This is a genomic window from Nocardioides humi (genome assembly GCF_006494775.1).
Taxonomy (GTDB): domain Bacteria; phylum Actinomycetota; class Actinomycetes; order Propionibacteriales; family Nocardioidaceae; genus Nocardioides; species Nocardioides humi.
The window spans coordinates 3821948-3933443 of record NZ_CP041146.1 but is presented as its reverse complement, the minus strand read 5'-3'; the positions used below and the strand labels follow the sequence as shown (position 1 = coordinate 3933443).

At 73.2% G+C, this 111496-nt stretch carries 106 protein-coding genes, 2 tRNA genes, 1 other RNA gene and 4 pseudogenes (2 of these 113 cut by a window edge); 41 read left to right on the top strand and 72 right to left on the bottom strand.

Annotated features, from left to right (window positions below; genetic code table 11):
• The 3 genes in view from FIV44_RS19160 to FIV44_RS19150 are tightly spaced (at most 44 nt apart) and all read left to right on the top strand, a layout consistent with a single transcriptional unit that may run on beyond the window.
• Positions 1–1299, top strand: partial view of an FtsX-like permease family protein gene (locus FIV44_RS19160; protein ID WP_141005841.1) — the 3' portion only. The gene continues 1131 nt to the left of window position 1, outside the view; only the last 1299 of its 2430 coding nucleotides appear in the window; its start codon lies off the left edge, out of view; it ends in the stop codon at positions 1297–1299.
• Between the two features lie 44 nt (positions 1300–1343).
• Entirely contained in the window at positions 1344–2333 is a 990-nt protein-coding gene (bagA, locus tag FIV44_RS19155) for an ATPase BagA (RefSeq protein ID WP_141005840.1), read from the top strand.
• Between the two features lie 2 nt (positions 2334–2335).
• Entirely contained in the window at positions 2336–3577 is a 1242-nt protein-coding gene (locus FIV44_RS19150) for an ArsA family ATPase (RefSeq protein WP_141005839.1), read from the top strand.
• Between the two features lie 26 nt (positions 3578–3603).
• Here the strand turns inward: FIV44_RS19150 and FIV44_RS19145 are convergent, their stop codons facing one another.
• The gene (locus FIV44_RS19145) at positions 3604–3882 is read right to left on the bottom strand and encodes a WhiB family transcriptional regulator (protein ID WP_141005838.1); all 279 of its coding nucleotides are present in this window, start codon (positions 3880–3882) and stop codon (positions 3604–3606) included.
• 275 nt (positions 3883–4157) lie between these two features.
• Here FIV44_RS19145 and FIV44_RS19140 point away from each other — a divergent pair, with 275 nt between their 5' ends.
• Entirely contained in the window at positions 4158–6482 is a 2325-nt protein-coding gene (locus FIV44_RS19140) for a penicillin-binding protein (protein ID WP_141005837.1), read from the top strand.
• A 4-nt stretch (positions 6483–6486) separates the two neighbouring features.
• Here FIV44_RS19140 and FIV44_RS19135 read toward each other — a convergent pair whose 3' ends face one another.
• Complete coding sequence (locus FIV44_RS19135; RefSeq protein ID WP_141005836.1) at positions 6487–6945, bottom strand: GatB/YqeY domain-containing protein; 459 nt, start codon at positions 6943–6945, stop codon at positions 6487–6489.
• A gap of 36 nt (positions 6946–6981) precedes the next feature.
• Between FIV44_RS19135 and FIV44_RS19130 the strand changes: the two genes are divergently transcribed.
• The gene (locus FIV44_RS19130; RefSeq protein WP_141005835.1) at positions 6982–7914 is read left to right on the top strand and encodes a metallophosphoesterase; all 933 of its coding nucleotides are present in this window, start codon (positions 6982–6984) and stop codon (positions 7912–7914) included.
• 84 nt (positions 7915–7998) lie between these two features.
• Positions 7999–8072: transfer RNA gene (locus FIV44_RS19125), tRNA-Pro, on the top strand.
• A 57-nt stretch (positions 8073–8129) separates the two neighbouring features.
• Here FIV44_RS19125 and FIV44_RS19120 read toward each other — a convergent pair.
• Positions 8130–8420, bottom strand: coding sequence for a hypothetical protein (locus tag FIV44_RS19120; protein ID WP_141005834.1), 291 nt, complete (start codon positions 8418–8420; stop codon positions 8130–8132).
• Between the two features lie 127 nt (positions 8421–8547).
• On the opposite strand from FIV44_RS19120, the gene FIV44_RS19115 reads away from it, so the two are divergent.
• Positions 8548–9198 (top strand): hypothetical protein, encoded by a 651-nt coding sequence (locus FIV44_RS19115; RefSeq protein ID WP_141005833.1) that lies wholly within the window; start codon positions 8548–8550, stop codon positions 9196–9198.
• Between the two features lie 28 nt (positions 9199–9226).
• Here FIV44_RS19115 and FIV44_RS19110 read toward each other — a convergent pair.
• Positions 9227–10506, bottom strand: a protein-coding gene (locus tag FIV44_RS19110; protein ID WP_141003217.1) for an IS3 family transposase whose coding sequence is annotated in 2 segments (ribosomal slippage) — positions 9227–10203 and positions 10203–10506 — 1281 coding nt in all. Because the reading frame shifts where the segments join, the coding sequence is not laid out codon by codon here.
• Here FIV44_RS19110 and FIV44_RS19105 point away from each other — a divergent pair.
• Positions 10507–10848, top strand: coding sequence for a hypothetical protein (locus tag FIV44_RS19105; protein WP_141005832.1), 342 nt, complete (start codon positions 10507–10509; stop codon positions 10846–10848). It begins immediately after the preceding gene.
• Positions 10849–10860: 12 nt separating this feature from the next.
• Here the strand turns inward: FIV44_RS19105 and FIV44_RS19100 are convergent, their stop codons facing one another.
• The 8 genes from FIV44_RS19100 to FIV44_RS19065 form a co-directional block, all read right to left on the bottom strand.
• On the bottom strand, positions 10861–11919 hold the full coding sequence (locus FIV44_RS19100) for an aspartate-semialdehyde dehydrogenase (RefSeq protein ID WP_141005831.1): 1059 nt from the start codon (positions 11917–11919) through the stop codon (positions 10861–10863).
• Positions 11916–13193 carry an aspartate kinase gene (locus FIV44_RS19095; RefSeq protein WP_181410695.1) on the bottom strand — a complete coding sequence of 426 codons (1278 nt, stop codon included), beginning with the start codon at positions 13191–13193 and terminating at the stop codon, positions 11916–11918. The genes FIV44_RS19100 and FIV44_RS19095 overlap by 4 nt, the downstream gene beginning before the upstream one ends.
• A 95-nt stretch (positions 13194–13288) precedes the next feature.
• On the bottom strand, positions 13289–13933 hold the full coding sequence (locus tag FIV44_RS19090; RefSeq protein WP_141005830.1) for a DUF5063 domain-containing protein: 645 nt from the start codon (positions 13931–13933) through the stop codon (positions 13289–13291).
• A complete protein-coding gene (recR, locus tag FIV44_RS19085; protein ID WP_141005829.1) occupies positions 13930–14526 on the bottom strand; it encodes a recombination mediator RecR in 597 nt (198 codons plus the stop codon). Before recR ends, FIV44_RS19090 begins: the two co-directional genes overlap by 4 nt.
• Before the next feature lie 14 nt (positions 14527–14540).
• Positions 14541–14954, bottom strand: a complete 414-nt coding sequence (locus FIV44_RS19080; RefSeq protein ID WP_141005828.1) for a YbaB/EbfC family nucleoid-associated protein — start codon at positions 14952–14954, stop codon at positions 14541–14543.
• A 70-nt stretch (positions 14955–15024) separates the two neighbouring features.
• Positions 15025–17172 carry a DNA polymerase III subunit gamma and tau gene (locus tag FIV44_RS19075; RefSeq protein WP_141005827.1) on the bottom strand — a complete coding sequence of 716 codons (2148 nt, stop codon included), beginning with the start codon at positions 17170–17172 and terminating at the stop codon, positions 15025–15027.
• Positions 17173–17615: 443 nt separating this feature from the next.
• An RNA gene (gene ffs / locus FIV44_RS19070) (signal recognition particle sRNA small type) lies at positions 17616–17706 on the bottom strand.
• A 46-nt stretch (positions 17707–17752) separates the two neighbouring features.
• The gene (locus FIV44_RS19065; protein ID WP_141005826.1) at positions 17753–17974 is read right to left on the bottom strand and encodes a hypothetical protein; all 222 of its coding nucleotides are present in this window, start codon (positions 17972–17974) and stop codon (positions 17753–17755) included.
• 70 nt (positions 17975–18044) lie between these two features.
• Between FIV44_RS19065 and FIV44_RS19060 the strand changes: the two genes are divergently transcribed.
• Positions 18045–18130, top strand: a tRNA-Ser gene (locus FIV44_RS19060).
• Between the two features lie 69 nt (positions 18131–18199).
• On the opposite strand, the gene FIV44_RS19055 is transcribed toward FIV44_RS19060, so the two are convergent.
• A complete protein-coding gene (locus FIV44_RS19055; RefSeq protein ID WP_141005825.1) occupies positions 18200–18676 on the bottom strand; it encodes a winged helix-turn-helix transcriptional regulator in 477 nt (158 codons plus the stop codon).
• 74 nt (positions 18677–18750) lie between these two features.
• On the opposite strand from FIV44_RS19055, the gene FIV44_RS19050 reads away from it, so the two are divergent.
• Entirely contained in the window at positions 18751–19125 is a 375-nt protein-coding gene (locus FIV44_RS19050; RefSeq protein ID WP_141005824.1) for a nuclear transport factor 2 family protein, read from the top strand.
• 12 nt (positions 19126–19137) lie between these two features.
• Here the strand turns inward: FIV44_RS19050 and FIV44_RS19045 are convergent, their stop codons facing one another.
• The 7 genes from FIV44_RS19045 to FIV44_RS19015 form a co-directional block, all read right to left on the bottom strand.
• A complete protein-coding gene (locus FIV44_RS19045; protein ID WP_141005823.1) occupies positions 19138–20538 on the bottom strand; it encodes a Vgb family protein in 1401 nt (466 codons plus the stop codon).
• An 89-nt stretch (positions 20539–20627) separates the two neighbouring features.
• Positions 20628–21890, bottom strand: a complete 1263-nt coding sequence (locus tag FIV44_RS19040; RefSeq protein ID WP_181410694.1) for a S8 family serine peptidase — start codon at positions 21888–21890, stop codon at positions 20628–20630.
• Positions 21881–23287, bottom strand: a complete 1407-nt coding sequence (gene eccB / locus FIV44_RS19035; RefSeq protein WP_181410693.1) for a type VII secretion protein EccB — start codon at positions 23285–23287, stop codon at positions 21881–21883. The genes FIV44_RS19040 and eccB overlap by 10 nt, the downstream gene beginning before the upstream one ends.
• Positions 23288–23456: 169 nt before the next feature.
• Positions 23457–24839 carry a type VII secretion integral membrane protein EccD gene (gene eccD, locus FIV44_RS19030; RefSeq protein WP_141005820.1) on the bottom strand — a complete coding sequence of 461 codons (1383 nt, stop codon included), beginning with the start codon at positions 24837–24839 and terminating at the stop codon, positions 23457–23459.
• Positions 24840–25042: 203 nt separating this feature from the next.
• A complete protein-coding gene (locus FIV44_RS19025) occupies positions 25043–25351 on the bottom strand; it encodes a WXG100 family type VII secretion target (protein WP_141005819.1) in 309 nt (102 codons plus the stop codon).
• Between the two features lie 37 nt (positions 25352–25388).
• On the bottom strand, positions 25389–25706 hold the full coding sequence (locus FIV44_RS19020) for a WXG100 family type VII secretion target (protein WP_141005818.1): 318 nt from the start codon (positions 25704–25706) through the stop codon (positions 25389–25391).
• Between the two features lie 134 nt (positions 25707–25840).
• Positions 25841–27235, bottom strand: a complete 1395-nt coding sequence (locus FIV44_RS19015) for a hypothetical protein (RefSeq protein ID WP_141005817.1) — start codon at positions 27233–27235, stop codon at positions 25841–25843.
• Between the two features lie 364 nt (positions 27236–27599).
• On the opposite strand from FIV44_RS19015, the gene eccCa reads away from it, so the two are divergent.
• A complete protein-coding gene (eccCa, locus tag FIV44_RS19010) occupies positions 27600–31694 on the top strand; it encodes a type VII secretion protein EccCa (protein ID WP_246086493.1) in 4095 nt (1364 codons plus the stop codon).
• A gap of 89 nt (positions 31695–31783) precedes the next feature.
• Here the strand turns inward: eccCa and FIV44_RS19005 are convergent, their stop codons facing one another.
• Positions 31784–33034 (bottom strand): YibE/F family protein, encoded by a 1251-nt coding sequence (locus FIV44_RS19005; RefSeq protein WP_246086492.1) that lies wholly within the window; start codon positions 33032–33034, stop codon positions 31784–31786.
• Between the two features lie 215 nt (positions 33035–33249).
• Between FIV44_RS19005 and FIV44_RS19000 the strand changes: the two genes are divergently transcribed.
• Complete coding sequence (locus FIV44_RS19000; RefSeq protein ID WP_141005815.1) at positions 33250–34275, top strand: CobW family GTP-binding protein; 1026 nt, start codon at positions 33250–33252, stop codon at positions 34273–34275.
• Here FIV44_RS19000 and FIV44_RS33290 read toward each other — a convergent pair.
• Positions 34265–34435 (bottom strand): annotated as a pseudogene (locus tag FIV44_RS33290) (hypothetical protein); the annotation flags it as partial. The gene FIV44_RS19000 and the pseudogene FIV44_RS33290 sit on opposite strands and share 11 nt — an antisense overlap.
• A 266-nt stretch (positions 34436–34701) precedes the next feature.
• A pseudogene (locus FIV44_RS34155) lies at positions 34702–35259 on the bottom strand (helix-turn-helix transcriptional regulator); the annotation flags it as partial.
• Between the two features lie 87 nt (positions 35260–35346).
• On the opposite strand from FIV44_RS34155, the pseudogene FIV44_RS32390 reads away from it, so the two are divergent.
• Together FIV44_RS32390 and FIV44_RS33285 are read left to right on the top strand one after the other, a co-directional pair.
• Positions 35347–35709, top strand: a pseudogene (locus tag FIV44_RS32390) (maleylpyruvate isomerase N-terminal domain-containing protein); the annotation flags it as partial.
• Positions 35710–35810: 101 nt separating this feature from the next.
• The gene (locus FIV44_RS33285; RefSeq protein ID WP_281285743.1) at positions 35811–35933 is read left to right on the top strand and encodes a hypothetical protein; all 123 of its coding nucleotides are present in this window, start codon (positions 35811–35813) and stop codon (positions 35931–35933) included.
• A gap of 16 nt (positions 35934–35949) precedes the next feature.
• Here FIV44_RS33285 and rpsN read toward each other — a convergent pair whose 3' ends face one another.
• Genes rpsN through rpmB form a run of 3 tightly spaced genes read right to left on the bottom strand, consistent with a single transcriptional unit; the run spans position 35950 to position 36674 of the window.
• A complete protein-coding gene (gene rpsN / locus FIV44_RS18980; protein ID WP_141005813.1) occupies positions 35950–36255 on the bottom strand; it encodes a 30S ribosomal protein S14 in 306 nt (101 codons plus the stop codon).
• A gap of 12 nt (positions 36256–36267) precedes the next feature.
• On the bottom strand, positions 36268–36438 hold the full coding sequence (gene rpmG / locus FIV44_RS18975; RefSeq protein ID WP_141005812.1) for a 50S ribosomal protein L33: 171 nt from the start codon (positions 36436–36438) through the stop codon (positions 36268–36270).
• A complete protein-coding gene (gene rpmB, locus FIV44_RS18970) occupies positions 36438–36674 on the bottom strand; it encodes a 50S ribosomal protein L28 (protein ID WP_141005811.1) in 237 nt (78 codons plus the stop codon). Before rpmB ends, rpmG begins: the two co-directional genes overlap by 1 nt.
• Positions 36675–36703: 29 nt before the next feature.
• Between rpmB and FIV44_RS18965 the strand changes: the two genes are divergently transcribed.
• The 5 genes from FIV44_RS18965 to FIV44_RS18945 all read left to right on the top strand — a co-directional run bounded on the left by FIV44_RS18965 (position 36704) and on the right by FIV44_RS18945 (position 38920).
• Positions 36704–37039, top strand: a complete 336-nt coding sequence (locus tag FIV44_RS18965; protein ID WP_425465135.1) for a type B 50S ribosomal protein L31 — start codon at positions 36704–36706, stop codon at positions 37037–37039.
• A complete protein-coding gene (locus FIV44_RS18960; RefSeq protein ID WP_141005810.1) occupies positions 37036–38100 on the top strand; it encodes a CobW family GTP-binding protein in 1065 nt (354 codons plus the stop codon). Before FIV44_RS18965 ends, FIV44_RS18960 begins: the two co-directional genes overlap by 4 nt.
• A complete protein-coding gene (gene rpmF, locus FIV44_RS18955) occupies positions 38100–38297 on the top strand; it encodes a 50S ribosomal protein L32 (RefSeq protein ID WP_141005809.1) in 198 nt (65 codons plus the stop codon). Before FIV44_RS18960 ends, rpmF begins: the two co-directional genes overlap by 1 nt.
• Positions 38294–38416, top strand: a complete 123-nt coding sequence (gene ykgO / locus FIV44_RS18950; RefSeq protein WP_036549929.1) for a type B 50S ribosomal protein L36 — start codon at positions 38294–38296, stop codon at positions 38414–38416. The genes rpmF and ykgO overlap by 4 nt, the downstream gene beginning before the upstream one ends.
• Before the next feature lie 75 nt (positions 38417–38491).
• Positions 38492–38920: a VanZ family protein gene (locus FIV44_RS18945; RefSeq protein WP_141005808.1), complete on the top strand. Its 429-nt coding sequence runs from the start codon at positions 38492–38494 to the stop codon at positions 38918–38920.
• Here the strand turns inward: FIV44_RS18945 and FIV44_RS18940 are convergent.
• The 10 genes and pseudogenes from FIV44_RS18940 to FIV44_RS18895 all read right to left on the bottom strand — a co-directional run bounded on the left by FIV44_RS18940 (position 38899) and on the right by FIV44_RS18895 (position 51938).
• Positions 38899–39390, bottom strand: a complete 492-nt coding sequence (locus tag FIV44_RS18940; protein WP_141005807.1) for a hypothetical protein — start codon at positions 39388–39390, stop codon at positions 38899–38901. The genes FIV44_RS18945 and FIV44_RS18940 overlap by 22 nt on opposite strands.
• Complete coding sequence (locus FIV44_RS18935; protein ID WP_141005806.1) at positions 39383–40066, bottom strand: TIGR03943 family putative permease subunit; 684 nt, start codon at positions 40064–40066, stop codon at positions 39383–39385. The genes FIV44_RS18940 and FIV44_RS18935 overlap by 8 nt, the downstream gene beginning before the upstream one ends.
• A pseudogene (locus FIV44_RS32385) lies at positions 40063–41075 on the bottom strand (permease). The gene FIV44_RS18935 and the pseudogene FIV44_RS32385 overlap by 4 nt, the downstream one beginning before the upstream one ends.
• Positions 41076–41117: 42 nt before the next feature.
• A complete protein-coding gene (locus FIV44_RS18925; protein WP_141005805.1) occupies positions 41118–43796 on the bottom strand; it encodes a helix-turn-helix transcriptional regulator in 2679 nt (892 codons plus the stop codon).
• Between the two features lie 119 nt (positions 43797–43915).
• On the bottom strand, positions 43916–44803 hold the full coding sequence (locus FIV44_RS18920) for an anchored repeat-type ABC transporter permease subunit (RefSeq protein ID WP_141005804.1): 888 nt from the start codon (positions 44801–44803) through the stop codon (positions 43916–43918).
• Complete coding sequence (locus FIV44_RS18915) at positions 44800–45570, bottom strand: anchored repeat-type ABC transporter ATP-binding subunit (RefSeq protein ID WP_141005803.1); 771 nt, start codon at positions 45568–45570, stop codon at positions 44800–44802. The genes FIV44_RS18920 and FIV44_RS18915 overlap by 4 nt, the downstream gene beginning before the upstream one ends.
• Positions 45567–46565, bottom strand: coding sequence for a choice-of-anchor M domain-containing protein (locus FIV44_RS18910; RefSeq protein WP_141005802.1), 999 nt, complete (start codon positions 46563–46565; stop codon positions 45567–45569). Before FIV44_RS18910 ends, FIV44_RS18915 begins: the two co-directional genes overlap by 4 nt.
• Positions 46553–48112: an anchored repeat ABC transporter, substrate-binding protein gene (locus FIV44_RS18905; protein ID WP_141005801.1), complete on the bottom strand. Its 1560-nt coding sequence runs from the start codon at positions 48110–48112 to the stop codon at positions 46553–46555. The genes FIV44_RS18910 and FIV44_RS18905 overlap by 13 nt, the downstream gene beginning before the upstream one ends.
• Entirely contained in the window at positions 48105–50321 is a 2217-nt protein-coding gene (locus FIV44_RS18900; RefSeq protein ID WP_141005800.1) for a TIGR03773 family transporter-associated surface protein, read from the bottom strand. The genes FIV44_RS18905 and FIV44_RS18900 overlap by 8 nt, the downstream gene beginning before the upstream one ends.
• 3 nt (positions 50322–50324) lie before the next feature.
• A complete protein-coding gene (locus tag FIV44_RS18895) occupies positions 50325–51938 on the bottom strand; it encodes a choice-of-anchor M domain-containing protein (protein ID WP_141005799.1) in 1614 nt (537 codons plus the stop codon).
• A gap of 118 nt (positions 51939–52056) precedes the next feature.
• Between FIV44_RS18895 and FIV44_RS18890 the strand changes: the two genes are divergently transcribed.
• Both FIV44_RS18890 and FIV44_RS18885 read left to right on the top strand, forming a co-directional pair.
• On the top strand, positions 52057–52344 hold the full coding sequence (locus FIV44_RS18890) for an HU family DNA-binding protein (RefSeq protein WP_141005798.1): 288 nt from the start codon (positions 52057–52059) through the stop codon (positions 52342–52344).
• A complete protein-coding gene (locus tag FIV44_RS18885; RefSeq protein ID WP_141005797.1) occupies positions 52341–53123 on the top strand; it encodes a class I SAM-dependent methyltransferase in 783 nt (260 codons plus the stop codon). The genes FIV44_RS18890 and FIV44_RS18885 overlap by 4 nt, the downstream gene beginning before the upstream one ends.
• 413 nt (positions 53124–53536) lie before the next feature.
• Here FIV44_RS18885 and FIV44_RS18880 read toward each other — a convergent pair whose 3' ends face one another.
• Both FIV44_RS18880 and FIV44_RS18875 read right to left on the bottom strand, forming a co-directional pair.
• Positions 53537–53860 carry a hypothetical protein gene (locus tag FIV44_RS18880; RefSeq protein WP_141005796.1) on the bottom strand — a complete coding sequence of 108 codons (324 nt, stop codon included), beginning with the start codon at positions 53858–53860 and terminating at the stop codon, positions 53537–53539.
• On the bottom strand, positions 53853–54152 hold the full coding sequence (locus tag FIV44_RS18875; protein ID WP_141005795.1) for an ArsR/SmtB family transcription factor: 300 nt from the start codon (positions 54150–54152) through the stop codon (positions 53853–53855). The genes FIV44_RS18880 and FIV44_RS18875 overlap by 8 nt, the downstream gene beginning before the upstream one ends.
• A 68-nt stretch (positions 54153–54220) precedes the next feature.
• Between FIV44_RS18875 and FIV44_RS18870 the strand changes: the two genes are divergently transcribed.
• Entirely contained in the window at positions 54221–55762 is a 1542-nt protein-coding gene (locus FIV44_RS18870) for an FAD-dependent oxidoreductase (RefSeq protein WP_141005794.1), read from the top strand.
• Between the two features lie 13 nt (positions 55763–55775).
• Here FIV44_RS18870 and FIV44_RS18865 read toward each other — a convergent pair whose 3' ends face one another.
• Positions 55776–56495, bottom strand: coding sequence for a hypothetical protein (locus FIV44_RS18865; protein ID WP_141005793.1), 720 nt, complete (start codon positions 56493–56495; stop codon positions 55776–55778).
• A gap of 156 nt (positions 56496–56651) precedes the next feature.
• On the opposite strand from FIV44_RS18865, the gene FIV44_RS30655 reads away from it, so the two are divergent.
• Entirely contained in the window at positions 56652–57989 is a 1338-nt protein-coding gene (locus FIV44_RS30655; protein WP_181410692.1) for a hypothetical protein, read from the top strand.
• Between the two features lie 85 nt (positions 57990–58074).
• Here FIV44_RS30655 and FIV44_RS18855 read toward each other — a convergent pair whose 3' ends face one another.
• The gene (locus FIV44_RS18855) at positions 58075–58539 is read right to left on the bottom strand and encodes a MarR family winged helix-turn-helix transcriptional regulator (protein ID WP_141005792.1); all 465 of its coding nucleotides are present in this window, start codon (positions 58537–58539) and stop codon (positions 58075–58077) included.
• A gap of 183 nt (positions 58540–58722) precedes the next feature.
• Between FIV44_RS18855 and FIV44_RS18850 the strand changes: the two genes are divergently transcribed.
• The 3 genes from FIV44_RS18850 to FIV44_RS31480 all read left to right on the top strand — a co-directional run bounded on the left by FIV44_RS18850 (position 58723) and on the right by FIV44_RS31480 (position 61801).
• Positions 58723–60162, top strand: coding sequence for a glyceraldehyde-3-phosphate dehydrogenase (locus tag FIV44_RS18850; RefSeq protein ID WP_141005791.1), 1440 nt, complete (start codon positions 58723–58725; stop codon positions 60160–60162).
• A gap of 95 nt (positions 60163–60257) precedes the next feature.
• Positions 60258–60929 (top strand): hypothetical protein, encoded by a 672-nt coding sequence (locus FIV44_RS18845; protein ID WP_141005790.1) that lies wholly within the window; start codon positions 60258–60260, stop codon positions 60927–60929.
• A 332-nt stretch (positions 60930–61261) separates the two neighbouring features.
• On the top strand, positions 61262–61801 hold the full coding sequence (locus FIV44_RS31480) for a C40 family peptidase (RefSeq protein WP_219996091.1): 540 nt from the start codon (positions 61262–61264) through the stop codon (positions 61799–61801).
• Here the strand turns inward: FIV44_RS31480 and FIV44_RS18835 are convergent.
• From FIV44_RS18835 to FIV44_RS18795, 9 genes are read right to left on the bottom strand one after another with little or no spacing between them, the layout of a single operon-like run.
• Positions 61783–64665: an FAD-binding and (Fe-S)-binding domain-containing protein gene (locus FIV44_RS18835; protein ID WP_141005789.1), complete on the bottom strand. Its 2883-nt coding sequence runs from the start codon at positions 64663–64665 to the stop codon at positions 61783–61785. The genes FIV44_RS31480 and FIV44_RS18835 overlap by 19 nt on opposite strands.
• Positions 64662–65717 (bottom strand): Ldh family oxidoreductase, encoded by a 1056-nt coding sequence (locus FIV44_RS18830; protein WP_181410691.1) that lies wholly within the window; start codon positions 65715–65717, stop codon positions 64662–64664. Before FIV44_RS18830 ends, FIV44_RS18835 begins: the two co-directional genes overlap by 4 nt.
• The gene (locus FIV44_RS18825) at positions 65710–66915 is read right to left on the bottom strand and encodes an ABC transporter substrate-binding protein (protein ID WP_181410690.1); all 1206 of its coding nucleotides are present in this window, start codon (positions 66913–66915) and stop codon (positions 65710–65712) included. Before FIV44_RS18825 ends, FIV44_RS18830 begins: the two co-directional genes overlap by 8 nt.
• Positions 66916–66955: 40 nt before the next feature.
• Positions 66956–68056, bottom strand: coding sequence for a branched-chain amino acid ABC transporter permease (locus FIV44_RS18820; protein ID WP_181410689.1), 1101 nt, complete (start codon positions 68054–68056; stop codon positions 66956–66958).
• Positions 68049–68939: a branched-chain amino acid ABC transporter permease gene (locus FIV44_RS18815; protein WP_141005785.1), complete on the bottom strand. Its 891-nt coding sequence runs from the start codon at positions 68937–68939 to the stop codon at positions 68049–68051. The genes FIV44_RS18820 and FIV44_RS18815 overlap by 8 nt, the downstream gene beginning before the upstream one ends.
• Positions 68939–69688, bottom strand: coding sequence for an ABC transporter ATP-binding protein (locus FIV44_RS18810; RefSeq protein WP_141005784.1), 750 nt, complete (start codon positions 69686–69688; stop codon positions 68939–68941). Before FIV44_RS18810 ends, FIV44_RS18815 begins: the two co-directional genes overlap by 1 nt.
• On the bottom strand, positions 69685–70449 hold the full coding sequence (locus FIV44_RS18805; protein ID WP_219996090.1) for an ABC transporter ATP-binding protein: 765 nt from the start codon (positions 70447–70449) through the stop codon (positions 69685–69687). Before FIV44_RS18805 ends, FIV44_RS18810 begins: the two co-directional genes overlap by 4 nt.
• A complete protein-coding gene (locus FIV44_RS18800; protein WP_181410688.1) occupies positions 70446–71255 on the bottom strand; it encodes an alpha/beta fold hydrolase in 810 nt (269 codons plus the stop codon). The genes FIV44_RS18805 and FIV44_RS18800 overlap by 4 nt, the downstream gene beginning before the upstream one ends.
• Positions 71252–72208 carry a 3-carboxyethylcatechol 2,3-dioxygenase gene (locus FIV44_RS18795; protein WP_141005782.1) on the bottom strand — a complete coding sequence of 319 codons (957 nt, stop codon included), beginning with the start codon at positions 72206–72208 and terminating at the stop codon, positions 71252–71254. The genes FIV44_RS18800 and FIV44_RS18795 overlap by 4 nt, the downstream gene beginning before the upstream one ends.
• Positions 72209–72344: 136 nt before the next feature.
• Between FIV44_RS18795 and FIV44_RS18790 the strand changes: the two genes are divergently transcribed.
• The 4 genes from FIV44_RS18790 (at position 72345) to FIV44_RS18775 (ending at position 76258) form a co-directional block, all read left to right on the top strand.
• Positions 72345–73271 (top strand): LysR substrate-binding domain-containing protein, encoded by a 927-nt coding sequence (locus tag FIV44_RS18790; RefSeq protein ID WP_141005781.1) that lies wholly within the window; start codon positions 72345–72347, stop codon positions 73269–73271.
• Between the two features lie 70 nt (positions 73272–73341).
• Positions 73342–75021 (top strand): FAD-dependent monooxygenase, encoded by a 1680-nt coding sequence (locus FIV44_RS18785; protein WP_141005780.1) that lies wholly within the window; start codon positions 73342–73344, stop codon positions 75019–75021.
• The gene (locus FIV44_RS18780) at positions 75018–75908 is read left to right on the top strand and encodes an amidohydrolase family protein (protein WP_141005779.1); all 891 of its coding nucleotides are present in this window, start codon (positions 75018–75020) and stop codon (positions 75906–75908) included. The genes FIV44_RS18785 and FIV44_RS18780 overlap by 4 nt, the downstream gene beginning before the upstream one ends.
• A gap of 41 nt (positions 75909–75949) precedes the next feature.
• Positions 75950–76258 (top strand): DUF4031 domain-containing protein, encoded by a 309-nt coding sequence (locus FIV44_RS18775; protein ID WP_141005778.1) that lies wholly within the window; start codon positions 75950–75952, stop codon positions 76256–76258.
• Here the strand turns inward: FIV44_RS18775 and FIV44_RS18770 are convergent.
• Positions 76245–77060, bottom strand: coding sequence for a crotonase/enoyl-CoA hydratase family protein (locus tag FIV44_RS18770; protein ID WP_141005777.1), 816 nt, complete (start codon positions 77058–77060; stop codon positions 76245–76247). The two genes, FIV44_RS18775 and FIV44_RS18770, sit on opposite strands and share 14 nt — an antisense overlap.
• Complete coding sequence (locus FIV44_RS18765) at positions 77057–78112, bottom strand: LLM class F420-dependent oxidoreductase (RefSeq protein WP_141005776.1); 1056 nt, start codon at positions 78110–78112, stop codon at positions 77057–77059. Before FIV44_RS18765 ends, FIV44_RS18770 begins: the two co-directional genes overlap by 4 nt.
• A 411-nt stretch (positions 78113–78523) precedes the next feature.
• Between FIV44_RS18765 and FIV44_RS18760 the strand changes: the two genes are divergently transcribed.
• Positions 78524–81376 carry an FAD-binding and (Fe-S)-binding domain-containing protein gene (locus tag FIV44_RS18760; protein ID WP_141005775.1) on the top strand — a complete coding sequence of 951 codons (2853 nt, stop codon included), beginning with the start codon at positions 78524–78526 and terminating at the stop codon, positions 81374–81376.
• On the opposite strand, the gene FIV44_RS18755 is transcribed toward FIV44_RS18760, so the two are convergent.
• The 8 genes from FIV44_RS18755 to FIV44_RS18720 all read right to left on the bottom strand — a co-directional run bounded on the left by FIV44_RS18755 (position 81348) and on the right by FIV44_RS18720 (position 92877).
• Positions 81348–82193 carry an SDR family NAD(P)-dependent oxidoreductase gene (locus tag FIV44_RS18755; protein ID WP_141005774.1) on the bottom strand — a complete coding sequence of 282 codons (846 nt, stop codon included), beginning with the start codon at positions 82191–82193 and terminating at the stop codon, positions 81348–81350. The two genes, FIV44_RS18760 and FIV44_RS18755, sit on opposite strands and share 29 nt — an antisense overlap.
• 260 nt (positions 82194–82453) lie before the next feature.
• Complete coding sequence (locus tag FIV44_RS18750; protein ID WP_141005773.1) at positions 82454–85015, bottom strand: LuxR C-terminal-related transcriptional regulator; 2562 nt, start codon at positions 85013–85015, stop codon at positions 82454–82456.
• A 107-nt stretch (positions 85016–85122) separates the two neighbouring features.
• Positions 85123–88974, bottom strand: a complete 3852-nt coding sequence (locus FIV44_RS18745) for a DUF7507 domain-containing protein (RefSeq protein ID WP_141005772.1) — start codon at positions 88972–88974, stop codon at positions 85123–85125.
• A gap of 179 nt (positions 88975–89153) precedes the next feature.
• The gene (locus FIV44_RS18740; RefSeq protein WP_141005771.1) at positions 89154–89675 is read right to left on the bottom strand and encodes a hypothetical protein; all 522 of its coding nucleotides are present in this window, start codon (positions 89673–89675) and stop codon (positions 89154–89156) included.
• Between the two features lie 4 nt (positions 89676–89679).
• The gene (locus tag FIV44_RS18735) at positions 89680–89871 is read right to left on the bottom strand and encodes a hypothetical protein (protein WP_141005770.1); all 192 of its coding nucleotides are present in this window, start codon (positions 89869–89871) and stop codon (positions 89680–89682) included.
• A gap of 64 nt (positions 89872–89935) precedes the next feature.
• Positions 89936–91714, bottom strand: a complete 1779-nt coding sequence (locus tag FIV44_RS18730; RefSeq protein WP_246086489.1) for a cation:proton antiporter — start codon at positions 91712–91714, stop codon at positions 89936–89938.
• A 20-nt stretch (positions 91715–91734) separates the two neighbouring features.
• Positions 91735–92385 carry a GTP pyrophosphokinase gene (locus FIV44_RS18725; protein WP_141005769.1) on the bottom strand — a complete coding sequence of 217 codons (651 nt, stop codon included), beginning with the start codon at positions 92383–92385 and terminating at the stop codon, positions 91735–91737.
• A gap of 60 nt (positions 92386–92445) precedes the next feature.
• Positions 92446–92877: an SRPBCC family protein gene (locus FIV44_RS18720; RefSeq protein ID WP_141005768.1), complete on the bottom strand. Its 432-nt coding sequence runs from the start codon at positions 92875–92877 to the stop codon at positions 92446–92448.
• A gap of 214 nt (positions 92878–93091) precedes the next feature.
• On the opposite strand from FIV44_RS18720, the gene FIV44_RS18715 reads away from it, so the two are divergent.
• Entirely contained in the window at positions 93092–93832 is a 741-nt protein-coding gene (locus FIV44_RS18715; RefSeq protein WP_141005767.1) for a helix-turn-helix domain-containing protein, read from the top strand.
• Between the two features lie 21 nt (positions 93833–93853).
• Here the strand turns inward: FIV44_RS18715 and FIV44_RS18710 are convergent, their stop codons facing one another.
• Complete coding sequence (locus FIV44_RS18710) at positions 93854–94516, bottom strand: TetR/AcrR family transcriptional regulator (protein ID WP_246086488.1); 663 nt, start codon at positions 94514–94516, stop codon at positions 93854–93856.
• A gap of 50 nt (positions 94517–94566) precedes the next feature.
• Between FIV44_RS18710 and FIV44_RS18705 the strand changes: the two genes are divergently transcribed.
• From FIV44_RS18705 to FIV44_RS18695, 3 genes are all read left to right on the top strand, one after another.
• Positions 94567–96153, top strand: coding sequence for an acyl-CoA carboxylase subunit beta (locus tag FIV44_RS18705; RefSeq protein WP_141005766.1), 1587 nt, complete (start codon positions 94567–94569; stop codon positions 96151–96153).
• Positions 96154–96322: 169 nt separating this feature from the next.
• Positions 96323–96571 (top strand): acyl-CoA carboxylase subunit epsilon, encoded by a 249-nt coding sequence (locus FIV44_RS18700; protein WP_141005765.1) that lies wholly within the window; start codon positions 96323–96325, stop codon positions 96569–96571.
• A gap of 31 nt (positions 96572–96602) precedes the next feature.
• Positions 96603–98381 carry an acetyl/propionyl/methylcrotonyl-CoA carboxylase subunit alpha gene (locus tag FIV44_RS18695; RefSeq protein WP_141005764.1) on the top strand — a complete coding sequence of 593 codons (1779 nt, stop codon included), beginning with the start codon at positions 96603–96605 and terminating at the stop codon, positions 98379–98381.
• 96 nt (positions 98382–98477) lie between these two features.
• On the opposite strand, the gene FIV44_RS18690 is transcribed toward FIV44_RS18695, so the two are convergent.
• Positions 98478–99740 carry an MFS transporter gene (locus FIV44_RS18690; RefSeq protein ID WP_141005763.1) on the bottom strand — a complete coding sequence of 421 codons (1263 nt, stop codon included), beginning with the start codon at positions 99738–99740 and terminating at the stop codon, positions 98478–98480.
• Positions 99741–99785: 45 nt separating this feature from the next.
• Here FIV44_RS18690 and FIV44_RS18685 point away from each other — a divergent pair, with 45 nt between their 5' ends.
• The 4 genes from FIV44_RS18685 (at position 99786) to FIV44_RS18670 (ending at position 102657) form a co-directional block, all read left to right on the top strand.
• On the top strand, positions 99786–100274 hold the full coding sequence (locus FIV44_RS18685; protein WP_141005762.1) for a winged helix-turn-helix transcriptional regulator: 489 nt from the start codon (positions 99786–99788) through the stop codon (positions 100272–100274).
• Positions 100275–100290: 16 nt separating this feature from the next.
• Positions 100291–100827, top strand: a complete 537-nt coding sequence (locus FIV44_RS18680; RefSeq protein ID WP_141005761.1) for a gamma carbonic anhydrase family protein — start codon at positions 100291–100293, stop codon at positions 100825–100827.
• A gap of 127 nt (positions 100828–100954) precedes the next feature.
• Positions 100955–101422: an OsmC family protein gene (locus tag FIV44_RS18675; protein WP_141005760.1), complete on the top strand. Its 468-nt coding sequence runs from the start codon at positions 100955–100957 to the stop codon at positions 101420–101422.
• Positions 101419–102657 carry an amidohydrolase family protein gene (locus tag FIV44_RS18670; RefSeq protein ID WP_141005759.1) on the top strand — a complete coding sequence of 413 codons (1239 nt, stop codon included), beginning with the start codon at positions 101419–101421 and terminating at the stop codon, positions 102655–102657. The genes FIV44_RS18675 and FIV44_RS18670 overlap by 4 nt, the downstream gene beginning before the upstream one ends.
• 4 nt (positions 102658–102661) lie before the next feature.
• On the opposite strand, the gene FIV44_RS18665 is transcribed toward FIV44_RS18670, so the two are convergent.
• Both FIV44_RS18665 and FIV44_RS18660 read right to left on the bottom strand, forming a co-directional pair.
• A complete protein-coding gene (locus tag FIV44_RS18665; protein ID WP_141005758.1) occupies positions 102662–103381 on the bottom strand; it encodes a GntR family transcriptional regulator in 720 nt (239 codons plus the stop codon).
• Positions 103382–103449: 68 nt separating this feature from the next.
• The gene (locus FIV44_RS18660) at positions 103450–104622 is read right to left on the bottom strand and encodes an acyl-CoA dehydrogenase family protein (RefSeq protein ID WP_141005757.1); all 1173 of its coding nucleotides are present in this window, start codon (positions 104620–104622) and stop codon (positions 103450–103452) included.
• Between the two features lie 84 nt (positions 104623–104706).
• Between FIV44_RS18660 and FIV44_RS18655 the strand changes: the two genes are divergently transcribed.
• Positions 104707–105294, top strand: coding sequence for a TetR/AcrR family transcriptional regulator (locus FIV44_RS18655; RefSeq protein ID WP_141005756.1), 588 nt, complete (start codon positions 104707–104709; stop codon positions 105292–105294).
• 7 nt (positions 105295–105301) lie between these two features.
• Here the strand turns inward: FIV44_RS18655 and FIV44_RS18650 are convergent, their stop codons facing one another.
• Positions 105302–105892, bottom strand: a complete 591-nt coding sequence (locus FIV44_RS18650) for a flavin reductase family protein (protein WP_141005755.1) — start codon at positions 105890–105892, stop codon at positions 105302–105304.
• Between the two features lie 36 nt (positions 105893–105928).
• Between FIV44_RS18650 and FIV44_RS18645 the strand changes: the two genes are divergently transcribed.
• On the top strand, positions 105929–106684 hold the full coding sequence (locus FIV44_RS18645; RefSeq protein WP_141005754.1) for an alpha/beta hydrolase family protein: 756 nt from the start codon (positions 105929–105931) through the stop codon (positions 106682–106684).
• Here FIV44_RS18645 and FIV44_RS18640 read toward each other — a convergent pair.
• The 8 genes from FIV44_RS18640 to FIV44_RS18610 form a co-directional block, all read right to left on the bottom strand.
• A complete protein-coding gene (locus FIV44_RS18640) occupies positions 106662–107183 on the bottom strand; it encodes a flavin reductase family protein (protein ID WP_141005753.1) in 522 nt (173 codons plus the stop codon). The genes FIV44_RS18645 and FIV44_RS18640 overlap by 23 nt on opposite strands.
• Complete coding sequence (locus tag FIV44_RS18635) at positions 107180–107677, bottom strand: NAD(P)H-dependent oxidoreductase (protein ID WP_141005752.1); 498 nt, start codon at positions 107675–107677, stop codon at positions 107180–107182. The genes FIV44_RS18640 and FIV44_RS18635 overlap by 4 nt, the downstream gene beginning before the upstream one ends.
• Positions 107674–108405: an alpha/beta hydrolase gene (locus FIV44_RS18630; RefSeq protein ID WP_141005751.1), complete on the bottom strand. Its 732-nt coding sequence runs from the start codon at positions 108403–108405 to the stop codon at positions 107674–107676. The genes FIV44_RS18635 and FIV44_RS18630 overlap by 4 nt, the downstream gene beginning before the upstream one ends.
• Positions 108402–109001 (bottom strand): cysteine dioxygenase family protein, encoded by a 600-nt coding sequence (locus FIV44_RS18625; protein ID WP_141005750.1) that lies wholly within the window; start codon positions 108999–109001, stop codon positions 108402–108404. The genes FIV44_RS18630 and FIV44_RS18625 overlap by 4 nt, the downstream gene beginning before the upstream one ends.
• Positions 109002–109154: 153 nt before the next feature.
• Entirely contained in the window at positions 109155–109421 is a 267-nt protein-coding gene (locus tag FIV44_RS31475; protein WP_219996089.1) for a hypothetical protein, read from the bottom strand.
• Positions 109422–109510: 89 nt separating this feature from the next.
• A complete protein-coding gene (locus FIV44_RS31470; protein WP_219996088.1) occupies positions 109511–109771 on the bottom strand; it encodes an enoyl-CoA hydratase-related protein in 261 nt (86 codons plus the stop codon).
• Positions 109768–110931, bottom strand: coding sequence for a CaiB/BaiF CoA transferase family protein (locus FIV44_RS18615; RefSeq protein ID WP_141005749.1), 1164 nt, complete (start codon positions 110929–110931; stop codon positions 109768–109770). Before FIV44_RS18615 ends, FIV44_RS31470 begins: the two co-directional genes overlap by 4 nt.
• 3 nt (positions 110932–110934) lie before the next feature.
• On the bottom strand, positions 110935–111496 hold the end of the coding sequence (locus FIV44_RS18610; protein WP_141005748.1) for an LLM class flavin-dependent oxidoreductase. The gene runs 593 nt beyond the window's last position; only the last 562 of its 1155 coding nucleotides appear in the window; its start codon lies beyond the right edge, outside the window; its stop codon occupies positions 110935–110937.

The window sequence follows — 111496 nt, the reverse complement described above, 5'->3', positions numbered from 1 at the left end:
CAGGTGCGGACCCGGACCGGCCGGATCCGGCTCGCCCTCGGCGTCCTCGGGCTCGGCGGCGGCGTCCTCGCCCTCGGCGCCGCGGTCGCGACGGCCAATGTCGGCGCCCTCGTCGTCGGGGGTACGGCGGTCTTCCTCGGCGTGCTGCTCCTCGGACCGGTGCTGGTGCCCGCCCTGATCCGGGCCGCCGGGCCGCTCACGCAGCGGCTGCTCGGCCCGGCCGGACGGCTCGCCGCCGGCAACGCCGTGCGCAACCCGCGCCGGACCGCCGCCACGACGGCGTCGCTGCTCGTCGGCGTCACCCTCACCACCGCGGTGCTGACCGGCATGGCCAGCTCCCGCTCCGCCCTGGCCGACGAGATGGACCAGCAGCACCCGATCGACCTCGCCGTCACCGGCGGCGGCCCGCTGCCGGCGGACGCCCTCGACCGGCTCGCGGCGATCGACGGGGTCGTCGCCGCCGTACCCGTGCCCGGGACGGTCGCCCGGATCGGCGGCCTCGACCCGCTCCCGGTGCTCGCCGACACCACGCCCGCGGACGCGGGCGTCCTGCACCGCGAGCTCCCCACGCCGGGACCGCGCCAGGTGCTGGTGCCCTGGGACCTGCTGCACGGGGAGGTGGAGGCCGGCGACGAGGTGGCGGTGACCGTCGGCGACCGGACGGTGCGGCTGCGGGTCGCCGGCGGCGACGGCTGGGGCGAGGCCGCCCTGGTCCGCCGTACGACGCTCGAGCGGCTCGACCCCGGCGCATCCACCCAGGCGGTCTGGCTGCGCGCGGACGACGACGCCGACCCCGCGGACCTGGCCGGCTCGGTCGAGGCCGTCGCCGCGCCGCTGGACGCGGGCGTCGAGAACGGGCTGGCCCGGCGCGCGTACGTCGACACCCAGCTCGACGTGCTCACCGGCGGGGTCGTGGGCCTGCTCGCCATCGCCGTCGTGATCGCGCTGGTCGGGATCGGCAACACCCTCGGCCTGTCGGTGCTCGAGCGCGGCCGCGAGCACGCCCTGCTCCGGGCACTCGGCCTCACCCGCCGGCAGGTGCGCCGGATGCTGGCCGCCGAGGCGGTGCTGCTGTCGGTCGTGGCGACCGTCCTCGGGACCGCCCTGGGCGTCGCCTTCGCCTGGACCGGGATCCGCGCCCTCGTCCAGCCCGCCGTCGACGGCGCCGGCCTGGTGCTCCCCTGGGGACAGCTCGCCGCCGTGGTCGGGGTCTCGGCCCTGGCCGGGCTGGTGGCGGCCGTGCTGCCGTCGCGCCGGGCGTCCCGGATCACTCCGGCGGCGGGACTCTCGCTGGACTGACCCCTCGGGTGGGGAGGCACCACTAGGCTCCGTCGGGTGAGCGATTGGCCGAAGGTGCGTCTCCACGTGGTCACCGGGAAGGGGGCACGGGGAAGTCCACGGTCGCGTCGGCCCTGGCCCTCGCTCTCGCCAGCCGCGGCCGGAACGTGCTGCTCTGCGAGGTCGAGGGTCGCCAGGGCATCGCACGGATGTTCGACGTCGACCCGCTGCCGTACCAGGAGCGGCGGCTGACGACCGGTCTCCCCGACGCCGACGGCGGCCGCGGGGTCGTGCACGCGCTGCACATCGACGCGGAGTCGGCGCTGCTGGAGTACCTCGCGATGTACTACCGGCTCGGCCGCGCCGGCAAGGCACTCGACCGCTTCGGGGTGATCGAGTTCGCGACCACGATCGCACCCGGCGTACGCGACGTGCTGCTGACCGGCAAGGTCTACGAGGCGGTGCAGCGCAACAGTCGCAACAAGTCCGCCATCGAGTACGACGCGGTGGTGCTCGACGCGCCGCCGACCGGCCGGATCACCCCGTTCCTCAACGTCAGCAACGAGCTCGCCGGGCTGGCGAAGGTCGGGCCGATCAAGTCGCAGTCCGACACGATGATGACCCTGTTCCGGTCCCCGCGTACGGCGGTCCACCTGGTCACCGTGCTGGAGGAGATGCCCGTCCAGGAGACCGCCGACGGCATCGCCGACCTGCGCGCGGCCGGGCTCCCGGTCGGCGGCGTCGTCGTCAACCAGGTGCGGCCCCAGGACCTGTCCGCCGCCGACCTCGCCGCGGCCCGCGCCGGCACCCTGGACCGCTCGGCCATCGAGCGGGATCTGGCCGACGGCGGGATCAGGGACACGCCCGGTCTGGTCGACGGGCTGCTCGCCGAGGCCGCGGACCATGCCGAGCGTCGGGCGCTCGAGGACGGGCAGCGCGACCTGGTGGCGCGGATGGACGTGCCGTCGTACGAGCTGCCGCGGATGGCCGGCGGCATCGACCTCGGCGGGCTGTACGAGCTCGCCGGACTCCTCCGAGAGCAGGGGATGGCCTAGACATGGCGGCACGCAGCAGCGCCCATCGCCCGTCCCGCGTCGGCCCCGCGACCGCGGCCGGCCGCCGGGCCGGCACCCTCGACGTCGACGCCCTGCTCGACGACCCGGCCACCGGGATCATCGTGTGCTGCGGCTCGGGCGGCGTCGGCAAGACGACGACCAGTGCCGCGCTGGCGCTCCGGGCGGCCGAGCGGGGGCGGAAGGTCGTCGTACTGACCATCGACCCGGCCCGCCGGCTGGCGCAGTCGATGGGGATCGAGGAGCTCGACAACACCCCGCGGCCGGTCGTCGGCGTCGAGGGGGACGGGAGCCTCGACGCGATGATGCTCGACATGAAGCGCACCTTCGACGAGGTGGTGCTCTCCCAGGCCAGCCCGGAGAAGGCGCGGCAGATCCTGGCCAACCCGTTCTACATCGCGCTGTCGAGCTCGTTCGCGGGCACGCAGGAGTACATGGCGATGGAGAAGCTGGGCCAGCTGTACCGGGAGAATGTCGTTTCCTCCGGAGCTGGCCGGCCTCGTGGCAATGATGCGCAGGAGGCGGGGACCTACGACCTGATCGTGGTCGACACCCCGCCGTCGCGCTCGGCGCTGGACTTCCTCGACGCCCCCGAGCGGCTCTCCAGCTTCCTCGACGGCCGCTTCGTGCGGCTGCTGCTGGCGCCGGCGAAGGGCCCGGCCCGGCTGATGACGGCCGGCTTCAGCCTGATCACGAACGCGCTGACCAAGATCCTCGGCGCCCAGTTCCTCAAGGACCTGCAGACCTTCGTGACCGCGCTCGACACCGTCTTCGGCGGGTTCCGGCAGCGCGCGCAGCAGACCTACTCGCTGCTCAAGGCCGACGGTACGGCGTTCCTGGTGGTCGCGGCGCCCGAGGCGGACGCGCTGCGGGAGGCGGAGTACTTCGTCGAGCGGCTCAGCGAGGACGACATGCCGCTGGCCGGGCTGGTCGTCAACCGGGCCAGCCCCGACCCCGGCGGCGACCTGTCCGCGGACGAGGCGATGGCGGCGGCCGAGCGGCTGCGTCGTACCGACGGGTCGTCGACGGCGGCGCTGACCGCCGGGCTGCTCCGGCTGCACGCCGACCGGGTGCGCATGGTACAGCGCGAGCGCACGCTGCGGGACCGGTTCGCGACCGCGCACCCGCAGGTGGCGACGGCCGTCGTACCGGCGCTCGCCGGTGACGTGCACGACCTCGGCGGGCTGCGCACCGTGGGCGCGCTGCTCGCCGAGCAGCCCGCCTGAACCGGTCGATCCAGGCGGTCCCTATGTCAGACCGTGGCGTCCTGACCGTTGCGCGCGGCCTCGAGGACCGTGCGCCACGACGCGTTCGGGCGCCGTCGCAGGAGCGCGCGACGCTCCCGCTCGGTCATGCCGCCCCAGACACCCCACTCGATCTGGTTGTCGAGTGCCTCGGCGAGGCACTCGGTGCGCACCGCACAGCTGGCGCACACCTGCTTGGCCTTGTTCTGCTCGGCGCCGCGGACGAAGAGCTGGTCCGGCTGCTGGTCCCGGCAGGCGGCGCGAGGCGCCCAATCCTCAACCCACATGTTGTCCCCTGATGCTTCCCACATCCGAGGAGCCAACGCCCCCACAGCGCTCGGTCTCCCCGACCGAACCAAAGTAAAGGAGGATCTCCGATACCGACACCGCTCATTGGGCCCAACCTGTCTAGTCACATCGGACTAGGCAGATTGGATCTGGCCGAGCGCGACTCCGGCGACGCGAAAGACAGCAAGCTGCCGGAGGCCGCCTCCCGCCGCGCTGCCGACCGGCCCTGTCCGTCGACTCTCGCAGCTGCCTACCCCTCACGTACCCTGACCGCATGTCCCGCACCCGGTTCGACCGACTCCCCCCGGGGAAGGTCGTCTCCCACCTCGGCGTGATGCTGCTCGTCGCGACCGTGCTCGGCGTGGTCGTCTCCGGCCTGGCGATCCCGTTCGCCGGCGTCCTCGGCTTCACGGCGCGCAATGTCTCGGAGTCCGTCGACGACCTGCCCCAGGAGCTCGAGACCGAGCAGCTGCCGCAGCGCACCGAGGTGCAGGACGCCGAGGGCAGGACGATCGCGACGCTCTACGACCAGAACCGGGTCAACGTCCCGCTCCGCCAGATCTCCCGCACGATGGTCGAGGCGATCGTCGCCATCGAGGACTACCGCTACTACCAGCACGGCGCGCTCGACCTGAAGGGCACGATGCGCGCCCTGTTCACCAATCAGGCCGCCGGCGGGGTGGTCCAGGGCGGCTCGTCGATCACCCAGCAGCTCGTGAAGCAGACCCTCATCACCCAGGCCAACGGCGACAAGGACGCCATCGCCGCCGCCAAGGAGGACAGCTACGGCCGCAAGCTGCGCGAGCTCCGCTACGCCATCGCGCTGGAGAAGCGGCACAGCAAGGACTGGATCCTCGAGCGCTATCTCAACACCGTCTACTTCGGCGACGGGGCGTACGGCGTGCAGGCCGCCGCGCAGCACTTCTTCAACGTCAACGCGAAGGACCTCAACCTGCGGCAGTCGGCGCTGCTCGCCGGGCTGGTGCAGAGCCCCGGGGCCTACGACCCGACCAAGAACGCCGCGCAGGCCACGGTCCGCCGCAATATCGTGCTCGACCGGATGGCGCAGCTGAGCGTGATCCCCGAGGAGAAGTCCGCCAAGGTCAAGGCCCGCAAGCTCGGGCTGAAGGTCCAGGACCAGCCCAACGGCTGCATCAACTCCGAGGCGCAGTTCTTCTGCGACTACGTCGTGCGCTGGCTGATGACCGACCCGGCCCTGGGCGCCGACCAGGAGGAGCGCCGGCGGCTGATCTTCAACGGCGGCCTGACCATCAAGACCACCGTCGACCTGGGCTACCAGAAGGCGGCGAACGACTCGGTCGCCTCCCACGTCTACAAGGACGACCAGGCCATCGGCGGTCTCGCGCTGATCGAGCCCGGCACCGGCAACGTCAAGGGCCTCGCGCAGTCCCGCCCGATGGGCAAGAAGAAGGGCGAGACCTTCCTCAACTACACGGTGCCCACCAGGTACGGCGACGCGGCCGGCTTCCAGCCCGGCTCGACGTTCAAGGCGTTCGTGCTCTCCTCGGCGATCAACCAGGACATCCCGCTCACCCAGCGGTTCCCGGCGCCGCCGACGCTGACCGTCAGCCTGCGCGACTTCGAGACCTGCGACGGCCCGTACCAGAGCAGCGAGACCTGGAGCCCGAAGAACTCCACCAGCGCCTCGGCCGCCCCCAACCTCTACGAGGGCACCCAGAAGTCGGTCAACACCTTCTTCGTCAACCTCGAGAAGGAGACCGGCATCTGCGAGCCCTGGCAGCTCGCCCGCCAGATGGGCATCACCGAGCTCACGAAGGCCAATATCGTGCCGTCGTTCACCCTCGGCGTCGCCGACGTGAGCCCGCTGGAGATGGCCGAGGCCTACGCCACCTTCGCCGCCGAGGGCCTGCACTGCGACGCCCGGCCGGTCACCGAGATCGCCGACGCCCAGGGCAATGTGCTGAAGAAGTACGAGAAGAACTGCACCCAGGTGCTGGCCAGCCCCGTCGCCAACGCCGTCAACGACGTCCTCCGAGGCGTGGTCGCCCCGGGCGGCTTCGCTGCGGCGCAGTACCCCGGCCAGCCCGCCGCCGGCAAGACCGGTACGACGAACGACAACAAGTCGGTGTGGTTCGTCGGCTACACGCCCAACCTCGCGGGCGCGGCGGTCGTCGCCGGCGTCAGCCCGGCCGGGCACCCGGAGACGCTCGACGGCAAGCCGATCGCCGGCGCCGTCCGCTCCACCTCCGGCTCGACCACCGCCGGCCCGATCTGGGGCGACGCGTTCAAGGTGATCGCGCAGTGGCTCGACGACACCCCCTTCGTCCGGCCCTCCTCCACCGACATCCGCGGCCTGCTGGTCACCGTGCCCTCGGTGTCCGGCAAGTCCTACGACGACGCGAAGGCGATCCTCGAGGGCCTGGGCTTCAAGGTCGTCAACGGCGGCACGGTCGACTCCGCCGTCCGCGCCAACCTGATCGCCTACTCGGCGCCCGGCACCGGCGCGCGGCTCGCCTCCGGCGACACCGTCACGCTGTACGTCTCCGACGGCACGCCCAAGGTGAAGAAGGGCAAGAAGGGCAAGAAGAAGAACAAGGGCCGCGGCGGCCGCGGCTGAGCGCTCATCCGAGCTGGCGGCGTACCTCGGCCGCCACCGCCGCACCGTCGGCCCGGCCCTTGACCTGGGGCTGGACGATGCCCATGACCTGGCCCATCGCCTTCGGCCCGGCGCCGGCGGCGCCGGCCTGCTCGACCGCCGCCGTGACGATCGCGGCGATCTCCTCCGGGCCGAGCTGCGCGGGCAGGTAGTCCTGGATCACCGCGGCCTCCGCGCGCTCCTTGGCGGCGCTGTCGGGGCGGCTGCCCTCCTCGAAGGCGACGGCGGCCTCGCGGCGCTTCTTGGCCTCGCTGGCCAGCACGGTGAGGATCTCGTCGTCGGTGAGCTCCTTGGCGACCTTGCCGGCCACCTCGGCGTTGGTCACCGCGGTGAGGATCATCCGCAATGTCGACGACCGGACCTCGTCGCGGGCCTTGATGGCGGCGGTGAGGTCGGTGCGCAGGCGGTCCTTGAGGGTGCTCATGCCTCGATTCTGCCGGGTGTGTGTGAGGCTTGCCGAATGGGATTCGGGACGGGGCTGCTGCGGACCGTGGGCGCCGGCGGCGCGCTCGGGGCCGCGGTCACGTCGTACGCCCTCTGGGAGGCGCGGCAGTACACCCTGCGCCGGCTCGATCTCCGGGTGCTGCCGGCCGGGATGCGGCCGCTGCGGGTGCTCCACCTCAGCGACATCCACATGACCCCCGGCCAGACCCGCAAGCAGGAGTGGCTGCGCGCCCTCGCTCGGCTGGAGCCGGACCTCGTCGTCGACACCGGCGACAACCTCGCCCACCGGGCGTCGGTGCCGTTCGTGCTCGACGGCCTCGGGGGGCTGCTGGACCGGCCGGGCGTCTTCGTGCACGGGTCCAACGACTACTTCGAGCCGGGCTTCCGCAACCCCCTCGGCTACCTCCTGCCGGACCGCGGCAAGCGCCACACCCACGCCCCCCAGCTGCCGTGGCGCGAGCTCACCGCCGGCCTCACCGGCGCCGGCTGGCTCGACCTCACCAACCGTCGCGAGCGGCTGAGCGTGGGCGAGGCCGCGCTGTCCTTCGCCGGGGTCGACGACCCCCACCTGGGGTACGACGACCTCGCCGCCGTCGCCGGGCCCGCGGACGCCACGGCGGACCTCCGGCTGGCGGTCGCGCACGCGCCGTACCTGCGGGTGCTGGACCGGTTCGCCACCGACGGGTACGACGCCGTCGTCGCCGGTCACACCCACGGCGGCCAGGTGCGGCTGCCGTGGCCGGGCGGCTCCCGCGCGTACGCCACCAACTGCGATCTCGAGCCGGCCCGCGCCCGCGGCCTGCACCGCCACCCCGCCGACTCCCGCCCGGGCGACCCCGGCTCGGCCTGGCTGCACGTGTCCGCCGGCCTCGGCACCAACCCGTACACCCGGGTGCGGATCGCCTGCCGGCCCGAGGCCACCCTGCTCACGTTGCTGCCGCGGGGCTGACGGCCCTCCCCGATTGCAGGTCCCTCCGCCCGCTCCGCTATGCTCCCGTGCTGGTGAGCCGCCTTCGTCGAAGTCGGTCCACGGCGGGCTGTGGCGCAGCTTGGTAGCGCGCCTCGTTCGGGACGAGGAGGCCGCAGGTTCAAATCCTGTCAGCCCGACCGCCTGATGCCCGAGGGCATCACCGCGGCCCGGACCCACCAGGGTCCGGGCCGCGGTCATCTCGTCCGGCCGCCCTCGGAGGGCTTGCGCAGCACGACGACGGCGAAGCTCGACAGGCCCGGCACCGGATGCCGGTGCAGGAACCCCCACGTCTCCTCGTCGGCCACGATGGGGTTGGCGCCACCGCCCAGCTCCGCCACCGAGGTCACCCCGTCGCGGCGGCCCAGCTCGGCGAGCACGCCGTCGTGGTCACGCCACAGATCGTCCAGCTCGCTGTACGTGACGACGCCCGTGGCCGCACCGCCCACCCCGGCGGCGCTCGGCTCGGTGCGAACGGGTCCAGCCACGTTCTACCAGTGCGGACTGCCGTCCGGTTGATCCGTGAACGAGCCGGAAATGTCGAGCGGCGGCACGGCGAACCCGCCCCCGGGCCATGCCCACGTCGGCCGCCACCTTCGTGACACACTGCATCCCATGTCTGACGAGCAGGACAAGCTGAAGCTCAGCTTGGAGCCGCCCAAGCTGTTCGGGCGGAAGAAGAAGGCCGCCGAGCAGGCCGAGGCCCCCGCCCCGGCCGCCCCGGAGCGGCCTGCTCGTCCTGTCGCCCGGCCGGAGCCGGCACCCGAGCCGGAACCGACACCCGAGCCGGAGCCCGAGGTGGTCGAGGCCGCCGAGCCCGAGGTCGCCGAGCCCGAGGTCGCCGAGCCCGAGGTCGCCGAGCCCGTGGCCGCCGAGCCGGTGGTCGAGGCCGAGCCCGTCGAGGAGCCGGCGGTGGACGAGCCCGCCGCCGTGGAGCCGGAGCCGGAGCCGGAGCCCGCACCCCAGGCCGCCCCCAAGCCGGCCCCCAAGCCGGGCCCCAAGCCCACCGAGCCGGCCCCCAAGCCCACCCCCAAACCCACCCCCAAGCCCGCCCGCAAGCCGAAGCCCGCGCCCGCCCCCGTCGAGGTCGACGTGGAGCCCGAGCCGGTGACCGCGGCCGCGCTCGAGGACGCCGAGATCGCCGCCCTGAGCGACGACGGGCCGCTGCTGACCGTCTACCGTGCCGCGGCCCTCACCGGCCTGGTGGTGGGCGCCGCGATGGTCGTGCTGACCTGGCTGTCGCTGCGTGGCTGCGAGGCGGTCTGAACCGCACTGGGTCTGATGGAGGCTCTGGTCATTTGATTTCAACCAGGGCCTGGGTTCCCTGCTGGGTAGCGTAGAACCTTTCTTCGAACTCGGTCGGCGGGAGGTCGCTGAGGTAGCCGTGTAGCCGCTGGTGGTTGTGCCAGTGCACCCAGCCGAGGGTGGCGAGCTCGACGTCGTCGATGGCGCGCCACGGCCCCGGACGCGCCGGACCGCGGATGAGCTCGGCCTTGTAGTAGCCGTTCACGGTCTCGGCCAAGGCGTTGTCGTAGCTGTCCCCGACGGTCCCGATCGATGGGACGGCGCCGATCTCGGCGAGCCGCTCGCCGTAGCGCAGACTCGTGAATTGACTGCCGGCGTCGCTGTGACACCGCAGGCCCTCGAGCTGCGTGCCGCGGGACCAGCGGGCCATCTCGATCGCGTCGAGCACCATCTCGGTGCGCATGTGGCTGGCGACTCGCCACCCCACGATCATCCGACTGAAGGCGTCGACGATGAAGCACACGTAGGCGATCCCGGCGAACGTCGGCACGAACGTCAGGTCGGTGACCCACAGTTCATTCGGCCTTGTCGCGGTGAAGTTCCGCTTCACCAGGTCCGGGTGCCGTGCAGCCTTGTCATCCGGCCTGGTCGTCCGCACCCGTTTCGTGCGGACGACGCCTTCGATGCCTTCGGCGCGCATCAGCCGGGCGACCTGGTCACGGCCGACGTCGTGTCCGGCACGCCTGGCGGCCTTCCACAGTTTCCTCGCGCCGTAGACCCGGTAGTTCGCCTCCCACAGCTCGCGCAGCGCCGGTCTGAGCTCAGCATCACGTTGCGCGCGTGCGGATGGCTCGCGGGACCGGGCGGCGTAGTAGGTGCTCGGAGCCACCTGCAGCCCCGCCTTGGACAGCGTGGTGCAGATGGACTCGACTCCGAGCTTCTTGCCCTCGACGACCTCGTCGCGGTTGGCGTCGATGAAAGCGACTACTACTTGTGTTGGCGGTCGAGCTCCGCCCCGAAGAAAGAGGCCGCTCGCTTGAGAATCTCGTTGGCTCGCTTGAGCTCGCGGTTCTCCTGCTCCAGCTCGCGGATTCGCTTGGCCTCCGCTGTGGTCACGCCCGGCACGTGGCCGTCGTCGATGTCGGCCTGCTTGACCCACTGACGCACCGATTCCACGCCGTAACCCAACTGGGTCGCGACCCGCTGGACCGTCCCGTGCTCGGTTCCCAACTCTGCTCGCAGCGTGCGGACCATCCGGACCGCCGCTGCCTTCTCCTCCGGGGAGTAGCGCCGCGTCTGCGGCTTCCCGGGCACCTGCTCCTTGGGCATGTGCTCATCCTCGTTTCCAAGGTCACGAGCCTCCAAGAAACCCAGTGCGGTTCAGTCCGCGGGACGTCGTCGTGCGGGGGCGGGCCGGGATTCCTGCTCCTGGTCGCCACGTTCGCGCTGTGCGTGCTGCTGGGCGCCCAGCTGCTCAAGGCGTTCACCATCCCGGACCCGGGCAGCAGCAGCTTCCTGGCGGTCGGCCTGGTCGCGGTCGTGGCGCTGCTGTTCCTGATCAACCTGCTCGACCACTGGTCGACGCTGATCATCGTCCCGCTCCTCAGCGTGGGCGCCTACCTCGCCTCGGTCTGGGTCACCAAGACCTTCGTCGACCCCGCCGACGAGTAGCGCGACCCGGCGTCAGCGGGAGGCGGCGACCAGCTCCGCGATCTGCACCGTGTTGAGCGCGGCGCCCTTGCGGAGGTTGTCGTTCGACACGAAGAGCGCGAGCCCGCGGTCGCCGTCGACACCGGGGTCCTGGCGCAGCCGGCCGACGTACGACGGGTCCTTGCCCGCCGCGGCCAGCGGGTTCGGGATGTCGGCCAGCTCGACGCCGGGGGCACCGGCGAGCAGCTCCCGCGCGCGCTCCGGCGTCAAGGGCCGTGAGAACTCCGCGTTGATCGCCAGCGAGTGGCCGGTGAAGACGGGGACCCGGACGCAGATGCCCGAGACCCGCAGGTCGGGGATGCCGAGGATCTTGCGGGACTCGTTGCGGAGCTTCTGCTCCTCGTCGGTCTCGTTCAGCCCGTCGTCGACGAGGTTGCCGGCGAACGGCAGCACGTTGTACGCGATGGTCTCGCGGTAGACGGCCGGCTCGGGGAACGCGACCGCCTCGCCGTCGTACGCCAGCTCCCGGGCCTTGTCGCCGGCCGCGGCGATGCCGGTGGCGAGCTCCTCGACGCCGGCGATGCCGGAGCCCGACACGGCCTGGTACGTCGACGCGATCAGCCGGACCAGGCCGGCCTCCTCGTGCAGCGGCTTGAGCACCGGCATGGCCGCCATGGTGGTGCAGTTCGGGTTGGCGATGATGCCGCGACCGGCCTCGATCACCGCAGCCGCGGCCTCCGGGTTGACCTCGGAGACGACCAGCGGGATGGCCGGGTCCTTGCGGAAGGCCGAGGAGTTGTCGACGACGATCACGCCGGCGTCGACGAACCGCGGCGCGAAGGCGCGCGAGGCGGTGGCGCCGGCGGAGAAGAGCGCGATGTCGAGACCGCTCGGGTCCGCGGTCTCGGCGTCCTCGACGGTCACCTCGCGGTCGCCGAAGGCGAGCACCTTGCCGGCCGAGCGGGCCGAGGAGAAGAACCGCACGTCGCCGACCGGGCCCAGCAGACCGAGAGGGGCCCGCTCGAGCAGGATCTGGCGCATGGCCACGCCGACCTGGCCGGTCGCGCCGACCACACCGATGTTCACGCTCATCGTCCGGTCCCTCCGTACACGACGGCCTCGATCTCGTCCGAGCCCAGCTCGAACGCCGCGTGGGCGGCGTTGACGGCCGACTCGATCTGCGCCTCGGCCACGACGACCGAGACCCGGATCTCCGAGGTGGAGATCATCTCGATGTTGACGCCGGCCTCGGAGAGCGCCTCGAAGAAGCGGGCCGAGATCCCGGGAGCCGAGCTCATGCCGGCGCCGACGACCGAGACCTTGCCGACGCTGTCGTCGTACTGGAGGCTCTCGAAGCCGATCTGCTCGCGGACCCGGTCCAGGGCGGTCATCGCCGTCTGGCCCTCGCCCTGCGGCAGCGTGAAGGAGATGTCGGTGAGGCCGGTCTTCGCCTCGGAGATGTTCTGCACGATCATGTCGATGTTGATCTGCGCGTCGGCGACGGCGCGGAAGATCGCGGCGGCCTCGCCCGGCTTGTCCGGTACGCCGACCACGGTGATCTTGGCCTGGCTGCGGTCGTGGGCGACGCCGGTGATGATCGCGGCTTCCATGGAACTCTCCTGAACTACATCCTCGGCCTTGACGACCCAGGTGCCCTCCTTCTCGGAGAAGGAGGAGCGGACGTGGATGGGCATGTCGTAGCGGCGGGCGTACTCGACGCACCGCAGGTGCAGGATCTTGGCGCCCTGCGCGGCCATCTCGAGCGTCTCCTCGTAGGAGATCCGGGGCACCTTGCGGGCGCGGGGCTCGATACGGGGGTCGGCCGTGAAGATGCCGTCGACGTCGGAGTAGATCTCGCACACCTCGGCCTTGAGCGCGACGGCGAGCGCCACCGCGGTCGTGTCGGAGCCGCCGCGGCCCAGGGTGGTGATGTCCTTCGTCGTCTGCGAGACGCCCTGGAAGCCGGCGACGATCGCGATCGCGCCCTCGTCGACCGCGGCCTGGATCCGGCCTGGCGTCACGTCGATGATCTTCGCCTTGCCGTGCGCGGCGTCGGTGATCACGCCGGCCTGGGAGCCGGTGAACGAGCGCGCCTCGTGGCCGAGGTTCTGGATCGCCATCGCCAGCACGGCCATCGAGATCCGCTCGCCGGCGGTGAGCAGCATGTCCAGCTCACGGGCCGGCGGCAGCGGCGAGACCTCGTTGGCGAGGTCGATCAGCTCGTCGGTCGTGTCCCCCATCGCCGAGACCACGACGACGACCTGGTGGCCGGCCTTCTTGGTGTTGACGATGCGCTGCGCGACGCGCTTGACGCCGGCGGCGTCGGCGACCGACGAGCCGCCGTACTTCTGCACGACAATGCCCACGGGGGCTCACTCCTGGCGGTGGTCTCGGGGGACGATGCTTTCGGGGAAGGGCACGGCCACGTCGCCGGGGCCACCGACGATTCTACGAGAGCGCGCTAGGCGTTTTCGCCGCTGTCCAGCACCGCGGCCGCCGCCTCCACCAGCTCCAGCTCCTGGGTGGTGTCCAGGTCGACGTCGAGCCGGTCGTGGGCGACCACGGAGAGCAGCGCCTTCATCGACGACCCCGCCAGCGCGCCCCAGGAGGAGACGTAGGAGAACTGCCACCACCACAGCGCCTCCTCGACGTCGCCGGCGTCGTAGTGGCGTACGCCGACGGCGAGGTCGGCGGCGATGCTGGTGAGGTCGTCGGAGAGCAGGCCCTCGACCACCTCGGGGTCGTAGGGGTCGAAGACGTAGCTGTAGACGTCGAGGTTCCCGAGCAGGCCGGCCAGCTGCAGGCGCAGCTCGTCGAGGTCGTCGGGGTCGGGACCGTCGTCGGGCTGGTACTCGTCGCGCGGCGCGAAGTCGCGGTGCACGCCCAGCCGGGCGCCGGTCAGCGCGATCTGGCTGATCTGGAGCAGCAGCAGGGACACCGCCTGCCCGCCCGTCGCCTGCGCCGCGACGACCCGCAGGCCGTCGAGGAAGGACCGCACGGACGCCGCGATGTCGTCGGCGAAGCGCACGGTCTCGGTCTCCACCGCGATCAGCGCCTCGAGCGCGGCGAGACCCGGGAGCTGCTCGGTGGTGCTGTTGTCGCTCATGTTGCTGTCTGCCTTCCCACGAATGCCCGGCCCAAGGTGACCTCGTCGGCGTACTCCAGGTCTCCTCCCACCGGAAGTCCACTGGCCAAACGCGTCACGCGCAACCCCAGCGGGCCGAGCATCCGCGTGAGGTACGTCGCGGTCGCCTCGCCCTCGAGGTTGGGATCGGTGGCGAGGATGACCTCGGTGACGGTGCCGTCGCCGAGTCGGGTGAGCAGCTCCCGGATGTGGAGCTGCTCGGGGCCGATGCCGTCGATCGGCGAGATCGCGCCGCCCAGGACGTGGTAGCGGCCGCGGAACTCACGGGTCCGCTCGATCGCCACGACGTCCTTGTACTCCTCCACGACGCACAGCACGCTCGGGTCGCGCCGCGGGTCGCGGCAGATCCGGCACTGGTCGTCCTCGGCGACGTTGAAGCAGATGCTGCAGAACTTCACCTTGTCCTTGACCTCGATCAGGACCTCGGCGAGGCGTCGTACGTCGGCGGGCTCGGCCTGCAGCAGGTGGAACGCGATCCGCTGGGCGCTCTTCGGGCCGACCCCGGGCAACCGCCCGAGCTCGTCGATGAGGTCCTGGACGACGCCTTCGTACATCGCGCTTCGCCGTACTAGAAGCCGAGCTGGCCGGGCGCCTGGCCCGGACCGCCCGATCCGCCCAGGCCGGGGAGCCCGCCCAGGTCGGGCAGGCCGCCGGCCAGCGGGCCGAGCGTCTGCTCGGCGAGCTCGTCGACCTTGGCCCGGGCGTCGCGGAACGCGGCGACGATCAGGTCGCCGAGGTCGGCCAGTGCCTCGGGGTCGGTGCTGTCGAGGGCGTCGGGGCTGATCGTGACGGCGGTCAGCTCGCCGGAGCCGGTGATCGTCACGGTCACGGCGCCGCCGGCGACCGAGCCGTCGACGGTGGCGTCGGCCAGGCGCTGCTGGGCGTCCTGGAGCTGGTCCTGCATCTGCTGGGCCTGCTGCAGCAGGGCGCCGAGGTCGAGGCCGCCGGGGCCGCCCAGGGCGTCGAACGGGTTCTGGCTCATGGGGTCTTCTCTCTTCTCGCGTCTGTGGTCTGAGGCTGTCCGGGTCACCCGCCGCGCGGGATCTCCTCGATCACCTGGGCGCCCAGCTCGCGGGCGAGCAGCTCCGCGCTGGACTCGGCGTCGACCTCGCGGTCGTCGAGGTCGACGGCGGCATCCGGGTCCTCCGCCGGCGCCTGCGGGGCGGAGCCGGCGTGGGCCTGGATGTCGGCCACCCTGGAGCGCCGGGAGATCGGCTCCTCGGGCGGGCCGTCGGCCGGGGGCGGCTCGGTGGCCCACGGCGGAGGGTCGTCCGGCGGGGGGCGGACGGCGGTGCGGACGGGGCGGCGGACGGCGGCGCCGTCACCTCCGGCCACCCGCCGGCGTCCGCGGCGGGTCCTGTCGGTGACGTCGGGGCGTTCGGGGCTGTCGGGGCTGCCTGGCCGGTCGGGGCGGCCGGGGCGGCCGGGGCGGCCGGTGGCGCCGCCGGCTCGGGAGCGCGTGCACCCGGGTCGGCGGACGGGTCGACGATCGCCTCGATCCGGACGTCGGCGCCGATCTCGTCGATCACCGCCTGCTGGACGATCTCGGCGTGCCCACCCGACTCGAACGAGCGGCGCGGCCCGTCGGCCTGGAACCCGAGGCTGAGCACGTTGTCGTCGAAGCCGACGACCTGGGAGTTCTGGGTCAGGTGGATCCAGGTGACCCGCTTGACGCTCTTGACCCGGTCGATGACCGAGGGCCACAGCCGGCGTACGTCGACCAGCGTCAGGCCGCTTCCGCCGCCGGTGGGAGCAGCGGGAGCAGCGGGCGCGGCCTGGGGAGCGGCCTGCGGGGTGGGCGCGGGCTCCGGCGCCTCCGCAACGGGCTCCGCAACGGGCTCAGGGGCAGGGGAAGGCTCAGCGACGGGCTCAGGAGCAGGAGTCGGCGCGGGAGCCGGCGCCGGGGCCGGCGCGGCCGGCTCCTCCACCCGCTCGGGAGCGGCCCGCTCGTGACGGGACGGCGCCGGTCGGTCCTGGGCCGGGACGACGGCGGGGGCCGGCGCGGGCGCGGACTCGGCGGACGTCGTACCGCTGATCGAGGCCCGGCGCTCGAGCCGGTCGAGCCGCGCGAGCACGCCCTCGGTGGTGTGGTCGGCGGCGGGCAGCAGGATCCGGGCGCAGATCAGCTCGAGCAGCAACCGGGGGGCGGTGGCGCCGCGCATGTCGGTGAGACCGGCCGCGACCAGGTCGGCGGCGCGGGTCAGCTCGGCCCGGCCGAAGGCGGCGGCCTGGGCGACGAGGCGGTCGGCCTGGTCGCCGGAGACGTCGAGCAGGCCCGAGGCCGCGGCGTCGGGGACGGCGGAGATGATGACGAGGTCGCGCAGCCGGCGGAGCAGGTCCTCGGTGAACCGGCGTGGGTCCTGCCCGGTCTCGATCACCTTGTCGACCACGCCGAACACGGCCGAGCCGTCACCCGCGGCGAACGCGGAGACGACGTCGTCGAGCAGCGTGTCGGGGGTGTACCCGAGCAGTCCGCTGGCCAGGTCGTAGGTCACCCCCTGCGACCCCGCGCCGCCGAGCAGCTGGTCGAGCACGGAGAGGGTGTCGCGGGCGGAGCCGGCTCCCGCGCGGACGACCAACGGCAGCGCCGCCGGCTCGATGGCGACGCCCTCCTTCTCGCACAGGTCGGTGAGGTACGACGTCAGCAGCCGCGGCGGGATCAGTCGGAACGGGTAGTGGTGGGTGCGCGAGCGGATGGTCGGGATGACCTTCTCCGGCTCGGTCGTGGCGAAGATGAACCGCAGGTGGGGCGGCGGCTCCTCCACCAGCTTGAGCAGGGCGTTGAAGCCCTGCGTGGTGACCATGTGGGCCTCGTCGATGATGTAGACCTTGTAGCGGCTCTTCACCGGCGCGAAGAACGCCTTCTCGCGCAGGTCGCGGGCGTCGTCCACACCCCCGTGGGAGGCCGCGTCGATCTCGATGACGTCGATCGAGCCGGGGCCGTTGCGGGCCAGGTCGCGACAGCTCTCGCACTCGCCGCACGGGTCGGCGATCGGTGCCTGCTCGCAGTTGAGCGCCCGGGCCAGGATCCGCGCACTGGTGGTCTTGCCGCAGCCGCGCGGGCCGGAGAAGAGGTAGGCGTGGTTGACCCGGTTGCCGGCCAGCGCCGCCCGCAGCGGCTCGGTGACGTGCTCCTGCCCGATGACCTCGGCGAAGGTCTCGGGCCGGTAGCGGCGGTAGAGCGCGAGCGGGGAGTCCACGTGTGAACACTAACCACCCGCTCCGACACGGCACAGTCGCCCACCGTGACCACAGCGGACCGGATGCCCGAACCCGGCGTCGTGGCTTGGCCCCGCCCGCCGTGACCACAACGGACCGCACGGCCGAACCCGGCATCGTGGCTTGGCCCCCGCCCACCGTGACCACAACGGACCGCACGGCCGAACCCGGCATCGCGGCTTGGCCCCCGCCCACCGTGACCACAACGGACCGCACGGCCGAACCCGGCATCGCGGCTTGGCCCCCGCCCACCGTGACCACAACGGACCGCACGGCCGAACCCAGCATCGCGGCTTGGCCCCCGCCCACCGTGACCACAGCGGACCGGATGCCCGAACCCGGCGTCGTGGCTTGGCCCCCGCCCGCCGTGACCACAGCGGACCGCACGGCCGAACCCGGCGTCGCGGCTTGGCCCCGCCAAGCAAAAGGCCCCCCACGTACCCGATAGAGCTCACTTACCCTTGCTGCCTTCCGGCCCTGGGGGAGTTGGGTGAGATACCGCCACGTGGGGGGTTGCGGCCAACTCTAGAGGACAGGGTGAGCGAGGCTCACATCGACCGGTCAGCGCACCAGACTGACGACGGTGAGCAGGACCGGCACGACCATGACGACCAGCAGGATCCACGCGATCAGGCGGTGCGACCGCTTCGTGCTGTCCAGCGAGCCGGCCAGCTCGAGCAGCGCGCCGTCGGGCACGGACCGGCTCAGTCCCATCCGGCGGGCGTCGGAGGGCAGGTTCTCGGCGGGAGCCCAGGGCTCCGGGTCGTCGCCCCGCGAGGTCATGCGCCGATGGTACGTCGAGCGGGGACTCCCGATTCCACCTCGCCGTCCATCTGCCGGTAACCTCCTCCGCGGAGGTATCGCCTAGTGGCCTATGGCGCTCGCTTGGAAAGCGGGTTGGGTTAACAGCCCTCGGGGGTTCGAATCCCCCTACCTCCGCCGCACCGGACGGCGCCGACCACGGTCGGCGCCGTCTGCGTTTCAGCGCCGTCTGCGTTTCCGGCGCCGTCACGCATACCGGGCACGCATCTGCTCCCCGGCAGCCGGTCCCGCGGCGAAGACGAAGCGCGGGTCCGAGACGTCCAGTCCGGTCTCGGGATCGACGACGGCGGGCTCGACCTCGCGGCCGGTCTCGGCGTCGACGAGGACCATGGCCCGGTCGGCGGGCGCGAGCTGGGCGTTGCGCCAGGCGGCCATCGCCACCAGGACCGGGCGGAGCGACCGGCCGAGGTCGGTGAGGACGTACTCGTGGCGGACCGGGCGCTCCTGGTAGGCGCGTCTCTCCAGGACGCCGTTGTCCACCAGGGTCCTCAGCCTCGCGGTGAGCATGCTGGAGGACAGGCCGATGTTCTCCTGGAACTGGTCGAAGCGGGTGTAGCCGTCGAAGCAGTCGTGCAGGATCAGGATCGTCCACCACTCCCCCACATAGGCCATGGCCGTGGACAGGGGACATTCGCGATCCTCGACGCGGACTCGTGCCGGCACTCCGCCCTCCCTGCGCTCGGGTCTCGCCACCTCTGTTCCCGGCGGCCTCAGTGACTGCTAATCTAGCATCTACTATGACTGCGAAAATAGAAGCGACTGACGACTACGCCGACTACGACCCCTCGGCCCTGCCCGCCCCCGTGCCGGCCTACCTCGACGCCCACGACGAGAACCGCCACGCCGACGCCGTCGCCGCCTTCGCGCCCGGCGCCACGGTCCTCGACGACGGGACGACGTACGACGGCATCGACGCGATCAGCGCCTGGGTACGGCGCTCGGCGACGGAGTACGAGTACACGAGCACCCGCATCGGCCAGCGGATCGTGGACGGCGCCCACGTGGTCGTCCGGGTGCGGCTGGACGGGAGCTTCCCCGGGGGCACCGTCACGCTGCGCTACCAGTTCGCGCACCACGCCGGACTGATCACGCGCCTCGCGATCGAGGTCTGAGCCCGGGCGCCGTCACTTGACCTTCCGCGCCGGGGAGTCCGCGGCGGGGCAGCCGGCACCGGCCTTGGCCCGGACGAAGTACTTGCCCTTGGGCAGCTTCGCCTTCCGGACGGAGACCTTGTACTTGCCCGAGGCCTTCGCCTTGCCCTTGGCCACGACGACGGACTTCTTGCCCTTGACCCGTCGTACCTGGACCTTGCCGGCGGTGCACGACGGCGAGGCGGCGCTGACGGTGCCGGCGAAGACCCGCTTGGCGCCCTTCTTCCGCACCTTCTTCAGCGCGACCGTCCGGCCCTTCATCGTGGAGCCCGTGCCGACGTCGACGTTGGTGGTCTGCAGGGCGCTGAGCGGGACCCGGACGATCGAGTTGTTGACGTCGTCGGTGAACCACAGCGCGCCGTCGTTGCTGAACGTCAGGCCGCGCGGCTGCCAGCTGCCGACCTGGGTGACGGCGCCGAGGCCGGCGGCGTTGACGTGGCCGATGGCCTTGGTGATGCCGATGGAGGCGAACCAGATGTTGCCGTCGGGCCCGAGCTTGAGCGCGCGCGGCGCCACCTTGGAGCCCACCGGGATCACGTGGGCGCCGGAGTTGCCGAGGTCGAACCAGCCGACGCTGCCGTTGCCCGGCGAGCAGAACGTGCTGCAGCCGTTGTCCCGGCCGAACCAGATCGCGCCGGTGGGGCCTGCGGCGATCGAGTAGGGGTACGTCGCGTCCGCGGGCAGCGGGTACGCCTGGGTGGAGGACCCGTCCGCGGAGATCCGCTTCACGTTGGTCTGCACGTCCGTGGTGCACCACATGGTGCCCTGCGCGCCGCGGGAGATCTGGTTCTCGCAGGCCGGGTTGTAGCTGGTCTGCACGCTCCCGTTGACGACCCGGGCGATGCCGTGGGTGTCGTAGCCGAGGGTGATCCACGGGGTCACGCCGTCCGGTCCGATCCGGAGCTGCTGGCCGCGAGGAAGCGCGTCCAGGGCCACGTTCGTGGACCCGGTGCCCCCCTGGCCGGGGTAGAAGCCCAGCACGTGGCGGCCGCTGTTGTAGAGCACCCACACCTTGCCGTCCGCCGCGACGTCGACGTCCTTGACGGTCGAGTACTGGTTCTCGGCGCCGAGCCCCCACTCGGTGATCGCGCCGTTCGGCTTGATCTGACCGAGGATCCCGATGTAGCCGGAGTCGTGGGGCTGGGCGTTGCGCTCGACGAACCACATGTCGCCGTTGGGCGCCGTGGTGATCCGGCTCAGGCCCGCGCTGCCGCTCGGGACGGTGTAGGCGACGGTGCCGTCGGCCTGCTTCTGCGCGGCCGTCCGGTCGTGCCGGACGACCCGGAGCGCCGGGCCCGGGTCCTCGTCAGCAGCCGCCGCGGCGGCGGGGACGACGACCGTGAGGCCGCCGAGCAGCGCGGTGACGAAGGCCACCACCGAGAGAGTCCATCGCGTGTTCACCCCTCCCTGCTCCCCCACGCGGCGTTCGGAGAAACCTCGCCAACACGAGCCGGGAGGAGGGGTCAGCGGCGGCGGGCGAGCAGCGGCCGCAGCAGGAGGAGTACGACGAGCGCGGCACCGCCCCCGAGCCCCCACCAGATCGCGTCGTGCCGGGCGCCGGCGAGGACGTCGGCCTGGGCGCGCGGCGGGCGCGCGGGCTCGACCTGGTCCTTGCGCTCGGCGCCCATCTCCGCGACCTGCCGCTGGATCGCCTCGACCGGCTGGACCACGCCGTACCCGGTGATCGGGCTCGACGGCCCGCCGTTGCCGCTGGCGGTCTGCTCGAGGCGGGTGCGCAGCTGGTCGGCGTCCTCGTCGCGGTGCACCGACCACACGAGGGCGGCGACGCCGGCGACCTGGGCGGCGGCCCAGGCGGTCGAGGCGCCGTCGACGACGCACCAGCCGCCGTTGAGGGCCTTCGAGACCGCGCCGGCGCCGGGGGCGGACAGGTCGATGGCCGAGCTGCGGAGCACGTCGCCACGGGTCCCGGGCGTCGAGACGCCGACCGCGATCGCCTTCGGGTGCGCGGCCGGCCAGACCAGGTCGGCGGTGTCCTCGCCCTTCTTCGCCTCCCCCTGGAAGCCGTCGGGGAAGGCGCCGTCGCTCCGCGGCCGGTCGCCGGCGGCCGCGACGAGCAGCACCCCGGAGGCGACCAGCCGGTCGACCTGCTCCTCGAGCTCGGGCGAGTGCGGCACCTGAGCGGGTACGACGACCACGACCCGCCCGCCGAGCGCGCCCCCGGCGCGGGCGGTCGCCAGTTCCCCGAGCTTCGTGGCGAGGTTGGCCGCCATGGGGACGACCTGCCCGTCCTGGGTGCGCTCGGGGGTGTCGTAGAACCGCCCGTCGACCACGGTGGCCCGCGGTGCGATGCCGACCGGGACGCGGGTCGGCTCCCGCTGGTCCGGCCCGGCGACGATGCCGGCGACCGCGAAGCCGTGACCGCTGGGCAGGTCGACCGGCGCGGTGCCGTCGTACCCGCCGGTCCCGCTGTCGACCACGACGACGGTCACGCCCTTGCCGGGCGCCGTGCCGGTCTTGCGGGCCAGCCGCTGGGCCTGCGCGACGTGGAGGATCTCGTTGGCGGTGTTGTCGCCCTTGACCGTGCGCTGGTCGGTCGCGGTCGCGGTGACCTGCAGGCAGCCGGGCCCCTCCGCCGGCTCCCGTACGGCGGCCGCGACCGGCGCCGCGACCGGGATGCCCGTCGTGCCGAGCAGCACGGCCGCGGCGATCGCGGGCAGCCGGGGGCTCAGGGCGTGTCCCCCTAGGGCGTGTCTCCCTAGCCGCACGACTGGTCCTTCGACGGGGGGCACAGGGCGGCGTCGATGGACAGCTCCGGCCCGATCTCGAACAGCTTGTTCCACACGTCGGGGACGACCAGGACGGGGACGCTCCCGTAGCCGAGCTGGGCCAGCTCCTCGGTGCCGGCGACGGGGTAGCTGTAGCCGCGGTCGTCGACCAGGTGGATCGTGCCGTCGGCGCTGGTGATCCAGTCGGCGGAGCGGATCACGGCCCCGCGCCCGGAGGCGACGGTGACCTCGCGGTCGCCCGTGGCGACGTCCTCGGCGCTGGCGGAGCCCTCGGGCGCGGTGACCAGGTGGACGGCGGGCTCCGCACCCTCGTCGGTGACCAGCTGCGCGCAGGCCTGCTCGGTGGCGGGCAGCGATCCGTCGAGGACCTGCTCCGGCCAGAACTCGCCGGCGCCGGGAGCCCTGCGCACGATGTTGAAGGCGGCCCCGGGCTCCTCGGTCGCCTCCTGCGGCATCCGCTTGCCGAGCGAGGTGTTGCGCAGCACGGCGGCCTCGAACGGGGTCAGCTCGACCAGTCCGGCCTGGGTGAGGGCGTAGGTCGTGCCGGAGCGCTCGAGCCAGTCGCCGACGAGCGCATCGCCGTACCCGGGGAGGCCGGCGGGCTCGCCCCAGCCGGGGATGCCGAGACCGTCGGCGTCGAGCGGGTCGCCCGGCGGGAACAGCTCGAGCCAGGCGTCCGGCACCGTGACCTGGTCGTTCGGCGAGACCCGGAGATCGCTGTAGAGACCGTCGTTGCCGGAGTGGAGCTCGTAGCGGTACGCGCGGCGCGGCAGGCCCGGCACCTCGGCCTCGGCGATGAGGTAGACATCGCCGTCGGAGTCCCCCTTGACCACGAAGCCGGTCGCCGGCACCGGCGTGACCCGCGGCTCCGCCTCGACGGTGGTCTGCATCCCGAGTCCGGTGCCCGTGCACGACGTCCACCCGCTCCCGACCAGGTGATCGGCCGCCGGCACCGTGGCGGGGGCGTCGAGGATCCCGATCGGCGGCCCCTTCCGCTCGCCGGCGATCTCCTCGTCGGGCACCTTGCGGGCCTCGACGTCGGGGCCGAGGATCAGCTGGGCCGAGGTGACGTTGATGACCGGGCGGACCCGCGGCAGCCCGGGCACGGAGTCCTTGTCGAGGATGACGTAGAGCGCGCCGCGGTTGTCGGCGACCAGGCCGGGCTTGTCCCAGTCGACCTCGGCGCGGTCGGAGAGCGCGCCGGCGATCGCGGCGCCCGCGACGAGGAGGACGGCGAGCGCGATGCCGCCGACGATCATCCGGCCGGGCCGGGTCGGCTCGACCTCGCGCCCGCCCGGCGCACCGGACACGAACGCGGTCACCAGCCGGCGGCGGCTGAATGCATAGGCCTCGACGAGGTCCTTCTTGGTGGCCACTAGGTCGTGTCTCCCGTTCCTCGGTGGATGCCCGGGTCGTCCAGTGCGTGCGATGGCAAGGCGCCGGCGCGGAGGCATGCTGGGCGCACGTCGAGCGTCGGCAACGCCGCCAGCGTGCGTGCTGGGCGGGCCGGGCGCCGCCAGGGAACGGGAGACACGGCCTTGGCCCCTAGCCGATCCAGTCGCGCACCTGGTCGAACAGACCGGTGGCGACCACGAGGAGCGGGAGCAGGGTGAGCAGCGCGACGGACTCGAGGACGTCGCCGAGCCGGCCGCGGCGTACCGACGGGGCGGCGGGGCTGAGCGTCGCGACCAGGAGCACCGCGCCCACGACGGCGAGGACGACGGCGAGGGTCGGGCGCCAGTCGGGGTGGAAGGCGAGGATGGCGACGGCGGTCGCGGCGATGCCGGCGACGCCGGAGCCGAGGCCGAGCAGGACCTCGCTGCCGGTGCGGTACTGGCGGGTGCGGAGCACCACGATGAGGCAGGCGTCGACGGCCAGCAGGGTCCCGGTCACACCGAGGCTGACGGCGAGCGGCGCGACCAGGACGAGGAGGAGGCCGACGGTGCCGCTGATCGCGAGCAGGATCTCGTGGGCGACCCGGGCGTCGGCGGCGACCCGGTCGCGCTCGATGTCGTCGGGGTCGGCGGTGATGTCGGCGGGCGTGAAGAGCTGGTCGACCCGGGTGGCGGTGGCGCCGAGGGCGAGCCACGGAAAGATGCTGCCGGCGAGGACGACCAGCGCCAGCACGGTGGTCAGCAGAGGCGCGGGGGCGAGGCCGTCGGGCGTGGAGCGGACGTAGATGCCGACGCCCAGGGCGAGCGCGCCGACCACGATCGGCGGGAACGCCAGGGTCCGGCCGGGGCCGAGCCCGATCAGGCAGACCACCCCGGCCAGCAGCGCGCCGGCGCCCGCGGCCGCGAGCGGCTCGGCGAACCAGCCGGCGCCGTCGGGGGCGAACATCAGGCCGGCCACGGCGGCGTACCCGGTGCCCAGCCAGGCCACGCCGATGCCGGCCTCGTGCTCGTGCTGCGCGCGGGACAGCACGATCGCGCCGGCGCACAAGGCGAGCGCGACCAGGGCGGTGGCCGCGGCGGCGATGTCGGAGCCGCGCTGGACCAGCAGCGCGCCCGCCCCCAGGGCGAGGAAGAGGCCCGCCGCGACGAGCGCCGTACGCCGTCCCGCGGCGGGATGCCAGGGCTCGAGGTCGTGCTCGACGACGTCGGTCATCGCCTCGACGACGTCGTCGTAGACGCGGGGCGCCGGGTCGTCGACGCCGGCGGTGACCGTGAGCAGGCCACCGTCCTCGATGCCCTGCAGGGTCAGGCCGGTGTCGAGGGCGAGCCGGCGGCCCTCGGACGTGCCGACCCGGTAGCCGCCGTGGACGGTTGCGGGGTCGAGCAGGCCCACGCTGCGGGCCAGCTCGGGCAGCAGCTCGGCGACCGGGACGGCGCCCGGAAGCACCAGGTCGACCCGCCGGGTCCCGGACGTGACGGTCACCCGGACCAGCCCGGACGCGACGGCTGCGCTCGTGCGCGGCGCCTGTGTCATCTGCTCAACCTTCCCCGAGGAGCCTTCGGAGCTCGATCCTAGAGAGCCGGGGCCCGGAGGCGGACAGCGACGGAGGGACCGACCACCTGCGTGTCGGTCCCTCCGGGACGGCGGGTACGGCTCAGCGCGGCAGCGTGGCGGGAGGCGTGCGACGGCAGCTTGCTGCCCCTCAACACGCCGGAGACACGCTCGCGCCAGGCACGTCAGAACCGGCCGGCGCCGCGCTTGTCCGCCTGCATGTAGTCCGCGTTGGACTGGTAGACGGTGCTGTGGGTGTTGTCGAGCAGGTCGCGCAGCTCCTGCATCGCCCAGTCCCACGCCGCCTTGGCGGAGTCGTAGGCCTGGCGCTGCTCACCGCTCCAGGTGGCGACGTCGTTCTTGATGTCGCTCTCCAGCGCGTTGAGGCTGGCGTCCATCTTCTTGACGGTCTCGTACATGTTCGAGGCCGCCTCCTCGAGGGAGGCGTGCTTGACGCGCAGGCCGTCGAGGCTGCCGTAGTCAGGTCCGGTCATGGTTCTCGTCTCCTTGGGTTCGTGGGGTGGTCGTCGACTACTGCTGGCCGAGGCGGTTGAGGAGGTTGACCATCTCCGAACCGGCCTGCTCGTCCACGGCCCGGTTGTCGGCCTCGGTCTCGGTGAGCGACGCGTGGAAGCGGTCGAGGGCCGTGATGACGACCTTGTGCTTCTCGAGCCACGCCTGCTTGAGGTTGTTGAAGGAGAGTCCACCGGACCCCTGCCACTCGAGACGCAGCCGCTCGAGCTGTCCGTCCATCGTGGACGCGTGCCCGCCGAACTCCTCCTTGGCCTGGACAACACGCTCGGCGACCCGCTTGAGGGCGCCTTCTGCCTGTCCGAACTCCACTGCCATGTCTGCTCCTTGATTGCTGGTTGCGGGCGGCGAGACCCGCCCCGTGCACGTGCACTTCCTTCGATCTGGCTCCCCGAGCACTGCCAAAGAGCCGACGCGTCAGGTGCTACCCGCGGCCTCGGAGGGGCTAAACCTCAGCCCGTGACTTCCCACAGATGACGGAAGAAGCCGACCGCCACGACCAGCGAGCCGACGGTGAACGCGCCGCACAGCGCCTCCGCGATCTCGGCCCGGCGGGACCACCACGCCGAGCGCCAGCCGCGGCCGACGAACACGGCCGTGAGCACCAGGATCCCCGCCAGCGCGACAGCGACCGCGGCGACCGCGGCGGGGGCCGCGACCGGGTCCCGGCCCGGCGCCAGGCCCAGCAGTACGACGGCCAGCGCGGCCAGCGCGCCGACGCCGGCCAGGCGCAGCAGCCGGCAGGCACCGGCATGGCGGTAGCTGCGCGCCGCCAGCAGCAGCGCCGCACCGCCGAACCCGACGAGGCAGCGGGCGCCCGTGCGGTCCAGCGGCAGGGAGGCGGTGGCCAGCAGCAGGGGCGCGGTGACGATCACGACCACGAGGACCGCGGCCGAGGCGGCGGTCACGACCCGGGCTCCCCGGGCCGCGACGGCCTGGACGGCCTGCTCGGGCACGACGATCCGGCCCCGTCGTCCCGTGGGCCGCTCGCGGGCGGACCACGCGGTGACCGCGAGGCGCTCGAGGTCGAGGAGATACTGGTCGGGTACGTCGACCGCGAGCTCCGGCACGAACCGGGCGGCCAGCACCGCGGCGAGGAAGAGCACGGCCCAGACCACCTGGGGGGCGACGCCGGTCAGCGCACCGAGGCCGGCGACCGCGAACCAGCCGGAGCCGACCACGATCCAGACCCGGAGCCCGTCGACCGCCCCGTCGTCGGTGGCGGCGAGGGCGCGGCCGACACCGGCCGTGACGGCGGCACAGAGGGCGGCGACGCCGCAGACCGTCGGCAGCCGCTCGGGCAGCGGGTCCCAGGCGAGCGCGAAGCCCGCGGCCGCGGCGAACGCCGGGGCGGCGAGCACCCGCTGCGACCGCAGCACGCCGACGGGCAGGCAGCTCACGAGGGCGGCGGCGAGGAGCACGGCCACCACGGGCCACCGCTCGTCGGACGGCAGCTGCGCCGCACACCACCCCGCAACGGCCGCGACACCCACCGCCAGCGCGATCCAGGCCGCGGAGGCCCGGCCGGCCACCAGCGCCGTCTCCCCCGCGTCGCCGGAGCGGAACCTGCTGCGCGGCGGCGCCGGTCGCGAGGACGGGTCCACCGCGACCACCACCGACCCGGCGACGAGTCCCGCTTCCCCCACGACGGCGGTGAGCTGGAGCGGCTCCCCGGACCGGGACACCAGCGGCAGCACGACCGGAAGGCGGGCCTCGGCGGAGTAGGCCCGCGAGACGTCCTCGAGCGTGGCGTCGACCGGCACGGTCAGGTCGAGCACGCCCCGCGGCCCGTGCACCGTCACGGCGGTGACCGTGCCGGGCGCCGGCGGGCGGGACGTCCCGTTCAAGGCTGCTGCCTCCCGAGATCGAGTGGTCGTACCGGGCCGGGGTTCACGGCCTGGCTCGCAGGGTAGTCCTCTCCACCGTGCGTTCCGAGGCTCCCTACCCCGTCGGCCCCAAGAGATTCCCTCCGGGGAGCCCGGCTGCTGCGCGATGCGACGCACGCGCGCTGGCGGCGTTGCCGTCGCTCAACGTGCGATCCAGCATGCCTTCGCTCCGGCGCCTTGCCATCGCACGCGCCTCGCAGCGCTCGCGACGCCGTCCTCCCCGGAGGGAATCTCTCTCCTATCATCGACCAGGTCGCATGAACGGGCATCGACGACAGGGGACGGCAGCGTGACGGTGGGCATCACTCCAGGCGGCGTTCCGAGCGTGTCCCGGAGCGCGCCGCCGGGACCGGCGGGCCGGCGGGCCGCGCCGGCGTCCGCGTCCGCTCCGGGCAGCCTGACCCAGCGCGGCAGCCGCGGCGAGCGGCCCGAGCTGCCCAGCGGCCAGCTCCAGCTGCAGCCGCCGCCCCAGCTCCAGCCGAGCGAGGGGGCGGCGGGCGTGGCGATGAACGCCATCCCGATGCTCGGCAGCCTCGGCTCGATCGTTCTCGTCGCGGGCCTCGGCGGCGCGGGCGGCAACCAGGCGCTGCGGTTCATCGCGGCCGGCATGTTCCTGTTCGCGACCCTCGGCTTCATCGTCGTCCAGATCGATCGGCAGCGGAAGCAGCGCCAGCAGCAGGTCACCGGCTCGCGCACGGAGTACCTCCGCTATCTCGCCACCGTCCGCAAGGTCGCCCGCGAGGCCGCCGACCAGCAGCGCCGGGCGCTGACCTGGCTGCACCCCGCGCCCACCGCGCTGCCGTCGCTGGCCGAGGACCGGACCCGGGTGTGGGAGCGGTCGTCGGCCGACCCCGCCTTCCTGCAGGTGCGGTACGGCGTGTGCGCGCAGCCGCTCGCGCTCGAGCTCCTGCCGCCGGAGAGCGCGCCCATCGACGAGGTCGACCCGGCGTCGGCGTCCGCCCTGCACCGTCTGCTCGTCGTCCACCGCCTGCAGCCGGACCTGCCCGCGTCCATCGACCTGCGCGCCTTCGACCGGATCGAGGTCTGCGGCGACGAGGAGGAGGCCCGCTCCCTGGCCCGGGCGCTGCTGTGCTCGGCGGCGGCCTTCCAGTCGCCGGAGAACCTGCAGGTCGCGGTCCTCGCCAGCGACGCCACCCTCGCCCACTGGGACTGGGTGAAGTGGCTGCCCCACGCCCACAGCCAGCACCACAACGACGCGGTCGGCCCGGCCCGGATGGTGACGACCTCGCTCAGCGACCTCGCCACGATGCTGCCGCCGGACCTGACCGAGCGGCCGCGGTTCGGCGCCGACGAGCGGCCGGCGATCCCTCACATCATCCTGGTCACCGACGGCGCGGAGCTGCCGCCGGGCAACCACCTGGTGCCCTCCGACGGCCTGCACGGCGTCACCGTGATCGACCTGCCCGCCCGCTGGGGCGAGCTGGACAGCCCGACGGCGCTGCGCCTGGAGATCGAGGACGACGCCCGGTCGGCGACACCGGGCCAGGCTCCGGAGACGGTGCCCCTGGTCGCCGTACGACTGCGGACGGAGCCGGTCCGGGCCAAGGGCGACCAGTGCGGCGCGGCCACGGCCGAGGCGCTCGCCCGCCGGCTGACCCCGCTGTTCACGCCCACCGCCGGCGCGGCCGTCGGCGAGGAGGCGGCCGACCTCACCGGCCCGACCGACTTCATGGACCTGCTGGGCCTCGGCGACGTCCACAGCTTCGACCCCGGAGCCGTGTGGCGGCCGCGGCCGGCGCGCGACCGGCTGCGGGTCCCGATCGGCGTCGGCGACGGCGCCGGGCCGATCCACCTCGACATCAAGGAGTCCGCCCAGCAGGGCATGGGCCCGCACGGCCTGGTGATCGGCGCGACCGGGTCCGGCAAGTCGGAGTTCCTGCGGACGCTGGTCCTCGGCCTGGCGATGACCCACTCCCCCGAGCAGCTCAACATGGTGCTCGTCGACTTCAAGGGCGGCGCGACCTTCGCCGGCATGGCCGAGATGCCCCATGTCTCCGCGGTCATCACCAACCTCGCCCAGGAGCTCACGCTCGTCGACCGCATGCAGGACGCGCTGTCCGGCGAGATGGTGCGCCGCCAGGAGCTGCTGCGCGAGGCCGGCAACTTCGCCTCGATCCGCGACTACGAGAAGGCCCGTACGTCGGGCGAGCCGGCCAGCGCCGGCCTCGCCCCGCTGCCGTCGCTGTTCATCGTGGTCGACGAGTTCTCCGAGATGCTGTCGGCGAAGCCCGAGTTCATCGACCTGTTCGTCGCGATCGGCCGGCTCGGCCGCTCGCTCGGCCTGCACCTGCTGCTCGCCTCGCAGCGGCTGGAGGAGGGCCGGCTGCGCGGGCTGGAGTCGCACCTGTCGTACCGGATCGGCCTGCGCACGTTCAGCGCGCAGGAGTCCCGGGCGGTGCTCGGCGTGCCGGACGCCTACGAGCTGCCGGCCGTGCCCGGCCTGGGCTACCTCAAGCCCGACCCGACGACGATGACCCGGTTCAAGGCGGCGTACGTCTCGGGTCCGCCGGAGACCAGCCGGCGCCGGGTGGTCCGCGACAGCGGCGGCAAGTTGCGCGGCATCCTGCCGTTCACGATCTCGGAGGTGCAGACCTTCGACGAGCCGGAGCCCGAGGAGACCGACGACTCCGCGGCCCCGGCCGCCGTACCGGAGGGCAGCGCGTCGCTGCTCGACATCGCCGTGGCCCGGATGGACGGCCGCGGCCCGGCCGCCCACCAGGTGTGGCTGCCGCCGCTGGACCTGCCCGACACCCTCGACCAGCTCATGCCCGACCTCGCCCCGCACCCCGAGCTGGGCCTGGTCTCCCTCCAGTGGCGCGGCGCCGGCGGCCTGACGGTCCCCCTCGGCACCGTCGACCGGCCACGCGAGCAGCGGCGCGACACCCTCACCGTCAGTCTCAGCGGCGCCGCCGGCCACGTCGCGGTCGTCGGCGGGCCGCGCAGCGGCAAGAGCACGCTGCTGCGCACGATCGTGACCAGCCTGTCGCTGACCACGACCCCGCTGGAGTCGCAGTTCTACGTCCTCGACTTCGGCGGCGGCACCTTCGCGCCCCTCACCGCGCTGCCGCACGTGTCCGGCGTCGGCACCCGGTCGGAGCCGGAGGTGGTCCGCCGGATCGTCGCCGAGGTCAAGGGCATCGTCGACCGTCGCGAGCGCTACTTCCGCACCCACGGCATCGACTCGATCGAGACCTACCGCACGCGCCGTGCGCAGGGTCGCGCCGACGACGGGTACGGCGACGTGTTCCTCGTCATCGACGGCTGGGGCACGCTCCGCTCCGACTTCGACGACCTCGAGCTGGAGATCCAGCAGCTCGCCGGCCGCGGCCTCACCTTCGGTCTGCACATCGTCACCGCGTCGACCCGCTGGCCCGACTTCCGCGCGGCGATGCGCGACCTGCTCGGCACCCGCCTCGAGCTGCGGCTCGGCGACCCGATCGACTCCGAGATCGACCGCAAGGTCGCCGCTCTCGTCCCGGGCAACCGGCCCGGCCGCGGCCTGGTGCCCGGCAAGCTGCACTTCCTCGGCGCCCTCCCCCGCGTCGACGGCGACGGCTCCGCCGAGACCCTCGGCGACGGCGTGGACGCCATGATCGCCGCCGTCACCGCCGCCTGGCGCGGCCCGGCCGGCCCCAAGCTGCGGCTGCTGCCCGACCGGATCACCCTCGACGAGGTCCGCTCGCTGGCCGGTACGCCGCCGCAGCGGCAACTGCTGCTGGCGATCAACGAGAAGGAGCTCGCGCCGGTCTCCCTCGACGTCGACGCCGAGCCCCACCTGCTGCTGTTCGGCGACGGCAAGTCCGGGAAGTCCAACCTGCTGCGCACCTACTGCCACGAGATCATGCGCACCCGCACGCCGGCCGAGGCCCAGATCATCCTCGTCGACTACCGCCGGTCGCTGCTGGGCGAGGTGCCGGAGGAGTACCTCCTCAACTACCTCACCTCCGCGACCCAGGCGCAGCCGGCGCTCAACGACCTGACGACGTACCTCCAGAACCGGATCCCGGGACCGGACGTGACGCCCGAGCAGCTGCGCAACCGGTCGTGGTGGACCGGCGCCGAGGTGTTCGTCGTGGTCGACGACTACGACCTCGTCGCCACCCAGCAGAGCTCACCCGTCGCGCTGCTCCAGCCGCTGATGGCCCAGGCCCGCGACGTCGGCCTGCACATCGCCGTCGCCCGCCGCTCCGGTGGCGCGTCGCGGGCGCTCTACGAGCCGGTCATCCAGTCCATGCGGGACCTGGCGATGCCGGGCATCCTGCTGGCCGGCAGTCGCGACGAGGGCGCGCTGATCGGCAACCTCCGCCCCGGCCCCGCCCAGCCTGGCCGCGGCAAGATGCTCACCCGCGACCGTGGCGCCGAGGTGGTCCAGCTCGCGTGGACCGATCCGTCGTTGTGACGGCTGGGGGTGCGCAGGAATCGCCGCTTCAGCGGTGAAACTGGCGCTTCTTGCCCGTTGCAACGGGCAAGAAGCGCAGGAATCACCACTTAAGTGGTGATTCCTGCAGGGGAGGCATCCGGTCGCGGCGCGGCGATGAGGGCGGCGAGAGCGGTGGTGACGGGGACGGCGAGGACCAGGCCGACCGAGGTGACCAGGGTGCGCACGACCTCCTCGGCGAGCTGCTCGGTGGAGATCAGCTCGAGCAGCGGGCGATCGTAGACGCGCAGCAGCATGAGCAGGATCAGCGCGGTGCCGACGTACGCGAACACGATGGTGTAGATCGTCGAGGCGATGTGGTCGCGGCCGATCCGCATGGCGCTGGTGAAGACGGCCGTGCGGGAGGCGGCGGGGGTGGCGGCGCGCAGCTCCCAGACGGCGGAGGCCTGGGTGATGGTGACGTCGTTGAGTACGCCGAGCCCGGCGATGACGAGCGCGCAGCCGAGCAGCGCCTGGAAGTCGAGGGTGCCGAAGGAGGCGAGGATCGCGCCGCCCTCGTCGCTGATGCCGGTCAGCCGGGCGTCCCCGATGGCGAGCACGCCGATGCCGGCGGTCAGCACGATGCCGAGCAGCGTCCCGGCGAGCGCGGTGCTCGTGCGCAGCGAGAAGCCGTGGGTCGTGTAGAGGACGACGAACATGATCGCCGAGGCGCTCGTGAGCGCGACGCCGACGCCGGGTGCGCCGTCCAGCAGCGCCGGCAGCAGCCACCACCACACGACCACGCCGCCGAACGCCAGGCCGATCAGTCCCAGCAGGCCGCGCAGGCGGGCCACGGCGAGCACGACGGCGACGAAGAGCACCCCGAGCCAGACCAGCGTGCCGTAGCGCTCGGTGGCGAAGTAGGAGTACGACGCGCCCTGCTCCGGCGCGTCCTCGGGGGCGGGGGTGCGCAGCAGCTCGACCCGGTCGCCCGCGCTGATGCCGGAGTCGATCACCTCCGGGGGCACGTCGAGCCGGACCACCTCGCCCTCCCCCTCGACCTTCACGGTGAGGGTGCTGCAGCCCGAACCGTCGGGCAGGCCGATGCCGCCGCACCGCTCGGCCACGCCGACCACCTCGCCGGAGGGGAAGGTCACGCCGGGCGCCGCGAACTGGGCGGCCGGGCCGCCGGCCTCGGCGCTGCGGGCGGCGGCGTCGCCGGGCGGCCACCAGATGGCGAGGCCGGCCAGGGTGCCGAGCAGCGCGAGGGCGAGTGCGGCGAGCAGCAGCATGCGTGCCGTCGTACCGATCCGGATCTGGTCGTCGACGTCGCGATCGGCCCGGTGGGAGTGACCGTGTCCGGCCCCGCGGTGGCTGTTCACGCGCACACCTTGCCACGCGCCCCGAGGGAGACTCCGCCTAGTGTCCTGTCCGGCTGATTCGCCGCCATATTCGGCAGCCCTGGCACGCACCTCGCGGCGTTGGCCGCGCTCGACAGACGACCCGGTATGCCCTCGCACGGCCGCCTTGCGATACACGCACCAGGACCACCGACTATGTCAGCGCTTCAACCGGACAGGACACTAGGCTGGGCGTCGTGAGCTCCCACGTGCCGGTGACCGCCCTGACCGGGCACCTGGGGGCCGGCAAGACCACCTTGCTCAACCGGCTGCTGCGCCAGCCCGGCGCGCGGATCGGGGTCATCGTCAACGACTTCGGCGCGATCAACGTCGACGCGGGCCTGGTCGCCGGCCAGGTCGACGAGCCGGTGTCGATCGCGGGCGGGTGCCTGTGCTGCATCGAGGACGTGTCGGGGCTGGACGCCGCGCTGGAGCGGTTGACCCGGCCACGGCTCGCGCTCGACGCGGTCGTCGTCGAGGCGAGTGGGCTGGCGGAGCCGGGCGCGCTCGCGCAGCTGATCGCGGCCAGCGGCGCGCCGCGGGTGCGTCCGGGCGGGGTGGTCGACGTGGTCGATGCCGTGGAGTACTTCCGCACCGTCGACGACGGCGGTCTGCCGCCCGCGCGGTTCTCGGTCGCGACCCTGGTCGTCCTCAACAAGGTCGACCTGCTGCCGGAGGACTCCCGCGAGGCGACCCTCGCCGCGATCGAGGCCCGGGTGCGCGAGGTCAACCCGGCGGCCCACGTCGTCCGCACGTCCCGCGGCCGGATCGACCCGGCGCTGGTCCACGACGTCGCGATGGCCGAGGACCCGCCCGACCAGCTGCCCCTCGCCTCGCTGCTGCGGGCCGAGCGCGCGGCGCAGGACCACCACGACCACGGCCCCCATGCCGCCTCCGCATCGGTGCGCGCCGAGGGCCCGGTCGCGCCCGGGGCGGTCGTCGAGCTGCTCCTCGACCCGCCCGCCGGCGCCTACCGGATGAAGGGCACGGTCGCGGTCGACACCGGCCGGACCGTCAAGGGGTACGTCGTGAACCTGGTCGGTGGGCAGGTCCACGTCGCCGGCCTGCGCACCGCCCCGGACGGCAGCGAGCTGGTCGCGATCGGGGTCGGCCTGGACGCCGGCGCCGCGCAGGCCCGGCTGGAGGCGGCCCTGGCGCCGTCGTCCGGACCCGACGGCGTCGGGCTGCGGCGGCTGGAGCGCCTGCGCCGGCTCAGCGCCTGACGCCCGAGTCCGGCGGGTAGTGCGCCAGCGCCCGCTCCGCCTGCCGCCGCAGTCCCTCCCGCAGCGCCACCGGCTCGAGCAGGGTGAGGTCGGGCGTGTAGACGACCGCCATCGCGGTGAGCACGTCCGGCTTGGTGGTCCGCAGCCGCCAGGTCTCGGTGCCGTCGGGGCGGGGTCACCGACGACCTCGATGTCGGTGCCGGGAGCCAGTCCCATCCGCAGCAGCCGGCGCAGCAGGGGCGCGGCCGCGCGGCGGGCGGTGACGACGGCCGTGACCTGCGCGCTCTCCTGCTCGAAGCCGCCGCGCAGGTCGGCCCAGATCTCGGCGACGGGACGGGGGTCGGCGAGATCGACCGGGGTGGGCAGCACGGTGGCGGCGGCGAACCGGGAGACCCGGTAGGTGCGCACCTGCCGGCGGTGCTCGGCCACGAGGTACCAGCGGCCGGAGTGGTCGACCAGGCCGATCGGGTGCAGCGTCCGGGTGGCCGGGGCGGCCGCGCCCGCCGAGGTGTACCGCGCCCGCAGCCGCCGGCGCTGCGTGGTCGCCTCGCGCAGCACCGGCAGCAATGGGACGTCGTCGGCCGGCGAGAACCAGCGCCGCCGGTCGGAGTGGACGACCGTGCCCATCGCCTCGGCACGCTCCACCGCCGTGGTGGGGGCGCTGGCGGCGATCTTCGCCAGCCCCGAGGCGAGCGGGCCGGACAGGCCCAGCTCGGCGACCGACTCGCGGGCCGACCAGGCGAACAGCGCCTGCGCCTCGACCGGAGTGAGGCCTGCGGCGCGGGTGGTGAAGTCCTCCAGCAGCACGCAGCCGCCGCCCCGGCCCTGCTCGGTGTAGACCGGCACCCCGGCCGCGGACAGCGCCTCCATGTCGCGCAGCACGGTGCGCTCGCTGACCTCCAGCTCCGCCGCCAGCCGGGCCGCCGTGAGCCGCCGGTGCCGCTGCAGCAGCGCGAGCAGGCGGAGCAGGCGGTCGGCGCGCATGGGACGAGCATCGCAGGTGAACCTGACAGAGGACGTCAGGTTCACGCGCTGGACTGGTGCCACACACACCACCGACGGAGGAGCCACATGTCCACGACCTTCGACCCCCGCCCGCTGCTCGGCCACGCGCTGGACCAGGCCGAGAGCCTCATCAACGGAGTCACGCCCGAGCAGATCGGGCTCCCCACCCCCTGCGAGGAGTACGACGTCGCCCGGCTCGTCGCCCACCTCCAGGCCGTCGTCCGGCGGATCGGCGCGGTGCTGGACGGCCGGCCGTTCTCCTCCGTCCCCCGCGAGATCGAGGTCGAGCCCGGCGCCTGGGCGGACAGCTGGGCCGAGGGCCGCGCCGCCACCGAGCAGGTGCTCGCCGACGACATCGTCCTCGCCCGGACCGTGCAGGTGCCGTGGGGCGAGGTCAGCGGTGCGGCCGCGCTGGCGTCGTACGTCGGCGAGCTGACCGTGCACGCCTGGGATCTCGCCGTCGCCACCGGTCGGCTCGACCGGCTCGACCGGCGCTGGCGGAGCGGTCGCTGCCGGCGTACGTCGACAAGGTGCCCGCCGAGCCGCGCGGCGGCGAGATCCCGTTCGGCCCGGTGGTGCCGGTCGCCGACGACGCGCCGGCCTACGACCGGCTGGTCGCCTGGACCGGCCGCGACCCGCAGTGGCAGCCCTGACCCGAGCGGGCCGGGATCACCAGCTGGACTTGGTGATCCCCGGCAGCTCGCCGCGGTGCGCCATCTCGCGGAACCGGATCCGCGAGAGCCCGGCCTTGCGCAGGTAGCCGCGCGGCCGGCCGTCGACCTGGTCGCGGTTGCGCAGCCGGGTCGGCGAGGCGTCCCGCGGCAGCCGGGACAGCGCCCGCACCGCCTCGGCCAGCTCGGCCGAGCCGGGCTCGGCGCGGCGGACCTGCTCCTTGAGCGCGGCCCGCCGCTCGGCGTACCGCTCGACGACGGCGCGGCGCTTGGCCTCGGCCGCGATCTTGCTCTGCTTCGCCATGTCCGCGCCTCCTCAGCGCTCTTCGCGGAAGTCGACGTGGCGGCGGACGACAGGGTCGTACTTGCGCAGCGTCATCCGGTCGGGGTCGTTGCGGCGGTTCTTCCTGGTCACGTAGGTGTAGCCGGTGCCCGCCGTCGAGCGGAGCTTGATGATCGGCCGGACGTCGGAGCCCTTCTTGGCCATCAGAGCCTCTCTCCTCGTGCGCGGAGCTCGGCCACGACCGACTCGATGCCCCGCTGGTCGATGGTCTTGATGCCGCGGGCGGAGACCCGCAGCGTGACGTGCCGCCCCAGCGACGGCACCCAGTACCTCTTGCGCTGGATGTTGACGTCGAAGCGCCGTCGGGTACGACGGTGCGAGTGCGAGACGTTGTTGCCGAAGGCCGGCGCGGTGCCGGTCACCTGGCAGACGCGTGACATCGCCTTCTCCTTCCGGTGGATGATGTGGCATGATTGAGAACGATTCTCATTCTAATCATGCGAAGGGCAACACCGTGAAGCCAGGAATCCATCCCGACTACGGACCGGTCGCGTTCCGCGACCGCGCGACCGGCGATGTCGTGCTCACCCGGTCGACGCTCGTGGCGCGCGCCGAGGCGACCGTCGAGATCGACGGTCGCTCCTACCCGGTGGTGGACGTCGACGTCAGCGTGCACAGCCACCCGTTCTGGACCGGCCGAGGCCGGGTCCTCGACAGCGAGGGCCGGGTCGAGGCGTTCGAGCGGCGCTACGGCCGGCCCGGCCGGCCGAGCGGCGAGAAGAGCGGCGAGGAGGGCGCGCGATGAGGGTGCCCGTCGTCCTGCTCTCCGGCGTCGACCCCGACGCGATGGCCGCGACCATGGTCGGGCTGCAGTTCGACCTCCCCGGCGCGGTCGCCGTCCGGCACGCCATCGACCCCGAGCGCGGCCTGCTCACCCGGACGGTCAGCGATCTCACCGGCGTCGTCGAGACCCACGAGACGCTGCTCGAGCACGCCTGCGTGAGCTGCGCGATCCGCGAGGACATCCTCCCGACGCTCGAGCGGCTGGCCCGCGACGGCCGCTGGCAGAGCATCGTCGCGCACCTGCCGGTCGGCGCCGAGGCCGCGCACCTGTGCTCGGTGCTGACCTGGGACACCCGGCTGGCCCGGTTCCTGCGGGTCTCGGCGGTCGTCACCGCCGTCGGCGCCCGGCATCCCGTGCGCGACCTGCTCGGCGACGACCTGCTCGCCGACCGCGGCCACCACTGCGCCCAGGACGACCGCCGCGGAGTCGGGGAGGTGCTCGCCGCGATGGTGGAGTACGCCGACGTGGTGGCCTTCGACGACACCGTCGACCCGGTCGCCCGCGGCCTGGTGACGGCGCTGGCCCGGCCCGACGCCACCGTGGTCGAGGGCGGTCACGGGCTCGGGGGCGACGTCCTGACCGGGCGGCTGCACCAGCACACCCGGACCGACGCGTGGACCAGCCCGGTCCGCACCGACGCGCTGCCCGACGTCCGCGCCGAGGGCGTCTGGCGGCTGGACCTGCAGTCGCTCCGGCCGTTCCACCCCGACCGGCTGCTGGACTCGCTGGAGTCGCTCGGCGCCGGAGCGCACCGCTCCCGCGGCTGCTTCTGGCTGCCCAGCCGCCCCGGCCGGGCCCTGGAGTGGGACGGCGCCGGCGGCCAGCTCAGCATCGGCGACCACGCCGGCTGGGCCCGTCGTACGCCGTTCACCCGGATCGTGCTGACCGGCGTCGGCGTCGCGCCCGCCCACCTGCGCGAGGCCTTCGCGGGCCTGCTGGTCGCCGAGGACGAGCGCGGCTCCTGGTCGGTCGCCGAGGACGGCTTCGAGCCCTGGCTGGGCCCGATCCGGGAGGTGGCCTGATGGCGGTCCCGAAGCGTCGTACCTCGCGCAGCAACACCCGGCACCGCCGGTCCCAGTGGAAGGCCGCCGCGCCCGACCTGGTGCCGGTGACGGTCGCCGGCGAGCGGTTCCGGGTGCCGCGCCGGCTGGTCGCCGCCGTCCGGGCCGGCCTCGTCGACCCCGCGACCGGACGACCCACGGGAGGGAGGAGCCGATGAAGGTCCGCAACTCGATCCGCTCGCTGAAGAACCAGCCGGGCGCCCAGGTGGTCCGCCGCCGTGGGCGGATCTACGTGATCAACAAGCAGAACCCGCGGATGAAGGGCCGCCAGGGCTGAGCCCGGTCCTCGGGTACCGCACGTCGGCACCCGAGGAGGAGGGGTGGCGGCGCGGCGCGACCTAGCGTCGAGAGCATGATCCGCCGTCCCGTCGCCGCCGTCCTCCTGGCCTGCTACTCCGTCTTCGTCGCCCGGCTCACCCTGGCCGACCCGTCGGCCGGGCGGTGGGCATTCCACGTCGCCGACGTGCTGGCCCGTCGGGCGAGCGACGGGCGGCTGGAGTGGAGCGAGACGGAGGTGCTGGCCAATGTCGCGCTGTTCGTGCCGGCGGGCTTCCTGCTCGCCGTCGTCCTCGGCCGGCCGCTGCTCGCGGCGGTGCTGGCCGTGCTCGCGTCGGCGTGCATCGAGCTGGCGCAGCAGCAGTTCCTCCCCACCCGGGTGCCGTCGCTGGCGGACGTCGTGCACAACGGTCTCGGCGGCCTGCTGGGCGCCGTACTGGCCGCGCCGTTCAGCCGGGTCCAGCGCTCGACCGTCGGGCGCCCTCAGCGCGCGGGGCAGTACTGAGCGAGCCAGCCGCCGAAGGCGCCGACCGTGCCCGAGATGGAGGTGCCGGTGCCGTCGTCCTCGAGGGCACCGGGTACGGCGCTCCGGTCGAGCTCGTCGCCGAGCGAGCCGTAGACGCCGGAGATCTCGACGTAGTAGCCCGTGCGCACGAGGGCGCTCATCGAGTCGGGGACGCCGCCGTCGATCAGGTCGTCGGCGGCCCGGCGCAGCGCCTCGGCGGCGGAGTCGGGCTGGGCGGCGTACTGGCTCTGGGCGGCCGCCAGGACGCGGTAGGCGTCGCAGAACTCCTCGTCGCTCGGCACGGTGGTCGGGGCGGACGGACCGGGAGAACCCGACTGATCGGGCGGACCGGCGGGCCCGCCGTCCGCAGGGTCGTCGCCGCCCCGGCCGAGGAAGAGGGTCACCACGAGCACCACGACCAGGACCAGCCCGAGACCGAGGCGCGGGAGCAGCGGGGACCGCTCACTCATAGGGCCGCTTCGGCGGGCTCGTCGGCGTGACCTCGGTGGCGGCGATGATCGGCGCGTCCTCGGCGCCGAGGCCCTCGCCGGTGCCCTCCACCCAGCTGCCGACCACCTCGACCCACTGCTCGTCGGCGGGAGCGTCGGCAGACACGGCGGCGTCGTCGACCCGGACCCGGAAGGCGAGCGCGTCCGCGGCACAGCAGCTGATGGAGAGCCGGGTGACGTACCAGCCGTCCTCGTCGTGGGTGACGAAGCCGAGCAGTCGCACCTGGTGACCGGTCAGCACCTCGCCGTACGCCGAGGCGTAGGCGACGAACTCCGAGACCAGCACGTCGCTGACCTGGCCCTCGGGCAGCGGCGCGACCGCCGCCTTGTCGTACTTCACCGCGGTGACGTCGTTGGCGCGGCGCTCCGCGACATAGGCGCCGAGCGCGGGCGGCTGGACGACGAAGGCGATGACGATCGGCAGCAGCAGCGCCCACACCGCGGGGGACGACTCGTGCTCGTCGTGGCGGCGGCTGAAGACGGCGAGGAAGGCCAGGCCGACCATGGCGACGCCGCTGACGACGAGGGGCCACTTCATCCAGTCGTTGACGTAGCGGGCGTACTCGTCGGTGACCCCCACCCGGAGGGCGACGGCGCCGAGCGCGGCGAGGACGACGGACTGGGCGTTGCGGTTCACAGCAGCACCCCTCCCACCACGACCGCGATGACAGTCGCGACCACGAGCACCAGCGGCACGAACTGGACGGCGAAGCGGCGGCCGAACTGTCCCGCCTCCATCGCGGCGAGCTTGATGTCCATGACCGGCCCCACGACGAGGAAGACCAGCTTGGCGGTGTCGGAGAACGCCGTGAGGCTCACCGCCACGAAGGCGTCCGCCTCGGAGCACAGCGCGACCAGGAAGGCGAAGGCGGCGAGCACCAGGATGCCGAGCAGCCAGTTCCCCGCGACGGACTCGACGACGTGCACCGGGACCAGCACGTTGACGGTGGCCGCGACGACGGCGCCGATGACCAGGAAGCCGCCGGCCGGCAGCAGGTCGTGCCAGGCCGCGCCGACGAAGCGGCCCCACCGGGTGTCGCCGCCGTGGGTGTGCTGGATCTCGCTGATCCGGGGCAGGCGCAGGGCCGGCAGCCGACCGGGCAGCCGCCCGGCGACGAAGACGTAGATCCAGCCGATGACGACGGCCACCAGCAGCGAGGCGACGAAACGGGCGAGGACCATGTCGGTGCGGCCCTGGAAGGCGACGGCCGTCGAGATGATCACGGCCGGGTTGATCGCGGGGCGGCGAGCAGGAAGGTCAGCGCGATCGGCGCCGGTACGCCGCGCCGGGCGAGCCCCGAGGCGACGGGGACGGCGGCGCACTCGCACGTGGGCAGCCCGATCCCGGCCAGGCCGGCCACCGGGACCGCCAGCGCCGGGTTCCGCGGCAGCACCCGCGACACCAGCTTCTCCGACAGCAGCGCCGAGATCAGCCCGGACAGCGCCACCCCGAGCACGAGGAACGGGATCGACTGGACGACGATGGCGAGGAAGACGGTGGACCAGGTCTGGAACGCCGCGCCCCCGAGGTGGTCGCCGAGCAGGCGCTGGACGGGGACCGCCGCCACCAGCACGCCCAGGACCAGCCACACCTGCAGATCGGCGCCGGCCCGGGGCGACGTGGGCGGCGAGGTCGGCGTCGTCATCGCGGGAAGACTAGCCCGGATCCCCAGAAATGAACATCATTCTCACTGCCCGGAGCCGGTGCCCGGGCCGCTGCCCGGGCCGGTGCCCGGGCCGGCGCCCGGGCCGGCGCCGGGACCGGTTCCCGGGCCGGGGCCGGAGCCGCTCGGATCGAGCAGACCCATCTGACCGGCGATGCTCAGCGCCGCCTCGCGCGAGGAGACGCCCAGCTTGCGGTAGACCGAGCGGAGCTGGGTCTTCACCGTGTTCGGGGACACGTAGAGGACCTCCGCCGCCGCCCGGGTCGACCCGTGCACGGCCAGGGCCTGCAGCACCGCCCGCTCGCGGGAGGTGAGGGTCGGCGTCCGGGTCGTGGTGGCGGCCGTCCGCGGCAGGCCGACGTCGACGTACGCCGCCAGGCCGGCCGGCCCGACCCGGCCGGCGAAGCGGACCAGCGCCTGGTGGTCGTGGTCGGAGAGGTAGGTCAGGTGCGAGCGCACGCCGTAGGTCTCGTAGGCGATGGCGGCGCCCTGCAGCAGGACGAGCGCCTCGGCCTCGTCGCCCTGGCGCAGCGCGGCGGCCGCGGCCAGCGTCTGCGTCGCCGCGCGCGTGCGGACCGTGTGCCCCGGCAGCGCGAGCTCGGTGGCGGCGCAGCGCAGGGCCTCGCGGTAGTGCCCGGCGTGGAGCAGCGCGGCGAGGCGCGCGGGCGACAGGTGCGGGCTGTCCGCCGGCTGGCTCTCGATCACCGCGCGGGCGGCGGCGAGGTCGCCGGCGGCGAGCCACAGCAGGGCCAGCACCCCGCAGAGGTGCTCGCTGGCGACGTTGTCGCCGAAGCCGGGCGGCGGGAAGGGCGCGGCCAGCTCCCGCGCGATCCGCTCCGCCTCGGCCCGCGCCTGCCCGAGGCCCAGCCGCGCCGCCATCGGGATCGCGGTCAGGAAGGGCCAGAACTCCGCGGTCTGGGTGTACGACGCCGTCTCGCCGAAGAGCCCCACCGCGCCGGCGAAGTCGAGGTCGTCGAGGAGGGCGTAGCCCTCGGCGAGCAGGCCGAAGGCGTTCATGTAGGACTGCCGGAACACGTCGGGCCACACGCCGTAGTCGATGGTGACCTGCGTGGCCCGCGCCTTCGCGACGTCGCCCAGGAAGGCGAAGGTGCCGGCGGCGTAGGCGACCGAGTAGTTGCGCGACGTCTGGCTCGTGCACAGCGACGCCGAGCGGGTCATCGTGCTCAGCGCCTCGTCGTACCGGCCGCCCTGGAGCAGCGAGTAGCTGAGCTGGCGCAGGATGGTCGCGACGAAGTCACCGAGCTGCGTGCGCAGGTCCGGGTCGAGCTCCTCGGCGAGCTGCACGGCCTTCGCGCTGGCCTCGGCCGACTCGCGGAAGCGGAAGACCAGCCGCCACGCCACCGCCCGCAGGCTCTCGTCGGCGAAGCGGTCGAACGCCGGCTCGAAGTACGACGGCTGCACCGGCGAGTCCAGCACGCGCCGGAACGGACCCACCGCGTCGGACCTCAGCACCGGGCTGCACGCGAGGGCCAGACCGAGGGCGAACGCCAGCAGCGGATGCTCCTCCTGGGTCGCCGCGGAGAGGCCGTGGAGCGAGCCGAGGAAGCGGTCGGAGATGTAGCTCGAGGGGTCCGTGACGAGGAGGTGCAGGAAGACCCGCTCGGCGAAGGCGTAGTCCTCGGCGTCGATGGCGTAGCGCAGCGAGTGGTCGTAGTCCTCGTTGTCGAACAGCCAGGCGGCCACGGTGGCCGAGGCCGCCCGGAGGGCGCTCCCGTCGGCCGCGGCCCGGGCGCGGAAGGAGTCGCGGATCGACTCGACGTACTGGAAGACCGACCGGCCGCGGGCGTAGGGCACCCACCGCCCGAACCCGTTGCGCTCCAGGAAGGAGAGCAGGCCCGGGACGTCCGGGTGCCGGGTCAGCCGCTCGGCGAGGGGAGCGTCGAAGTACGGCGCCACGCTGGTCGCCACCAGGAACTCGGCCGCCGCCTCGTCGGGCAGCAGCGAGGCCAGGTCCGAGGCAACGGCCGTCTCCCACTCGACCGAGCCGATGCGGGGCGCCTCGCCGAGGCGCGCGAGCGCCAGCACCGCCGCCCGCACCGCCAGCGCGTAGCCGCGCGTGCCGCGGCCGATCGACGCGGCGAGGCCCCGGTCCTCCCGGCCGAGATGGGTGACGACGAGCTCGGCGATCTCGTCGGTCGTCAGCGCGAGCGCCCGGCTGTCGACGACGTGCGCGAGCCCGCGCAGCTGGTGGGCGTCTGCGGCGAGGGTGGTGTTGCCGCGCGTCGCGACCAGCACCCGCAGCCGCGGGGCCTGGCTGACGACCCGGAGCACGTCCGCGTCGACCTCGGCGGCGATGTCGCCGAGGTGCTCGTAGGCGTCCAGCACGACCGTCACCGGGCCCGCCGCGGCGAGGATCCGGACGGCGACCGCGGCCGGGTCGGGCGCCGTACCGAGCCGGCTCGCCTCGTCCGCCGAGAGGTCGGCGAGCCGCCGGGCGCTGCTGACGACCTGCTGCCAGAACGCCGACCTGCTGGCGATGCCGGACTCCAGGCTGATCCAGATCAACGGCTCGTCGGACTCCCGCTGCAGCGCCCAGCTGCGCAGCAGCGTCGTCTTGCCGATCCCGCTCGGGCCGAGCAGCACGCAGATCTGCGGATCCGGCGCGTCGAGGAGGCGGTGCAGCCGGGGCCGGTCGACGACACCCGGGATCCGGGCCGCGGCCGTCACCTGCTCGCTGCTCATCGTCGCCCGCCCCCTCCGAGTGGTCGTCTCGTCGGCTCATTGTGCCCTCGCGCGCGAGGGCACCCGAGCGTCGTCAGCCCCGATCCTGACCTCGAGGCCCGGACGCTTCACCCGAGATTTCACCCGGGGTACGCCGCGGCCTCACCCCCGGAGGCCCCGATCCGCCGGAGGGCGGCCAGGACGCCGTGCCGCGGAGCCGCGAGCCAGGCGAGGAGGAAGCAGGCCGCCAGGACCAGCACGACGGTGCCGCCGACCGGCAGGTCCCACGACCACGACACGTAGAGGCCGAGCACCGCGCCGGTGGTCCCGATCAGCGGCGCGAGCGCCATCATCACCCCCAGCCGGTCGGTCAGCAGCCGGGCGGTCGCGGCCGGCGCCACCAGCAGGGCGAGGACCAGGACGTTGCCGATGGTCTGCACCGAGATCACCACGGCCAGGGTGACCAGGACGTAGAGGACCAGGTCGTGGAGGAAGACGCGCAGGCCGAGCGCGCGGGCCATCTCCCGGTCGAGCGTGACCGCGACCAGCCCGTGGTGGAGCAGGAACAGCACGGTCAGGACCACCAGGCCCGTCACCGCGATCACGGCGAGGTCGCGGTCGGGCACCCCGGCGATGGAGCCGAACAGGAACTGCTGGAGCGAGCCGGCGTACCCGGGCGCGCGGGAGATGATCACGACGCCGAGCGCGAAGGCGGCGACGAAGAAGATGCCGATCACGGAGTCCTCCTTGAGCCGCCGGCCCTGGCTGAACACCGCGATCAGCACGGCGGTGAGGACGCCGGCGACGGTCCCGCCGACGATCAGGTTGCCCGAGACCACGAACGCGACGGCGAGGCCGGGGAAGACCGCGTGGGCGACGGCGTCGCCGATGAACGCCATGCCGCGCAGGACGACATAGCAGCCGACGACGCCGCACACGAGCGACGACATCACGGCGACGGCCAGCGCCTTGGGGAGGAACCGCAGGTCGGGGTTGGTCAGGTCGGCGAGGAAGTCGAGCGGGCTCACGTCAGCACCCCCGCGTCGAGCACCCGCAGGAACGGGCTGTCGATCCCGACGCCGAAGGTCTCCGTCCACGCCTCGGGCCGGGCGCGCAGCTCGCCGGCGGTGCCGGTCGCGACGACCGTCCGGTTGAGCAGGACGACGCGGCCGCAGGCGAAGAGGGCGGAGGCGATGTCGTGGGTCGTCATCAGTACCGCGCGGGCCTCCCCGCTCGCTCCGTCGGCGAGGTCGGTGAACATCGCGAGCAGCGACTCCTGGGTCGGCAGGTCCAGGCCGGTGAACGGCTCGTCGAGCAGCAGCACCGAGGGGTCGAGCGCGAGCGCCCGGGCCACCAGCACCCGCTGCCGCTGCCCCCCGGAGAGCTCACCGACCGGGCGGCGGCGGAGGTCGGCCATGGCGACCAGTCCCAGCGCCCGGTCGACCGCCCTCCAGTCGTCGACGCGGGGCCCGCGGCCGGGGCGCAGCCCGCCGACCCGGCCGGTGAGCACGACCTGCTCGACCGAGATCGGGAAGTCCCAGGCGAACTCGTGGCGCTGGGGGACGTAGCCGATGTCGCCGCGCCTGCGGCGCACCGGCCGGCCGCCGACCGCGACCTGTCCCGACCGGACCCGGGTCAGGCCGAGGATGCTCCGCAGCAGGGTGGTCTTCCCCGCGCCGTTGGGGCCGATCAGGCCGACCAGCTCGCCGGGTGCGAGGTCGAGGTCGACGCCGCGCAGCACCGGCCGGCCGCCGAGATCGACATCGAGGCCGCGCACCTGCAGGCCGGCGCTCATACCTCGGTCCCCTCGTCCACCAGCGCCCGGGCCCGGGTACGACGACCGCGCGCGACCACGGCCAGCAGCACGCCGGCCAGGACGACCGCGCCCGCCCCGACGGCCCACAGCCAGGCCGGCGTACCGTCCTCGGCGGACTCGGCCGCCTCGGGGTCCTCCCCGGCGTCCTCCGCGGCGCCCGCGTCCGGCGTGGCCGGGGCGCTCGCCTCGGCGTGGCGGGCCTGCTCCGGGTCGGCGGCGTCGCCGACGGCCAGCCGGAGGGTGCCGGCGGTGGTCTGCTCGGTGCCGTCGACGAGGGTCGCGGTGGCGGCGATCGACACGAGGTAGGTGCCGGGCGCACTGAACACCCAGTTGGCGTGGGTGTGGGTGTTGACGTCGACCCACAGCCGCTGGCCCGTGCTGTCGCGCGCCACAAGATCTCTTGAGTCCCAGAGCACGTCGGGCTCGCCGAAGCCGCCGTCCTGGAGGTAGACGACGAGGTGGCCGGGACCGTCCACGCCGCGCAGGGTCAGGGTGACGCCGCGGTCCACGCTCTCCAGCACCGACGGGTCCTGGGTGTTCCAGCCGAGCCAGACCACGTCGGGGTTCTGGGTCTGTGGCACGACGTGCACGCCGGTGCCGGGGTCGACGCCCAGGAAGGAGTACGCCGGGTCGTCAGGCACCTGCTGGATGCCGGCGTCGCGCACCCGGATCACCGCGTGCTCGAGGGGACGCCACACGGACCCGGCCAGCTGCGTGTCGTCGTGGACCATCAGCACCCACTCGCCGTCCACATCGCGTGGGCCGAGGTCGACGTGGCCCTGCTCCAGCACGACGTCGTCGGTCGCGACCTCCTGGTCGGGGTCGATCGTCTGCTGCAGGGCGCCGTCGCCCGGTGGCACGGTCGGGGTGGGGTCGCCGGGGGCGGCCGCGGCGGCCGGGACGAGCAGCAGGGGCAGCGCGGCCAGCGCGACGGCCCGCCACCGGTTCAGGACGGGCCTCTTCAGGACAAGCACGTGCGGATCTCCTCTGCGTTGAAGCGCATCATCTGGACATAGCTGTGCACCCGGTCGTCGAAGGCGTCGCCGTAGATCGCGCAGACCTCGACGCCCTCCTCCTCGGCGACCTGGGTGAGCACCGACGACCGGGCCCGCAGGTTCGGCTCGAGGAAGACCGCCGGCACCCCGAGGGTGCGGATGGTCCCGACGAGCTTGCGGCGGTCGGCGAGCGACGGCTCCGTGGCCGGGTTGGGGGTGACGAACCCGGCGACCTGGAGGCCGTAGGCGTGGGCGAGATAGCCGAACGCGTCGTGGGTGGTCACCAGGTAGCGGCGGCTCTCCGGCACCTCGGCGAGGGTGTCGCGGACGTAGGCGTCGAGCCGCTCCAGCTCCGCGAGATAGGCGTCGGCCCGCTTCCGGTAGGCCAGCGCGTGCTCGGGGTCGGCGTCGATCAGGGTGTCGCGGATCAGCTCGGCGTAGGCCATCACGTTGCCGACGTCCTGCCACAGGTGCGGGTCGATCTCGCCGTGCACGTGCTTGCCGAGCACGGCCTGCGGCAGCTGGTAGACCGGCGTCCCGGGCCGGCCGAGGAAGCCGAGCCGCTCGTCGCCGGGGATCTCGACCAGCGCCTTCGCGGGTACGTCGACCACGACCGCCGCCGGGTCGAGCTCCTCCTGGCTGTGCTCGCCGCCGCCCTCGGGGTCGTAGCGGATGTCGAGGTCGCCGCCGTCGAGGTCGACGGTGACGTCCGCGTGGCCGCGGTCCAGCGGCCGGCCCTCGCCCGCCTCGGCGGGCGGCACGCCGACGGCGAAGGTCACCGTCGTGGTCCCGATCGGCACCGACCTCGACGCGCTGTCCACCTGCAGCCGTGCGGCGAAGTCGACCGTGTAGACGCCGGGCTCGGAGAAGGACCAGGACATGTGGGTGTGCGCGTCCGCGGGGAGGACGGCGGTGTCGTCGCGGTAGCCGTCGGTGGCCTCGAAGCCGTCCTCGCTGTCGAAGTAGACCTCCGGGTCGCCGAAGGAGCCGGTCAGGTAGCCGACCATCCGGCCCGGGCCGGTCATGCCGGTCGCGGAGAGGAGGACGTCGGAGGTCCGGGTGGCGCCGTACTGCTCGCCGCGGCCGTGGACCCGCAGCCCCAGCCAGATCGTGTCGAGGTTGACCTTCTCGACGAGCGGGATGATCTCGGCGGCGTACTTCACCGCGTCCTCGGCGAGCGAGATGCTCACGGCGTCGTCGGGCAGGTTGGCGTCGAGCACCTTGATCACGCTGTGCTCCTCCAGCAGCAGGTAGTTGCTGAAGGCGACGTCGGCGTAGACCACGTCGCGCGCGCGGCGCAGGCTCGGCTCGTAGCTGTGCGGGTCCGCGCCGTCCGGCACCAGCGACACGACGTTCACGTCGTCGCCGCCGACATTGCGGACCAGGTCGGCGATCAGCCCGGTGGTGGTGATCACCTGGAGCCGGCCGTCGTGCTCCGAGAGGGTGGGCGGCGCGGCGCAGGCGGTCAGGAGCACCGCCAGCGCCGCGCCGCCCGCGATCCGCCTAGGGAGACACGCCCTAGACATGGGTGAGGCGGCGGATCGCCCGGCGGCGTACGCCGAGCACGGCCGCGCCGGCCGCCACCAGCGTGACGCCGAGCGGCAGCAGCAGGGTGAGGCTGTCGTCGGCGCCGGTGGCGGGGATGACGCAGTCGCGGGTCGTCGCCACCGGCAGGGCGAGGGGGACGGTCAGGCCGACGCTCCGGCCCCCGCCGCCGCTGCCCGATCCGCCGACGACGAAGGTCAGCGTGGCCTGGTCGGAGACGGATCTCCCGCCGGTGAGCGTGGCGGACTGGGTGATGGTGACCTGGTAGGTGCCCGGCGCGGTGAAGACCCAGTTGCCGTGGGCGTGCACGTTGAGCGGGACGTCGAAGGAGCGCGGGAAGCCGGTCGCGTTGCCGAACACCTTCTGCCCGACCCCACCGAAGGAGTCGGTGAGGTAGACCGCCAGCTCGCCGGGCCCGCTGACGCCGTCGAGCCGGTAGCGCACCGAGCCGCTGACCTGCTGCCGGACGGTCTCGTGCTGGGTGTTCCAGCCCAGCCAGGGCACGCCGCTGACCTGGGTCTGCGGGATCAGCCAGATCGGGGCGCCCGGCTCACCGAGGAAGGAGTACGCCGAGCCGGCGGGGACCTGCTGCTCGGCGGCCTTCCCGAGCACGAACCTCAGCGACTCCGGCTCCACCCAGCTCGGCGGCTGGGTGCGGTCGTCCTTCACCCGGGCCTGCAGGGCGGTGCCCTCGATGACCGAGCCGAAGTCGAAATGGCCGTCGCTGACCGCGGTCTGCGCGGCCTGGGGCGTGGTCGGTGTGGCGGGGTCGGCCGAGCCGGAGGAGCCGGACGGGCTCGCGCCGCCCTGGCCGCGGGGAGCCGGGACGCAGGCCGAGGGCTCGCGGGCGGGAACAGGTGCCGGCGCGTCGGCGCCTGTCTCCGCGGTCTGCTTCTCCTGCTTCTCCCCCTTGGTCTTGCCGCCGCCCTTGCCGCCGCTGCCGCTGTCGCCGGCGCCGGCGCCGTCCGCCGGTCCCGGCGCCTGCTGTGCGCAGGGCCCGACCCGGAAGGTCAGCGTGCCGGTGCTGGTCACGTCCTGCCCGGAGGTCAGCCGGGCCAGGTGGGTCGTCCGTACCCGGTACACCCCCGGCTCGGTGAAGGACCAGTTGCCGTGGGCGTGGGTGTTGGCGGGGATGACGGTGCTGCGCGGCCAGCCGTCGGCGGTGCCCAGCACCGGCGAGATCGAGCCGAACGAGCCGGTCTGGTAGACGAACAGCCGGCCGGGACCCTCGACGGAGTCCAGGCGCCAGGTCGTACCGCCCTGGATGTTCGCGATCGCGCTCTCGTGCTGGGTGTTCCAGCCGAGCCACGGCACGCCGTCGGCCTGGACCTGGCCGATGGTCCAGATGGTGCTGCCGGCGGTCCCCAGGAACGCGAGGGCGGGATTGTCCGGCACCTGCTGGCGGGCCGGCTCGCCGACCTCGAACAGCATCGTCGCCGGGTCCCGCCAGGTCGCGGGCGAGGTGCGGTCGTCCTTGACCCGGGAGACGGCCTGGCCGCCGGCGACCTGGACGCCGTAGTCGAAGTGGCCCGCGCTGACCCGCACCGCGCCCGCGGGCAGGCCCGGGACCGCGCAGTCGTCCTCCTGCACCGCCAGAGTCACCGGAGGTGCGGGCGGCACGTCGGTGGGCTCCGGCTCGACCGGCTCCGGCTCGACGGGCGGGGGCTCGACGGGCGGGGGCTCGACGGGCTCCTCCGCAGGTGCCGGTACGTCGAGCAGGTAGCGCGTCGTCACGCCGGCGAGGGTCGCGTCCACGACGTACCGGCCGGGCTCGGAGAACGACCACAGCGGCCAGCCCTCGCTGTCCGGCGCGAGGGTCAGTCTCCCGTCGGGGTCGGCGTCCTGGACGACCACCGCGCCGGGTCCGGTGACCGCCAGGTCGATGGTGAGGGCCGCACCGGGCGCCGCGTCGGGCGCCCGGTGCGTGCTCCATCCGAGCGGCACCCCGTTGCCGAGGGCCTCCCCGAGCGCGAGGAGGACCTCGGCCGGCGCATGCGCCTGCTCGTCCTGGACCAGCGCCAGCCGCGGCGTACCGTCGGGTGCGGTCGCGACGTCGAACACGATGACGGGCCCGTCGGAGGTGCTCAGCACCGTCACCGGATCGGCCTCGGCCTCGGCCGGCGCTACGACGAGTCCGCTCGCGACGAGCAGGAGCAGGAGGGGCAGGAACACGCGCAGGAGTGCCTTCATGGGTCAGCGACGCACCTTCACGACCTGGGTCGCGACCGAGCCCTCGGTGCCGGCGTCGCCCTTGTAGACGACCGTGATCGTGTGCTTGCCGGCCTTGAGCCGGGGCAGCCGTACGACGACCTTGCCGTTCGCCTTCACCTTCCCGGTGGCGATCTTCCGCTTGCCGTCGCGGATCACGACCTTGCCGGTGACCGGGGTGCCCGGCGCCGACGGGACGGTGACCGCGACCTTGACCTTGGCGCGCTTGCCGGGCGTGATCCGCTTCGGCTTCACCTTCACGCCGACCTGGCTGACCGCCTTGCCCGCGGCCGGCGGCGGCGTGGGGGCGGCGGCACCGGCGAGGCTCACGACGACGGGGGCGGACTCGGCGATGACCGCGTGGTCGTGGTCGAAGAGCCGGGCGATGACCTCGGCGCCCTGCAGGTCCGCGGTGATCGGCAGGTCCGCGGTGGCCTGGTTGGAGTCCGGGATGTAGGTGGAGAACTCCTCGCCGGGCTTGCGGACGTACCAGTGGAAGTGGTCCTCACCCGTCGCCGGGCTCTGCGTGGACGTGAAGTGCGCCGTCTCCCCCACGGCGTACGACGCCTTGTCGGCCTGCGCGGTGAGCGTGGTGACCTGTGGCAGCTGGGAGACGTGCAGGGTCAGCGGCTCGGAGGACGCCACCACGTTGTGGGCGTGGTCGTAGAGGTTGGCGTAGACCTGCGCGCCGTCCCAGGCCAGCGAGGTCGGCAGCTTGAGCTCGGCCGTGCTGGACAGGCTGCTGATCACGTAGTCGGCACCGCCGGCCCGCTTGATGAACCAGTGGTAGTGGTCGAGGTCGGTCTCCGCGGTCGGGGCCGCGGTGAGCGTGATGCCCTGGCCGTAGAGGTAGGTCGCGTCCGGCTTGTTGGCCGTGACCTCGACGCCGAGGTCCGCGGGGGCCGGGTCGCCGACGCGGATGTGGTAGCTGGCCGGCGTACCCGTGATCGTGCCGCCGCCCTGCACCTGCGCGGTCGGGGTGACCTCGAGCGTGTAGTCGCCGAGCTCGGTGAAGATCCACTCGGTGTGCACGTGGGCGTTCGCACTGACGGGGATGATGTCGGGCCCGCCGTCGCTGCTGTCGACGTAGTGGTTGATGACCTCGCCCGTCGGGCTGTTCATGAACGTGTGGACGTCGCCGGGCCCCTCCACCTCGACGGCCAGCTGCACCGGCGCGCCCGAGGCGAGCGTGGTGCCGGCGGGCAGCGTGCCGTTGAGCCGCTCGGTGCTCCAGCCGGGCCAGGGCAGCTGCGGGTCCTGGGTCTGCGGCAGGTCGTAGACGACGTCCCCGGGCTCGCCGAGGAAGGCGAAGGACGGGGGCAGGCCCTCGGGGATGGTCAGGGCCGCGAGCTCCTCGTCGACCGCGATGGTCACGTCCTCGGGGTCGCGGTAGGTCGCCCCCGGGTCGTGCAGCTGCGTGTCGTCCTTCACCTGGAGTCTCAGGCCGGCACTGGACGCGTCGTAGGTGACCTCGAACAGGTCGATGTGGCCCCGGTCGAGGACCACCGGCCGGTCGGCGGCGGCCGCGGGAGCGGCCAGGCCGACGGCCACGGCGCCACTGGCCAGGGCCAGCGCGGTCAGTGAGCTGATGCTTCTCATGGGATTGTCCCTCTCCACCGACGGCGGCTCCGTCGGAGGTCGGGACTCTACATGAGAACGATTATCATTTGCACTAGGGTGTTGCCCGACAGCACCGGACGGACCCCAGGAGGGCCAGATGAACCGCACCGACCTGACCGCCGCCGTCGCCGAGGCGACCGGCCTGACCACCCACCAGGCGGCCGAGGCCGTCGCGGCGACCCTCGACGGCATCGCCCGCGGCGTGGCCGAGCACGGCAGCGTCGCCCTCCCGGGCTTCGGGACCTTCGAGCGGCGTGACCGCGCGGCCCGCAGCGGCCGCAACCCGCAGACGGGCGAGCCGATGGAGATCCCGGCGACCGTCGCGCCGGCCTTCAAGCCGGCGGCGGCCTTCCGGCGGCAGGTGGCGGAGGGCCGGACCGCATGACGGACCCGGCCGACGACCTCTGGGGCCGGGGCGACTACCCGGCGATGGCGCGGCGGCTGGAGCCGGCCGCCGCGCTGGTGGCGGGCGGGGCCGGCCCCGGGCGGGGCCGCTTCGCACTGGACGTCGCCGCCGGGACGGGCAGCGTGGCGCTGCGCCTCGCCGACGCGGGCTGGCGGGTCACGGCGACCGACGGATCGGCGCACCTGGTCGCGCTCGGCGAGCAGGCGACCGACCACGAGATCCAGGAGGTCGAGTGGCTGCGCGCGGACCTGGCCGCCCAGCCGTGCCCGGACGCCTCCCAGGACCTGGTGACCTCGTCCTTCGGGCTCATCTTCGCCGCCGACCCGGTCGCCGCCATGGCCGAGGTCGCCCGCGTGCTGACGCCGGCCGGGCGGCTGGCGCTCACCTCGTGGACCGACGACGGGCACATGGCGGGGATGACCGAGGCGATGGCGGCGTACCTGCCCGCACCCGGCGGCGCGCACCGGCCGCGGCGCTGGGGATCGCCGTCCTTCCTCGAGGAGCTCCTCGCGCCGCGCTTCCTCGACGTACGGATCGACACGCACACGCTCCCGTGGACCTTCCCCTCGGCCGCGGCCGGGCGGCGCTGGCTCGAGCGGACGTCGCCGGCGCACCTCGGCGCGATGGCGCTCGCCGGCGAGCACGCCGAGGAGATGATGGACGCGGTCGAGGAGCACCTGGCCGGGTACGCCGACCGGTTCGGGCGGGTCGAGGTGGCGGCCGAGTTCCGGCTGGTCCGCGCGCAGCGGGTGCCCTGACCGTCGCGGCCGCGGCGCCACCCGGCATCCCGTGACGTCATGGCACCGGCGTGGCGATGCGGCTGGCGAGGGCGAGCCCGTCGTGCCCCTGCGTGCTGTAACACGCTGTTCGCCCACCTGGCCGCCGCATGCCTGCTGTAACACGTCGTTCGCGCACCTGGCCGCCGAGCATCGGCTGTAACACGTGGTTCGCCCGCCTACCCGCCCGATGACTGCGGTACCAGCCGCCCACAACGGCCGATGCGCGAAGTCATCGGGCTGGTAGAGATGCGGACAACGTGTTACAGCGGACAACGGGCTGCCGCAGCCGCCAACCACGTGTTACAGCACCCGACCGACCACGCGCATCACCAACCACGCAGGCCCGCCAGGCCGCGCCGGCAGCCAGCGCCCTCAGCCTGCCCAGCCCGAGATCAGGCGGCGTGGGCGCAGGTCGCGCAGGTGCAGTCGCTGCACACGCACGAGCTGCACGGCTCGCCGCCGCAGTGTTCGCAGCTGCACACGCTGTGGTTGCAGGTCGGGCAGGTGCAGCCCTCGCACGTGCACACGGCGCAGCTGTCGGTGCAGTCGGGGCACGAGCAGCGGGCGCACTCGTCGTAGTGGCCGTCGTGCTCGCGGTGCACGTGGCCGTCGTGCAGGTAGTCGACATGGTCGCCGTGGATCACGGCGAGGTGGCCGCAGCCCGGACCGTGGGTGTGGTGGTGGGCCTCGGCGGCGGTGTGCTGGGACTCAGTCATCGGTGTTCTCCTGGGTGTGGACGAGGGCGTCGAGGAAGACGTGCGCCACGTGGTCGTCGGCCAGCGAGTAGACGGTGGACCGACCGGACCGCTCGGTCGTCACCAGCCCGGTCTCCCGGAGCACGCGCAGGTGCTGGGAGACGAGGGGCTGCGACGCGCCGAGCGCGGCGCCGATCTCCGAGACGGTGTGGGGTCGTTCGGTGAGCAGGTGGATCACGGCGGCCCGCACCGGGGAGGCGAGGGCGCCGAAGAACTCGGTGACCGGACCGTAGTCGTCGCCCACCAAACTCATGCGGAGATCTTTATATAAAGTTTTCCGCATGTCAACTCGGAAAACTAGAACGCATTATCGTTCTGCCCATGAGTGGCACGGTGGTCGGGGCGGCGCCCCTGCAGCAGGAGTACGACGTCGTGGTGGTCGGCTCGGGCGGGGGCGCGCTGACCGGCGCCGCCCTCGCGGCGTCGGCCGGGCTCAGCACCCTGGTGCTGGAGCGGACGCCGCTGATCGGCGGGACGTCGGCGTACTCCGGCGGCGCGTGCTGGCTGCCCGGGACCGACGTGCAGCAGCGGGCCGGGCTGCCGGACTCGACCGAGGGGGCGCGCGCCTACCTGGCCGCCGTGCTCGACGACCCGGACCCCGCGCGGGTGGAGGCGCTGCTCACGCAGGCGCCGCGGCTGGTCGCGCGCCTCGAGGCGGACCCGCTCCTGGAGTTCGAGTGGATCCCGTTCTCGGAGTACTACGACGCCCCCGGGCGGGTGCCGATGGGCCGCTCGATCCAGCCGAGGAGCATCCGGCGGGAGGATCTCGACCCTGCCGTCGCGGCGCTGGTGCGGCCGCCGGTCGAGCGCGACCGCGCCGGCCGGCCCGGCCGGTCCACGCTGTCCGGCGGGCAGGCGCTGATCGCGCGACTGGCGGCGATGACCGTGCGCGAGGGCGGCACGATCGCGACCGGCCGGCAGGCGACCGGCTTCGGCCGGGACGCCGACGGCCGCGCCACCACGGTCCGATATGACGGCCCGGACGGGCCGGCAGAGGTCACTGCCCGGCGGGGCATCCTGATCGCGGCCGGCGGCTTCGAGGGCAGCCCCGAGCGTCGTACCGCGCACGGCACGCCCGGCGACGCCGCGTGGACGATGGCGCCGCGGGGCACCAACACCGGCGAGGTGATCGACGCGGCCGCGGAGATCGGCGCGGCGACCGACTGGTCCGGCGAGGGCTGGTTCTGCCCCGGTCTGCAGCAGCCGGACGGCGGCGGCGCGTTCACCCTCGGCTTCCGCGGCGGCCTGATGGTGGACGGCTCGGCCCGGCGCTACGGCAACGAGTGCCTGCCCTACGACCGGTTCGGCCGGATCATGGCCCAGGCTCCCGAGCGGACACCGTCGTGGTTCGTCTTCGACGCGCGCGAGGACGGGCGGCTGCCCGCGATCGCGATGCCCGAGGGCGAGCGCGCCGAGCACCTCGCCGCCGGCACCTGGATGGAGGCCGACACCCTCGAGGACCTCGCCGTCGCGACCGGCCTCGACCCGGACGCACTGGTCGCGACGGTCGAGCGCTACAACGCGTTCGCGGCGGCCGGCAAGGACGAGGACTTCGGCCGCGGCGAGGACGAGTACGACACCTTCTTCGCCGGGGGCGGCGGAGCGTCGGCCGCACTCGTGCCGGTCGACCGGCCGCCGTACACCGCGGCCCGCTTCGTGCTCTCCGACCTCGGCACGAAGGGCGGCCTCGTCACCGACGCGAGCGCCCGCGTGCTCGACACGGACGGCCGCCCGATCCCCGGCCTGTACGCCGCCAGCAACTCCACCGCCTCGGTGTTCGGGTCCGCCTACCCCGGCCCCGGGGCGCCGCTCGGTGCGGCGATGACGTTCGCGTCCCTGGCGGTGGCGGACATGCAGGGCTGAACCAGGCGGAGCCCTACTCCCGCACCACGAGGTCGCGGAACAGCGCGCACACGCGCGGGGCCGCGGCGGACAGCCGCTCGATGTCGCCCTCCCGCGCCGAGGCGAGCTGGCAGTCCAGCAGGGTCCGGTCCACGACCACGCTGCGGGCCGCCAGGGCGAAGGACGTGCCGCCGACCGACCCCGCGCAGTCGACGCCCCGGGTGCGGGCGCCGAGCGCGTCGTCGGCGACGTCGGCGCAGTGCTCCTCGCCGAGGATCCCGGCCAGGTTGCCGACCGTCGCGCGCGCCTCGGCGGCCTTCACCTCCGCCTGGGCGATGCTCCAGGTGACCCCGATGCCGCCGTCCGCGGTCGTGCCGATGGTGCAGGTCCAGGCCGGCGACACGCTCGGAGCGCCCGGCTGCGCGCTCGCCGCGTCCCCCGGGGCGTGATCGGCCATGACCTCCAGCCGGTCGGTCCCGAGGACGTCGGCGACGTCCGCGGGGTCGATGCCCTGGCAGAACCTCGCGCGCGCCACGGTCGTCGACCCGTCGTCCTCGGCCGCGCCGGTCGCAGCGCTCCCCCCGGTGGAGGCGGGCCCGTCGGACGTGGAGGCCGTGGTGGACGGGCCGGCGGACGGCGGGGCCGAGGCGGTGCCGGCGGAGCCGGGCGGCTCGCCCGGGTCGTCGGCTCCGCCGCACCCGGCGAGGAGCAGCAGGGCGGCGGCAGCGAGGGCGATCCTGGGGAGCGGGGCCACGGTCCTTGGGTAGCAACACCCTGCCCCCGCCGGTGCGGCGTACCGGGCCCTCTCACCCGCAATTCCCCCCGTAACGGGCTCTCCTCGGCCCTGGTTGGCAGCAGTGGCACCCCCCAACGCGCTCGGGCGCACGCATCCTCCCGAAAGGTCAACGCCATGCGTCATTCCCGAAGGGTCAAGCTCGCCGCCGTCGCGTCGCTCGGCCTCAGTCTCTCCGGCCTCGCGATCGCAGCACCGGCCACCGCCGGCCAGATGAACACCAGCACCTTCGACACGACCACCCTGTCGGGCTCCGGCCCCCAGAGCGGCACCCTGCCCAACGGCGTGGAGTGGAGCGTCGACAAGGGCGCCGGGCCCAGCGACCAGGGCTACTACGTCTATCCCTCCGACGGTGTGCAGACCTACACCTTCTCCGAGCCGGTCTCCCTGGCCTTCGGCATCTCCGGCCTCAACTGCGCCGGCGAGGCCGTCCGGCTGCAGGACGGCATCGAGCCGGTCGACGTCAACGCCCACCACGTGTGGGACGGCGATGACAACCTCCTCACCGGCAGCGGAGCCAGCACCGGCGACGTCACGACGTTCACCAGCACCGCACCGGTCACGTCGTTCACCCTGACCCCGGTCGGCGCCGGCAGCTGCGGCCGCGGCGTGTCGTCCTTCGAGGTCGGCTACTTCGACAACCAGACCCCGACCGCGACCATCGCCGCGCCGGTCGACGGCGGCGAGTTCACGCAGGGCCAGACGGTGGCCGCCGACTACAGCTGCGCCGACGGCGACACCGGCCACGTCGACGCGGTCGACTGCGTCGGGGACGTCGCGGTGGGCGAGCCGATCGACACCTCGACGACCGGCACCAAGACGTTCACCGTCACCGCCACCGACGAGCACGGCGCCAGCTCGACCCAGACGGTCAGCTACACCGTCACGGACCAGGCGGGTCTGTGCGCCGGGATCGCCGTCGGCCTGCCGCTGAACATCAACCTCGGCACCGCCAACGCCGGCGGCGTCCCCTGCGCGACCGACAGCGGCACGCTCCTCGACGCCACCGTCTCCCTCGGCGCGCTGCCGTTCCCGCTGACCGCACTGTCCCCGTCGGTGACCGTGAAGGCCGTCGACGCGACCAGCGAGAAGGCCGGCAGCACCCACCGGGCCGACGCGAAGGTCGACTACGTGAAGATCGCGTTCCCGCTGAACGGCTACGTCCTCGAGCTCAAGGACCTGTGGTCGGAGGCCTCCGCCTCCACGCCGGTCAACTGCGCCGCGGGCAACGAGCTGAACGGCGTCGCCGAGATCGGCCAGTTCACCCAGAACGGCGTCGTCCACAACCAGCAGAACAAGCCGGTGAGCATCCCCCTGCCGCTGCTGGGCGGCGTCTACCTCAACCAGGTCGTCAAGACCGGCAGCACGGTGGTCACCAACGCGGTCGCCATCGACCTCCCCGGCCAGCTCCTCGACGTCACCATCGGCAGCGCGATCGCCGGCGTCGACTGCTGACCCGGAGCACCCGCACCGAGCAGCACCACACACCGAGGCCCGTCCCCCTGGGGCGGGCCTCGGTGCGTTCGCGCGACGTCAGCCCTCAGTCGGCCAGGCGGTCCAGCACGGTGGCCGCGAACCGGCCGAGACTGCGCACCTGCTCGGCGCTGAGCCCCTCGAAGAACAGCTCGCGCACGAGCGCGACGTGCCCGGGGGCGGCGGCGGCGATCGCGGCCTGGCCGGCGTCGGTCAGGTCGACGAAGGCGCCGCGCCGGTCGTCGGGGCAGTGGCGGCGCTCGACGAGGCCGCGGGCCTCCATCCGGGAGACCTGCTTGGACACCCGGCTCTTCTCCCACTGCAGCCGCTCGCCGAGCTCGTACATCCGCAGCGCACGGTCCGGGACGTCGGGGTCGGTGAGGGCGACCAGGATCTCGTAGTCGGACAGCGAGAGCCCGCTGACGGCCTGGAGCTCGCGGTTGAGGCGCGCGGACAGCTGCGCGTTGAGGTCGACCCAGGCCCGCCAGGCCTGCTGCTCCTCGTCGTCGAGCCACCGCGTCGTCGTACTCACGGGTCCATTCTAGCCGCGATTGTTGACATATCCACGATCTCGGCGGCGGCCCCCGGGGGCACGGGACGGCGCCCGTGCGCTGTGACGCATCCCACGCCCTCCGGACGCAGGCTCGATTAGCCACCCCCTACGCCCGGCGTCCTACGATCGAGCGGTTTTGTCGCACTGCCCTAGGGGATTTCGTTGAGCGTCATCGAGGACAAGTTCACCCGCTGGAAGCACCACGAGGAGCTGGCGGAGGCGATGATCCCGATCGTCGGCAAGCTCCACCGCGAGAAGGACGTGACGATCCTCCTCCACAGCCGCTCGCTGGTGAACAAGTCGGTGGTCAGCATCCTCAAGACCCACCGCTTCGCCCGGATGATCGAGGGCGAGGAGCTCTCGGTGACCGACACCTTCCCCTTCCTGCAGGCGATCGCCGGCCTCGACATCGCCGCCGCCAAGATCGACCTCGCGCTGCTGCTCAAGGCCTACAAGGAGAACGGCGCCGGCCAGGACGTCGCCGCCTTCACCGCGACGGTGCTCGCCGACGCGATCGGTGACCACAAGTCCGCGGCCCCGGGCCCGCAGGACGTCGTGCTCTACGGCTTCGGGCGCATCGGCCGGCTCGTCGCCCGCCTGCTCGTCGAGAAGTCCGGCTCCGGCAACGGCCTGCGGCTGCGCGCGGTCGTCGTCCGCAAGGGCAAGGGCGAGGACCTCAAGAAGCGCGCCTCGCTGCTGCGCCGCGACTCGATCCACGGCGCCTTCAACGGGTCGATCACGGTCGACGAGGAGAGGAGCCAGATCATCGCCAACGGCAACGTGATCCAGGTGATCTACTCCAACTCCCCCGAGGAGGTCGACTACACGGCGTACGGCATCGCCGACGCCATCCTGATCGACAACACCGGCATCTGGCGCGACCGGGCGGGCCTGTCCAGCCACCTGCGGCCCGGCATCGCGAAGGTGCTGCTGACCGCGCCGGGCAAGGGCGACGTCCCGAACATCGTGCACGGCATCAACCACCTCGAGGTCGACCCGGCCGAGCGGGTGCTCTCCTGCGCGTCGTGCACCACCAACGCGATCGTGCCGCCCCTGAAGGCGATGGACGAGGAGTTCGGCATCACCCGGGGCCACGTCGAGACGGTCCACTCGTTCACCAACGACCAGAACCTGCTCGACAACTACCACAAGGCCGACCGCCGCGGCCGCTCCGCTCCGCTCAACCTGGTCATCACCGAGACCGGCGCCGCCTCGGCCGTCGCGAAGGTGCTGCCCGGCCTCGACGCCAAGATCACCGGCAACTCGATCCGGGTCCCCACGCCCGACGTGTCGATCGCGATCCTGTCGCTGCAGCTCCAGCGGGAGACCAGCCGTGACGAGGTCCTCGAGCACCTGCGCAAGGTCTCGCTGACCGGCCCGCTGAGCCGCCAGCTCGACTACACCGAGGCCACCGACGCCGTCTCCAGCGACTTCATCGGCTCGCGGGCGGCCTCGATCGTCGACGGCAACGCGGCGATCGTCGACGGCGACAGCGCGATCCTCTACGTCTGGTACGACAACGAGTTCGGCTACTCCTGCCAGGTGGTGCGCACCGTGCAGCACATCTCCGGCGTGGAGTACCCCACCCTGCCGCGCGTCTGACGCCGGGCGCCTGCCGTGCGCCGGTCCCGCCCCCTTGCGAGGGGCCCGGGACCGGCGCACACTGCATTTGAGGGGGGTCTCCTGAAGGAGGAGCCATGAACGACAGCCCGGAGACCGGCGTCGACACCCTGGCCGACACCGTCACGCAGACCCACGCCGTCCTGCACGCCCGGATGCGCAGCGCCGAGACCTGCCGGCCGACACGGGACCGGCCGCGCGCCGCGCTCAGCGCCGCCGACCCGTTCCTGGCGAGCACGAGCCGCCACGTCGCGGCGGCCAACGCCGTGCTCGCCCCGGCCGCCCGCCGTCACCTCGACCACGGTCACCGGCGCGCCCACGAGCTCGCCCGGCAGAGCCGCCGGCTCGAGGTCGCCCTGGTGCAGCTCAAGGCCAAGCTCTACGGCTCCACGTTCGTCGTACGACGGCCCTGGTCCTCGATCTGGGAGGAGGTCGAGCGCGAGCTGGCCGGCATCCGCTCCCTCGAGCTCCGGCTGGTCGACGACCTGGCCGGAGCGGCGTCCGCGGACGAGTGCGGCCACCTCGCGCAGCGGCTCTACCGCACCGAGCGGCGGGTGCCGACCCGGCCGCACCCCTATCTCCCGCACCGCGGCGTGCCCGGCCGGCTGGCCCGGGGCGTCGCCCTGCGGGTGGACCGGTTCTGGGACACCGCCGAGGGCCGGATGGTCCCCGAGCCGGTGCGCCCGCGACGAACCCGCGACGGCCGGGTGGCCCGGTACCTGCTGGCGGATCCGCACCTGCCGGAGTGATCGGCGGCGCCTGCCGGCCCCCTGCGTTACATCGGTCCGGGGTGAGGATCGACACCCCGCGAACGTGACCGCGACCACTGCGCTAACTATTGCAAGCGGGTCGAATGGAGGAGAGACCTCTCCGACCGGAGGGGCCGCCCACGGTCGCGCCGAGGCTCGCGCTCGTCCTGGGGAGACATCGAGAACGATGAAGTAAGCGCGAGCACGGGAGACCCAGCACTACGCCGGCACCGCACGGAGCCGGCTCGGGGCGAAGGACACACGCTCCGGGGCATCAGCAGCCCCAGCCCGACAGGTCATCTCTCGCAGGCGCCGCTGACGGAGTTCCTCTGATGTCCACCATCGTGTCGCGCGCTGCCGCGCGCCTGCTCGTCGTACCCGTCCTCGCGGCGGTGTTCCTCGTCGCCCCGACCCCGTCGGCCCACGCCGACGACGACGCCTCCTCGCTCGTCCTGCCGGCCGAGCAGGCCAAGGAGGAGGCGGCCGGCCACCAGGACGGCAAGAGCAAGGCGGCGAAGAAGGCCGAGAAGCGCATCGACAAGGTCATGGCCACGGTCCGCTCGCGGGCCGGCAAGCCCTACCGGTACGGCGCCGCCGGCCCGAACGCGTTCGACTGCTCGGGCCTGGTGCAGTGGGTGTACCGCCACGTCGGGAAGCGACTGCCCCGCACCTCCGGCGCCCAGGCCGGCGCCACCCAGCGGGTCCGCAGCCCGCGGGTCGGCGACCTGGTGTTCTTCACCAGCGGCAGCCGCGTCTACCACGTCGGCATCTACGCCGGCGCCCACACCCTCTGGCACGCGTCGCGGCCCGGCGTGCCCGTCCGCAAGGAGCGGATCTGGACGAGCTCGGTCTTCTACGGCCGGGTGCGCTGAGCAGGCAGGGCACGGGCGACCACGGTGGCGATGTGGCTCGCCCGCCCGCTCTGCCCGAGCACGTGGTCGATCTGGGTGCCGCAGCTGAACCCGTCCGCGATCACGGCGCTCCCTCGGGACATCGCGCGCAGACGAGGCCCGAGTCCCTGCTCGGCGACCGCCATCGAGGTGTCGTAGTGGGATGCCTCGAAGCCGAAGTTGCCGGCGAGACCGCAGCATCCCTCGACCTGCTCGACCCGAAGCCCCAGAGCCTGGGCCACGGCCCTCGACGTGCCCGACCCGAACGTCGCGTGCTCGTGGCAGTGGGTCTGCAGCAGCGCCTCCCCGTCCAGCGCTGGAGGCACCCACCCGGACTCGACGGCCTGTCCGATGACCTCGCTCAGCGTCCGCACGCGCCCGGCCACCCGTCGCGCCGCGTCGGAGGCCAGGAGCTCGGGTACGTCGGCGCGGAGGGCGCTCGCACAACTGGGCTCGAGGACGACGATGTCGGCGTCCCCGGACTCGTCCAGGACCCGGACGGTGCGCCGGAGGATCCTCCTCGCGACTCCGAGCTGACCGGTGGTGATCCAGGTCAGGCCGCAGCACAGGTCGGGGGCCGGCGTCGCCACCCTGCCGGTGCTGTCCAGCACCTCCAGGGCGTCCCCGACGAGCCCCGGGCGGAAGGCGCGGGTGAAGGTGTCGCGGAACAGCACCACCGGCTCGCCGTGCCCGGCCCGACGCCTCTGCCCTGAGGGTGGGCGCGACGACCGCCAGGAGTGGACCGTCGGCAGCTCCCGACGCTGCGTCACACCACCCGCCCACCGCATCAGGCGCCCCACCACCCGGCTGCGGAGGACCCAGTTCGAGACCGCCGGTAGCATCCCCGCCAGCCGCAGCCAGACGGGAAGCCAACCGAGGGAGTAGTGGGAGCGCGGGCGGAGACGGCGTCGATAGTGGTGGTGGCTGAACTCGGACTTGTACGCCGCGATGTCGACGCCGACCGGACAGTCCGTCGAGCACGCCTTGCAGGACAGGCAGAGATCGAGTGCCTCACGAACCTCCGTGGACCGCCACCCGTCGGTGACCACGCGTCCGTCCACCATCTCCTGGAGGACCCGAGCGCGGCCCCTCGTCGAGTCGAGCTCCTCGCCACTCGCGCGGAAGCTGGGACACATGAAGCCCCCGGCGTCTGCCCGGCACCTCCCGACCCCGATGCACCGGCCGACGGCACGGGCGAAGGACCCGCCGTCCTGGTGCAGTGCCAGTACCGTCCGGCCCGGCGGTGCGGCACCCCGCCCACCGGGAGCCAGGACATCCCGGTCCAAGGCCACAGGGTCGACGACGATGCCCGGGTTGAGACGGGCCGAGGGGTCGAAGGCGCGCTTGAACCTCCGGAAGGCCTCCAGCGCGTCCGCGCTGTACATCAGCGGCAGAAGCTCGCTGCGCGCCCTGCCGTCGCCGTGCTCACCGGAGACGGTGCCACCATGGGAGGCGACGATCGTGGCCGCCTCGCGCACGAACACGGCCATCCTCCTGCGCCCCTCGGCCGTCTCGAGGTCGAAGTCGAGACGCACGTGCACGCAGCCGGCCCCGAAGTGGCCGTACATCACGCCCGTGATCTGCCGACTCCCCATCAGCTCGCAGAAGTCCCGCAGATAGGACCCGAGACGGTCCGGCGCGACGGCGGCGTCCTCCCAGCCGGCCCACGTGATCCGCCCGTCCGAGGGCCGAGCCGTCAGGCCGGCCCCGTCCTCCCGAACCCGCCAGAGTCGTGACCGCTCGCTCCCGTCGGTCACGACCGCGAAGTCGACCAGGCGTCCTCGGGCCCGGAGGTCGGAGGCGAGGGCGTACAGGCGGTCATGCCCGTCGTCGCGCCCGGCGTCGTCGTCTTGGATCTCCACGATCAGCCATGCCGTGCCCTGCGGCAGCCCGGCCACGGAGTCGTCACCGCGTCGCTCACGCAGGGTCGTGACGATGCGCTCGTCGAGGGCCTCGACGGCCGAGGGGGCCGCCTCGAGGATCCGCGGAACGTCGTCCGCCGCGGCGATCAGGTCGCGATAGCCGAGCACCAGGGTCGCCTCGGCGCGGGTCCGCGCGACCAGGGAGACCTTCGCCGCGACGATCACCGCACACGTGCCCTCGGAGCCGACCAGGGCTCGGGCGACGTCGAAGCCGTTCTCCGGCAGCAGCCGATGCAACTGGAACCCCGACACCTGCCGCGGAATCCGCCCGAGCTCGGTCCGCAGGGTGGCCAGGTGATCGCTCGCGATGCTCCGGAGCTCGCGCTCGAGATGCTCGGCGGCCCCGACCGACACGTCCCGGTCGTCGAGCGCAACCACGCCGCCGCGCGTGGCCCGCACGTAGGCGCCGTCCGCGAGTACCAGGTCGAGCTCGAGGATGTGGTCGGACGTTCTTCCGTGCGCGACGGAGTGGTTGCCGCAGGCATCGTTCCCGACCATGCCGCCGACGGTCGCCCGACTGTGCGAGGAGGGATCCGGGGCGAACTCCAGCCCGTGATCCGCCAGCCGGCGGTTCAGGTCGTCGAGCACCACCCCCGGCTCCAGCCGGACGCTTCGGCCCGCGACGTCGACCTCCAGCACCCGGTTCATCCGTCGCGAGAGGTCGATGACGATCCCCTCGCCCACGGCATTGCCGGCCATGCTGGTCCCCCCGCCTCGCGCGGTGACCGGGAGGTCGTGACGTCGCGCCGTCTCCAGAACGGCGCGGACATCGTCGACCCCGGCGGGGAAGGCGACCAGACGAGGGGTCACCCGGTAGCTGCTCGCATCGTACGAGTAGGCCGCCACCGTGGCGCCGTCGGAGCGCGTCTCGACGCCCTCGACGCCGGGCGGGCGGTCGGCTCGCCTCCCGCTCCCTCGGCTCACGACTGCGCGAGCAGGTCGGTCACGTCCTGCACCGACCGCCGCACCACCTCCACCCGCCCTTCGGCGGCGGCCAGGTCGAGGCGCGCCTCGGCGGAGCGTCCCGGATAGGTCGCTCCCCCCGCGACGAGGTCGGCGAGCAGCTGCTCGGTGGCGGCGTGGTAGTCCGACTCGGACCCGATCACGTCCGGCCGCCAGGCGAGGTACACGCCGGGGAAGTCGACCGCGGCGCCCAGCGGCGCCTGGGCCTTCGCGGAGCCGACCGCCTGTCCGAGACCGGCTGCGACGGTGAGCTCGATGAGGATCGACAGCGCCGACCCGCGGTGCCCGCCAAACGGCAGGATCCGCGGTCGTCCGTCGGGGCGGACCGCCTCGTCCAGGTCCGTGGTGACCGCCCCCTGGGCATCCACCACCACGCCCCGGGGCACGGGCCTGCCCTCCGCGACGGCTCGTCGCAGCGCGTGGTAAGCGATCGAGGAGGTGGCCATGTCGAGTACGACGGGATGTCCGTCGCGCCGGGGCACCGCCCACGCCATCGGGTTGGTTCCCAGCAGCGGCTCCGATCCTCCCAGCGGCACGACCACCGCAGGCGTGCTGTTGATCGCGATCGCCACCACGCCACGCCGCGCCATCTCCTCGACGTGCACGCCCAACGCTCCGCTGACCCCGGCGTTGACGATCGAGACCAGTCCGACTCCGACCTCCGACGCCAGACTCGCTGCCCGCGAGGCCGCCTGCGCATGCAGGTGGAGCGAGGCGTTGAAGCCGCCGTCGAGCTGCTCGGAGACGACGCTCCGGGCGACCACCGAGACCGGTCGACGACGCTTCTCGCCCTCCTGGTACTGATCGATGAGCTGCGGCAGCAAGGTGAGGCCGTGCGTCCGCTTGCCGCGGACCTCGGCGGCGACGCAGACCCGGGCCGAGCCCGCGGCCTCCTCCGGAGGGAGCCCGGCGTGCTCCAGCGCTCGTCGCACCAGGTCGACGAGCTCGACGACGGGCAGCGTGACGGTGTCGGTGGGGCGGGGCTCGCGCCCCGCCCCACCGCTGTCAGTCAACCGCAACCTGTCGGATCGAGGCGTAGGTGCCGTCCTGGTACTCGATGATGTTAACCGCGCTCCACGGGCTGACATCTCCCTCGGACGTGCGCACCTTGATCCCGTCGAACAGCAGCGGCACCTGGAGGTCTTCGATCGCCTCGACGCCCTCGAAGAGCTCGAGACGGGTCAGCTCCCCGTCCTCCGCGATCGAGCGGATGTAGGCGATCGCGCCGGCGGCGCTGACGTAACCGGTCTCGGCGAAGGAGGTCACCGCCGCCGGCGGCGCCTTCCCCTCGACCGCCGCGAGATAGTCCTTGACGTCCTGTCGCTCGGCGCTGGCGCCGTCGTTGGGATCGACAATCCAGTTGACGCTCCGCACTCCGTTGGCCAGGTCACCTGCCGGCTCGAGGACGCTGGGGTAAGCGCAGAAGTCTCCGACGTAGACCTGCGTCTCCCACCCCGAGCGGCCCAGGGCCTGCAGCGCCGGCGGGCACTGGAACGGCGAGAGGAACATCGCCAGCACGTCGGCCTCGTCCTTGAGGGCCTGGATCTGCGACGTCGGGGGCGCCGAGTCGGTAGGCGCCACCGTCTGCGGCGGCAGGACGGTCATCCCGGCCTCCTCCGCGACCCGCTTGAGGCTGTCGGTCAGACCGGCCCCGGAGTCGCTCTCTACCTGCAGCACCCCGATGGTGGCGTCCTCGCCGGCCTCGGCGCGGATGTCCTCGACCAGTGCCTTCGCCTGCGTGTCGTACGGGTCAGAGGCCGGGATCATGCCCTTGAACTGGGCGGCCGTGAACCGGGCATCGCCGGTCAGCGCGAACAGGTTGGGGACGCACTGCTCGACCGCGAACTCGCCGATGGCCAGGTTGACCGGCGTCGTGGTGACGGCGATCAGGGCGTCGACGTCCTCCTGGGAGATGAGCCGCTGGACGTTCGACACGGCACGCGCCGGGTCGCCCTTGTCGTCCAGCACGGTCAACTCCAGCTTCTTGCCGTCGATACCGCCCTCGGCGTTGACGGACTCGACCAGGGCCTCCACGCCGGCCCGGTTCTGGCCCACCGAGGCCAGCTGTCCCGACAGGGGCATGGTCGAGCCGAGCTTGATCGTGTCACCGATCGGCTCCGACGCGTTCGCGGGACAGCCCGACGACGAGGAGGACTCGCTACCCTGCGGGCTTCCGCAGGCTGCCAGGGCGCCGACGGTCAGCACCGCCACGGCGCTGAGCCGCCACGGACGATTTCTCATGGTTTTCCTTTCAGTGGTGGCCCGAGGACGGAATGTCGGGCAGCCCCGGACGGGACCGACGACGGCCACGCACACGGCGGAGGAGGTCGACGGCGAGCCCGTCGACTCCGCGTGGCGCGACGAAGAGCGCGATGAGGATCGAGACCGCGAACACTGCCTGTGCCAGCTCGCCGGACGCGACCTCCGACGCGTAGTAGGGAATGAAGACGTAGAAGGCGCCGCCGTACAGGGATCCGCGGATCGACGCGGCACCGCCCACGACCACGGCCACGAGGAGTTCGATGGACTGCAGCAGTCCGAACTGGCTCGGCGTGATGACACCGACCGACGCCGCGGTCAGCCCGCCCGCCAGGGCGCCGAACGCACCCGCCGTGCCGAACGCCATCGCCTTGGTCCGGGCGATGGGCACGCCCGCCGAGGCCGCCGCGACCTCGTGGTCACGGATCGCCACGAGGGACCGTCCGATGCGCGACGACACGATGTTGTGCACGACCAGGCAGGACAGCACCAAGCACGCGCCGGCCGTCCAGAACATCCAGATGATCTGACCCTCGAACCCGACCAGCCCCGTCCACGACGGCGCCCGCCACTGGACACCGAACATGCCGCGGTCACCCTGGGTGATGCCCTCCAGCCGCCGGACGACGCTCGGGAAGGTCACGCCGACCGCCAGGGTCAGCAGGGCGAGATAGAGGCCCTTGAGACGCAGCGCAGGGATGCTGACCGTCGCTCCCACCGCGAAGGCGACGAGCATCGACACCGGGACCGCCACGGGATAGGACCAGCCCGACTCGATCACCAGGACGGCCGACACATAGGCCCCGATCCCGAGGAAGGCCGCGTGCCCGATGGAGATCTGTCCGCAGTAGCCGAACAGCAGGTTCAGGCCCAGGATGGCGATGGCGGCGATGACCGCGCTGAGCATCAGGGCCAGCATCGACCCGCTGACGACATAGGGGACGAAGTAGACGGCCGCGAGCCCGGCGACGACCGCGAGCACGGTGCCCACGGGGACACGGCGCAGGCTGCCTCGGGAATGGGCCTGGTCCTCGCCGCGGACCTCGATGGGTGACATGGCCGTCTCGTTCTCGACGACGCTCCGGTCAGACACGGCGGGCCTCCACGGTTCCGAACAGCCCGGCGGGCCTGAGGACCAGGACGGCGATGATGAGTGCCATCGCCACCGCCTGCTTGAGCTCCTGCTCCACGCCGGGGACATAGGTCGCGATGAGGTCGGCGACCACCGCCACCCCGATCCCCCCGACGACGGCGCCCTTGAGGCTGTTCAGGCCGCCGAGCGTCGCGCCGGCCAGGCCGTAGAGCAGGACGTCGAACATCATGTTGGTCGACAGCGAGCTCGACGGCGCCGTGGTCGCCCCGGCCAGCGAGCCGGCCACACCGGCCAGCCCCCAGGACAGCACCAGCACCGAGCCCACGGACACACCGGCCAGGGCCGCCGATCCCGGATTGGAGGCGACCGCCCGCATCTGGAGACCGATCGAGGTACGGGTGAGCAGGAGCGAGAGCAGGGCCACCGTGAGTGCCAGGACGCCGACATTGCCCAGCGACTCGTAGTACAGACGCACGCCTCCCACGGCGACGAAGTCGTGGACGCCGTCCGGGAACAGGCTGGGGACCGCGTGCGAGTTGGTGTCCCAGACGACGGCGCAGATCGAGTTGACGCCCAGGAACAGCGCGGTCCCGACCAGAACGGTCGTCGACTCCGAGCGCGACGGCGCCCGGCGCACCACGAGGAGGTAGATGCCGGCACAGATCGCGAACCCGCAGACCACGGCGATGACCAGTGCCACCGCCAGGGGCACCGACCGACCGATCAGGAACAGGACGAAGAAGGCCGTGAGGGTGCCGAGCTCGCCCTGGCCGAAGTTGACGCTCTGGCTCGCCCGGTACACCAGCACGAGGCCGATGGCGAGCAGCGCATAGCTGCACCCGATCGTCGCCGAGTTGACGATCGTCTGGACGACGTCGGTCATCAGATCTCCTCCAGGTCGCCGATGTAGGCGCTGACCAGCGCGTCGTCGTCGTGCAGGTCCCGTGGCGTGCCCCGCCACACGATGCGCCCGCCTTCGATCACCAGGGCCAGGTCGGCGACGCCGAGCGCCAGGCCGGCGTTCTGCTCGACGATGAGCATCGCCAGTCCGCTCTCGTCGTGCAGCTGCTCGAAGACCTCGAAGACCTCCTTGCTCATCGCCGGCGACAGACCGAGGCTCGGCTCGTCGCACATCAGGACGCGGGGACGGCCGATGCACGCCCGGGCGATGGCCAGCATCTGCTGCTCTCCGCCGGAGAGCATGCCGGCCGCGACCTTCGACCGCTCGGCCAGTCGGGGGAAACGGTCGAGCCAGCGCTCCATCTCGACGTCCCGCTCCGCCCGCGGCAGCTGCAAAGCGGCGACGGCGAGGTTGTCCCGGACCGACAGGTCGGCGAACGTGCCCCGGCCCTGGGGCACCAGCGCCACTCCCCGCCGGCTGATCTGGTGCGCCGGGAGGCCGCCGAGAGCGTCGCCATCGAGCTCGATCCGCCCCGTGGCCCGGAGCTCGCCCGAGATACACCTCATCAGCGTCGTCTTGCCTGCCCCGTTGGCACCGAGGAGGACGACGACCTGGCCGCGCGGCACCGTGACGTCGATGCCGTGCAGCACCTCACCGTGCCCGTACCCCGCGTGGAGTCCCTGCACGCTGAGGAGAGGCTCCGCGACCGGGGGGTCCGTCGCGGGTCTCATGCCGACTCACCGAGGAAGACCCGGCGCACCGCCGGATCGCTCCGGGTCTCGCGTGCCGTGCCGTCGGCGATGACCCGACCGGCAGCGAGCGCCACCACGTGGTCGCACAGCGACATCACCAGGCGGACGTGATGGTCGACCATCACGATCGTCACTCCGAACTCGTCACGGATGCGCCGCAGCAGCGCTTCCAGCTCGAGAACCTCCGCCTCCCGCAGTCCGTTCGCCGGCTCGTCCAGGAGCAGCACGCGCGGCCGGGAGGCCAGCGCCCGAGCGAGCTCGACGCGCTTCATCGTGCCGAACGGCAGGTCGGCGACGACCGCGCCGCCCATCTGCTCAAGGTCGAGGACCTCGAGCAGATGGTCGGCACGCGCGCCGAGCGCCCGCTCCTCGGCCCGCACGCCCCAGCCGAGTGCTGCTCGGAGCCATCCGGTCCGGGCTCCGGTGTGGGCGCCGATCAGCACGTTCGTACGAACGTCCTGGCTCTCGAAGAGAGCGAGGTTCTGGAAGGTACGACGCAGGCCCAGCGCCGCCAGGTCCTCGGGCCGGCGGCCGCTGATGTCGTGGCCGTCGATCCGCACGGTCCCGCGTTCCGGGTCGACATTGCGGGTGATCGCGTTGAACAGCGTGGTCTTGCCGGCGCCGTTCGGGCCGACGAGACCCGCGATCTCGCCCTCCTCGACGAGGATGCTGACGTCGTCGACCGCCGCCAGACCCCCGAAACGCACGGTGAGGCTCTCCACCGACAGCAGGGCGCTCACGGAGCCGCCTCGTCCAGGAACCGCCGTACGGCCGCGTCGAAGTACTCCCGCGCCTCGACCTGCACCCAGTGGCCGCACCCGGGGATGACGCGCAGCTCGGCGTTCGGGATTCCCCGGACGTTGACCAGCGCGCGCTCGATCGGAAGGAAGACGTCCTCACGCCCCCACAGCAGCAGGGTCGGCGCCTCCACCCGCGGGAGGTCCGGCAGGAGGTCGCCGAAGACCGGCGGAAGCGTCTCGAGCTCGGGATGGGTCCTCAGGCTCGCCTCGTAACGCTCGTCGACGAGCCGGTCGGTCACCAGGCTCTTGTCCACCACCATCGCGTCGATGAACTCGGCCATGTCGTCCCGGGTGGGCTGCTGCTTCTCCATATAGCCCCAGAGGAGCGCCAGTCCCGGGGACCGCCCCGACGCGTCCTGCGGTCGGGCGCCACCCGCGTTGACCACCAGCCGGCGGACCCGATCGGGGTGGTCGGCCGCGATCTTGATGCCGACCGATCCGCCGAAGGAGTTGCCGACGACGTGGAAGCGCTCGACAGCCATCGCCTCGAGCACGGCCACGACATTGCGCGCCGCGAAGGGCACCAACGGCTCGTCGATCGTGACGCGGTCCGAACCGCCGTACCGGGGCAGGTCGAAGACCAGGTGGCGATAGCCGTCGAACGCGGGGAGGTTGCCGCCGAAGTTACTCATCCCCGTCGCGCCCGGGCCGCTTCCGTGCAGCCACACGATCGGCTCCCCCTGCCCGACCTCCGTCACCTGCAGTGACAGGTCCTGGCCTCGGACGAGATGCGTCGTGCTGTTCATCGGGTCACCTTCTGCTCGTCGACGACCGCGGTCATGATGGCGAAGCCCGCGATCCATTCGGGGATGGGTCGGTAGTAGGTCGAGGTGACGCGATAGGCGCCCGCCGTGCCGAGTGCGGCGAAGGCCGCGATCCATGTCCGCACCTCGTGCGCCGCGTTTCCCGCCTCGGCGGCGAAGTCCTCCGGGGACCAGGAGTCGAACTCCGAGAGCCTGCCTCGGGCGAGCGTCTCCATCACCTCAGCGTCCCATTCGGGCGCGAGCGGGGCCCGGTCGGATGTGCCGGCCGCCAGCTCCTGGGCCGTCGCGACCACACGCGCCACGCGCGTCGCGACCGTATCCTCGTCGGGGTTCCTGCCGGCGATAAGCCGCTCGGCCACCTCCGGGCTCGCGCCCTCCAGCGCGGGGATGGGCGGATCGTGGGACAGGCCCCCCGACCCGATCAACAGCACCCGGCGACCCGACACCGACACCGCTCGGCCCACCGCCTCCCCGAGCAGGCGGATCCGCTCGGTCGGGCCCAGTGGCGGCGCCGCACAGTTGACGAAGACCGGGACGACCGGGACGGCGTCGATGGATCCGAACAGGAACTCCAGCGGCTGCGCGATCCCGTGGTCGACCTGCATCCGCTCGGACACGGCCAGGTCGAGGCCGGCGGCGAGCGCCTGGCGGTGGATCGTGCGCGCAGCCTCGGTGTCGACCGCGAGCGGGCCTGCCGACGTCCTCCAGTCCCCGATCGACTCCGCACCGGCGCCGACGCAGAAGGGAGGCAGCATGTCGTAGAAGACGCCGTTGAAGTGGTCCGGCCCGAAGATGACCGCCAGGTCGGGCGAGAAGGCACGAACATGCTCCCGTGCTCGGGCGAGCGCACCGTCGACCTCCGCCACCACGTCCGGTGCGGGCTGGTTCACGCCGATCAGCGGGGAATGCGACAGCGTGCACAGCGCAAGCGTCATCGTGCGCGTCCTTTCGATCGTGCCCCGTGAGGTGCTGGGACGTCCCAGACGCTACGTGTGACCGCCGCCATGGGTCCAAGCGATAGTTTGACCTCATCCGATAGCCAGGTGACTATTCGTTCCAGGAGGCTGGACCATGGCGATCGACCACCGCATGTCGTTGCAGAAGCTGGAGGTCTTCTGCGCTGTCGTCGAGCTGGGCGGCGTCCATCGCGCGGCCGACCACCTGTTCGTCTCGCAGCCGGTCGTCTCCGCGCACCTGAAGTCGCTGCAGCAGCGTCTCGACACCAAGCTCTTCGCCAGGGAGGGGCGGCGCATGGTGCTGACGGAGTCCGGCCAGGCCGTGTACGTGTGGGCACAGGAGGTGCTGAGCAGGCGAACGTCGTTGGCACGAGAGCTCGAGGACATCGCCGCAGGCACCTCCGGACGCGCGGTGGTGGCGGCGAGCATGTCGTTGGGCAACTACTACCTGCCGCCGGTCCTCGTCGACTTCCAGCGGGAGCACCCGGACGCCCACCTGACCCTGCTGGTCTCCGACCCCGAGACCGCCCTGCGGCGGACCGAGGCGGGAGAGGCGGACTTCTGCGTGGTCATGACGGATGTCGCGATCGATCCGGAGCTCTTCGAGCTCACCTCGACCGGCGAGGACGACCTCGTCCTCATCGTCCGGGCCCGGGATGCGCTGCCGGACGAGATCGAGGCCGAGACGGTCTCCACCCTCCCCTGCATCGTCCCGCCGAGCAGTCTCGCCGTCCGACGCCTCCAGGACGCCGCGCTCAGCTCGATCGGCGTGCACTCACGGCCCATGGTGATGGAGCTGGGCTCGGTCGACGCGATCAAGCAGGCGGTCGCCGCAGGCATCGGATGCGCCTTCCTCTCCCGGCGCGCGGTCGCCGACGAGCTGACGCGCGGCGTGCTGCGCGAGGTGCACATCCGCGGTGTCGAGCTGACCCAGCCGATCCTCCTCGTCCGCCGGCGCAACCGTCATCTGACGCGGCTCCAGCAGCGGCTGATGGCGGCCGTCGGCGACCGGATCCCGCACGCACGAACCGGCAGGTCATAGGCATTTGACTATCATTTGCGACCGATCTATCGCTTAGACGCGGAGATGTCGGAAAACTACGGTCGGCCCCATGACGACCCCCCTCGACGCGCCGTTCATCATCGTCGGATCCGGGCCGGTGGGCATGACCTTGGCACTCGACCTCGGATCGCGAGGAATACCGGTCCTCCTCCTGGAGCAGAGCCTCGACACGACGACGAATCCACGGTGCAACACCACCAACGCCCGCTCCATGGAGTACTTCCGCCGCCTGGGGCTGGCCAGGAGGATCCGCCGCGCCGGCCTCCCCCACGACCATCCGACGGACATCGTCTACACGACGAACCTCAGCGGGTACGAGCTCGCACGCTTCCCCTTCGCGTCGACGAACGAGGTGTTCGACCGGACGGCCGCCGAGATCGACGAATGGCCCACGCCGGAGCTCCAGCACCGCGTCTCGCAGATCTTCCTCGAGCCGATCCTGGCCGACGAGCTCGACCGCTACGAGAGCGTCACGGTACGCCGCGGCACGCGCGTGGAGTCGGTGGAGCAGCACCGGGACCACGTGGTCGTCCACACCACCGACCTGCAGTCGGGGCGGGCCCGGTCCTTCACCGCCGGACATGTCGTCGGCTGCGACGGCGGCTCGAGCGCGGTACGACGCTCGATCGGCGTCCAGCTCCACGGGGACTCCCGTGTCGGCGAGCGGCGGCTGTCGGTGTACTTCCGGTCCGACGAGGTGCCCCTGCCCGGCCGGCCGGGCTGGTGGTACTGGTGGCACGGAGCCCGTTACCACGGCGCCTTCATCCAGCTGGACGGAAAGTCCCTGTACCTGTGCCACGCCCGTGTTCCCGAGGGTGAGGACCTGGACACCGCCGACCCCGATGTCGCGCTGCGCGAGGCCCTCGGCAAGGACATCGCCCACGAGAAGATCGACGTCGTCCGGTGGACCCCCCGGCGGCTCGTCGCCGACCGCTTCCGTGTCGGGCGAGTGCTGCTGGCGGGCGACGCAGCGCACGTCTGGCTGCCCATGGGCGGGTTCGGGATGAACACCGGGATCGGCGACGCGATGGGACTCGGATGGCGGCTCTCCGCCATCCACCGGGGCTGGGCCACGGACCATGTCCTCGACGACTTCGAGCAGGAACGGCGCGCGGTGGGCGAGGCGACCTCGAGGGCCGCCCAGCAGATCGGTGACGACATCGAGAACCTCGCGTCGGATCCCCGTCTGCACGAGGACTCACCGCAGGGACGGGAGATCCGGGCCAAGGTCGGCCAGCTGCTGGTCGAGGTGGACCGCAAGCAGTGGTACAGCCAGGGCGTCCAGTTCGGCGCACGCTACGTCGGATCCGCCGGGACGGCCGCGCCGACCGACGCGCCCTCGGAGGAGGCCATCGGACGCATCGACCAGTACCAGCCGTCGTCGGAGCCCGGGGCTCGACTGCCCCACCACTGGATCGTCGAGGGCGAGGAGGCGGTGTTCGACCTGCTCGGACAGGGCTTCAGCATCCTGCGCATCGGCGACGCGCCCGACGTGGGTCCCCTGACGGATGCCGCACGGGCCTGCGGTGTCCCGGTGACGGTCGTCGATCTCCCCGCCTCGGCGAGTGCCACGTACGACCGTCACCTCCTGCTGGTCCGGCCCGACATGTACATCGCCTGGTCCGGCGACGAGCTGCCGGACGACCCGCGGGCACTGCTCGACGGGCTGCGCGGCTACGGTCGCGACGACACCCCCTTGTTCGGTTCCCGATCGGAGGCCATCGCATGACCGACTCCACCCCGACCTTTCCCAGCCACCGGCGTGAGGTCTCCCGACCGGCCGTCGAGGTTCCGCACGGCGCCTGGGACACGGCGGCCCACGTGTACGGGGACCCGGCCCGCTTTCCCTTCGCATCCGGGCCCAAGCCGTTCCTGCCGGACCCGGACTCGACCATGGCAGAGCTGATGCGGATCCACGCGACCCTCGGGATCGAGCGCGGCGTACTGGTGCAGGCGACCAGCTACGGCGCGGACCACGGCCTCCTGCGCGAGGCCCTCGCCCTGGGCGAGGGCCGCTACGTCGGCGTCGCCGTCCTCTCCGACGACGTCAGCGACGACACGGCTCGCGAGCTGACCGCCGCGGGGGTCGTGGGCTGCAGGATCAACCTGCCCGGCTGGCTCAACACGCCCCCGACCGACGAGCAGGTCCTGCGGCGGATCGAGCGCATCCGCGTCCTGGGGTGGAACGTGGCCCTGCACGTCGACGCCACGGTCCTCGTCGAGCGTGCCGCGCTGCTCCGCTCGATCGACGACGTCGACGTCTGCATCGACCACCTCGGGCACTTCAGCGCGTCCATCGAGGAGGACCACCCGGCCTGGGACGTGTTGGACGATCTCCTGTCGAAGGAGAACTGGTGGATCCGGCTGTCGAACGCCGACCGCGGCTCGGACGAGAGCACGGCCTATCTGGACATGGTACCGATCATCCGTCGCTTCGCCGAGATGGCACCCGGCCGGTCCGTGTGGGGCACCGACTGGCCACACGTCTTCTACAAGAAGGACCGGATGGTCGACGACGGAACGCTGCTGGACCTTCTCGCCGAGGCGCTCGACCCGGCCACCTTCCACGACGTCCTCGTCGAGGCTCCGCGGCGCCTGTACCGCTCTGCCACGTGATCTGTCGCCGCACCCGCTCGGCGGTGCGCCATGCTGTCCCCGTGACCGTGTACGTCGACGACATGCAGCTGGAGGCCGTGGTCGGCCCGGTCGACGGCGTCTGGTCGCACCTGCTCTCCGATCTGCCCGGCGAGGCCGGGCGCCGCGAGCTGCTGGACTTCGCGGCGCGGCTCGGCATCGAGGCCCGCTGGATCCAGAACGCCGGTACGGCGACCGAGCACTTCGACGTCACCGAGCCGACCCGGCAGCGCGCGCTCGCGCTCGGCGCCGTACCGATCCGCTACGGCCGGGCGGTCGCGGCGATCACCCGCGCCAAGCGGGCCTCCCGACCCGGCGCTAGCGGCCGGTGAACTCCGGCGGGCGTCGCTCGAGGAACGCCAGCATCGCCTCGTCGAGGTCGTCGCTGAGCAGGAAGGCCGAGTTCCACACGGCGGTGTAGCGCAGCCCGGCCTCGACGCGAGGGCCGCGCTCGGCGTCGAGGACGTCCTTGATGCCGCGCAGCACCAGCGGGGAGTTGGCGGCCATCCGGGCGGCGAGCTCGGCCGCGGCGGCGCGCGCCTCCTCGGCGGTGGGGTGGACGTGGTTGACCAGGCCGATCTGCGCGGCGCGGGCGGCGTCGACGTCGTCGCCGGTGAGGGCGAGCTCGCGGAGGTGGCCGTCGCCGATGACGCCGACGAGGCGCTGGAGGCTGCCGAGGTCGGCGACGATCCCGACCTTGGCCTCGCGGACGCTGAAGACCGCGTCGGCGGAGGCGATCCGGACGTCGCAGGCGACCGCGAGGTCGACGCCGCCGCCGATGCACCAGCCGGTGACGGCGGCGACCGTGGGCTTGCGGAGGCTCGCGACGACGTCGAGGGCGGCCTGCCAGCGCCGGATCAGCGCCAGCAGCTCCTGGCGGGCGCCGGCGTGGGTGGCGGCCCGCAGCGGGGCGAAGGTCTGCGCGGCGGCGGCCAGGTCGAGTCCGTAGGAGAAGTGCTTGCCCGCGCCGGCGAGCACGACCGCCCGGACGGCGTCGTCGGCGTCGAGCTCGGCGAAGGTCTGCGCCAGCTCGGCGAAGAACGCCTCGTCCATCACCGCCTTGCCACCGGGACCGGCCAAGCCGACCGTGGCGACGGCGCCGTCGCGGCCGACGGTGAACCGTCGCTCCGTCATGCCGTGACCTCCGCGACGATCTCGGAGAGCCGGCGTACCTGCGCGACCTTCTCCTCGTCGGTCGCGGCCAGCGGGTTGAGCAGGAAGGTGCGCACGCCGGCGGCGTGGAACTCACCGACCTGGCGGCGGATCGCGTCCTCGTCGCCGAGCAGCGTGACGGCGTCGACCAGCTCCTGCGGTACGGCGGCAGCCGCCTCCGCCTTCGCTCCCGAGAGGTAGAGGTCCTGGATCTCCTCGGCCTCGGCCTCGTAGCCGTAGCGGCAGGCCAGCTGGTTGTAGAAGTTCTTGTCGCGCGCGCCCATCCCGCCGACGTACAGGGCGAGCTGGTTGCGGATCGCCTGCAGCGCCTCGGGCGAGGGCTCGCCGAGGTGGTAGGCGATCTGGAGCTGGATGTCGAGCTCGCCGAGCGACGCGTCGCGCTTCGCGAACCCCTCCTCCAGCGAGGGTCCCCACGCGAGGTCGACCTTGCCGGGGTGGAAGAACAGGGGCTGCCAGCCGTTGGCGAGCTCGGCCACGAGCGCGACGTTCTTCGGGCCCAGCGCGGCGACCGAGATCGGGATGTCGCTGCGCACCGGGTGGTTGATGAGCTTGAGCGGCTTGCCGAGGCCGGAGCCGCCCTTCTCCTTCGTGAGCGGTACGTCGTAGTACCTGCCCTCGAACTCGACCGGCTGCCGCTTCCACACCTGGCGGCAGATCTCGATCACCTCGCGGGTGCGGCCCAGCGGGGCGTCGTACCTCACGCCGTGGAAGCCCTCGATGACCTGGGGGCCGCTGGCGCCGAGGCCGAGCGTGAACCGGCCGTCGGAGACGAAGTCCAGGCCCGCGGCGGTCATCGCGGTCAGCGACGGGGTGCGCGTGTAGATCTGGAAGATCGCCGACATCAGCTCGAGCCGCTCGGTCTTCGCGGCGATGTAGCCCAGCTGGCTGACCGCGTCGAAGGAGTACGCCTCCGGCATCGCGATCAGGTCGAGGCCGTTGCGCTCGTACTCCTGGAGCAGCTCCACGGTCTCGGCGAAGCCGCCGGAGTAGTCGATGATCATGCCGAGCCGCATGGCGCCCCCTGGGTCGTGGTACTGGTTGTCGTGACGTCTCAGGAGCCTAGGCTCAGGAGAACGGGTCGACGACCTCGACCCCGGCCGCGACGACGCCGTGGCCGAGCTCCGCAACGGTCTGTCGTCAGGTGGAGCCTCCAGACCGCTTGTCGCGCGGTCACTCGAGGCGGATCGGTTCGGACGCCGTCCGGTCGCGCTCAAGCTCGAGGTCAGAACCGGTTGATCCGGCGTTGACCTCGCGCCCGACGTCCGCGAGGAGACTGCCCAGGCGCACCCGGGCGGCAGGCTCACCATCAGTCGTGCGCGGACACCTCCCTGCCTCTCGCCGAATCGTTGCCAGGTCACGATCGTCGCATCCGGGCGTGTCCAGCCCCACCCGTGCCGCCTCGGCTCCCCGTCGCGCCCGATAGATTGCGTCCCGTGTCCGGCCTCGCCCTCGAGATCCAGCGGCACGGGGCCGGCGACGTCAGCGACGACGCGGCCGTCCTCGCCGCCTACTCCTCCGACGCTTCGCTCTACCGCGTGCCGCCGGCGGCCGTGGTGTTCCCGCGCTCGGTCGACGAGGTGGCCGCGACCCTGGGCGCGGCGCGCGAGCTGGGGCTGAGCGTCACCGCGCGGGGAGCGGGTACGTCGGTGGCGGGGAACGCGATCGGGCGGGGCGTGATCGTCGACTTCAGCCGGCACATGGACCGGGTCCTGTCGGTGGATCCCGAGGCCGAGAGCGCGGTGGTGCAGCCGGGCGTGGTCCAGGCGGTACTGCAGCAGGCGGCGGCGCCGTACGGGCTCAGGTTCGGGCCGGACCCCTCCACCAGCACGCGCTGCACCATCGGCGGGATGATCGGCAACGACGCGTGCGGGGCGCGGTCGCTGGCGTACGGCCGGACCTCGCACAACGTGCGGGGCGTGCGGGCGCTGCTGGCCGACGGCTCGCCGCTGACGACGGGCTACGGCGCCGACGGCAGGCCGGTAGCCGAGGCTCCGGGGTCCGACCTGCTCGACCGGCTGCGGGCCGTGGTCGCGGGCGACCTGGCGACGGCGCGCACCGAGTTCGGCACCTTCGGCCGCCACGTCTCGGGCATGGCGCTGGAGCACCTCGTGCCCGAGCGCGGCTTCGACCTGACCCGCACGCTGGTCGGCTCCGAGGGCACGCTCGCCGTGCTCACCGAGGCGACAGTCCGGCTGGTCCGCGCGCCGGAGGTCGCGGTGATGGTCGTGCTCGGCTTCCCCGACTTCCCGACCGCCGGGTTCGCGACGCCGGAGGTGCTCGCCTTCGAGCCCTCGGCGTGCGAGGGCCTGGACCGCCGCATCGTCGACGTGATCCGGGAGCGGCGCGGGCCCTCGGCGGTGCCGGACCTGCCGGCGGGGGACGCCTGGATGTTCGTCGAGCTGTCGGGCGCCGACCCCGACGACGTACGACGCCGGGCGGAGCTGCTGGCCGGAGCCGGGCTCGGGGTCTCGGCGCTGGTGGTCGACGACCCGGGCACCGCCGACCGGCTCTGGAAGATCCGGGCCGACGGGGCCGGGCTCGCGGGGCGCGCGCCGTCGGGGAGGCCGGCGTGGGCGGGCTGGGAGGACGCCGCCGTACCGCCGGACCGGCTGGGCACCTATCTCACCTCCTTCGAGGAGCTGCTCGCCGCGCACGAGCTGACCGCGATGCCGTTCGGGCACTTCGGCGAGGGCTGCCTGCACGTGCGGATGGACTTCCCGTTCGACCGGCCCGACGGGCCGGAGGCGTTCCGGGCGTTCCTCACCGACGCCGCCGACCTGGTGACCTCGCTCGGCGGCTCGCTCTCCGGCGAGCACGGCGACGGCCGGGCGCGCAGCGACCTGCTGCCGCGGATGTACTCCCCCGCAGCGCTCTCGCTCATGGCCGCGGTCAAGGACGTCTTCGACCCGGCCGGCCTGCTCAACCCCGGCATCCTGGTCGAGCCCGCGTCCAGCACGGCCGACCTGCGCTACTCCTCGACGGCCCGGCTGACCAAGGGTCTCGCGCTCGCCTACTCCTCCGACGGCGGCGACTTCGGCCAGGCCGTGCACCGCTGCACCGGGGTGGGCAAGTGCCGCGCCGACAACAGCGGCTCGGGCGGCGTGATGTGCCCGTCGTACCAGGCGACGAAGGAGGAGATCCACTCCACCCGCGGTCGCGCGCGGCTGCTGCAGGAGATCGTCAACGGCACGAGTACGACGACCTGGAGCTCGCCCGAGGTGCACGAGGCGCTCGACCTGTGCCTGTCCTGCAAGGGCTGCGCGTCGGACTGCCCGACCGGCACCGACATGGCGTCGTACAAGGCCGAGGTGCTGCACCAGACCTACCGGCGCAAGCTGCGGCCGCGCTCGCACTACTCCGTCGGCTGGCTGCCCCGGTGGGCGCGGCTCGGCTCCGCGATGCCCGGCTTCGCGAACCGCACCATGGACGTCGGCCCCCTGCGGAAGATGGCGCTGAAGGCGGCGGGCGTCGACACGCGGCGCCGGATGCCGGCGTTCGCGCGGCGGACCTTCCGGCGGTCCTTCACGGGAGCGGTGGGGACGGGCACCCCGGTCGTGCTCTTCGTCGACTCGTTCACCAACCACTTCGCACCCCAGGTCGCCGACGCGGCGGTGGCGGTGCTGCGGTCGGCCGGGTACGACCCGCGGATCACCCGGCAGCAGGAGTGCTGCGGCCTGCCGTGGATCAGCACCGGCCAGCTCGACGGCGCCGCCCGCCGGCTGCGCGGGATGGTCGACGCGCTGGCCGGGGACGCCCGGGCGGGTGTCCCGATCGTCGGGGTCGAGCCGTCGTGCACCGCCGTGCTGCGCCACGAGCTGCGCGAGCTGGTTCCCGGGCCGGACGCCGCCGCCGTGGCCGAGGCGACGACGACGCTGGCCGAGCTGCTCTCCCGCACCCCGGGCTGGACGCCGCCCTCGCTGGCCGGGGTGCGCGTCGTCGCGCAGCCGCACTGCCACCACCACGCCGTGATGGGGTGGCGCACCGACCAGGCGCTGCTGGAGCAGGCCGGCGCGACGGTCGAGGCGCTGGCCGGCTGCTGCGGCATGGCCGGCAACTTCGGCGTGGAGCAGGGGCACTACGAGGTGTCGCTCGCCGTCGCGGAGCAGAACCTGCTCCCCGCCGTACGCGCCTCCGCCGGCGACGACAGCCGGGTGGTCCTCGCCGACGGCTTCTCCTGCCGCACCCAGCTCGACGAGCTCGCCCCCGACGCCCGGCCGCTGCACCTGGCCGAGCTGCTCGCCCGGGCTGTCAGCGTGCAGCCAGCCACTCCTCGGTGACCGCGGCCAGGGTGGCGCGGGCCTGAAGGTCCTCGGCAGCGGCCGAAGGGGCCGCGCGGCGGCCCTTGTGGTAGTAGCCCGACTCCGCGTCCGGATCGGTGGCGAGTCGGACCAGGTGCGTGGCCGAGGCGGCGGGCGACATGAGCATCCGTCGCTCCAGCGGGCGGCCCAGGTTGCGGAGCCGGCGCAGCAGCGGCCGGGTCTCCAGGCCACGGTTCGCGATATTGGTCGACACCGCACCGGGATGCACCGAGAGCGCACGCAGCCCGCGGTCGCCGTACCGCTGGGCGAGGAGAGCGGCATGATGGACCAGACCCAGCTTCGAGGTCCCGTAGGACGCCCAGGAGTCGTAGCGCACCGGCTGGCCGAGGAGCTGGTCGGTGGTGCCGCGCTCGTGCAGCTGCGAGACGACGTGGAGGACGCAGGGGGCCGGCGACCTTAGCAGCGCAGGGAGCAGGGCGGCGGTGAGCTGGACTGTGCCGAGGTAGTTGGTGCGCCAGTGGATCTCGTGGCCGTCGACGAGCTGCGGGGTCCTCCAGCGGGAGCCGAGGTCGAGGTGGACGCCGGCGCTGTTGACCAGCAGGTCGAAGCAGTCCGACCGCTCGGCGTACCACTGGGCGAACGCGGCGACCGAGGACCGGTCGGCCAGATCGAGCGGATGCCAGGCATGGCTCTCGGGGCGCTCCGTGCGGGTGGTGACGACGACATCCCATCGGTCGGCGACGAGCGCGTCGGCGACGGCCCGGCCGATCGAGCCCGGCCCGGCGCCGGTCACGATGGCGCGACGCTGGGCACGGGGAGCGGGCGGGGCGGTCACGGGCTCACCATAGAACGTGTTCTAGTCCGGCGCGCGGCGCGGGACCCGCGTCCCGGGAAAACCACGACGCGGCCCGGGAGATGGGCCCGGGCCGCGCACTGGGGGGATGGGCCCCCTCCGGAGGCCCGAGACGATTCTGCTGGCGCCACCGCGTCGGAGACCAGCCGCAGAGGGGTCTTCTCACCCGGCAGTTCACCCGGTCGGATCGTCACCGAGGAGGCCGAGCCGGAGGCCCCGTTCGAGGGCGGCCTCGCGGGAGCTCACCCCCACTTGCGGTAGATGCTGCGCATGTGCGACTTCACCGTCTCCGGGGAGAGGTGGAGGGCCGCGGCGAGGTCGCTGCGGCGCGGGTGGTCGATCGACGCGCGGAGCACCGTCACCTCCTGCGCGGTCAGCGGGACCACCTCGACGCCGGGGTCGATGGTGCCGACCACGTCGACGTCGAGGTACGCCGACGCCGCGGTGCGGCCGGTGTGCCGGGCGAGGTCCCGCAGCGCCTCGAGGTCCTTGCCCGGGACGTGCAGCAGGTGGGTCCGGGCGCCGTGCTCGGCGTACAGGGATGCGGCGCGGTCGAGCAGCGCCCCCGCCGCGTCCGGGTGCCCGGCCCGCAGCGCCGCCGCGGCACCGAGGGTCAGCAGGCTGGCGCGGGAGCGGATGCTGTGGCCCGGCACCGCCTCGAGACGGGGGACGACGTGGAGCGCGCCGGCCGCGTCGCCGGCGGTCAGCCGGCTCAGCACCTGGGCGGGCGCGAGCTGGCCGGGCCAGCGGGTCGGCCGGCGCAGCAGCTGGGCGGCCTCGCGGGTGCGCCCCTGGGAGAGCCAGGCGATGGCGAGCAGGCCGTGCAGGGCGGCGGTGCCGAAGTTCTCCCCCGTGCCGGGCGGTGGCGGTGAGGCCTGCAGGGCGTCGGCGATCCGCTGGCTCTCCGGCGCGGGCTCGCCGAGGCCGAGGTGGGCCTGGAGCAGCGTCCAGGTGAGGAACGGCCAGAACTCGGCAGTGTGGACGAAGGACTCGCAGCCGTCGTACTCCGCGAGGGCGCCGGCGAAGTCGAAGGCGTCGAGCCGCAGCATGGCGTTGCCGATCCGGCCGAGCGCGTTGACGTAGGTGTAGGCGTGGTCGCGGGGCCAGGCGGCGGGGTCGATGAGCTGCGCGGTGTAGGCGGCCTCGCGCCCCCAGCCGCTGATCGCCGACAGGCCGAGGCCGTAGACGAGCGTGTAGTTGCGCGCCCAGGGCCGGGTCGCGGTCGTGATCGCCCGGATCACGACGGCGTGCGCGTCCTCCAGCTCGCCGGCCTGGAAGAGCGAGTAGCCCAGCTGGCGCAGGCCCATCGCCCGCAGCTCGAGCAGCCGGTCGTCGTCGCCGATGTCGATGTCGTCGTAGAAGTCGAGCGCCGAGCGGCCCGCGGCGGCGGCCTCGACGTACCGGCCGATGAACCGCAGGCTCGCCGACTTGGCGACGCGCTGGAAGAAGGACGAGCCGCGGTCGAGGCCGCGCCAGTCCTCGCCGGTCTGCTCCGCGGCGCGCAGGAAGTACTCCGCGGACGCGCCGCGGGTGGCCGGGTTGCTGAGCAGCGCCAGGCCCCGGGCGAACGCCAGGGCCGGCTGCCGCATCAGCACGGTCCGCGGGATCCGGGCGAGCTGCCGGTCGAGGTGGTCGGTCGTGTAGCTCTCCGGCGAGCTCAGCAGCACGCTGCGGAAGATCCGGCTGGCCAGCTCGTAGCGTCCGGCGTCGACGGCCAGCTCGAGCGCCTGCTCGTGCTCGTCGTGGTCGTGCAGCCAGGTCGCGGCGGTGCCGGCGCTGCGGCGGTACCGGTCGGAGTCGTGGGCCCGCAGGTCGCCCCGGACGGCCTCCCGCAGCGAGTCGACGTACTGGAAGACGGGACGGTCGGCGAGATAGGGGACCCAGCGCCCGAAGCCGTTCCACTCCAGCCGGTCCACGACCGGGCCGGCGTCCTCGAGACCGGTGAGGGCCTGGGCGAGCTCGAGGTCGAAGTACGGCGCGGCGGCGGTGTCGCGCACGAACTCGGAGAGCGCCGCGTCGTGCATCTGCGAGCTCAGGTCCTGCGCGACGATCGCCCGCCACTCGGCGGAGTCGCGGGCCGGCAGCCGCGACCGCCCCCGCAGCGCCAGGCTGGCCGCCCGGATGGCCAGCGGGTAGCCGCGGGTGTCGCGGTGGACGTCGGCCGCGGCGGCGCCCAGGTCGTCGGGCAGGTGCTCGGCGAACAGCAGCGCGGTCTCCTCGGGGGTGAAGCCGAGGTCCTGCTCCCCGATCAGGCGGACGGCGTCGCGCACCTGGTGCACCGGGTCCGCCAGCGTCGTCGCGGCCCTCGTGGTGACGACGACCCGCAGGTTGGGCAGCTCCGCGGTCAGCCGCAGGATGTCGCGGTCCACCTGGTCGGTGGCGCCGCGCGCGTGCTCGTAGGCGTCGACGACGAGCACCACCGGCGCCCGGCCGGCCAGCAGGTCGCGCAGCACCGGGACCGGGTCGTCGAGCGCGTCGACGTCGTCGGCGACCACGCCCGCCCGCTCCGGTGAGAGGTGCCCGAGCCGGCAGCCGGCGGCGACGACGGTGGTCCAGAAGGCGCGGTCGGACTCGACCTCCGCGCTCAGCGCGACCCAGACCAGCCGCTCCTCCGGAGGTCGCGGGCCGGCGGCCCACTGCCGGACCAGGGTCGTCTTGCCGTAGCCGGACGGCGCCTGCAGCACCGTGACCGGTGCCGGGTCGACCTCGAGCAGGTCGAGCAGGCGGGGTCGCACGATCGCACCGGCGCGCATGTCAGCACGGCCGCTCTGGGGGACGGAGCCGCTCAGGGGGACGGGCGCCATGACCGCATCGTGCCGTACCCGGCGCGGCCGCGGGGCGGAAACGGGAAGCACCGGGGTGGCCGGCAGGATCGCTGCCGGCACCCCGGTGCTCCGTCGTCATCGCAGGATCAGCCGATCGGGCTGGCGACCACCACGAGGTTCTTCGTGTAGTGGAAGCGGCCGTTGCGGTAGGTCACCTTGCCGGTGCAGGTCACCAGCGTGAGCTGGTGCGCGCCGGTGGTGCTGGTCGCGGCTCCGCTGAAGCCGTTCTTCCGCGGCTGGGTGTAGACGCGGTCGATGCGGTACTTCTGCACGGTGCCGTCGGCGGCGCGGACCTTGACGACCTGCCCCTTCTTGGCCTTCCGGAGCTTGCCGAACGCGCCGGGCCGGTCGTGCCGGTCGGAGACGTGACCGGCGATGACGGTCGAGCCGACCAGGTCGCCCGGCAGCGCGGACTGGCGCAGCCAGCCGCCCTTGGCGACGTTGTTCGGGATCACCATCGAGCCCTTGCGCACGCCGACCGTGTCGAGCTTCGCCTTCATGCCGAGCGCCGGGATCGCGATCCGGGCGGGACGGACCTTGCGGCCCTGGACGGACGAGGCGGTGCCGGAGAAGCCGGTCTCGATCTTCACCTTGCCGACCTCGGGCCGGTGGACCAGCGTCGTCTCCGACGGCAGGCCGCAGGCGTGGGAGGCCGCGAGGTTGCGACGGTCCGCGCCGGTGGAGACCACCCAGGTGTAGTAGCCCGGCTTCGTCACCTTCACCGCCGGGGTGTCGACGGTGCCGTCGACCGGGGTGAAGGTCACCGAGCCGGCGAGGTTCTCCGGCGTGCACATCGCGGCCGAGGGGCTCGCGACCGGTCCGTACAGCAGGGCGGTGCCCTGGGCGTTGCCGCCGGCGACGAGGCCGGTGACGGTCACGGAGTCGCGCAGCGCGACCGCCTTGGCCTGGCCCGCCTTGCCGACCTTCAGCTCCACCTTCTTCTCGGCCTTGGTCAGGATCGACGGAGCACCGAGCGGACCGGTCGGGGTGTTGACCGTGTTCGACGACACCGTCACCGGCGGCGGGGTCACGCCGCCGCGGGTCGGTCCTGTCGACTCCACCGAGGCGGTGTTCTCGATCTTGCCAGCCTTCACGTCGTCGGCCGTGACGGTGTACGTCGCGGTGAACTCCTGCGAGGCGCCCGGGGCGAGCGAGGCCACCGACGCCGGGGTGATCGTGCCGAGGCCCGGCAGCGGGTCTTCCACCGACACGTTGAAGGCCGTCGCCGCACCGTGGTTGGTCGCGGTGAAGGTGTAGGTGATGACGTCGCCGTCGTCGGCCTTGCCCAGCGGGACCTCGTCGGTGGTGATGGCCGCCGACTTCACGACCTGTACGTCGGGGTCCGCGTCCACGATCGGCGTCGTCGTGGTGGTCGGCGGACCGCCCGGCGAGGTGACCGGGCCGTCCGGGCCGGTGCCGTTCGCGGTGGCCGCGTTGACGATCTGGCCGCCGTTGTCGACGTCGTCCTGGGTGACGGTGTACGTCGCCGTGAACACGGCGTCGTCGCCCGGGGCGATGGTGGCCGCCGACGCCGGCGCGACGGCGCTCAGGCCGGGCAGCGGGTCGTCGATCGACACGTCGTCGACCGGCACGTTGCCGGTGTTCGACACGGTGAACGTGTAGGTGATCACGTCGCCGACGTCGGCCACGCCCGGCGTACCGCCGTCCGTGGTGAGGGCGCTGGTCTTCACCAGCTCCAGCGCGGCCAGCTCCGCCTGGACCAGGTGGTCCTCGACCTCGCCGCCGTCGGCCGCACCCGTCGGCTGCGGACCGGTCACGTCGCCCTCGAAGAGACGCAGCCGCAGGTAGGTGTCGTCGTTCAGCGCCGTCGCGACCGGGAAGGTGAGCGTGTGGCTCCCCGTCCCCGCGTTGGCCGGGATCGTGACGACACCGGACCGCTCGCCCGCGTCGAAGGTGCCGTTCTCGTCGAGGTCGATCCACCCGACCAGCGTCGCCGGCCCGTTGGTGTCGTTGGTGACCTCGACCTCCACGCTCGGCGCCTCGCCGGCCGTCACCAGGACGGCTCCGGTGAGGGCGTCCTCGTCGTCGATGCCGGCCAGGTCGTCACCGTCGGCGGCGGCGCCCGGGGCGCCGTCGCTCTCGCTGTCGACCCTGCTGCCGAGCATCAGGTCGGCGGTACCCGCGGCGGCGTCGTACCCGACGATGCCGTGGGCCGCGGCCTCGCCGCCCTCGGTGCCGTACGACGCCGGGGCGTCGCCGAGGTCGTCGCAGGAGGCGCCGAAGTTGTCGACGAACGTGATGTCGGGACCGGTGCGGCCCTCCGCGGAGATGATGAACCGGTCGAGGCTGGCGAGGATGTCCTCGAGCTGCGTGGCGCTCGGCGCCGGCGAGGAGAGGTCCACGCCGGTCGCGCCGGAGAAGCCGGTGTAGCCGAGGGCGGCGTCCAGCAGGACCCGGACCCGGTTGGGCGCCTGGGAGTTCACGATCTGCGGGGTGAAATTGAACCAGACGGTATCGCCGTTGGTGCCGCGCAGGCCGAGGTAGAGGTTGTAGCCGATGCCGGTGTCGTTGCGGTAGTCGAACCGCAGCGTCGTGCCGATCAGGTCGGTGTAGTCATCGGTGTAGCCGTTGGCCAGCAGCTCCGGGGACCAGAACTCGGTCCAGTTGCTGTCGAGGTCGTTGGTCCGCAGCGCACCGCCGGGGTTGCCCTCGGTGGCATCCCAGCCGGAGGGGGCCGGGGGCGTCACGACGGTCACGCCACCGGTGGTGGTCGCCACGCGCCAGCCCTCGTTGCCGGTGTCGAAGGTGATCGGCTGGGCGCAGTCGCGGATCAGCGGCTGCGGCGGGACGATCTCGAGGGTCGCGGTGCCCGGCGGGTTGATGCCGACCGCGGGGTCGACGTTCGCGGGACCGTTGGCGAAGGTGTCGCCGACGGCGGCGCCCGGGGTGGCGACGTCGATCGACAGCGTGCAGTACTCCTGGCCCGCGGTCAGGTCACCGGTCAGCGCGACGGTGGTGTCGCCGGCGGCGCCGCCGCCGGTGATCGCGCCGTTGGCGCAGTCGGTGACGAAGTTCGGGGTCGGGGCGATCTCCATGCCGGCGGGCAGGCTGTCGGTGAACGCCCAGCCCTCCTTGGCCGCGAGCTCGGAGGTGTTGGTGACCGTGAAGGTCAGCGTCGTGGTGGCGGCCGGCGCCGAGGAGGCGCGGCTGAACGCCTTGTCCAGCTGCGGCGTCGCGTCGAGGACCTTGATGTCGTCGAAGGCGTGGTCGTTGCCGGAGCCGCTGCCCTGCTGGTTGCGGAGCACGATGCCGAGCTCGGAGCCGGTGAAGAGCACCGAGCCGTCCGAGACCAGCGCCCGGCTGCCGTTGGGGCACGGGTCCATCGCGTTGTTGGTCACCGGGATCTCGGTGGTGCCGTCGTCGAGGTAGAACCGCAGCAGCGGGTGGGCCGCGTGGCAGTTGGTGACGCCGACGTTGACCGAGAAGGTGAGGAACCGGTTGTCCACGTTCAGCGGCAGCGGCGCCGCGGTGCGGAACTCGACCAGGCCCGGGCCGGGGTCGCCCGCGGTGTAGGCGGCGACGGCGTGGTTCAGGTTGCTCGGCGAGCTGCCGTTGAACTGACCCAGCGAGTCCGCCAGGCCGCGCAGCTGGGCGTAGCCGCCGGTGTTGCCGACGGCCTGCTGGTCGGCGTCGGTCGAGGTGCCGTCGAGCACGAAGCCGTTCTGGGTGGCCGGGTCGGCCCACTGACCCTCGGCGGTGTACGTCTCGCCGTTCGCGCCGACGTAGTCGCCGAGGACCTTGACCTGGCCGTCGGCCATGCCGTTCTCGAAGTCCTCCTCGAAGAGGACCACAGGGTCGGAGGGGGTGCCCGGATCACCGGGCGCCGCGGTCGCCGGCGGAGCCAGCGCCACGGTGGGTACGACGGCCGCGGTGCCGGCGACGAGCGCCAGCGCGAGACCGGGGAGCAGTTTCTTCACGGGGGGACCTTCCGCTTTCGGTGCTGGAAAAGGGCACGGCGACGCCTCCCGAGGAGAGAGGGGGAGCTTGCCCTGCACCAACGGATATCGAGGAAGGCGCCCGGGGGACACGGGAACCCGGACAACCTCCCCCGAACTCTCACCCGGGGGATCCGGAACGGGCCGCAGGCCTAGTGTCCCTAGCTCGGCCGGCCGCGGCCGACGAGGCCGCCGCCGGCGGCGACCAGCCCGACGCCGGCGAGGAGCGCCAGCAGGGGCGGGCCACCCGTGTCCGGCAGCGCGCCGCCGCCGGGGCCGGGGACCGCGCCGACCGCCAGGCCGGTCTCGTCGCGGCAGCCGAGCAGGTCCGGGCTGTCGGGGATGAAGCGTGCGCGGGCGACGTACGCGCCACGGGCGAGGCGCGGGCCCTCCAGGGTCAGCGGCCGGCCGGTGTGGCGGGCGGTGGTGCGCCAGACGGTACGACGCCCGTCGGCCTCGCGGATCGCGACCGTCACGGTCCCCGCCGGCGACAGGTCGCCCGGGACGCTCACCCGGACCCGGACGACCACCCGGTCGCCGGCGACGGTCGTGGGCACGGCGACCCGGCACTGTGCCGGCACGGCCGGTGAGTAGGGGTCCGCCTGCGCGGGGGCGGTGGCCGGGACGAGGAGTGCGAGCAGCGCCAGCAGCACCGCGGGGAGCAGGACACGGAGGGCGGTCATCCGCTCACGCCCGCCGCGACAGGGTGTCGCCGAGGTCGCTGAGCACCCCGCACAGGTGGGTCAGGATCTCGATCTCGGGCTCCGCCGCCAGCCGGGACCGGGCGTCGTCGATCTCCTGGTGCAGCCGCTGGAGCCGGTGCTCGACGAGCGCGTCGAACTCCGTGGTGCGCCGGACGATCGGGAGCCTGCTGTACATGGGTCGGATTGTGCGGGTCCGGACCCGCGCTGCCGAGGCGCTCGGCCGGTTGTCACCCCGGAAGTCACCCGGTGGCTGACCCCTCGAGGAACCCTGGGGCCGGCTCCTGGGCCGGCTCCTCGGTCAGGACGACGACCCGAGGCGCTGCTCCTCGCGGTCGAGCAGCGCCTCGACGTGCTTGGAGAGGCTCCGTGCTGAAGGCGCCCACGGAGCGCTCGCGCAGCAGCCCGTCGCGCAGGGCGTCGAGGTAGCGGCGCTGGATGATGAACGCCTGCTCCCGCTGGTCGGGCCTGCCCTCGGCGCCGCGTCGTACGCCGGCCAGGAGCATCGGCAGGAAGCGGTCCTTCAGCACCGCCACCACCTCGGGATCGAGCGGCTCGCCGTCGATCGTCTGCTCCGCCAGGGGGCCGAGGGCGTCGGTCGCGTCCTCGCCGATCTGCCGCATCAGGGTGAGCACGTCGTCGCGGCGCTCGGCGGGGTCCACGCTCGGGAAGTCCATCCGCCGGATCAGGGCGGGCAGGGTGAGGCCGAACAGCGCCAGCGAGAGCATCGCGACCAGGCAGGCCACCAGGACGACGGTGTCGCGGTGCGGGGTGTCGCTGGGGATGGTCTGCGCCGCGGCGAGAGTGACGACGCCGCGCATCCCGGCCCAGGCGAGCACGAGGTAGCCGCGGGCGGTGATCGGCTCGCGCTCCTCGAAGGCGACGTCCGCGCTGGCCCGGGCGATCCGCTTGCGCGCCCACTGCAGGCGGGTCTCCTCCCGGTCGTCCTTCGGCTCCCGGCTCTCGAGCCTCTGCTCGAACTGGTCCAGCCGCTCCCGGGTCCGGTCGCCGCGCTCGCCGGCGCCCCGCCTGCCGACCAGGGCGGGCCAGGCCAGGCCGACGAGGCGGAGCACGACCAGGGTCACGAGCACCAGGCTCACCATGCCGACGACCTCGCCGGCGCTGGTCTCCTCCCGGGCGTCCTCGACCAGGCTCGACAGCTGGTAGCCGAGGGCGAGGAACACCCCGCTCTCGAGGATGAAGTTGATCGTCGCCCAGGTCGTCGTCTGCGTCTGCCGGTCGCGTGCGCTGAACCGCCGCGCCCCCATCGCCCCGGTGACCAGCCCGGCCACGACGACCGCCAGCACGCCCGACGCGTGCAACTCCTCGGCGGGGACGTACGCCAGGAACGGCGTGATGAACGAGATCGTGGTGTTGAGCACCGGGTCGTCGAGCCGCTGCCGCACCAGCACCGTCACCCAGGCCACCGCCCAGCCGACCAGGCCGGCCCCGACCACCGCCCACGCGAAGTCGCCGGCGGTCTCCCCGAGGCTGAACGCGCTGCTGGCGCCGACCGCGGCGATCGCCGTACGCAGCACCACCAGGGCGGACGCGTCGTTGACCAGGCTCTCCCCCTCCAGCACCGTCATCAGCCGCGGCGGCAGCCCGAGCCGCCGGCCGACGGCGGTCGCGGCGACGGCGTCCGTCGGGCTCACCACCGCGCCCAGCGCGATGCCGAGGGCGAGCGGGATCGCGGGGAACACCGCGTGCACCAGGAGGCCCACGACGACCGAGGTCACGATGACCATCACGACCGAGAGCCACGAGATCAGCGACAGGTTGCGCCGCAGGTCGATCACGGGCAGCTGCACCGCGGACGCGTAGAGCAGCGGCGGCAGCACGCCGGCCAGGATCAGCTCCGGGTCGACCTCGAGGGTCGGCGTACCCGGGAGCAGGCTGGCGGCGATGCCGAGGGCGACCAGGAGCAGCGGTGCGGCCACGCCGGTACGACGGGCGAACACCGCCGCCGCGATGCTGATGGCCAGGCCGGCTCCGGCGATCAGGACGAGGTCGTGATGCACCCTCCGAGCCTAGTGTCCTGTCAGCCGTGGACGATGCGGTGCAGCTCGGCCATCCGGGTGTCGAGCTCGTGGGCGACCCGGGCGGCGGCGGACAGCTCCTCGACCAGCTCGGCCGGCACGTCCTTGTCGTACTTGTAGTAGATCTTGTGCTCGACACTGGCCCAGAAGTCCATGGCGGCGGTGCGGATCTGCAGCTCGACGGTGACCGTGCGGACGGCGTCGGAGAGGAAGACGGGGATCTCGACGATCGCGTGCAGGCTGCGGTAGCCGTTGGGCTTGGGCTGCGCGACGTAGTCCTTGATGGTGCGCACGGTGACATCGGGCTGGGTCGTCAGCATGTCGAGCACCTGGTAGGCGTCCGCGATGAAGCTGCACACGATCCGGACCCCGGCGATGTCGGTGATCTGCCCGGCGATCGCGTCGAGCTCGAGCGGGCAGCCGATCCGGGCGGCCTTGGCGCGCAGGCTCTCCGGCGACTTCAGCCGCGAGCTGACGTGCTCGATCGGGTTGCCGGTGCCCCGGAACGCCAGCTCCTCGCGCAGGATGTTGATCTTGGTGAGGATCTCGTCGAGGCCGAACTTGTAGTGCAGCAGGAACTGCCCCAGCGCCCGCTCGAACGCCGAGGGGTCCTCCGCGGACTCCTCGTGCGGCGGCGCACTGGTCGTGGTCACAGGACGAGTCTGCCCGGTCGCCGGTGACCTGTCTCGGGGACGGGGTGCCCGGTACGCGGTCTAGAGGAGGAGCAGTCGCTCCTCGAGGCTCGCGGCGACCCGGGTGCCCAGCACCTCCAGGCCGCCCTTGACCAGCGGCGATGCGAGCCTGGCGACGCCGTGCGGCGTCATCTCCGCGTGGTAGGTGACCGACGTCGCGCCGTCCTGCTCGCTGAACCGCAGCGTGTCGTGCAGGTCGACGCCGGAGCCCGAGCCGGTCAGCTCGAACAGCTCGTGCGGGACGAACGCGACGACGCGGTACTCGACCTCGGTCTCGTGGCCCAGGAAGGTCGAGACGTTCCGGTACGTCGTGCCGACGCCGCCGTCGCCGCCGGTGCGCACCGTGGTCACGGTGGGCGGGTCCCACTCCTCCGTGGTGGTGAAGTCGGTCAGGTAGGCCCACACCCGCTCCAGGGGACGCGGCACGGTCACGGTGCGCTCGACGCTCGGCATGGCAGCGCCGTACCCGCTGGCCGGGCGCGCAGCCGGGCGCCGGCGCCGTGTCCCCCGTTCGGGGGACAAATCGCGCGGCCGCACGGGGAGCTCCCGCGGCGGGCCGCGTCGTACCCGGCGCTCTCGTCTAGCGTGCGTCGAGCGCACGGCATTTCCGGGGGGAAGGTGCCGTGCGCGACTGGTGGCCACCCCCGGAGCGACAGACAGGCCGGGGATGCAGGGGACCGTCTCAGCCGTCGAGCGGGCGGTGCTGGCCAACGCCCTCGCGCTCGCCCGTCACGACGACAACGCCGACGTCGACGACGCGCGCGACCTCGCCCGGCTGGTCGGCCGGCTGGGCGCCGCCGAGGTGGCGCGCCTGCAGGAGGAGGTGCTCCGCCCGGTCGACGACGACCGGCGCACGCTGACGACCCGGCTGCTGCGCCGGACGGCGGGATGGGCGTGGGCGCCGGACAGCCCGCTCCGTGACGACCCCGAGCACGCCCGGGCCTGTGCGGACGCGGTGCTCCGGCTCCTGACGGCCGGGGACGCCGTACCCGTCCGGCTGGTGGCCCGGACGACGGCCGAGGTCCTCGAGGCGCTCACCCACGGCACGGCGCCCACCTGGCGTGCGCTGGTCGCCGCCGCGATGGCCGATCCGTGGTCGCGCACGGCGGTCGGCCAGCTCGCCCTGATCGACCCGGCCACCCATCCGGTCGAGGCCGCCGGCATGCGGGCGGCGATCGAGCTGTGCCGACGGCTGACGGAGGAGGACGAGCGGCGCGCCGTGGCGTCCCACATCCGCAGCGCCATCGGGACGACCGGCCTGACCCAGCGGGAGTTCGCGGCGCTCGTGGGGACCTCGCCGTCCCGCCTCTCGACGTACGTCACCGGAGCGGTCACCCCGTCCGCCGCGATGGTGCTGCGGATCAACCGGACCGCCCGGCGGGCCGGCCTCACCGCCCGGGGCGCGTGACGCCGCCGGCGGCGCGGCGCCTCACATCGAGCGGAGCCGCTCGGCGACCGCCTCGAGGTCCTGGTCCGTGCGTACGACGACCACGGCGCGCGGCCCCGACGCCGGCGCGAAGAGCGCGTTGACCTGCGCCATGGCCTCGTCGATCTCGACGTGCGGGTCCTCGCACTCCCCGCGCAGCCAGCGCCGCAGCACGTGGTTGTGGGCGGCGACCACGGCGGCGGCCATCAGCTCGGCGCGGCGCTCGGACTCCTCCGAGCCGTCGCCCCAGGCGCTGATGTACTGGCGGAACAGCTGCTGGTAGCGGGCGCCGCTGATCAGCTCCCGCTCGCGCAGCGCGAGGACGGTCGAGGTGAGCTCGTAGCGCCGGCGGGCCAGCGGGCCCTCCGCGATGTAGTGGAAGAGGACGACCCGCACGGCGTCGGAGACGGCGAGGATGGCGCTCTTCTCGGTCGAGGCCGCCAGCCGCTCCTCGACGGCGGCGAGGATCGCGTCGTGATCGGGGAAGATCACCATCTCCTTCGACCCGAACAGCCGGAAGAAGGAGCTGCGGCTCACCCCGGCGGCGGTGGCGATGTCGCCGACGCTGGTCTCGTCGTACCCGTTCTCGGCGAACAGCCGGAAGGCGGCGTCGACGATCGCCTCGGCAGGGCTCAGCCGCCGGTCCTCCTCGCGCGCTTCCGTCACACCCCACCCCCACTTGTGAACTTCAGTGTCAATGGATGATACTCAGTTTCATGACCGAGATCGACCTGCACACGACGGCGGGCAAGCTGGCGGACCTGGACCGCCGCACCGACGAGGCCGTGCACGCTCCCGCCGCCAAGGCGCAGGAGAAGCAGCACGCCAAGGGACGCAAGACCGCCCGCGAGCGGATCGAGCAGCTCTTCGACGAGGGCAGCTTCGTCGAGCTCGACGAGTTCGCCCGCCACCGCTCGACCGCCTTCGGCCTGGAGCGGACCCGCCCGTACGGCGACGGCGTGATCACCGGCTACGGCACCGTCGACGGCCGCCAGGTGTGCGTGTTCTCCCAGGACTTCACGGTCTTCGGCGGCTCCCTCGGCGAGGTCTACGGCGAGAAGATCACCAAGGTCATGGACCTCGCCATGAAGTCCGGCTGCCCCATCATCGGCATCAACGAGGGCGCCGGCGCCCGGATCCAGGAGGGCGTCGTCTCGCTCGGCCTGTACGGCGAGATCTTCCGCCGCAACGTGCACGCCTCGGGCGTCATCCCGCAGATCTCGATGATCATGGGCAACTGCGCGGGCGGCCACGTCTACTCCCCCGCGGTCACCGACTTCACGATCATGGTCGACCAGACCTCGGCGATGTTCATCACCGGACCCGACGTCATCAAGACCGTCACCGGCGAGAACATCTCGATGGAGGAGCTCGGCGGCGCCCGGGCCCACAACACCAAGTCGGGCAACGCCCACTACATGGCCCACGACGAGGACGACGCCATCGAGTACGTCAAGGCGCTGCTGTCGTTCCTCCCGCAGAACAACCTCGACGAGCCGCCGTCGTACGACGAGGCGGCCGACCTGGAGCCGACGGCCGAGGACCTGGCGCTCGACGCGCTGATCCCGGACTCGCCGAACCAGCCGTACGACATGCACGACGTCATCACGACGATCCTCGACGACGGCGACTTCCTCGAGGTGCAGCCGCTGTTCGCGCCCAACATCATCGTCGGCTACGGCCGGGTCGAGGGCCGCTCGGTCGGCGTGGTCGCCAACCAGCCGATGCAGTTCGCCGGCACACTCGACATCGACGCCTCCGAGAAGGCCGCCCGCTTCGTGCGGACCTGCGACGCCTTCAACATCCCGGTGCTGACCTTCGTCGACGTCCCGGGCTTCCTCCCCGGCGTCGACCAGGAGCACCTCGGCATCATCCGCCGCGGCGCGAAGCTGATCTACGCCTACGCCGAGGCGACCGTCCCGCTGGTCACGATCATCACCCGCAAGGCCTACGGCGGCGCGTACGACGTGATGGGGTCCAAGCACCTCGGCGCCGACATCAACCTGTCGTGGCCCACCGGCCAGATCGCCGTGATGGGCGCCCAGGGCGCGGCCAACATCGTGCACCGCCGTACCCTCGCCGAGCTCGAGGCCGCCGGCGGCGACGTCGAGGCCAAGCGGGCCGAGCTGATCGACGAGTACGAGACCACGCTGGCCAACCCCTACATCGCCGCCGAGCGCGGGTACGTCGACGGCGTGATCAAGCCGTCGGAGACCCGGGCCGAGGTGGTCAAGGCGCTGCGGCTGCTGCGGACCAAGCGGGAGACGCTGCCGCCGAAGAAGCACGGCAATATCCCGCTCTGAGGTCTCAGCGCTGCGCGCTTCGACCTCAGAGCGGAATATTGCCTGCTGAAACTGTGGAAAGCCGACCCGGCGGATCCGGGCGAGGGAGCGCAGCGACCGAAGCAGGGATGCGCCGGGTCGGCGCCCCACAGACCAACCGAGACCGAACGAACCGACAGGGAGCACCGGTATGACCGAGGAGCAGACCGGCACGACGAGCGACGTCGTACCGCCCCTCCTTTCCGTCCTCACCCCCGGCACCACGCCGGAGGAGGTCGCCGCGCTCGTCGCCGTGCTCTCCGCCCTCGGCGGTGGCGCTCCGGCGCCCGCGGCCCCGCGCTCGGAGTGGACCGACCCGGCCCGCCGCCTGCGCGCCACCGCGACCACCCACCCGACCCCGGGACGCGGCGCGTGGCGCGCCAGCGCCCTGCCCCGCTGACTCCGCCGTCACGAAACTGGAAGGCCACACCATGTCGTTGAAGAAGGTCCTGATCGCCAACCGCGGCGAGATCGCGGTGCGGGTCATCCGTGCGGCCAAGGACGCCGGTATCGGCTCGGTCGCCGTCTACGCCGAGCCGGACGCGAACGCGCTGTTCGTGCGCCTGGCCGACGAGGCCTACTCCCTGGGCGGTGCCACGCCGGCGGAGACCTACCTCGACATCGCCAAGATCGTCGAGGTCGCGAAGCAGTCCGGCGCCGACTCGGTGCACCCGGGCTACGGCTTCCTCGCCGAGAACGCCGAGTTCGCCCAGGCCGTCCTCGACGCCGGCCTGATCTGGATCGGCCCCTCGCCCGCCGCGATCGAGGGGCTCGGCGACAAGGCCAAGGCCAAGCAGATCGCCCTCGCCGCCGGCGCCCCGCTCGCCCCCGGCCTCAAGGACGCGGTGGAGTCCGCCGACGAGATCGTCGCGTTCGCGAAGGAGCACGGCCTCCCGGTCGCCATCAAGGCGGTCTTCGGCGGCGGTGGCCGCGGCCTCAAGGTCGCCCGCACCCTCGAGGAGATCCCCGAGCTCTACGAGTCCGCGACCCGCGAGGCGGTCTCCGCCTTCGGCCGCGGCGAGTGCCTGGTCGAGAAGTTCCTCGACAAGCCCCGCCACGTCGAGACCCAGTGCCTCGCCGACTCCCACGGCAACGTCGTGGTCGTCTCCACCCGGGACTGCTCACTGCAGCGCCGCCACCAGAAGCTCGTCGAGGAGGCGCCCGCGCCGTTCCTGACCGACGAGCAGAACCAGCGCCTCTACGAGTCGTCCAAGGCGATCCTGCGCGAGGCCGGGTACGTCGGCGCCGGCACCTGCGAGTTCCTCGTGGCGGCCGACGGCACCATCTCCTTCCTCGAGGTCAACACCCGCCTCCAGGTCGAGCACTGCGTGTCCGAGGAGGTCACCGGCATCGACCTGGTCCGTGAGATGTTCCGGATCGCCGCGGGCGAGGAGCTCGGGTACGACGACCCGGAGATCCGCGGCCACTCCATCGAGTACCGGATCAACGCCGAGGACGGCGGCAACAACTTCATGCCCGCCCCCGGGACCCTGACCGCCTGGAACCCGCCGCAGGGCCCGGGCGTGCGCGTCGACGGCGGCTACGAGGTCGGCGAGACCGTGCCCGGCGCGTTCGACTCGCTGATCGCCAAGCTGATCATCACCGGGTCGAGCCGGACCCAGGCGATCGAGCGCTCCCGGCGCGCGCTCGCCGAGTTCGAGGTCGACGGCATGCCGACCGCGATCACCTTCCACGAGGTCATCGTCAACGACCCGGCGTGGGTCGGTGCGTCCAATCCCTCCGGCGAGGGATCGTTCGACGTCTACACGACCTGGATCGAGACCGACTTCGACAACCAGATCACGCCCTACGGGGGTGCCGCGGGCGAGGCGGAGGACCAGGGCGAGAAGCAGAGGGTGGTCGTCGAGGTCGGCGGCAAGCGGATCGAGGTCGTCCTCCCCGCCGGTCTCGGCGGCCTGGCCGTCGGTGGCGGCACGGGCGGCGCGAAGAAGCCCAAGCGCGCGGGCGGCAAGAAGGCCGGCGCCGCGGCCTCGGGCGACTCGGTCACCTCCCCGATGCAGGGCACCATCGTGAAGGTCGCCGTCGAGGAGGGCCAGGCGGTCGAGGAGGGCGACGTCGTCGTCGTCCTCGAGGCGATGAAGATGGAGCAGCCGCTCAAGGCCCACAAGGCCGGCACCGTCACCGGCCTGTCGGCCGAGGTCGGCGCCACCATCGGCAACGGCGAGGTCGTCTGCGAGATCAAGGACTGACCCGACCCGGCGCAAACTGACCTCAGGACAACGCCGACCCGGCGCATCCTTACCTCGCGAAAGGTAAGGATGCGCCGGGTCGACGCCATTTCGGGGTCAGGACGAGCCGGGTCGCGGGATGAGGGACAGCACGGCGGCGATCGCGCAGAGGGCGGCGCCGCCCCACCAGGCCCAGGTGTAGGCGCCGAGCGTGTCGCGGATGACACCGGCGCCGAGGGCGGCGACGGCCGCGCCGAGCTGGTGGGAGGCGAAGACCCAGCCGAAGACGATGGTGCCGCGCTCGCCGAACGCCTCCCGGCACAGCGCGGCGGTCGGCGGCACGGTCGCGACCCAGTCCAGGCCGTAGATCACGATGAACAGCACCATGCTGGGGTGGACGGCGTCCGCCAGCAGGCTCGGCAGCAGAAGCAGCCCGAGGCCGCGGAAGAGGTAGTAGGCGACGAGCAGCAATCGCGGGTCGAACCGGTCGGTGAGCCAGCCCGAGGCGATGGTGCCGACGATGTCGAAGACGCCGACCACGGCGAGCAGCCCGGCGGCCGTGGTGGCGGACATGCCGTGGTCGTGCGCCGACGGGATGAAGTGGATCCCGATCAGGCCGTTGGTGGTCGCGCCGCAGATGGCGAAGGCGACCGCGAGCGCCCAGAACGCCCGCGAGCGGGCGGCGTACGCGAGGCCCTCGAGCGCGCGCCGGGTCGCCCCGCCGGTGGCGCGCGGCGGCGCGACCCAGTCCGCGGCGGCGCCGTACGGGAGGACGCCGCGGTCCGCGGGGTGGTCGCGGACGACCAGCCACACCACGGGTACGACGGCGAGCGCCGCCGCCGCGATGACGAGCGAGGCCGGGCGCCAGCCGGCGCCCTCGGCCAGCGCCGCGACGATCGGTAGGAACACCAGCTGACCGGTCGCCGAGCCGGCGGTCAGCACGCCCATCACGAGCCCGCGGCGCCGCTCGAACCACCGGTTCGCGATGGTCGCGGCGAAGACCAGCGCCATCGAGCCGGTGCCGAGGCCGATCAGCACGCCCCAGCACACGAGCAGCTGCCACGACGCCGTCATGAGCACGCTGCCGCCCGCCCCGAGGGCGACCAGGGTGAGCGCCGCGGCGACCACCCGTCGTACGCCGAACCGGTCCATCAGCGCCGCGGCGAACGGCGCGGTCAGCCCGAAGAGGACGAGGTTGATGCTGACCGCCAGCGACATCACGCTGGTCGACCAGCCGAACTCGTCGTGCAGCGGCACCATCAGCGCGCCGGGCGCGGCCCGGAAGCCCGCGGCGCCGACGAGGGCGAGGAACGCGACCGCCGCCACGGCCCAGGCCGGGTGGAGGCCGCGGCGCGTGGTGGGCGAGGAGGTCGCGGTCATCACATGGCTTTCTTCAAGGAAGTCAGAGCGCGTACGCTAGCACGCATGCCGCTGCGGTCCGACTGGTCGACGGAGCACTGCCCCATCCGCCGCTCCCTGGACGTCCTCGGGGACCCGTGGGTGCTGCTCATCGTGCGCGACGTGCTGCACGGCAGCGGCCGCTTCGAGCAGCTGCGCGACAACCTCGGCATCTCCGAGGCCGTCCTCAGCCGGCGGCTGCGGGCGATGCGCGAGGCGGGGCTGCTCGACACCGTCGACTACGTGCGCGACGGCCGCACCCGCCAGCGGTACGTCGCCACCGAGGCCGCCGCCGACCTGCTCCCCCTGCTCCAGCAGCTCGCGATCTGGGGCGAGCAGCACACGCGCCTGCCCGACGGGGGCGCCCACATGACCCTGCGGCACGAGCCCTGCGGCCGGGAGACCACCCGTGCCGAGACCTGCAGCGCCTGCGGCGAGCCGCTGCGCCCCGAGGACATGACCTGGGTCAAGCCGTGGCGCTCGGCGGAGCACCGGCTGCGGGGCCCCGGCGGCTGACCCCTACGGTGTCCCCGTGTTCCTCTACGAGTTCGAGGGCCGCCGGCCCCAGGTCCACCCCGAGGCGTTCGTCGCGCCGACCGCGACCCTGATCGGCGACGTACGCGTCGAGAAGGGCGCCAGCGTCTGGTACGGCGCCGTCCTGCGCGCCGACATCTGCACGATCATCGTCCGCGCAGGGTCGAACATCCAGGACAACTCGGTCGTCCACGGCGCCCCCGACGTGGTCGTCGACATCGGCCCCGACGCCACGGTGGCGCACGGCTGCGTGTTCCACGGCGACGCCATGGGCGAGAAGTCGCTGCTCGGGAACGCCAGCACCGTCCTCGACGGCGCCACCGTCGGCGCCGGCTCGCTCGTCGCCGCCGGCGCCGTCGTCACCCCCGGCACCGCCATCCCCGCGGGGGTGCTGGCGGCCGGCGCCCCCGCCGAGGCGAGGAAGCCGATCGAGGGCACCGGCGCGCAGTTCTGGGTCGAGACCAATGCGCCCTACTACGCCGAGCTCGCGCAGCGGCACCGCGCGGGCGTCGTACCGGTCGACGGCAACTCCTGACCCTCTCCCGACCGCCGGCTCGGCGACACCTGACGAGCCGGCGGTCGGGCGCGCTCCGGACCCTTGACACCTGTCTGACAGGTGAGGACTGTCGTGTCTGACAGATCCCAGGACTCCGGGAGGAACCATGAGCGCCACGACCCACGCGTCGGCCAACCGCGACGTCGTCGTCCACAGCCTGACCGACTACGCCTCGCTCGCCGTGGTCGGCGGGGAGCACTCCGTCGTCATCGACGAGCCGCGCGAGTTCGAGGGCGGCGGTACGGCGCCCAACCCGTTCGGGCTCGTGCTCTCGGCGCTCGGCGGCTGCATGGCCGGCACGCTGCGGGGCGTCGCGCGGCAGCAGGGCTTCGACTACGACCGGGCGGTGATCCGGCTCTCGCTGCGGATCAACCGGCCCACGTCCGGCCCCCTCGATCCCGGCGAGCGGGAGCTGCGGATCTCGCGGATCATCGCCGAGGTCACCGTGCACGGCGACCTCACGCCCGAGCAGCAGGAGGCGCTGCGGCACGGCGTCGAGACCTGCCCCGTCGGCAACACCCTCCGCCGCGCGCTCACCCTGCAGGAGTCGATCGTCTTCGAGGCGGCGGCATGAGCGCGCCGCTCGACCTGCTCGTCACGAACGCCCGCCTGGCCGACGGGTCGCCGGTCGCGCTGGGGATCCGCGACGGCCGCTACGTGCACGTCGCGGCCGCCGTGCCGGCCGACACCACCGCGGCCCGGACCATCGACGCGGGCGGCGGACTGGTCACCGAGTCGTTCGTCAACGGGCACATGCACCTGGAGAAGGTGCACACGCTCGACCGCGCGGGCGACGGCGCGCTGGCGGCGTACACCTCCGGCAGCATGGGCGCCGCGCTGCGCTCGATCGTGCGGGAGGCGAGCGGAGTGAAGCGGCAGTACGACCGCGCCTGGCTCGAGCCCAACGTACGCCGCGCGCTCGACGCGGCGGTCGCGCACGGGGTGCTGCACATCCAGGCGTTCGTGGACGTCGACACCACCGCGCGGCTGGTGGGGATGGAGGCGGTGCTGGCGGTGCGCGAGGAGTACCGCGACCTGCTGGACGTGCAGGTCGTGGCGTTCCCGCAGGACGGCCTGCTCCGCGACCCCGGCGCCGCGGAGCTGTGCGAGGAGGCGCTGCGGATGGGCGCCGACGTCGTCGGCGGGATCCCGTGGATCGAGATGACCGACGCCGACGCCCGCGCGCACGTCGAGTGGGCCTGCCGGCTGGCCGCGGAGCAGGGCCGGCGGGTGGCGATGCTGGTCGACGACGCCGGCGACCCGGGACTGCGGACGACGCAGCTGCTGGCCGAGGCGATGATCGAGCACGGCCTCCACGGGCGGGGCGTCGCCTGCCACGCGCGGGCGCTGGCGACGTACCCCCAGCCGACGCTGCAGCGGCTGATGGACCTCGCGCACGCGGCCGGGCTGGGCTTCGTGTCCGACCCGCACACGGGGCCGCTGCACCTGCCGGTGCGGGAGTTCCTCGAGGACGGCATCCCGGTGGCGCTGGGGCAGGACGACATCGAGGACGCGTACTACCCGTTCGGGCGGCACAGCATGCTGGAGGTGGCCTTCCTCGCCGCCCACACCCTGCGCTTCCTCACCGGGGCGGACCAGCGGCTGCTGCTCGACCTGGTGACCACGCGCGCGGCCGACGTGCTCGGCGTACCGGACCATGCGATCGCGGAGGGCAACCCGGCCGACCTGTGCGTGCACGCGGACGGCCGGCTGCGCGACGTCCTCACCGAGCACGCGCGGCCGCGCTGGGTCGTCCGCGAGGGCCGGGTCGTCGCGGAGTCGGAGACGACGACGCGGCTGCTGCGCTGACCCGCTACCAGTCCGCGCGGCGGACCATCGCGTACCGGAACGCCCCGCGCAGGTGCACCTCGCGGGTCCAGTAGCAGACCGTGCCGGTGCGGCTGATCCCGGTCGCCTCGAGCGTCATCGCCGGCTCGCCCTCCGGGCGCCCGGTCAGCCCGGCGTCCTCGGGCGACAGGCCGTCGGCGCCGGGCCAGACCAGCTCCCAACCGACCTGCTCCCCCACCAGCGCGCGGGCGAGCTCCGACATCGGCGCGGCGGGGTCGAGGGCCGTCGGGTCGGTGTCGGTCAGCACCGGTACGACGTCGCGCGCGACGAGCACCGGCTCGCCGTCGGCCGACCAGACCTTGGTCGTGCGCAGCACGGTCCGGCGCGGCGAGACGTCGTACTCGTCCGCCTCGTCGAGGCTCACCTCGCCGACGTCGGCGGACACCACCGTCACGGACGGGGTCCGGCCCATCGCGGCGATCAGCGCGGAGCTGTCGAGCCGCTGCTCGAAGCGTGCGGGGATGCCGAGCAGCGAGCTGTTGACCGTCGTGTCGGCGCCCTTGCGCCGGTGGATGAAGCCGCGCTCCTCGAGCCGGACCAGCGCCTCGCGCACCGCCGGGCGGCTGATCTCCAGCGAGGAGGCGAGCGCGATCTCGCTCGGCATCGGCCCGCCCCGCTCGGCCGCCTCGGCCCAGAGCCGCTGCAGCCGCCGCTCCACCGGCTCCGGCAGCTCCGCTTCGCTCACGCCGTCACCCTAGAGCGTGCCGGGGCGTGCTCGCGGTTGTGCGCGCGGTTGTGCTCGGGTCGGGGTGGTCAGCCCACCGAGATGATCCCGCCGGCGGCGGGGTCGCGGTCGAGGGAGCGGCCGATGACCATCCGCTGGATCTGGTTGGTGCCCTCGAAGATCTGCATCACCTTGGCCTCGCGCATGTACCGCTCGACGGGGAAGTCCTTCGTGTAGCCGGCTCCGCCGAGGACCTGGACGGCGTCGGTGGTCACCTTCATCGCGGCGTCGGTGGCGACCAGCTTGGCGATCGAGGCCTCGCGGGAGAAGGGCAGTCCGTGGTCGCGGAGCCGGGCGGCGTGCAGCAGCGTGGCGCGCGCGGACTGGACGGCGGCCTCCATGTCGGCGAGCACGAAGGCCAGGCCCTGGTGGTCGATGATCCGCTGGCCGAAGGACTCGCGCTGCTGGGCGTAGGCGACCGCGCGGTCGAGCGCGCCCTGGGCGAGACCGGTCGCGACGGCGGCGATGCCGAGCCGGCCGGAGTCGAGGCCGGCGAGCGCGATCTTCAGGCCCTGCCCCTCGTCGCCGAGCCGCTGGTCGGCCGGGACCCGGACGCCCTCGAAGCGCACGGTCGCCGTCGTCGAGCCCATCAGGCCCATCTTCTGCTCGGGCGGGTCGGCGGACAGGCCGGGGGTGTCGGCGCGGACCAGGAAGCAGGAGATGTCGCCGCGCCCGTCGCCGGTGCGCGCCATGACCTTGTAGAAGTCGGCCTGGCCGCCGTGGGTGACCCACGCCTTGGCGCCGTCGATGACGTACTCGTCGCCGTCGCGGCGGGCGCGGGTCCGCATCGCGGCGGGGTCGGAGCCGGCCTGCGCCTCGGAGAGGCAGTAGGCGCCGAGCAGCTCGCCGCCCAGCATCTCGGGGAGCCACTTCGCGCGCTGCTCGTCGGTGCCGAAGGCGGCCAGCCCGAAGCAGCTCAGGGCGTGCACCGAGACCCCGACGCCCACGCTCGACCAGACGGCGCCGAGCTCCTCGAGCACCTGGAGATAGACCTCGTACGGCAGACCGCCGCCACCGACCTCCTCCGGGTAGGGCAGGCCGAGGAACCCGGCCCGGCCGAGGAGCCGGAACACCTCGCGCGGGAAGGCGCCGGTCGCCTCGGCCTCGGCCGCGCGCGGGAGCAGCTCCTCGGTGGCGAGCTGGCGGGCGAGGCGGAGCAGGTCCGCGGTCTCCTCGGTCGCCAACAGGCGGCGTGCGGGCATGGGGTCCTCCAGGAAACGGTTCGAGTACTACAATCGCGGTACTGGTACGGAACAGAGTACCCGGTCGATTGCTAGCCTGCGACCGTGCAGCAGCAGCGAACCCTCCCCGCGCGCTCCCGCCAGCGCCGGGACGCCCTGCTCGACGAGCTGGTCGACCTCTTCCTCGCCGAGGGCTTCGCCGCCTTCGGCATCGGCGAGCTCGCCCAGCGCCTCTCCTGCTCGCGCAGCACCCTCTACCTCGTGGCGCCCAGCAAGGAGCAGGTCATCACCGCCACGGTGCGGCACTTCTTCAAGCGCGCCGCGGAGCGGATCGAGGAGCGGATCGACGCGGTCGCCGACCCGGCGGACCGCCTGGCGACGTACCTCACCGCGGTGGCGGACGAGCTCGCCCCCGCCTCCCCCCAGTTCTACGCCGACCTCGCCGGCTTCCCGCCCGGCGCCGAGGTCTACCGCGCCAACACCGCCCAGGCCGCCGCGCGGGTACAGGCGCTCGTCACCGAGGGCGTCGCCGCCGGCACGCTCCGCCAGGTCCACGCCGGCTTCGTCGGCGCCGCGGTCGCCGAGGTGATGGACGCGATCGGCGACGGCCGGATCGGCGCCGCCACCGGGCTCGACGACGCGCAGGCGTACCAGGCGCTGGTCGACCTGGTGTCGACCGGGCTGCGGGCCTGATCGGCGCTCACCGCGGCCGGGGCCGGGTGACGACCGCACCCGGCAGTCCCCACGCGCTGCCGCCCAGCCGCGACAGCGGCGCGAGGAGGTCGAAGGCCGGGCGGCCGTCGACCAGGACCTCCGGGTCGACGGTGACCGCCACGACGTCGCCGAACACGAGGACGGAGTCGCCCAACGGCAGGGTGTCGTGGAGGCGGCACTCCAGGGACGCCGGCGACGCCGCCACCCGAGGCGGTACGACGACCGCGCTCGGCGCCATCGCGACACCGACGGCAGCCGCCTCGTCCACCTCGCGCGGGTAGGGGGCACTGGTCGCGTTGACGTCGTCGATCAGCGCCCGCGTGGCCAGGCTGATCGTGAACTCACCGGACTCGCGGACGTTGCGCAGCGTGTCCTTCGCCCCGACCGAGGTGAACTGGACGATCGGGGGATCCGCGCTCGCCACCGTGAAGAACGAGTGCGGCGCCAGGTTGCCGACGCCCTCGGCGGACACGCTCGACACCCAGGCGATCGGGCGCGGGACCACCAGCTCGGTGAGCAGGCGGTAGGCGTTCACACCCGACTCGCCGGGGCGGAGGACGACGTGGTCGTGACCCATGGCCACGATCATGCCGGGTACGTGACGATGTCGGACATGCAGCGGACCCGCCACGCCTACGGCGACGACCCGAGCCAGTACGGCGACCTCCACCTGCCGCGCGCCGGCACGCCGCGCGGCGTCGTGGTGGTGGTCCACGGCGGCTTCTGGCGTGCGCCGTACACCGCCGCGTCGCTCGGCACGCCGCTCGCGGCGGACCTGGCCGCGCGGGGCTGGGCGGCCTGGAACCTGGAGTACCGCCGGGTCGGGACCGGGCCGGGGAGCGGCGGCGGGACGCCCGCGACCTTCGACGACGTCGCCGCCGGGATCGACCACCTCGCCACGCTCGGCCTCGCCACGTCGACGGTCGTCACGCTCGGCCACTCCGCGGGCGGGCACCTCGCCACCTGGGCGGCGGCGCGCGGTCGCTTCGGCTGGCCCGAGGAGGTGCCGGTGACCCACGTGATCAGCCAGGCCGGCGTCCTCGACCTGCGCGCCACCGACGCGGCGGGGCTCAGCGACGGTGCGGTCCGCGAGCTGCTCGGCCACCCGCCGACCGAGGCCGACGCCCGCTACGACCCCGCGCAGCAGCTCCCCCTCGCCGTACCCGTGTGGTGCGTGCACGCCCCGGACGACGCGGACGTGCCGATCAGCCAGTCCCGGGAGTACGTCGAGCGCGCGGCGGCGGCCGGGGCCGAGGCGGCGCTGGTCGAGGTCGACGGCGGCCACTTCGCCGTGATCGACCCGGGGTCGCCCGCGTGGGCGCGGCAGCTGGCGATCCTGGACCGGATCAGCCCCGCCCGAGCCGGCTGAACCCGCTGCGGTGGAAGACGAGCGGAGCGAGGGCGGCGCCCTGCTCGACGTGGTCGACGGCGTGCAGCTCGAGCAGGACGAGGACGTGGTCGCCGGCCTCGACCTCGCGGTAGACGGTGCAGTCGAACCGGGCGAGGCCGTCGTCGAGGAGGAGCGCGCCGTCGTCGGTGACGCTGTGGGCGACCCCGTCGAAGCGGCTCTCGACGGGGCCGGCGAGCTGGCGGCAGACGGGTGCGTGGTGGTCGGCGAGGATGGTGACGCCGAGGTGCGGGGCGCGCTTGAGGTCGGGCCAGGTCTTCGAGGTGACGGCGAGGTTGACCGAGACCAGCGGCGGGTCGAGGCTCACCGACGTGAACGAGCTCGCGGCGAGGCCGACGGGCCGACCGTCGATCTCGGCGGCGACCGCGACCACGCCGCTGGGGAAGAACCCGAACGCCTGGCGCAGCCGGTCCGGGTCGAGGTCCTGGTTGGTCGCGAAGCTGCCGGCGAGGGTGGTCATGCGGTCCTGCTCTCCAGGTAGGCGCTGACGAAGGGGCGGACCGCGTCCAGCCAGGGCCGGTACGACGCGTCGTCGTCGTGCGCGCTGTCGAGGACGTACAGCGCCCGGCCGGGGACGGTCCCGCCGAGCTCGGCGAGGATCGGGCGCAGGGTGTACTCCGGCGCCAGCGCGTGGGCCGGGCCGCCGCCGAGCATGAGCGGCACCGCCAGCCCGTTGAGGCCGGTGTCGGCGGCGAAGCGGTCGAGGAACAGCTTCAGCAGCCCCGTGTACGACGACTTGTAGGTCGGGCTCGCGACGACGACCAGGTCCGCGGCGCCCACCTGGGCGACGAGGTCGCCGACGCCGGCGTCCGACCAGTCGAGGAGCGCCGGCCCGAGGGTGGCGAGGTCGACGACCAGGTCGGGCTCGCCGGCGAGCTCGCGGGCGACGTACAGCGCCGAGGAGAGGGTGCGGCTGGCGGGCTTGGGGTTGCCCACCACGACAGCGACGGTCATCGGGTCACGCTCCCCTCGGGCTCGCGGACGACGTCCGGCAGGTCGGTCCCCAGCCGCAGCGACTCCAGGAAGAGCACGACCGTGGCGGCGACCGAGCGGTGCGAGGCGTCGTTCAGTACGTCGTGACGCCCGCCGTCGACGACCCGGACCCGCGCCTCCCGCAGGGCGTCGTACGCCGCGAGGGCGTCGGCGACCGGTGTCACCGGGTCGGCGGACCCGTGCAGGACGAGGACCGGCCGCCCGGGGGAGGTCAGCTCGACCGAGCTCCACGGCAGCGGCTGGTCGAGGCCGCCGCGGCCGAACCCGCTGTCCTCGGAGATCACCCGCCGGTGCACGGGACACGCAGTGCGTGCGTCGACCTCGTCCTCCCACGAGTCCCACGAGCCGCCGGCCGAGCCGGGCAGGGCGATGCCCGCGAGCACAACGCCGTCCACCGGAAGTGCCGGCGCGAGCAGCGCGGCCAGGGTCGCGCCGGAGTCGCTGCCGACCAGCACCTTCGGGGCCGGGAGCGACTCGTCGACGAGCAGCTTCTCCACCTGCTCGCGGACGGCGTCGGGGCCGTCCGGGTCGCCGAGGTCGACCGGCACCAGCCGCACCCGCCAGGCGTCGGCGGACAGCCGCCGGCCGAACCGATCGTACGAGGCGGCGGTCTCGCCGCGTCCGGGCAGCACGACCAGGGTGCCGCGCGGCGTACCCCCGACGGGCTCGTCCCAGGAAGTCACGGTCATCGGTCCTCTCCTTCTGTCAGGGCCCACGTGGACGTGAACCAGTGCACGGCCCCGGTCTCGGGATCGTACGAACGGCGCGGCAGGGTGCCGATGTCGGCGCCGTAGACGTGGATGCCGACGACCGGCTCGTCGCCACCGCAGCGGACCTGGTGCACGTCGTCGTCGGTGGTGCAGCACACCGTGACCTGGCCGGCGGTCCACTCGTCGGTGCCCTCGGCGACCAGCGGTACGTCGGGCGCGGACGGCTTCTCGAAGCGCGTCTCGACCTCGACGCCGCGGTAGATCCCCACCACGCCCCACGTCTCGTGGCCGTGGACGGGCGTGCCCTGGCCGACGTTCCACACCGCGCTGGCGATCGAGAAGGAGCCGTCGGCGGCGACGTGCAGCGGGTACATGACGTAGCGCTCCGGGTCCGGCCGGGTCGTCTCGGCGGGCAGGTCGAAGCCGGCGGCGAGGGTCGCCTCGAGGTCGTCGCGGATCGCGGCGGTGAGGGCACGCTCGTCGAGCCCGCGCGCGACCAGGTCGGCCACCCGGTCGGCGAAGGCGGCGATCTCCGGGACCTCGCTCGCCACGGGGACGATCTGCTGCTGGGTCATGCGTTCTCCTTAGCCGGGGTCCGTGGGTAGGCGCCGTAGCGAGCGGCGCCACGGTGGGGTGATGGCAAGGCGTCCGCCGCGAAGACAGACTGGGGGTCTTTCGAGCGGCGGCAACGCAGCCAGCGCCCTGCCGTGGTGTCGCGTAGTAGGTGCCTACCCACGGATCCCGGCTTCCGTCAGGGCTGTCCGGTAGGCCGCGATCCGGTCGCGCAGGCCGGGTACGGCGACCGAGCGGGCCAGCGCCGCGAGCTCGGCATCGCCGTCGTGGGGCGGGCGGGCCGGCGACTCCGCGCGGAGCACGTCGGGCAACGTACTCGGCACGCCGGTCGTCAGGGCGGCGCCGAGCTCGGCCCGGCGCACGGTGCCGAGCGCGACCCCGAAGGCCGAGCCGGGGAAGCGCAGCGTCACGGCGGGATCCACCAGTCGATGGTCGCAGGCGAGCACGAGATCGGCTCCAGCGCCGACAGCGGCGCCCTCGGCGACCGCGACGGTCCGGTACGGCGCCGCGATCAGCCGCTCGAGCAGCAGCCCGATCCGCAGGAAGCGCAGCGCCAGCGAGGCATCGGTCTCCGTGGAGAGCCCCCGAGGTCGAAGCCGGCCGCGAAGTGCCGGTCGTTGCCGCGCAGCACCAGCGCCTCGGGCCGTGCAGAGGCGGCCTCGTCGAGCACGCCGTGCAGCGCCTCCACCAGCTCAGCGGAGAGCGCGTTGGCCCGCTCCGGGCGGTCCAGGGTGACCGTCCAGACGTCACCGCGCACGATGCCGAGGCTCATCGCGCCGCCCACTCGTCGTACACCTCGGTGTCGGCGCCGAGCCGCGGGGCTCCGCGGTCGAGTCGCGGCGAGAGGCCCTCGACCCGCACCGGGAAGACCACGGTCGGCGTCGGCCCGGCCACCGGTACGTCGACGGCGGCCACCAGCCCGGTCGCCTCCACGTGCGGGTCGGCGAGGATCTCGCCGAAGGTGTTCACCGGGCCGCACGGCACGCCGCGGGCGGCGAGGGCGGTCAGCCAGTGCTCGCGCTTCTCCTCGGCGAAGCGCGCCTGCAGCAGGGCCTCGAGCTCGTGCTGGTTCCGCACCCGGTCCAGCTGGGTGCGGAAGCGCGGGTCGTCGACGAGCTCGGGCAGCCCGACCACCGACGCGACCGCGGCCCAGAGCCGGTCGTTGCCGGCCGCCACGGTGAAGTCGCCGTCGGCGGCACTGAAACCCTGGTAGGGGGCGTTGCGCGGGTGGGCCGTGCCCAGCCGGCGCGGCTCGACGCCGGATCCCCAGTACTCGCTGGTCTGCAGCGCCGAGACCCCGAGCAGGCAGTCGAGCATCGGGCAGTCCACCCGCACCGACCCGCCCGTGTCGCGCACCCGCGGCAGCAGCGCCGCGATCGTGTACGCCGCGTAGAGCCCGGCGGTGAAGTCGCCCACCGGCACGCCGGCCTTGACCGGTCCGCCGTCGGGCTCGCCGGTCACGCTCATCAGCCCGGACATGCCCTGGATGACGACGTCGTAGGCGCCGCGGTCGACATACGGGCTCTGCAGCCCGTAGCCGGAGATCGAGCAGTAGACCAACCCCCGGTGCCCCTCACGCACAGTTGCGTAGCCGAGGCCGAGCCGGTCGAGCACGCCGGGCCGGTAGTTCTCGACGACCACGTCGGCCGCCGCCACCAGGCCCCGCACCCGCGCCAGGTCGTCGGGATCCTTGAGGTCGGCGACGACCGAGCGCTTGTTGCGGTTGACCGACGCGAAGTTGTGGCTGAACCGGTCCTCGCCGCCCCTCCCGTCATCTTCCGTGGCGAAGGGCGGCCAGGCCCGCATCTGGTCACCGGTCGGCGGCTCGACCTTGACCACGTCCGCGCCGAGGTCCGCGAGCAGCATGCCCGCGAACGGCCCGGCGGCGACGTGCGCCAGCTCGACGACCCGCACTCCTTCCAACGGCCTCATGGATCAGACGGCCGCCTTCTCCGTGACGCCGGTACGACGCGTGGCCGCGCGGTGCGCCAGCTCCTGGCGGACCAGCGGGAGCAGGTCGCGGCCGTAGTCGATCGCGTCCTGGAGCGGGTCGTAGCCGCGGATCAGCACGGTGTCGACGCCGATCTCGACGTAGTCGAGGATCGCGGCGGCGACGGTCTCGGGCGAGCCGACCAGCGCGGTGGAGTTGCCGCCACCGCCGACCGCCCTGGTGGTGGGCGTCCACAGGCAGCGGTCGTGCAGCTCGCCCTTCTCGGCCACGGCAAGCAGGCGCTGGGATCCGGCGTTCTCGGGCGCACGATCCCGCGGATGCAGCTGGCCCATCTTCTGCTTGAACTGTGCGCCGACCGCGCCGTTGATCGTGTCGAGGATGCCGTGCGCGCGCTCCCATGCGGCCTCGTCGGTCGCGCCGAGGATCGGCCGGAAGGACACCGAGATCCGCGGCCGCCGGGCGCGTCCCGCCTCGGCGGCTCGCGCGGTGACGGTGGCGATCTGCTCGCCGGTCTCCTTCAGCGGCTCGCCCCAGAGCATGTAGGTG

Coding starts and splice junctions, on each gene's coding strand:
- FIV44_RS19150 (WP_141005839.1), top strand. CDS start 2,336: ATGGCGGCACGCAGCAGCGCCCATCGCCCGTCCCGCGTCGGCCCCGCG.
- FIV44_RS19145 (WP_141005838.1), bottom strand. CDS start 3,882: ATGTGGGTTGAGGATTGGGCGCCTCGCGCCGCCTGCCGGGACCAGCAG.
- FIV44_RS19140 (WP_141005837.1), top strand. CDS start 4,158: ATGTCCCGCACCCGGTTCGACCGACTCCCCCCGGGGAAGGTCGTCTCC.
- FIV44_RS19135 (WP_141005836.1), bottom strand. CDS start 6,945: ATGAGCACCCTCAAGGACCGCCTGCGCACCGACCTCACCGCCGCCATC.
- FIV44_RS19130 (WP_141005835.1), top strand. CDS start 6,982: ATGGGATTCGGGACGGGGCTGCTGCGGACCGTGGGCGCCGGCGGCGCG.
- FIV44_RS19115 (WP_141005833.1), top strand. CDS start 8,548: ATGTCTGACGAGCAGGACAAGCTGAAGCTCAGCTTGGAGCCGCCCAAG.
- FIV44_RS19100 (WP_141005831.1), bottom strand. CDS start 11,919: ATGAGCGTGAACATCGGTGTGGTCGGCGCGACCGGCCAGGTCGGCGTG.
- FIV44_RS19090 (WP_141005830.1), bottom strand. CDS start 13,933: ATGAGCGACAACAGCACCACCGAGCAGCTCCCGGGTCTCGCCGCGCTC.
- recR (WP_141005829.1), bottom strand. CDS start 14,526: ATGTACGAAGGCGTCGTCCAGGACCTCATCGACGAGCTCGGGCGGTTG.
- FIV44_RS19080 (WP_141005828.1), bottom strand. CDS start 14,954: ATGAGCCAGAACCCGTTCGACGCCCTGGGCGGCCCCGGCGGCCTCGAC.
- FIV44_RS19065 (WP_141005826.1), bottom strand. CDS start 17,974: ATGACCTCGCGGGGCGACGACCCGGAGCCCTGGGCTCCCGCCGAGAAC.
- FIV44_RS19050 (WP_141005824.1), top strand. CDS start 18,751: ATGACTGCGAAAATAGAAGCGACTGACGACTACGCCGACTACGACCCC.
- eccD (WP_141005820.1), bottom strand. CDS start 24,839: ATGACACAGGCGCCGCGCACGAGCGCAGCCGTCGCGTCCGGGCTGGTC.
- FIV44_RS19025 (WP_141005819.1), bottom strand. CDS start 25,351: ATGACCGGACCTGACTACGGCAGCCTCGACGGCCTGCGCGTCAAGCAC.
- FIV44_RS19020 (WP_141005818.1), bottom strand. CDS start 25,706: ATGGCAGTGGAGTTCGGACAGGCAGAAGGCGCCCTCAAGCGGGTCGCC.
- rpsN (WP_141005813.1), bottom strand. CDS start 36,255: ATGGCGAAGCAGAGCAAGATCGCGGCCGAGGCCAAGCGCCGCGCCGTC.
- rpmG (WP_141005812.1), bottom strand. CDS start 36,438: ATGGCCAAGAAGGGCTCCGACGTCCGGCCGATCATCAAGCTCCGCTCG.
- rpmB (WP_141005811.1), bottom strand. CDS start 36,674: ATGTCACGCGTCTGCCAGGTGACCGGCACCGCGCCGGCCTTCGGCAAC.
- FIV44_RS18965 (WP_425465135.1), top strand. CDS start 36,704: ATGATTGAGAACGATTCTCATTCTAATCATGCGAAGGGCAACACCGTG.
- FIV44_RS18960 (WP_141005810.1), top strand. CDS start 37,036: ATGAGGGTGCCCGTCGTCCTGCTCTCCGGCGTCGACCCCGACGCGATG.
- rpmF (WP_141005809.1), top strand. CDS start 38,100: ATGGCGGTCCCGAAGCGTCGTACCTCGCGCAGCAACACCCGGCACCGC.
- ykgO (WP_036549929.1), top strand. CDS start 38,294: ATGAAGGTCCGCAACTCGATCCGCTCGCTGAAGAACCAGCCGGGCGCC.
- FIV44_RS18945 (WP_141005808.1), top strand. CDS start 38,492: ATGATCCGCCGTCCCGTCGCCGCCGTCCTCCTGGCCTGCTACTCCGTC.
- FIV44_RS18940 (WP_141005807.1), bottom strand. CDS start 39,390: ATGAGTGAGCGGTCCCCGCTGCTCCCGCGCCTCGGTCTCGGGCTGGTC.
- FIV44_RS18925 (WP_141005805.1), bottom strand. CDS start 43,796: ATGAGCAGCGAGCAGGTGACGGCCGCGGCCCGGATCCCGGGTGTCGTC.
- FIV44_RS18915 (WP_141005803.1), bottom strand. CDS start 45,570: ATGAGCGCCGGCCTGCAGGTGCGCGGCCTCGATGTCGATCTCGGCGGC.
- FIV44_RS18905 (WP_141005801.1), bottom strand. CDS start 48,112: ATGTCTAGGGCGTGTCTCCCTAGGCGGATCGCGGGCGGCGCGGCGCTG.
- FIV44_RS18900 (WP_141005800.1), bottom strand. CDS start 50,321: ATGAAGGCACTCCTGCGCGTGTTCCTGCCCCTCCTGCTCCTGCTCGTC.
- FIV44_RS18895 (WP_141005799.1), bottom strand. CDS start 51,938: ATGAGAAGCATCAGCTCACTGACCGCGCTGGCCCTGGCCAGTGGCGCC.
- FIV44_RS18890 (WP_141005798.1), top strand. CDS start 52,057: ATGAACCGCACCGACCTGACCGCCGCCGTCGCCGAGGCGACCGGCCTG.
- FIV44_RS18885 (WP_141005797.1), top strand. CDS start 52,341: ATGACGGACCCGGCCGACGACCTCTGGGGCCGGGGCGACTACCCGGCG.
- FIV44_RS18880 (WP_141005796.1), bottom strand. CDS start 53,860: ATGACTGAGTCCCAGCACACCGCCGCCGAGGCCCACCACCACACCCAC.
- FIV44_RS18875 (WP_141005795.1), bottom strand. CDS start 54,152: ATGAGTTTGGTGGGCGACGACTACGGTCCGGTCACCGAGTTCTTCGGC.
- FIV44_RS18870 (WP_141005794.1), top strand. CDS start 54,221: ATGAGTGGCACGGTGGTCGGGGCGGCGCCCCTGCAGCAGGAGTACGAC.
- FIV44_RS30655 (WP_181410692.1), top strand. CDS start 56,652: ATGCGTCATTCCCGAAGGGTCAAGCTCGCCGCCGTCGCGTCGCTCGGC.
- FIV44_RS18845 (WP_141005790.1), top strand. CDS start 60,258: ATGAACGACAGCCCGGAGACCGGCGTCGACACCCTGGCCGACACCGTC.
- FIV44_RS31480 (WP_219996091.1), top strand. CDS start 61,262: ATGTCCACCATCGTGTCGCGCGCTGCCGCGCGCCTGCTCGTCGTACCC.
- FIV44_RS18815 (WP_141005785.1), bottom strand. CDS start 68,939: ATGACCGACGTCGTCCAGACGATCGTCAACTCGGCGACGATCGGGTGC.
- FIV44_RS18810 (WP_141005784.1), bottom strand. CDS start 69,688: ATGAGACCCGCGACGGACCCCCCGGTCGCGGAGCCTCTCCTCAGCGTG.
- FIV44_RS18800 (WP_181410688.1), bottom strand. CDS start 71,255: ATGAACAGCACGACGCATCTCGTCCGAGGCCAGGACCTGTCACTGCAG.
- FIV44_RS18795 (WP_141005782.1), bottom strand. CDS start 72,208: ATGACGCTTGCGCTGTGCACGCTGTCGCATTCCCCGCTGATCGGCGTG.
- FIV44_RS18790 (WP_141005781.1), top strand. CDS start 72,345: ATGGCGATCGACCACCGCATGTCGTTGCAGAAGCTGGAGGTCTTCTGC.
- FIV44_RS18785 (WP_141005780.1), top strand. CDS start 73,342: ATGACGACCCCCCTCGACGCGCCGTTCATCATCGTCGGATCCGGGCCG.
- FIV44_RS18780 (WP_141005779.1), top strand. CDS start 75,018: ATGACCGACTCCACCCCGACCTTTCCCAGCCACCGGCGTGAGGTCTCC.
- FIV44_RS18770 (WP_141005777.1), bottom strand. CDS start 77,060: ATGACGGAGCGACGGTTCACCGTCGGCCGCGACGGCGCCGTCGCCACG.
- FIV44_RS18765 (WP_141005776.1), bottom strand. CDS start 78,112: ATGCGGCTCGGCATGATCATCGACTACTCCGGCGGCTTCGCCGAGACC.
- FIV44_RS18750 (WP_141005773.1), bottom strand. CDS start 85,015: ATGGCGCCCGTCCCCCTGAGCGGCTCCGTCCCCCAGAGCGGCCGTGCT.
- FIV44_RS18740 (WP_141005771.1), bottom strand. CDS start 89,675: ATGACCGCCCTCCGTGTCCTGCTCCCCGCGGTGCTGCTGGCGCTGCTC.
- FIV44_RS18735 (WP_141005770.1), bottom strand. CDS start 89,871: ATGTACAGCAGGCTCCCGATCGTCCGGCGCACCACGGAGTTCGACGCG.
- FIV44_RS18720 (WP_141005768.1), bottom strand. CDS start 92,877: ATGCCGAGCGTCGAGCGCACCGTGACCGTGCCGCGTCCCCTGGAGCGG.
- FIV44_RS18715 (WP_141005767.1), top strand. CDS start 93,092: ATGCAGGGGACCGTCTCAGCCGTCGAGCGGGCGGTGCTGGCCAACGCC.
- FIV44_RS18705 (WP_141005766.1), top strand. CDS start 94,567: ATGACCGAGATCGACCTGCACACGACGGCGGGCAAGCTGGCGGACCTG.
- FIV44_RS18700 (WP_141005765.1), top strand. CDS start 96,323: ATGACCGAGGAGCAGACCGGCACGACGAGCGACGTCGTACCGCCCCTC.
- FIV44_RS18695 (WP_141005764.1), top strand. CDS start 96,603: ATGTCGTTGAAGAAGGTCCTGATCGCCAACCGCGGCGAGATCGCGGTG.
- FIV44_RS18690 (WP_141005763.1), bottom strand. CDS start 99,740: ATGACCGCGACCTCCTCGCCCACCACGCGCCGCGGCCTCCACCCGGCC.
- FIV44_RS18685 (WP_141005762.1), top strand. CDS start 99,786: ATGCCGCTGCGGTCCGACTGGTCGACGGAGCACTGCCCCATCCGCCGC.
- FIV44_RS18675 (WP_141005760.1), top strand. CDS start 100,955: ATGAGCGCCACGACCCACGCGTCGGCCAACCGCGACGTCGTCGTCCAC.
- FIV44_RS18670 (WP_141005759.1), top strand. CDS start 101,419: ATGAGCGCGCCGCTCGACCTGCTCGTCACGAACGCCCGCCTGGCCGAC.
- FIV44_RS18660 (WP_141005757.1), bottom strand. CDS start 104,622: ATGCCCGCACGCCGCCTGTTGGCGACCGAGGAGACCGCGGACCTGCTC.
- FIV44_RS18650 (WP_141005755.1), bottom strand. CDS start 105,892: ATGGGTCACGACCACGTCGTCCTCCGCCCCGGCGAGTCGGGTGTGAAC.
- FIV44_RS18645 (WP_141005754.1), top strand. CDS start 105,929: ATGCAGCGGACCCGCCACGCCTACGGCGACGACCCGAGCCAGTACGGC.
- FIV44_RS18640 (WP_141005753.1), bottom strand. CDS start 107,183: ATGACCACCCTCGCCGGCAGCTTCGCGACCAACCAGGACCTCGACCCG.
- FIV44_RS18635 (WP_141005752.1), bottom strand. CDS start 107,677: ATGACCGTCGCTGTCGTGGTGGGCAACCCCAAGCCCGCCAGCCGCACC.
- FIV44_RS18630 (WP_141005751.1), bottom strand. CDS start 108,405: ATGACCGTGACTTCCTGGGACGAGCCCGTCGGGGGTACGCCGCGCGGC.
- FIV44_RS18625 (WP_141005750.1), bottom strand. CDS start 109,001: ATGACCCAGCAGCAGATCGTCCCCGTGGCGAGCGAGGTCCCGGAGATC.
- FIV44_RS31470 (WP_219996088.1), bottom strand. CDS start 109,771: ATGAGCCTCGGCATCGTGCGCGGTGACGTCTGGACGGTCACCCTGGAC.
- FIV44_RS18615 (WP_141005749.1), bottom strand. CDS start 110,931: ATGAGGCCGTTGGAAGGAGTGCGGGTCGTCGAGCTGGCGCACGTCGCC.